Origin of the sequence: Trueperella pecoris, assembly GCF_014926385.1 — a bacterium.
Taxonomy (GTDB): Bacteria; Actinomycetota; Actinomycetes; order Actinomycetales; family Actinomycetaceae; genus Trueperella; species Trueperella pecoris.
The window spans coordinates 2,012,978-2,128,320 of record NZ_CP053291.1 but is presented as its reverse complement, the minus strand read 5'-3'; the positions used below and the strand labels follow the sequence as shown (position 1 = coordinate 2,128,320).

99 protein-coding genes and 1 tRNA gene (2 of these 100 running past the window's edge) are annotated in these 115,343 nt (G+C 62.9%); 58 read left to right on the top strand and 42 right to left on the bottom strand.

Annotated elements, in window-relative coordinates; translation table 11 throughout:
- The 4 genes in view from HLG82_RS09715 to HLG82_RS09700 are tightly spaced (each overlapping or abutting the next) and all read right to left on the bottom strand, a layout consistent with a single transcriptional unit that may run on beyond the window.
- Window positions 1-264, bottom strand: partial view of an FtsW/RodA/SpoVE family cell cycle protein gene (locus tag HLG82_RS09715; RefSeq protein WP_193326630.1) — the beginning only. The gene continues 1,245 nt to the left of window position 1, outside the view; the window shows 264 of its 1,509 coding nt (coding positions 1-264); the start codon lies at window positions 262-264; the stop codon falls past the left edge of the window.
- Complete coding sequence (locus HLG82_RS09710) at window positions 261-1,592, bottom strand: protein phosphatase 2C domain-containing protein (RefSeq protein WP_193326629.1); 1,332 nt, start codon at window positions 1,590-1,592, stop codon at window positions 261-263. The genes HLG82_RS09715 and HLG82_RS09710 overlap by 4 nt, the downstream gene beginning before the upstream one ends.
- Window positions 1,589-2,131: an FHA domain-containing protein FhaB/FipA gene (locus tag HLG82_RS09705; protein ID WP_193326628.1), complete on the bottom strand. Its 543-nt coding sequence runs from the start codon at window positions 2,129-2,131 to the stop codon at window positions 1,589-1,591. The genes HLG82_RS09710 and HLG82_RS09705 overlap by 4 nt, the downstream gene beginning before the upstream one ends.
- Window positions 2,128-2,826 (bottom strand): FHA domain-containing protein, encoded by a 699-nt coding sequence (locus HLG82_RS09700; RefSeq protein ID WP_193326627.1) that lies wholly within the window; start codon window positions 2,824-2,826, stop codon window positions 2,128-2,130. Before HLG82_RS09700 ends, HLG82_RS09705 begins: the two co-directional genes overlap by 4 nt.
- A 247-nt stretch (window positions 2,827-3,073) precedes the next feature.
- Here HLG82_RS09700 and HLG82_RS09695 point away from each other — a divergent pair.
- Window positions 3,074-3,157 (top strand) — tRNA-Leu (locus tag HLG82_RS09695).
- Between the two features lie 190 nt (window positions 3,158-3,347).
- Entirely contained in the window at window positions 3,348-3,626 is a 279-nt protein-coding gene (locus HLG82_RS09690) for a hypothetical protein (RefSeq protein WP_193326626.1), read from the top strand.
- Between the two features lie 129 nt (window positions 3,627-3,755).
- Here the strand turns inward: HLG82_RS09690 and HLG82_RS09685 are convergent, their stop codons facing one another.
- Window positions 3,756-4,664 carry a macro domain-containing protein gene (locus HLG82_RS09685; RefSeq protein ID WP_193326625.1) on the bottom strand — a complete coding sequence of 303 codons (909 nt, stop codon included), beginning with the start codon at window positions 4,662-4,664 and terminating at the stop codon, window positions 3,756-3,758.
- Between the two features lie 226 nt (window positions 4,665-4,890).
- On the opposite strand from HLG82_RS09685, the gene HLG82_RS09680 reads away from it, so the two are divergent.
- Complete coding sequence (locus HLG82_RS09680; RefSeq protein WP_193326624.1) at window positions 4,891-5,358, top strand: ribonuclease H family protein; 468 nt, start codon at window positions 4,891-4,893, stop codon at window positions 5,356-5,358.
- Window positions 5,359-5,462: 104 nt separating this feature from the next.
- On the opposite strand, the gene HLG82_RS09675 is transcribed toward HLG82_RS09680, so the two are convergent.
- A complete protein-coding gene (locus HLG82_RS09675) occupies window positions 5,463-6,161 on the bottom strand; it encodes a DsbA family oxidoreductase (RefSeq protein ID WP_193326623.1) in 699 nt (232 codons plus the stop codon).
- A gap of 416 nt (window positions 6,162-6,577) precedes the next feature.
- On the opposite strand from HLG82_RS09675, the gene HLG82_RS09670 reads away from it, so the two are divergent.
- Window positions 6,578-8,680: a S9 family peptidase gene (locus tag HLG82_RS09670; RefSeq protein ID WP_193326622.1), complete on the top strand. Its 2,103-nt coding sequence runs from the start codon at window positions 6,578-6,580 to the stop codon at window positions 8,678-8,680.
- 198 nt (window positions 8,681-8,878) lie between these two features.
- On the opposite strand, the gene mtnN is transcribed toward HLG82_RS09670, so the two are convergent.
- The 3 genes from mtnN to HLG82_RS09655 all read right to left on the bottom strand — a co-directional run bounded on the left by mtnN (window position 8,879) and on the right by HLG82_RS09655 (window position 11,275).
- Window positions 8,879-10,228, bottom strand: a complete 1,350-nt coding sequence (gene mtnN, locus HLG82_RS09665) for a 5'-methylthioadenosine/S-adenosylhomocysteine nucleosidase (protein WP_193326621.1) — start codon at window positions 10,226-10,228, stop codon at window positions 8,879-8,881.
- Window positions 10,225-10,686, bottom strand: coding sequence for an S-ribosylhomocysteine lyase (locus HLG82_RS09660; RefSeq protein ID WP_193326620.1), 462 nt, complete (start codon window positions 10,684-10,686; stop codon window positions 10,225-10,227). The genes mtnN and HLG82_RS09660 overlap by 4 nt, the downstream gene beginning before the upstream one ends.
- Before the next feature lie 178 nt (window positions 10,687-10,864).
- Window positions 10,865-11,275, bottom strand: coding sequence for a Fur family transcriptional regulator (locus tag HLG82_RS09655; RefSeq protein ID WP_193326619.1), 411 nt, complete (start codon window positions 11,273-11,275; stop codon window positions 10,865-10,867).
- A 535-nt stretch (window positions 11,276-11,810) separates the two neighbouring features.
- Here HLG82_RS09655 and nrdH point away from each other — a divergent pair.
- The 5 genes from nrdH to hemQ all read left to right on the top strand — a co-directional run bounded on the left by nrdH (window position 11,811) and on the right by hemQ (window position 16,919).
- Window positions 11,811-12,062: a glutaredoxin-like protein NrdH gene (gene nrdH, locus HLG82_RS09650; RefSeq protein ID WP_193326618.1), complete on the top strand. Its 252-nt coding sequence runs from the start codon at window positions 11,811-11,813 to the stop codon at window positions 12,060-12,062.
- Window positions 12,063-12,230: 168 nt separating this feature from the next.
- Complete coding sequence (gene nrdI / locus HLG82_RS09645) at window positions 12,231-12,632, top strand: class Ib ribonucleoside-diphosphate reductase assembly flavoprotein NrdI (RefSeq protein ID WP_193326617.1); 402 nt, start codon at window positions 12,231-12,233, stop codon at window positions 12,630-12,632.
- Window positions 12,617-14,764, top strand: coding sequence for a class 1b ribonucleoside-diphosphate reductase subunit alpha (nrdE, locus tag HLG82_RS09640; RefSeq protein ID WP_216858940.1), 2,148 nt, complete (start codon window positions 12,617-12,619; stop codon window positions 14,762-14,764). The genes nrdI and nrdE overlap by 16 nt, the downstream gene beginning before the upstream one ends.
- Before the next feature lie 392 nt (window positions 14,765-15,156).
- Window positions 15,157-16,161 (top strand): ferrochelatase, encoded by a 1,005-nt coding sequence (hemH, locus tag HLG82_RS09635; protein WP_193326616.1) that lies wholly within the window; start codon window positions 15,157-15,159, stop codon window positions 16,159-16,161.
- Between the two features lie 50 nt (window positions 16,162-16,211).
- Window positions 16,212-16,919 carry a hydrogen peroxide-dependent heme synthase gene (gene hemQ / locus HLG82_RS09630; protein WP_193326615.1) on the top strand — a complete coding sequence of 236 codons (708 nt, stop codon included), beginning with the start codon at window positions 16,212-16,214 and terminating at the stop codon, window positions 16,917-16,919.
- A gap of 16 nt (window positions 16,920-16,935) precedes the next feature.
- On the opposite strand, the gene HLG82_RS09625 is transcribed toward hemQ, so the two are convergent.
- Together HLG82_RS09625 and HLG82_RS09620 are read right to left on the bottom strand one after the other, a co-directional pair.
- The gene (locus HLG82_RS09625) at window positions 16,936-17,490 is read right to left on the bottom strand and encodes a methylated-DNA--[protein]-cysteine S-methyltransferase (RefSeq protein WP_193326614.1); all 555 of its coding nucleotides are present in this window, start codon (window positions 17,488-17,490) and stop codon (window positions 16,936-16,938) included.
- Window positions 17,490-18,821, bottom strand: a complete 1,332-nt coding sequence (locus tag HLG82_RS09620; protein WP_193326613.1) for a DUF418 domain-containing protein — start codon at window positions 18,819-18,821, stop codon at window positions 17,490-17,492. Before HLG82_RS09620 ends, HLG82_RS09625 begins: the two co-directional genes overlap by 1 nt.
- A 156-nt stretch (window positions 18,822-18,977) precedes the next feature.
- On the opposite strand from HLG82_RS09620, the gene nrdF reads away from it, so the two are divergent.
- Window positions 18,978-19,943 carry a class 1b ribonucleoside-diphosphate reductase subunit beta gene (nrdF, locus tag HLG82_RS09615; RefSeq protein ID WP_193326612.1) on the top strand — a complete coding sequence of 322 codons (966 nt, stop codon included), beginning with the start codon at window positions 18,978-18,980 and terminating at the stop codon, window positions 19,941-19,943.
- 175 nt (window positions 19,944-20,118) lie between these two features.
- On the opposite strand, the gene HLG82_RS09610 is transcribed toward nrdF, so the two are convergent.
- Window positions 20,119-21,390 carry a dicarboxylate/amino acid:cation symporter gene (locus HLG82_RS09610; RefSeq protein WP_193326611.1) on the bottom strand — a complete coding sequence of 424 codons (1,272 nt, stop codon included), beginning with the start codon at window positions 21,388-21,390 and terminating at the stop codon, window positions 20,119-20,121.
- A 149-nt stretch (window positions 21,391-21,539) separates the two neighbouring features.
- On the opposite strand from HLG82_RS09610, the gene HLG82_RS09605 reads away from it, so the two are divergent.
- The 3 genes from HLG82_RS09605 to HLG82_RS09595 are packed head-to-tail and all read left to right on the top strand — an operon-like array spanning window position 21,540 to window position 22,769.
- A complete protein-coding gene (locus tag HLG82_RS09605; protein WP_193326610.1) occupies window positions 21,540-21,782 on the top strand; it encodes a type II toxin-antitoxin system VapB family antitoxin in 243 nt (80 codons plus the stop codon).
- Window positions 21,779-22,150, top strand: a complete 372-nt coding sequence (locus HLG82_RS09600) for a type II toxin-antitoxin system VapC family toxin (RefSeq protein ID WP_193326609.1) — start codon at window positions 21,779-21,781, stop codon at window positions 22,148-22,150. Before HLG82_RS09605 ends, HLG82_RS09600 begins: the two co-directional genes overlap by 4 nt.
- A 46-nt stretch (window positions 22,151-22,196) precedes the next feature.
- Entirely contained in the window at window positions 22,197-22,769 is a 573-nt protein-coding gene (locus tag HLG82_RS09595) for a low molecular weight protein-tyrosine-phosphatase (protein ID WP_193326608.1), read from the top strand.
- Between the two features lie 26 nt (window positions 22,770-22,795).
- Here the strand turns inward: HLG82_RS09595 and HLG82_RS09590 are convergent, their stop codons facing one another.
- The 5 genes from HLG82_RS09590 to HLG82_RS09570 all read right to left on the bottom strand — a co-directional run bounded on the left by HLG82_RS09590 (window position 22,796) and on the right by HLG82_RS09570 (window position 27,784).
- Window positions 22,796-23,584 (bottom strand): hypothetical protein, encoded by a 789-nt coding sequence (locus tag HLG82_RS09590; RefSeq protein WP_193326607.1) that lies wholly within the window; start codon window positions 23,582-23,584, stop codon window positions 22,796-22,798.
- A 154-nt stretch (window positions 23,585-23,738) separates the two neighbouring features.
- Window positions 23,739-25,067, bottom strand: a complete 1,329-nt coding sequence (locus HLG82_RS09585) for an ABC transporter substrate-binding protein (RefSeq protein WP_193326606.1) — start codon at window positions 25,065-25,067, stop codon at window positions 23,739-23,741.
- 169 nt (window positions 25,068-25,236) lie between these two features.
- Window positions 25,237-26,082, bottom strand: coding sequence for a carbohydrate ABC transporter permease (locus tag HLG82_RS09580; RefSeq protein ID WP_193326605.1), 846 nt, complete (start codon window positions 26,080-26,082; stop codon window positions 25,237-25,239).
- A gap of 2 nt (window positions 26,083-26,084) precedes the next feature.
- The gene (locus tag HLG82_RS09575) at window positions 26,085-27,119 is read right to left on the bottom strand and encodes a carbohydrate ABC transporter permease (protein WP_246462320.1); all 1,035 of its coding nucleotides are present in this window, start codon (window positions 27,117-27,119) and stop codon (window positions 26,085-26,087) included.
- Window positions 27,120-27,319: 200 nt separating this feature from the next.
- Window positions 27,320-27,784, bottom strand: a complete 465-nt coding sequence (locus tag HLG82_RS09570; RefSeq protein WP_193326604.1) for a SprT-like domain-containing protein — start codon at window positions 27,782-27,784, stop codon at window positions 27,320-27,322.
- A 137-nt stretch (window positions 27,785-27,921) separates the two neighbouring features.
- On the opposite strand from HLG82_RS09570, the gene HLG82_RS09565 reads away from it, so the two are divergent.
- On the top strand, window positions 27,922-28,617 hold the full coding sequence (locus HLG82_RS09565) for a hypothetical protein (protein WP_193326603.1): 696 nt from the start codon (window positions 27,922-27,924) through the stop codon (window positions 28,615-28,617).
- A 9-nt stretch (window positions 28,618-28,626) separates the two neighbouring features.
- On the top strand, window positions 28,627-29,403 hold the full coding sequence (locus HLG82_RS09560) for a hypothetical protein (RefSeq protein WP_193326602.1): 777 nt from the start codon (window positions 28,627-28,629) through the stop codon (window positions 29,401-29,403).
- On the opposite strand, the gene hrpA is transcribed toward HLG82_RS09560, so the two are convergent.
- From hrpA to HLG82_RS09540, 4 genes are all read right to left on the bottom strand, one after another.
- Window positions 29,400-33,683, bottom strand: a complete 4,284-nt coding sequence (gene hrpA / locus HLG82_RS09555) for an ATP-dependent RNA helicase HrpA (protein ID WP_193326601.1) — start codon at window positions 33,681-33,683, stop codon at window positions 29,400-29,402. The two genes, HLG82_RS09560 and hrpA, sit on opposite strands and share 4 nt — an antisense overlap.
- A 225-nt stretch (window positions 33,684-33,908) precedes the next feature.
- Window positions 33,909-34,427 (bottom strand): LuxR C-terminal-related transcriptional regulator, encoded by a 519-nt coding sequence (locus HLG82_RS09550; protein WP_193326600.1) that lies wholly within the window; start codon window positions 34,425-34,427, stop codon window positions 33,909-33,911.
- Between the two features lie 209 nt (window positions 34,428-34,636).
- Entirely contained in the window at window positions 34,637-36,034 is a 1,398-nt protein-coding gene (locus HLG82_RS09545; protein ID WP_193326599.1) for an FtsX-like permease family protein, read from the bottom strand.
- A complete protein-coding gene (locus HLG82_RS09540) occupies window positions 36,031-36,753 on the bottom strand; it encodes an ABC transporter ATP-binding protein (protein WP_193326598.1) in 723 nt (240 codons plus the stop codon). Before HLG82_RS09540 ends, HLG82_RS09545 begins: the two co-directional genes overlap by 4 nt.
- Window positions 36,754-36,864: 111 nt before the next feature.
- On the opposite strand from HLG82_RS09540, the gene HLG82_RS09535 reads away from it, so the two are divergent.
- Together HLG82_RS09535 and HLG82_RS09530 are read left to right on the top strand one after the other, a co-directional pair.
- A complete protein-coding gene (locus HLG82_RS09535) occupies window positions 36,865-37,584 on the top strand; it encodes a sensor histidine kinase (protein WP_193326597.1) in 720 nt (239 codons plus the stop codon).
- Complete coding sequence (locus tag HLG82_RS09530; RefSeq protein WP_193326596.1) at window positions 37,581-38,258, top strand: response regulator transcription factor; 678 nt, start codon at window positions 37,581-37,583, stop codon at window positions 38,256-38,258. The genes HLG82_RS09535 and HLG82_RS09530 overlap by 4 nt, the downstream gene beginning before the upstream one ends.
- A gap of 11 nt (window positions 38,259-38,269) precedes the next feature.
- Here HLG82_RS09530 and HLG82_RS09525 read toward each other — a convergent pair whose 3' ends face one another.
- Complete coding sequence (locus tag HLG82_RS09525) at window positions 38,270-39,388, bottom strand: lipid II:glycine glycyltransferase FemX (protein WP_193326595.1); 1,119 nt, start codon at window positions 39,386-39,388, stop codon at window positions 38,270-38,272.
- A gap of 113 nt (window positions 39,389-39,501) precedes the next feature.
- On the opposite strand from HLG82_RS09525, the gene HLG82_RS09520 reads away from it, so the two are divergent.
- From HLG82_RS09520 to nrdG, 3 genes are all read left to right on the top strand, one after another.
- The gene (locus HLG82_RS09520; protein ID WP_193326594.1) at window positions 39,502-40,335 is read left to right on the top strand and encodes a D-hexose-6-phosphate mutarotase; all 834 of its coding nucleotides are present in this window, start codon (window positions 39,502-39,504) and stop codon (window positions 40,333-40,335) included.
- A gap of 150 nt (window positions 40,336-40,485) precedes the next feature.
- A complete protein-coding gene (gene nrdD, locus HLG82_RS09515) occupies window positions 40,486-42,645 on the top strand; it encodes an anaerobic ribonucleoside-triphosphate reductase (protein ID WP_193326593.1) in 2,160 nt (719 codons plus the stop codon).
- An 8-nt stretch (window positions 42,646-42,653) separates the two neighbouring features.
- A complete protein-coding gene (gene nrdG, locus HLG82_RS09510; RefSeq protein ID WP_216858938.1) occupies window positions 42,654-43,277 on the top strand; it encodes an anaerobic ribonucleoside-triphosphate reductase activating protein in 624 nt (207 codons plus the stop codon).
- On the opposite strand, the gene HLG82_RS09505 is transcribed toward nrdG, so the two are convergent.
- Together HLG82_RS09505 and HLG82_RS09500 are read right to left on the bottom strand one after the other, a co-directional pair.
- A complete protein-coding gene (locus HLG82_RS09505; protein ID WP_193326592.1) occupies window positions 43,274-45,106 on the bottom strand; it encodes an acyltransferase family protein in 1,833 nt (610 codons plus the stop codon). The genes nrdG and HLG82_RS09505 overlap by 4 nt on opposite strands.
- 92 nt (window positions 45,107-45,198) lie before the next feature.
- Window positions 45,199-45,996 carry an IclR family transcriptional regulator gene (locus tag HLG82_RS09500; protein ID WP_193326591.1) on the bottom strand — a complete coding sequence of 266 codons (798 nt, stop codon included), beginning with the start codon at window positions 45,994-45,996 and terminating at the stop codon, window positions 45,199-45,201.
- A 189-nt stretch (window positions 45,997-46,185) separates the two neighbouring features.
- On the opposite strand from HLG82_RS09500, the gene HLG82_RS09495 reads away from it, so the two are divergent.
- Genes HLG82_RS09495 through HLG82_RS09480 form a run of 4 tightly spaced genes read left to right on the top strand, consistent with a single transcriptional unit; the run spans window position 46,186 to window position 50,697 of the window.
- Window positions 46,186-47,790: a mannitol dehydrogenase family protein gene (locus HLG82_RS09495; RefSeq protein ID WP_193326590.1), complete on the top strand. Its 1,605-nt coding sequence runs from the start codon at window positions 46,186-46,188 to the stop codon at window positions 47,788-47,790.
- Window positions 47,787-48,953 (top strand): mannonate dehydratase, encoded by a 1,167-nt coding sequence (uxuA, locus tag HLG82_RS09490; protein WP_193326589.1) that lies wholly within the window; start codon window positions 47,787-47,789, stop codon window positions 48,951-48,953. The genes HLG82_RS09495 and uxuA overlap by 4 nt, the downstream gene beginning before the upstream one ends.
- Entirely contained in the window at window positions 48,953-49,597 is a 645-nt protein-coding gene (locus HLG82_RS09485; protein ID WP_193326588.1) for a bifunctional 4-hydroxy-2-oxoglutarate aldolase/2-dehydro-3-deoxy-phosphogluconate aldolase, read from the top strand. Before uxuA ends, HLG82_RS09485 begins: the two co-directional genes overlap by 1 nt.
- Complete coding sequence (locus HLG82_RS09480) at window positions 49,594-50,697, top strand: sugar kinase (protein WP_193326587.1); 1,104 nt, start codon at window positions 49,594-49,596, stop codon at window positions 50,695-50,697. The genes HLG82_RS09485 and HLG82_RS09480 overlap by 4 nt, the downstream gene beginning before the upstream one ends.
- A gap of 207 nt (window positions 50,698-50,904) precedes the next feature.
- Here the strand turns inward: HLG82_RS09480 and HLG82_RS09475 are convergent, their stop codons facing one another.
- Window positions 50,905-51,909: a LacI family DNA-binding transcriptional regulator gene (locus HLG82_RS09475; protein ID WP_193326586.1), complete on the bottom strand. Its 1,005-nt coding sequence runs from the start codon at window positions 51,907-51,909 to the stop codon at window positions 50,905-50,907.
- Window positions 51,910-52,219: 310 nt separating this feature from the next.
- Between HLG82_RS09475 and HLG82_RS09470 the strand changes: the two genes are divergently transcribed.
- From HLG82_RS09470 to HLG82_RS09425, 11 genes are all read left to right on the top strand, one after another.
- A complete protein-coding gene (locus HLG82_RS09470) occupies window positions 52,220-54,358 on the top strand; it encodes a glycoside hydrolase family 36 protein (protein ID WP_216858937.1) in 2,139 nt (712 codons plus the stop codon).
- A gap of 10 nt (window positions 54,359-54,368) precedes the next feature.
- Window positions 54,369-55,508: an ABC transporter substrate-binding protein gene (locus tag HLG82_RS09465; RefSeq protein WP_216858936.1), complete on the top strand. Its 1,140-nt coding sequence runs from the start codon at window positions 54,369-54,371 to the stop codon at window positions 55,506-55,508.
- A gap of 45 nt (window positions 55,509-55,553) precedes the next feature.
- Window positions 55,554-55,700, top strand: coding sequence for a hypothetical protein (locus tag HLG82_RS10420; RefSeq protein ID WP_216858935.1), 147 nt, complete (start codon window positions 55,554-55,556; stop codon window positions 55,698-55,700).
- A gap of 2 nt (window positions 55,701-55,702) precedes the next feature.
- Window positions 55,703-56,608: a carbohydrate ABC transporter permease gene (locus tag HLG82_RS09460; RefSeq protein WP_193326585.1), complete on the top strand. Its 906-nt coding sequence runs from the start codon at window positions 55,703-55,705 to the stop codon at window positions 56,606-56,608.
- Window positions 56,605-57,459, top strand: a complete 855-nt coding sequence (locus HLG82_RS09455) for a carbohydrate ABC transporter permease (protein ID WP_193326584.1) — start codon at window positions 56,605-56,607, stop codon at window positions 57,457-57,459. Before HLG82_RS09460 ends, HLG82_RS09455 begins: the two co-directional genes overlap by 4 nt.
- Window positions 57,460-57,626: 167 nt before the next feature.
- Window positions 57,627-57,764, top strand: a complete 138-nt coding sequence (locus HLG82_RS09450) for a hypothetical protein (RefSeq protein ID WP_193326583.1) — start codon at window positions 57,627-57,629, stop codon at window positions 57,762-57,764.
- On the top strand, window positions 57,742-59,523 hold the full coding sequence (locus HLG82_RS09445) for a glycoside hydrolase family 16 protein (protein WP_193326582.1): 1,782 nt from the start codon (window positions 57,742-57,744) through the stop codon (window positions 59,521-59,523). The genes HLG82_RS09450 and HLG82_RS09445 overlap by 23 nt, the downstream gene beginning before the upstream one ends.
- Window positions 59,524-59,663: 140 nt before the next feature.
- A complete protein-coding gene (gene galK / locus HLG82_RS09440) occupies window positions 59,664-60,809 on the top strand; it encodes a galactokinase (RefSeq protein WP_216858934.1) in 1,146 nt (381 codons plus the stop codon).
- A gap of 153 nt (window positions 60,810-60,962) precedes the next feature.
- Window positions 60,963-62,000: an endonuclease/exonuclease/phosphatase family protein gene (locus tag HLG82_RS09435; protein ID WP_193326580.1), complete on the top strand. Its 1,038-nt coding sequence runs from the start codon at window positions 60,963-60,965 to the stop codon at window positions 61,998-62,000.
- 141 nt (window positions 62,001-62,141) lie between these two features.
- Window positions 62,142-62,444, top strand: a complete 303-nt coding sequence (locus HLG82_RS09430) for a hypothetical protein (RefSeq protein WP_193326579.1) — start codon at window positions 62,142-62,144, stop codon at window positions 62,442-62,444.
- A 185-nt stretch (window positions 62,445-62,629) separates the two neighbouring features.
- Window positions 62,630-63,604: an ADP-ribosylglycohydrolase family protein gene (locus tag HLG82_RS09425; RefSeq protein ID WP_193326578.1), complete on the top strand. Its 975-nt coding sequence runs from the start codon at window positions 62,630-62,632 to the stop codon at window positions 63,602-63,604.
- Between the two features lie 74 nt (window positions 63,605-63,678).
- Here HLG82_RS09425 and HLG82_RS09420 read toward each other — a convergent pair whose 3' ends face one another.
- Together HLG82_RS09420 and HLG82_RS09415 are read right to left on the bottom strand one after the other, a co-directional pair.
- Window positions 63,679-64,779 (bottom strand): App1 family protein phosphatidate phosphatase, encoded by a 1,101-nt coding sequence (locus tag HLG82_RS09420; protein WP_193326577.1) that lies wholly within the window; start codon window positions 64,777-64,779, stop codon window positions 63,679-63,681.
- Between the two features lie 40 nt (window positions 64,780-64,819).
- Window positions 64,820-65,623: a GntR family transcriptional regulator gene (locus HLG82_RS09415; RefSeq protein WP_193326576.1), complete on the bottom strand. Its 804-nt coding sequence runs from the start codon at window positions 65,621-65,623 to the stop codon at window positions 64,820-64,822.
- 255 nt (window positions 65,624-65,878) lie between these two features.
- Between HLG82_RS09415 and HLG82_RS09410 the strand changes: the two genes are divergently transcribed.
- Genes HLG82_RS09410 through HLG82_RS09400 form a run of 3 tightly spaced genes read left to right on the top strand, consistent with a single transcriptional unit; the run spans window position 65,879 to window position 69,412 of the window.
- Window positions 65,879-67,396 (top strand): sugar ABC transporter ATP-binding protein, encoded by a 1,518-nt coding sequence (locus tag HLG82_RS09410; protein WP_193326575.1) that lies wholly within the window; start codon window positions 65,879-65,881, stop codon window positions 67,394-67,396.
- 7 nt (window positions 67,397-67,403) lie between these two features.
- Window positions 67,404-68,450, top strand: coding sequence for an ABC transporter permease (locus tag HLG82_RS09405; RefSeq protein WP_193326574.1), 1,047 nt, complete (start codon window positions 67,404-67,406; stop codon window positions 68,448-68,450).
- The gene (locus HLG82_RS09400; RefSeq protein WP_193326573.1) at window positions 68,447-69,412 is read left to right on the top strand and encodes an ABC transporter substrate-binding protein; all 966 of its coding nucleotides are present in this window, start codon (window positions 68,447-68,449) and stop codon (window positions 69,410-69,412) included. The genes HLG82_RS09405 and HLG82_RS09400 overlap by 4 nt, the downstream gene beginning before the upstream one ends.
- On the opposite strand, the gene HLG82_RS09395 is transcribed toward HLG82_RS09400, so the two are convergent.
- Window positions 69,409-70,401: a carbohydrate kinase family protein gene (locus HLG82_RS09395; RefSeq protein ID WP_193326572.1), complete on the bottom strand. Its 993-nt coding sequence runs from the start codon at window positions 70,399-70,401 to the stop codon at window positions 69,409-69,411. The genes HLG82_RS09400 and HLG82_RS09395 overlap by 4 nt on opposite strands.
- Before the next feature lie 65 nt (window positions 70,402-70,466).
- Between HLG82_RS09395 and HLG82_RS09390 the strand changes: the two genes are divergently transcribed.
- A complete protein-coding gene (locus tag HLG82_RS09390) occupies window positions 70,467-71,828 on the top strand; it encodes a family 4 glycosyl hydrolase (RefSeq protein WP_193326571.1) in 1,362 nt (453 codons plus the stop codon).
- A gap of 155 nt (window positions 71,829-71,983) precedes the next feature.
- On the opposite strand, the gene HLG82_RS09385 is transcribed toward HLG82_RS09390, so the two are convergent.
- From HLG82_RS09385 to HLG82_RS09355, 7 genes are all read right to left on the bottom strand, one after another.
- Window positions 71,984-72,187: a hypothetical protein gene (locus HLG82_RS09385; protein WP_193326570.1), complete on the bottom strand. Its 204-nt coding sequence runs from the start codon at window positions 72,185-72,187 to the stop codon at window positions 71,984-71,986.
- A 571-nt stretch (window positions 72,188-72,758) separates the two neighbouring features.
- Window positions 72,759-74,249 carry a galactose-1-phosphate uridylyltransferase gene (locus HLG82_RS09380; protein ID WP_193326569.1) on the bottom strand — a complete coding sequence of 497 codons (1,491 nt, stop codon included), beginning with the start codon at window positions 74,247-74,249 and terminating at the stop codon, window positions 72,759-72,761.
- Window positions 74,250-74,272: 23 nt separating this feature from the next.
- Window positions 74,273-75,430, bottom strand: coding sequence for a phosphotransferase enzyme family protein (locus HLG82_RS09375; RefSeq protein WP_193326568.1), 1,158 nt, complete (start codon window positions 75,428-75,430; stop codon window positions 74,273-74,275).
- Complete coding sequence (gene gnpA, locus HLG82_RS09370; protein WP_193326567.1) at window positions 75,430-77,589, bottom strand: 1,3-beta-galactosyl-N-acetylhexosamine phosphorylase; 2,160 nt, start codon at window positions 77,587-77,589, stop codon at window positions 75,430-75,432. The genes HLG82_RS09375 and gnpA overlap by 1 nt, the downstream gene beginning before the upstream one ends.
- Window positions 77,590-77,627: 38 nt before the next feature.
- The gene (locus HLG82_RS09365) at window positions 77,628-78,566 is read right to left on the bottom strand and encodes a carbohydrate ABC transporter permease (RefSeq protein WP_193326566.1); all 939 of its coding nucleotides are present in this window, start codon (window positions 78,564-78,566) and stop codon (window positions 77,628-77,630) included.
- Entirely contained in the window at window positions 78,559-79,512 is a 954-nt protein-coding gene (locus HLG82_RS09360; protein ID WP_193327804.1) for a carbohydrate ABC transporter permease, read from the bottom strand. The genes HLG82_RS09365 and HLG82_RS09360 overlap by 8 nt, the downstream gene beginning before the upstream one ends.
- Before the next feature lie 99 nt (window positions 79,513-79,611).
- A complete protein-coding gene (locus HLG82_RS09355; RefSeq protein WP_193326565.1) occupies window positions 79,612-80,937 on the bottom strand; it encodes an ABC transporter substrate-binding protein in 1,326 nt (441 codons plus the stop codon).
- Window positions 80,938-81,183: 246 nt separating this feature from the next.
- Between HLG82_RS09355 and HLG82_RS09350 the strand changes: the two genes are divergently transcribed.
- The gene (locus tag HLG82_RS09350) at window positions 81,184-82,335 is read left to right on the top strand and encodes an ROK family protein (protein ID WP_193326564.1); all 1,152 of its coding nucleotides are present in this window, start codon (window positions 81,184-81,186) and stop codon (window positions 82,333-82,335) included.
- A 38-nt stretch (window positions 82,336-82,373) separates the two neighbouring features.
- Entirely contained in the window at window positions 82,374-83,282 is a 909-nt protein-coding gene (locus HLG82_RS09345) for an ROK family protein (RefSeq protein WP_193326563.1), read from the top strand.
- 417 nt (window positions 83,283-83,699) lie between these two features.
- Here HLG82_RS09345 and HLG82_RS09340 read toward each other — a convergent pair whose 3' ends face one another.
- The 4 genes from HLG82_RS09340 to HLG82_RS09325 are packed head-to-tail and all read right to left on the bottom strand — an operon-like array spanning window position 83,700 to window position 89,494.
- Window positions 83,700-85,718, bottom strand: a complete 2,019-nt coding sequence (locus HLG82_RS09340; RefSeq protein ID WP_193326562.1) for an ABC transporter ATP-binding protein — start codon at window positions 85,716-85,718, stop codon at window positions 83,700-83,702.
- Window positions 85,719-85,720: 2 nt separating this feature from the next.
- Window positions 85,721-86,605, bottom strand: coding sequence for an ABC transporter permease (locus HLG82_RS09335; RefSeq protein WP_193327803.1), 885 nt, complete (start codon window positions 86,603-86,605; stop codon window positions 85,721-85,723).
- Between the two features lie 59 nt (window positions 86,606-86,664).
- The gene (locus tag HLG82_RS09330) at window positions 86,665-87,627 is read right to left on the bottom strand and encodes an ABC transporter permease (protein ID WP_193326561.1); all 963 of its coding nucleotides are present in this window, start codon (window positions 87,625-87,627) and stop codon (window positions 86,665-86,667) included.
- Between the two features lie 52 nt (window positions 87,628-87,679).
- Complete coding sequence (locus tag HLG82_RS09325) at window positions 87,680-89,494, bottom strand: peptide ABC transporter substrate-binding protein (RefSeq protein ID WP_193326560.1); 1,815 nt, start codon at window positions 89,492-89,494, stop codon at window positions 87,680-87,682.
- 192 nt (window positions 89,495-89,686) lie between these two features.
- On the opposite strand from HLG82_RS09325, the gene HLG82_RS09320 reads away from it, so the two are divergent.
- The 6 genes from HLG82_RS09320 (at window position 89,687) to HLG82_RS09295 (ending at window position 97,718) form a co-directional block, all read left to right on the top strand.
- Window positions 89,687-90,847, top strand: a complete 1,161-nt coding sequence (locus HLG82_RS09320) for an ROK family protein (RefSeq protein ID WP_193326559.1) — start codon at window positions 89,687-89,689, stop codon at window positions 90,845-90,847.
- Window positions 90,848-92,173 (top strand): alpha-L-fucosidase, encoded by a 1,326-nt coding sequence (locus HLG82_RS09315; protein WP_193326558.1) that lies wholly within the window; start codon window positions 90,848-90,850, stop codon window positions 92,171-92,173. It abuts the gene before it with no gap.
- Window positions 92,174-92,176: 3 nt separating this feature from the next.
- A complete protein-coding gene (locus HLG82_RS09310; protein WP_193326557.1) occupies window positions 92,177-93,718 on the top strand; it encodes a M81 family metallopeptidase in 1,542 nt (513 codons plus the stop codon).
- Window positions 93,712-94,503, top strand: a complete 792-nt coding sequence (locus HLG82_RS09305; RefSeq protein WP_193326556.1) for a copper homeostasis protein CutC — start codon at window positions 93,712-93,714, stop codon at window positions 94,501-94,503. The genes HLG82_RS09310 and HLG82_RS09305 overlap by 7 nt, the downstream gene beginning before the upstream one ends.
- 493 nt (window positions 94,504-94,996) lie before the next feature.
- Complete coding sequence (locus tag HLG82_RS09300; protein WP_193326555.1) at window positions 94,997-96,379, top strand: coiled-coil domain-containing protein; 1,383 nt, start codon at window positions 94,997-94,999, stop codon at window positions 96,377-96,379.
- A 79-nt stretch (window positions 96,380-96,458) separates the two neighbouring features.
- Window positions 96,459-97,718 (top strand): thioester domain-containing protein, encoded by a 1,260-nt coding sequence (locus tag HLG82_RS09295; RefSeq protein WP_193326554.1) that lies wholly within the window; start codon window positions 96,459-96,461, stop codon window positions 97,716-97,718.
- A 238-nt stretch (window positions 97,719-97,956) separates the two neighbouring features.
- Here HLG82_RS09295 and HLG82_RS09290 read toward each other — a convergent pair whose 3' ends face one another.
- Entirely contained in the window at window positions 97,957-99,435 is a 1,479-nt protein-coding gene (locus HLG82_RS09290) for an NAD-dependent succinate-semialdehyde dehydrogenase (protein ID WP_193326553.1), read from the bottom strand.
- Window positions 99,436-99,751: 316 nt separating this feature from the next.
- Between HLG82_RS09290 and HLG82_RS09285 the strand changes: the two genes are divergently transcribed.
- From HLG82_RS09285 to HLG82_RS09250, 8 genes are all read left to right on the top strand, one after another.
- On the top strand, window positions 99,752-101,254 hold the full coding sequence (locus HLG82_RS09285) for a fumarylacetoacetate hydrolase family protein (RefSeq protein WP_193326552.1): 1,503 nt from the start codon (window positions 99,752-99,754) through the stop codon (window positions 101,252-101,254).
- Window positions 101,255-101,277: 23 nt separating this feature from the next.
- The gene (gene hpaE / locus HLG82_RS09280) at window positions 101,278-102,810 is read left to right on the top strand and encodes a 5-carboxymethyl-2-hydroxymuconate semialdehyde dehydrogenase (protein WP_193326551.1); all 1,533 of its coding nucleotides are present in this window, start codon (window positions 101,278-101,280) and stop codon (window positions 102,808-102,810) included.
- 119 nt (window positions 102,811-102,929) lie between these two features.
- Entirely contained in the window at window positions 102,930-103,997 is a 1,068-nt protein-coding gene (hpaD, locus tag HLG82_RS09275) for a 3,4-dihydroxyphenylacetate 2,3-dioxygenase (protein ID WP_193326550.1), read from the top strand.
- Between the two features lies 1 nt (window position 103,998).
- Window positions 103,999-105,429, top strand: coding sequence for an MFS transporter (locus tag HLG82_RS09270; protein ID WP_193326549.1), 1,431 nt, complete (start codon window positions 103,999-104,001; stop codon window positions 105,427-105,429).
- A gap of 64 nt (window positions 105,430-105,493) precedes the next feature.
- The gene (locus HLG82_RS09265; RefSeq protein ID WP_193326548.1) at window positions 105,494-106,150 is read left to right on the top strand and encodes a GntR family transcriptional regulator; all 657 of its coding nucleotides are present in this window, start codon (window positions 105,494-105,496) and stop codon (window positions 106,148-106,150) included.
- A 57-nt stretch (window positions 106,151-106,207) separates the two neighbouring features.
- Window positions 106,208-108,106, top strand: coding sequence for an FAD-dependent monooxygenase (locus tag HLG82_RS09260; RefSeq protein WP_193326547.1), 1,899 nt, complete (start codon window positions 106,208-106,210; stop codon window positions 108,104-108,106).
- A 70-nt stretch (window positions 108,107-108,176) separates the two neighbouring features.
- Window positions 108,177-108,962 (top strand): 2-oxo-hept-4-ene-1,7-dioate hydratase, encoded by a 786-nt coding sequence (gene hpaH / locus HLG82_RS09255; RefSeq protein WP_193326546.1) that lies wholly within the window; start codon window positions 108,177-108,179, stop codon window positions 108,960-108,962.
- The gene (locus tag HLG82_RS09250) at window positions 108,947-109,957 is read left to right on the top strand and encodes an HpcH/HpaI aldolase family protein (RefSeq protein WP_193326545.1); all 1,011 of its coding nucleotides are present in this window, start codon (window positions 108,947-108,949) and stop codon (window positions 109,955-109,957) included. Before hpaH ends, HLG82_RS09250 begins: the two co-directional genes overlap by 16 nt.
- Before the next feature lie 214 nt (window positions 109,958-110,171).
- On the opposite strand, the gene HLG82_RS09245 is transcribed toward HLG82_RS09250, so the two are convergent.
- The gene (locus HLG82_RS09245) at window positions 110,172-111,257 is read right to left on the bottom strand and encodes a putative endonuclease domain-containing protein (protein WP_193326544.1); all 1,086 of its coding nucleotides are present in this window, start codon (window positions 111,255-111,257) and stop codon (window positions 110,172-110,174) included.
- 307 nt (window positions 111,258-111,564) lie between these two features.
- Window positions 111,565-112,983 (bottom strand): glucuronate isomerase, encoded by a 1,419-nt coding sequence (gene uxaC / locus HLG82_RS09240; RefSeq protein WP_193326543.1) that lies wholly within the window; start codon window positions 112,981-112,983, stop codon window positions 111,565-111,567.
- 502 nt (window positions 112,984-113,485) lie between these two features.
- Here uxaC and HLG82_RS09235 point away from each other — a divergent pair.
- The 3 genes in view from HLG82_RS09235 to HLG82_RS09225 are tightly spaced (each overlapping or abutting the next) and all read left to right on the top strand, a layout consistent with a single transcriptional unit that may run on beyond the window.
- Window positions 113,486-114,529: a TRAP transporter substrate-binding protein gene (locus HLG82_RS09235; protein ID WP_193326542.1), complete on the top strand. Its 1,044-nt coding sequence runs from the start codon at window positions 113,486-113,488 to the stop codon at window positions 114,527-114,529.
- A complete protein-coding gene (locus HLG82_RS09230) occupies window positions 114,529-115,176 on the top strand; it encodes a TRAP transporter small permease (protein ID WP_193326541.1) in 648 nt (215 codons plus the stop codon). The genes HLG82_RS09235 and HLG82_RS09230 overlap by 1 nt, the downstream gene beginning before the upstream one ends.
- Window positions 115,173-115,343, top strand: partial view of a TRAP transporter large permease gene (locus tag HLG82_RS09225; RefSeq protein ID WP_193326540.1) — the 5' end (the start) only. The gene runs 1,143 nt beyond the window's last position; 171 of the gene's 1,314 nt are visible here — the first part of the coding sequence; the start codon lies at window positions 115,173-115,175; the stop codon falls past the right edge of the window. The genes HLG82_RS09230 and HLG82_RS09225 overlap by 4 nt, the downstream gene beginning before the upstream one ends.

Genomic DNA, 115,343 nt, shown 5'->3' with positions numbered 1-115,343 from the left:
GCCGGTCAACAGGACGGCCGCGGGGAAAAAGATCGGGTCCGCCCACGGAGCCTGCCAACGAATCAACACATGGGCAACGAGGATCAGCCCGCCCGAAACCCCGGCGACGAGCCAGAACTTCTCCGGCAAGGCGCCGGCTCTCTCCACGCTCACACCCTGATAGACGAGGATCCACGCCAGCAGACACACCCCGAGGGCGAGTGTCAGAAGGCCGAGTTCGCGCATCCGCCCGGTGCGTGCGCCGCTTTGAGTGACCACACTCATTGGACATCCTTGGCGGTTGTTGGGTCAGTGGGCAGGGGGATGGGAGTGCTGTGAAGCGCCGGCGCGTCGGGTGACGGGCTGGCCGTCGACGTCGTCGGGAAGGCGCTCGGCCCATCCGTCGGTTGGGTGGTGGGCTCGGTTGGTACGACCCGCTTCTGGGCCGACAAGTCGCTGACCACCTTGCGTGCCTCCGCCAAGGAAGCGCGCGTGATAGGTTCACCGATTCGTTCGCGCGCAACCGCGCTCAAATCGGCGACCTCCACGTCCGACGTCTCGTACAGGCTCGACAGCTTCAGCGGCCCCACATCCTGGGGAACGCCCTTAAAGATCGCGATCTTGCCCGCCGATTCGGCAACAAAATACTGGGTTTGGCTCCACGCATAGGAGGCGAAAACGCCGCCTACCACCAGCGCAATCAACGCGCCGATGGCTGCCACCCGCGCCCAAGGGCTCGGGCCGCGTCTTTCCTCAACGTCCTCAGCATCCGGTTCACGACGCCGAAGCGCGGCCATCTTACCCGCCGCCGAATCTGAGCCACGGGTGGGCTTTTGCGCGTCGATCGCGGCCGAGCCGACGATCACGGGGGGAGCTGGGGAAACGGCGTCGTTCGACGCGACGTCCGCCACAACCACGGTGACGTTATCCGGGGCGCCGGCGGCTAAGGCAAGATCGACCAGACGCTGGGCGCACGCATCCAGATCCGAAAAATCCCGCAAGGTCTTGGCGATTCGCTCCTTGGACACGACGCCGAAGAGCCCGTCCGAACACAGCAGCCAGCGGTCGCCCGGGATCGCCTCACGGATCGACTTATCAATCTCAAGAGGCTCCGGCGAATCCCCAATGTTGCGCATAATCACGTTGCGCTTGGGATGATTCTCCGCCTCCTCGGGCGTGAGCTCACCGGTGTCGACGAGGTACTGGACCAGCGTGTGATCGTGCGTGATCTGGGTTAACGAATCGCCGCGCAGCAAGTAGGCCCGCGAATCTCCGACGTGAACCATCCCGAGCTTGTTCGACGCGCGCAAAATCGCAATACACGTTGTGCCCAGGCCGGCGAGAGCCGGGCTGTCTTGTGCGCATTGAATCAGCTCGGCGTGGGCCGCCTCGAGCGTGTCCGTCAAGAGCGGGAGGAGATCCTCGGCCTGGTGGACGTCGTCGATCTGGGCCAGGTGGGCCACAGCGATGGACGAAGCCACGTCGCCACCCGCAGCGCCACCCATGCCGTCCGCGAGAACGAGGAGGTTGGTCGAGGCGTAGCCGGCATCCTGATTCGACTTACGAATCAGGCCGACGTCTGAGGCCGCGGAATAGCGGAAAGAAATGGTCACCGACGCAACTCCAACGTAGTTTTGCCAATGGTCACCGGCGTGCCATAGGTCAGACGGGTGGGCTCGTAAATGCGCTCGCTGCCCACCCATGTGCCATTAGTAGAATTCAGGTCCTCCACGAACCACTCCCCGCCCTGAATGAAGAAGCGCGCATGCCGAGCGGAGGTATAGCCGTCGTCGAGCACGAGGGCCGAATCGGGTGAACGCCCCACCGTGACCGAGCTCGTCCCCAACGGAATCGTGCTGCCCGTCAACGAGCCGCCACTGACCACGAGGTGCGTGCGGGCCGGCGCACTCGACGGCACGGGAAGCGGCGAATTGTGCCGACCCGAGCGGGCCGACACCGCCTGCGCCGACGACACGCGCGGGTCACCCGCGCGCGATGACGAACGCGAGAGGCCCGAGCGGGTCAGGCCCGAGCGGGAAGAAACCCGCGTGCCGAACAGGTCGTTCTTAATCGTGACGAGCACGGCAAAGATAAATACCCACAAAAGGGCGAGGAAGCCCAAGCGCAACAGAGAAACAACAAAAGCGCTCATAGCATCTCCGGGGTAGTCCAAAACATGATGCGCGTGTGGCCGATCGTAATTGTATTGCCATCAAGCAACGTCGCCGCCGTGATCTTGTGGCCCTCCACGTAGCTACCGTTCGTTGTATCAAGATCCGTGGCGATCACGCCGCCCGGGGTGACACGCAACTCCAGGTGGCGACGCGAGACGCCGGCATCGTCAACCGCAATATCCGCCGACGAACCCCGGCCGATCACCGTCACCGCGCCGGTGAGCAAATAACGCTCACCGTCGACCTCAATGATGGGATTCTCGGGTGTCGCATCAGACGTGGTTGCGGGCGCCACCGGGCCACGCTTAGACCGGCCCCGCACCAGCAACTTCCCCCGCGAAAGATCCTCGTTAAATGAGAAAGACACTTTGACAGGGCCAAGGAACGTGTAGCGCTGCTCGCGTGCGTACGTGGTGGCGACGTCGATTAGCTCATCACGCATCGCCTCCTCACCCCATTCCTCGAGCTTGTCAAAATCCGACTGTGCCAGGACGACCTCAAACTCATTCGGCACGACGACGCGCTCGCGGCTCACGGCCGCCGCCCGATCATCCATCGACTTCTTAATGCCCGAGGCCAACTCGACAGGCTTGAGGTCAGAGCGAAACGCGCGCGAAAACACGTTCTCAAATGCGTTCTCAACGCCACGTTCAATCTTGTCGAATGCGCTCATCGTGATCCTTTCGGGGTCAGCTGCCATAAGACATAGCATCTCTACTCTTAGACTACTCGTTTCATATGTGTGAGGTCATCAGGCGACGGGCTGGTTTTGGTCGCCGGCCGTCTGGCCCGCGCGGCTGCCGATAGTCCGCTCCACTCGGCCCACAGGTGGTGGTGATCAAATGCATGAGAAAGCCTCGGCGCCGAGTTGGAACGATCGCCGATATACGTGTAGGCTGTTCTACGCCGCTAATGCACTTGCTCGAGTGGCGGAATAGGCAGACGCGCACGGTTCAGGTCCGTGTGCCCGAAAGGGCGTGGGGGTTCAACTCCCCCCTCGAGCACAGATAAAACGCTGACATACCAACGAAAAGTGGTTGTCAGCGTTTCGTTTTCTCCGGCATCCCGGCTCGGTGTCGACGCCTTCCGATTCCGGATGTGAGGGCATTGGCTTGGCTGACCGGGCGGCGGTCGTAGTCGCTTCTCATTCGTCGAAAACGGCCCCGGCGCTGCTTGCGCACGGGTGATCAGCGGGTGATCGGGCTGAAAGCGAGCTCGGACCGTCGCCGGCCTGCTCCGACCGTCGCCGGGCAGACGGTAACGACCGGCGACCAGGCCCGAATCTTCGCCGACCACTACATCTACGCCCACATAAAGTCCGCCGTGAAGCGCGCCGGCCTCGAAGCTGGCATGACCCTCGAGGCCGTGGGCGAGGTGGCAAAGCTCGCTGGGATCGGCCTCTTCGTCATGGGCCTCGGCCTGACTGCCTACGGTTTCCTCTACAAGGGCCGTAAGACGAAGGCAGAAGCCTAGTCGGCGAAAGCTAGATCGGCGAAACGCGCGAGGCGCAGTCCTCCGATAATCGCGATCCTTTAAGCGTGCGGGTCTCCGGCCCACACGCTTTTGCATCTGACGAGGCCGAACGGCGTCGTGAAAATTTACCTAGTCGTCAATCCAGGTGTTAAGTACATCGGCGTAGGTGAGCGCGTCGGACTCGGAGTGCACAGAGAAGACGACCAAGTCGAGGTGCTGGCTGTTGGCGTCCATCCACGTGTTGACGGCGTCGAGGGCGATTTGTGCAGCCTCGCGGATCGGGAACGCGTTGTAGCCGGTGGCGATTGCGGGGAAAGCGATCGAACGCACGTCCTCCATGTGGCGGGCGAGCTCGAGCGAGCTCCAGTAGCAGTTGTAGAGGACTTCGCGGTCCGAATCCTCGATCTTGCCGTCCTTGACGTTCGGGCCGACAGTATGAATGACGTACTTGGCCGGCAAACGGTAGCCGCGCGTGATCTTGGCGTTGCCGGGATCCTCGGTCGCGGTGCCCTGAAGCTCCATAATTTTGGCGCAGTCGCTACGCATCCACGGGCCGGCTTGGGCGTGGAGCACGGAGTCGAGGCATCCGTGGAGTGGGATTCGGCATCCGGTGAGATCGGGAAGGGCGGTGTTGACGACGGCGTCGATCACCAGCTGACGCATATCTCCGCGGAAGAGTACGGTCTCGGCGGACGCGCCGAAGTCGTTTTCGGGCAGGAGATCGTGCACACGGCGCAGGTTATTGGCCTCGACGCGGCCATGCTCGCCGACCTGGCGGTAGAGAAGCGTGTTGATTGCGCGCGAGGCGACCGGGTTCAACGGCTCAGGCTCGCGCAGGGCGAGTTCGGCCTGAAGCCAACGGAGGAGGCCCTCGTCGGTTGAGAGGTGGGCGATCGAGCCGGTGCCCGTGTAGTGCTTGTTGTTGAGGCCGCCGAGTGCGGTCATCAGCAGATCGTAAGTGCTACGCGTATCGTCCACCGGCGCGGGGAACGGCTCCGAGAGCGAAATGGCGTCCCTATAGTCCTCGAGTTGCAGCATTCTAACCTTCCTCACGTTGCTCAATTCAAGATTACCCGAGTTGCCCATATGCAGGTACCTCGCGCACGACGCCGTCTCGCTTGTCACGTTCGCCCGCGCCGCTGACATGGGTGTGGGTGTAGGTCCGGGTGCCGATGGGCGGCGGACCGTGCGTGGTGCATCGTGCGGGCACGGGTGGCACGGGCGAGAATCGTGGGTGTCGGGGCGCGTCACGTATGCTGATGGAATGACTCAGATTGGACGCCCCAAGGAGGGCTACGACCTTGTAATTGCCACCGATGGCTCCTGCTCAGGCAACCCCGGCCCGGGCGGTTGGGCATGGGTAGAGCAGTACTCGGGGCAGACCGGCGCTGGTGGCGCAGCGAAGACCACCAATAACATCATGGAGCTCACGGCGATGATCTCCGCGCTGGAATTCGCTGGGCCCGAGGCCAACCTTCTGCTTCGTTCTGATTCTTCCTACGTGATTAAGTCGATGACAGAATGGGCGCCGGGGTGGCGGCGTCGTGGGTGGAAGAAGGCAGATGGAAAACCGGTGCTCAACCGGGAACTGATCGAGCGCATGGTCAACCTTTACGAAGCCCGCACCGGCCGGACCGACATCGAATGGGTGCGCGGGCATTCGGGAGACGCGGCCAACGAGCTCGCCGACACCCTCGCCGTGCAACAAACCGCGCTGCACTCGCGCCGGTAATAACGCCCGGGCTCACGCGGGTGGGGCTCACTCGGGTGGGACCGAACTCCATCTCCTCGGGCGCGGCGATGTCGAAAATCCCGGGGGCTCACGTCGGTGAGGCGCTAGTCGAGCGGGACCTCCTGGGCGTGAGCCACCTGCAGCTCGGCCACGGCTCGCTTGATCGTGTCTGAAAAGACCTCAACCGGCTGGGCACCAGAGATTCCAAACTTCCCGCCCACGACGTAGAAGGGAACGCCCTGGATGCCCAGGGCTCGGGCATCGCGGATGTCGGCGCGGACGGCGTCGGCATACTCGCCCGACTCGAGCTCGTCGGAAACCTCGGACGGATCCATGCCCAGCTCCTCGGCAACCTCGACAAGGGTGTCGGTGTCGGCCACGTTGCGAGCCTCGGTGAAATGGGCGACGTAAAGGCGCTCGAGCGCCTTCGCGCCAAGAAGAGCCGACTCCTCCGGCGTCGTGCCACGGGCTTTCGCCGCATACACCAGCTGGTGGGCGAGGAAAGTATTGACCGCGCTCGCCTCGGCCCAATTCATCGTCAGCCCTTCAGCGGCGGCAAGCTCCGCGGTCGTCTGTAACGACTCGTGGACCTTGGCCAACGTGAATCCCTTCGCCTCCGCGAACGACTCGGCGTAGGGGCCGGTCGGAGAGGTCGGCGCGTCGGGGCGCAGCTGATACGAGTGGTATTCAACCGCGACCTTCTGGCCCGATTCCTCAATCCCCTTCTGGAGGCGCTGCTTTCCGATCCAGCACCACGGGCAGGCGATGTCAGCCCACGCGTGAACCACGATGTCATGTTCCATGCCCCCACCCTACATATGTGGAGCGGAAAGGTGCGATGTGAAGCGGGGCCGCCGGCGGCTGTGGGGCTTGTGGGGCCTGGCGGGCCTAGGGGGTTTGACCCGCCAGCCGGGCCAGCAGTGGACCAACACCCCATTTGAGGGGTGTTGGTCTGATATTGGGGATAATTTGCCTAACGCAAGCCGTCAAAACCGCCTGCGATGGGCGGGGCTAGTCCCGACCCCAGCCAAATCCTGTGAGTTTTTGGTCAAAAATGGCAAGTGTGTTCACGAAAAACCAAATACTCACAGGATTTGGCGGCGAGGCGAGGTGGGGTGGGCGGCGAGGTAGCAGGATTTTGCGGCGCCGGTGCCGGGAGGTTCTGCCTGGCAGGTCCGCCCATGCAGGAAGCTGCGGAGGTTCTGCCTACAATTGGTGCATGACGAATTTGAATGCGGGGGCTCCACGCGCGCAGCGAATCCCCTACGAGCGGCACTTCCATGGGCAGACCTTCATCGATTACTACGAATGGATGCGTGAAGACGAGTCGCGCGTGTGTGAACACATCGATGCTGAGAACGCTTGGTTCGATGAAAATACGCGGGATCAGCAGGGGCTGCGCGAACAGATCGTGGCCGAGATTGCCTCGCGGACCAAGGAGACGGATGTTTCGGTTCCGGTGCGCCAGGGTGATTACTGGTACTGGAGTCGCACGTGGGAGGGTCGCCCATATGAGGGCCTGTTCCGCGTTCCGGTCAATGGGCTGAAGCAGACGGAGAAGGCCTCGGGCGAGCGTCCGCAGCCCGGGACTGCCGGCGCTGGCGAGACCTGCGTGTATGACGCCAACCAACTTGGTGCCCACGAAGAGTACTTTGCCACGGGGTCGTCGGAGGTTTCCCCCGACGGCCGCCTTTTCGCGCTCGCGATGGACACGACGGGCGATGAGCACTTCAAACTTCGTATTCATGAGATTGAGTCGGACGTCGTCGTCGACGACGCCGTTGAAGGCATCGGCTACGGACTAGTGTGGTTGGCTGACTCCAGTGGTGTCTTCTACACGCGCGTGGATGATGCCTGGCGTCCCCACGAGGTGTGGTTGCACCGGGTTGGCACGAGTCCCGAGGAAGATGTGCTCATCTGCCAGGAAAATGACGAGATGTATAACCTGTGGATCGAGGCTTCGCGTGAGGGGACGTGGATGGTGGTCAGTGCCGCGTCCACGGACACGACCGAGGTTCGCCTCATCTCGACTGTCACCCTCGAGGAAATCCTCGTGCGCCCGCGCCAACAGGGTGTTTCTTATTGGGTCGAGCCCGCCGGCGACGAGCTTCTGATCTGCCATAACGTCAACGAGATCGGTTTTGAGCTGGCCAGCGCGCCCGTGCGTCCGAGCGAGCCAAAAGAGTGGCTGAGCCTGGTCAAGCCGGCAAAGGGTGAACGTATTTTTGACGTGACGGCCTTCAAGGACTTTGCCGCGTTCGAAATGCGCTCAAACGGCGGCACTCAGATTCGAGTGATGGAACGCGCGGAAAAGGGTTGGGAGGAGTCGTACGTCGTACCGATTCCGGAGACCATGACGGTGGAGTTTGCTGCTAATCCCGAGTGGGAGAGTACTGTGATCGACGTCGTCGCCGAATCGCTCATCCAGCCGCGCACGTGGATGTCGTGGGATGTGGAGAACAAGAAGCTTGAGACGCTCAAGCGCCTCGACGTGCCCGGTTATGATCCTGACTCCTACGTCGAGTACCGCGAATGGGCGACGGCGGCAGACGGGGTGAAGATCCCGATGACGATCGCCCACCGCGCTGACCTCGATCGTAAGGGGACTAACCCCGGATTCATCTATGGATATGGTTCCTACGAGGTTTCCAACGATCCGTATTTCACCGCTATGCGGTTGCCGCTGCTTGATCGCGGCGTCGTCTACGCCGTCGCCCATATTCGCGGCGGCGGCGAGATGGGGCGCGAATGGTACGAAGACGGGCGCCTTCTTAAAAAGAAGAACACGTTCACGGACTTCGTTGCGGCATCCCGTCAGCTTGTTGACAGCGGGTTGGTCGACGGCGGTCGGCTTGCGGCTGAGGGGCGCTCCGCCGGCGGACTGCTGATGGGTGCCGTGACCAACCTTGCCCCCGAGCTTTACCGGGTCATTCTCGCGGGCGTTCCTTTCGTGGACGCGCTCACCACAATCCTGAAGCCCGAACTTCCGTTGACCGTGGGCGAGTGGGAAGAATGGGGCAATCCAATCGAGTCCGCAGAAGTATATGACTACATGGCTCAATACTCTCCGTATGAGAATATTCGGGCCGTGCGGTACCCTGCAATCCTCGCGACCACGTCCTTGAACGATGTGCGTGTGTCCTACCTCGAGCCCACGAAGTGGATTCAGGAACTACGCAACACCGTCGCCGAAGATTCGGGCATGATCCTGCAATACACCGAGAAAGTTGCCGGTCACGCCGGCGGATCCGGCCGATATTCCCGGTGGGAGCGTCGCGCGCGCGAGCTGGCTTTCGTGTTGCGGCAACTGGGAGTCGCTTAGACGGGCCTGAGCGGCATCGCGCTGGCGGGGCGTCATCTCGCTCCCGCTGGTGACGCACTTCCCCACTGATGACGCACCTCGGCATAAACGGCGCACCTTAAACACAGGTTTAAGGTGCGCCGTTGGCGGAGAAGTGCGACGGCGAGGACGGCGACGGCGAGCCGAGCCGACACTCACCGACCGGGCCCGACCGGCGCTTTAAGACTCCCGATCGATGGCAGCAGCGTTGAGCGCTTCCTTCCAGGACCCGAACCGTTGCCGAATAGCGGCGCCCGAGGGCAATTTTCCTGCGTTGCCCGACTCGGTCAGCCAGGCCGTGTAGGCATTGAACGAGGGCTGGCGGCGGTCGTGGTGGGCGTCGATCACATAGGAGCGAATGGCGAACAGGTAGTCGTCGGAAGAGAACTTCAGTCCGCCACGATTGCGGCCCCGGCGTGGTTTGAGACCAATCGAGGTCAGGGCGTCGTTCCAATAACCATTGAATCGCTTGATCACCGTCTGCGAGGTCGGCGGCCACATGAAGCCGCTTTGGTCCTTGCCGTGGCTCTTAACGAACTCGGCCCGCTGAGTGTCGTAGTCCTTCGCGGTCAGGGTGGCGGAAGGCTCGTTTTCCGAGAACTTGTAGCCTGCAGCGATCAGCTTGATTACGCGCTCGCGGACGCCTGGCTCAAGCCTGTCGACGTGTTCGGCGATGTCGGCTGCGAGGCCATCGGGCAGCGTCGCAGCGCTTGGTTCGAGCTTGTGGGCCTTGGCGAGCATGAGGAACAGGGCACACTGCAATGACGCCTTGGAAAAATATTGGGCTGGGCCGTGACCGGAACGCTCGATGTCGAGCGCCGACGTGCGTGAGAGCAGGTCAAGTACCGTTCGGGCAGCCGCGGTGGCAACCCCGTCCAGCTCTTCATTAAAGGTTTGCGCTTGCTTCTTGGCGTCACTGGCGCCAACGACGTCGGAAATTGATCGCACCGACGCGAAGGGGATGTCGAAGGCGTGGGCGATCTGGGCGAGCGCCTGGGATTCCATGTCGGCGGACAGGACGCCTGGGAAGGTTGTGCGCATGTTGGCGACGTTGGCCTCGGTTATGAACGAGTCGGAGGAGACGACGAGCCCGGCGTGCGTGCTGCGGTTCGCCTGGCTGGCAGCCTGTGCGGCTTCGACGAGGTCCGCGGTCGCTTCGAAGTATTCGGGCTGGCCCGGAACCTGACCGGGTGCGTAGCCGAACGCGGTGGCGTCCGCGGCTCCGTGAACGTACTTTGTGCCGACGACGATGTCCCCGATCGCGAGCGAGTCATCGAGACCGCCGGCGGAACCGACGGACACGATAGCGCGCGGTTCGAACTTACCCAGCGCCCATGCGAGCAGGCCCGAGGCGGCTACCATGCCCACGCCCGTCGTGAGAAAGAGGATGGAAGAGCGGCCCTTGCGGGCGAGGAAGGCCGATCCGAACGGGGTGCGCACGTTCGACGTCGTAAAGTCGGGCAGGAGGGAGGTGAACGGGGTCATCTCCTCCGTCATAGCGGCAACGATAATGGCGTTAATTGTGGTCATGCGTACACGACACCCCACTGCGAGCGTGCCTCAAGCATGGTGGAGATGGCGGCCTGGGCGGCGTCGAGAGAATGATTGGAGCCCCAACCGCACTGGACCTCGTTGGCGGCCGGGACGGACGTGGCGGCGAGGATGTCGCGGAAGGCGTGTTCCAGGAGGGCCATCGTGCCTTCGACGTCGGGTTCGGCGTTGCGGATGAGGTAGAAGCCGGTTTGGCAGCCCATCGGGGAAAAGTCGACGATGTCGTCGGTGTGGTTGCGCGCGTATTCGGCCACCGAATGTTCGATGGAGTGGACTGCGGGCATGTCGAGGTGGTCTTCGTTGGGTTGGCAGAAGCGCACGTCGTACTTCGTGAGGACGTCTCCGTGAGGTAGTCGCTTGACGTCCGCGATGCGGATGAATGGCGCTGCCACCAAGGTGTGGTCGAGGTTGAAAGACTCGACGTTCATTTTCTCCATACGGGTTCCTCCCCAGGGCAGCATGGACGATCCTTCGTGTGGCGTTTCGACGACGGCCGAGAAAGTTACGTGCTATGGTGCCCGACAGATTTTTTGACGTGTAGTTATCTTAGCAGTATAGCGAAATAGGGGCTATTAGTCGCCGGGATGGTGGAAAACTGAAAGCTAAGATATGCGCCTATTGGCAGGCAGGGCAGTAGCCCCAGAAGGTCACTTCCGCCTCGTCGATCACGAAACCATGAGTATCTGAAGGCTCGAGGCAGGGTGCCGATCCGACGACGCACGGAATGTCGACGAGCGTGCGGCACTTGCGGCACACGAGGTGGTGATGATTGTCGTGACGCGCGAGTTCATAGAGGGGGACGGATCCGTGTGGCTCGATTTCGCGCAGGAGGCCCTTTTCGGTGAGGACGTGGAGGACGTCGTAGATTGCCTGCGTGGAGACAGAACCGAGGCGCTGGGTGACACCCTGACGGACAGCGTCTGCGGTGGAGTGCGGTCGAGCTTCGAGCTCTTCGAGCACCGACAGCCGCGGGCGCGTGACGCGAAGGCCAGCTTCGCGTAGTTGCTCTTCAAAGGGTGTGTCCATACCGCCTATTTTCCCTGCAAGACTGGAGTAATTCAAGGACGTCCGCCCTAGCTCGTCTGACTGGGCTGTTGCGACACGCCCGGGGACACGCCGATCGGGTGGTGCGGCACGCCGAGGGGTCACGGGGATTTTTGCGTCGCCTGAGCCTGCTTTGCGTCCATTTATCCACCATGGTAGACAAACTTGTCGACAGTTGTGGAAAAGTGGATAAAACTTATCCACAGGGCGGTGGATTTGTGGACAAGAAAATGTGTTGGAGGCGGGATGGAGGATAGATCCACGGCATGGCGAGGGCCGCCCCCGGTGGCAGCGGTGGAAGGTTTCGTGGGTAACGTGGGTGTGATGTTTCGCCAAATGAGACGTCGCCGAAAGTCTCCACAGGAGCTTTTCCGCGAGGTGACGCAGAGGCGGTCTCGACACGCCGCCAACACATCATCTAGTGGTGAACGGAACCGGGAGCCCTAGGTGTAGTGTTGATACTCGTATCCCTGAGGCCGGGTTGCCGGCCGTTTCCAAGCCCGTGAGGAGAAATTCAATGGCTATTACCGTCTACACGAAGCCTTCGTGCGTGCAGTGCACCGCCACCAAGCGAGCACTGAAGAAGCACGGCCTTGAATTTGCGGAAATTGATCTCATCGAGGATGCTGAGGCTCTCGCCACCGTCAAGGCCCTGGGCTACCAGCAGGCGCCCGTCATCTTTGCCGGCGGCGACCACTGGTCGGGCTACCGCCCGGACAAGATCAAGGCCCTCGTCGCTGACGCGGTCAGCGCGGAGGTCTCCGCCTAAGAACGCCCATGACGCCGGTGCCATGCGAGCGGCATCGCTCGGTCGGCACTGGCAGCGGCGGCACCGGCAGCGGCGGCACCGGCAGCGGCGGCACCGGCAGCGGCGGCACCGGCAGCGGCGGCACCGGCGAGCGCGGACGGCGTCGTTCGTGTAGAAGAAGGAGAAGTGATGGTTCACATTGTCTATTTCTCGTCGACTACCAATAACACGCAACGATTTGTGGAAAAGCTGGGATTCTCCAACGAGAGGATCCCGCTGCGTCCCACCGATGATTTCCTGCGGGTCGAGCAAGAATACGTGCTCGTCACCCCAACCTACGGCGGCGGAAATCAAAAGGGCGCCGTCCCCAAACAGGTCATCAAGTTTCTCAACGACGAGCACAACCGCTCACTCATTCGCGGCGTGATATCGGCGGGAAACACCAACTTCGGCACGGCATACTGCCTCGCGGGAGACATTATTTCCGCGAAGACGAAGGTTCCACACATGTACAGGTTCGAACTGCTCGGCACCCCGCGGGATGTGGAAGTGGTTCGAGAAGGATTGGAAGAATTTTGGACACAACTCTGACGGACACTGGCGAGGAGAACCTCGACCCCGCGCTGGACTATCACACGCTCAACGCCCAGCTCAACCTCTACGACGCCGACGGCAAGATTCAGTTCGATGTCGACCGGATGGCTGCCCGCCAGTACTTCCTCCAGCACGTCAACAAGAACACGGTCTACTTCCATGACCTCGAGGAGAAGCTTGCCTACCTGGTGGAGGAGGGTTACTACGAGGCTGCCGTCCTTGAACAGTACGATTTTGCGTTCATCAAGTCCCTCTACAAGGCCTGCTACGCGCACAAGTTCCGCTTCCCGACCTTCCTCGGCGCCTTCAAGTACTACACCTCCTACACGCTGAAGACCTTCGATGGCACCCGCTACCTCGAGCGTTTCGAAGACCGCGTGTGCATGGTTGCCCTCTTCCTTGCCCAGGGCGACGAAGCGATGGCAATGGACCTCATGGAAGAGATCATCACCGGCCGCTTCCAACCGGCAACCCCGACGTTCCTCAACGCGGGCAAGGTCGCGCGCGGCGAACTTGTGTCCTGTTTCCTGCTGCGCGTGGAAGACAACATGGAATCCATCGCGCGCGCCATCAACTCGGCCCTCCAATTGTCCAAGCGTGGAGGCGGCGTGGCCCTGAATCTGACGAACCTGCGCGAACTCGGGGCACCGATTAAGAAGATCCAAAACCAGTCCTCCGGCGTCAACCCCGTCATGAAGCTGCTTGAGGATTCCTTCTCCTACGCCAACCAGCTCGGTGCACGCCAGGGTGCGGGCGCGGTCTACCTCCACGCTCACCACCCGGACATCCTCCGTTTCCTCGACACCAAGCGTGAGAATGCCGATGAGAAGATCCGCATCAAGACGCTCTCGCTCGGCGTCGTCATACCGGACATCACCTTCGAACTGGCGAAGAAGAACGAGGACATGTACCTCTTCTCGCCCTACGACGTCGAACGCGTATACGGCGTGCCTTTCACGGAGATCTCCGTGACGGAGAAATACCGAGAAATGGTGGACGACAAGCGCATCCGCAAGACGAAGATCAATGCCCGCGCCTTCTTCCAGACCCTGGCCGAGATCCAGTTCGAATCCGGATACCCCTACATCCTGTTCGAGGACACGGTCAACCGTGCCAACCCCATCGAAGGGCGCATCACCATGTCCAACTTGTGCTCGGAGATTCTTCAGGTTTCTGAACCCTCCACCTACAACGCGGACCTGTCCTACGACGTCGTTGGCAAGGACATCTCCTGCAACCTCGGTTCGCTCAACATCGCTAAGGCCATGGACTCGCCGGACTTTGCCCGCACAACTCGCACGGCTATTCGGGCGCTCACCTCGGTCTCGGACCAGACCTCGATCGAGTCGGTGCCATCGATTAAGCGCGGTAACGAGCAGTCGCACGCTGTTGGGCTGGGGCAGATGAATCTGCACGGATACCTGGGGCGCGAACGCATTCATTACGGCTCGCCGGAGGCGCTCGACTTCACCAACATCTACTTCTACACGGTGGCATTCCATGCCATTGCGGCGTCGATGGAGTTGGCGCGCGAGCGCGGGCAGACGTTCCACAACTTCGAAAATTCCGATTATGCCAACGGATCCTTCTTCGATAAGTACATCGACAAGGCGTGGGTTCCCGAGTTTGATCGGGTCAAGGAGCTATTCGCCGGCATCCACATTCCTACCCAGGAGGATTGGAAGAAGCTGCGGGACGACGTCGCCACCTACGGCATGTACAACCAGAATCTGCAGGCCATTCCGCCGACGGGCTCGATCTCGTACATCAACAACTCCACGTCTTCGATTCACCCGATCGTATCCAAGATTGAGATCCGAAAAGAAGGTAAGCTCGGCCGCGTCTACTACCCGGCCGCCTACATGGACAACGACAACCTCGAGTACTTCAAGGATGCTTACGAGATTGGGCCGGAGAAGATCATCGACACCTATGCGGCTGCCACCCAGCACGTCGACCAGGGCCTGTCACTGACGCTCTTCTACCCCGACACCGTGACCACCCGCGACGTCAACCGCAACTACATCTATGCGTGGCGCAAGGGGATCAAGACCCTCTATTACATGCGCATCCGCCAGGCTGCCCTTGAGGGAACCGAAGTCGAAGGCTGCGTGTCGTGCATGCTGTAGCGCGGGCCCCGCGCTAACGGCGCACCTCTGCCTTAACGGCGCACCTCTCCATCAGTGGCGCACCTTAGACCCCGGTTTAAGGTGCGCCATGAGCGTTGAAGTGCGTCGCAGGCGGAGAGGTGCGACGTGGAGGAGGTCCAGTTGCCCAGACGCGCCCAGTGCGCCCGCCAACCCAACCACCAGCTAGCCGCGCCCGTCAACCCCAATCGCGCCTCCAACCCAACCTCCCACCCCACATCTTAGAGACACCAATTTTTCGGCCTGTTCCAAACTCCCGGAAAAGTCGCAAGAACCGGCACCTCGACTTGGAAAAATATGCTTGATGTAGGCATACTCGTGTGGTGTCCGGTGTGAGCCGGCGCTTTTCGTTGTCGATCAATTTAGGGACACCTATGACTGATGCCTATATGCTTCTGTCTTATGGAGGCCCCGACAAGCCCGAAGACGTCCTCCCTTTTCTCCGCAACGCGGTAGCCGGCCGGGCGGTACCGGAGGAGCGCCTCGCCCAGGTCGGCGAGCATTATTTTCTTTTCGGCGGGCGCTCACCCATCAACGAGCTCAACGCCCGCCTGGCCGAACGCCTTCGTTCCGAATTGGCGAGCAGGGGCGACACACGCCCGCTCATCGTTGGGAATCGTAACTGGCACCCGTTCGGCGACGCGGCGCTGTCAGCCCTCTACCGGGCCGGTGCCCGCACCGTCCGCGTGCTGACCACGTCCGCCTACGGGTCTTATTCGTCCTGCCGACAGTACAGCGAGGACCTCGAACGCTGGCTCGTCGCGCTCGGCTACGCGGACTTGCGCGTGGAAAAGGTTCGCCCCTACTGGGACACCGAAGGCTTCTTTGCTGCTTACCGCGACGCCGTTCGGGCCGCCCTCGCGCTCGCCCCGGCTGGTGCGCGGCTCGTTTTCGTCACACACTCGATTCCGACTGCGATGAACGACGCCGCCGGGCTGACCTACTCCCTGACCTACGAGGAACAGCACCGCCGGGTGGCGGGAAGAATCGCGGCCGAGCTGGGGCAGGAGTGGGATCTTGCCTTTTGCTCGCGTTCGGGCAGTCCGCACACTCCCTGGCTGGAGCCTGATATCAACGATCATCTTCGCGAGCTGGCCGAGGCTGGCGTGGGGCATGTTGTTGTGGCCCCGATTGGATTCATCTCCGACCACATGGAGGTCATCTACGACCTCGACACCCAGGCGCGCGCCACCGCGGCCGAGCTGGGAATCGGCTTCACCCGCGTGTCAACCATTGATGACTTGCCCGGTTTCGTGAGGCAGTTGGCGGACCTGCTGCAGGCGCCTTCGGCGTCGTGCGACGTAGGGTGTTGCGCAATGCCTGCCCGCCCAACCGTGCCGGGCCGCGTTCCGACCCGGGATTCGCACTGCCAACCGTAGGCAACCTGGCCAGACCGAATACTTTTGCAACGACAACAGAAAGAAGAATCATGACCCATCCGCATGCAACCACCATCCGCCCGATCGCGCAGCGCCTGAACGATGCCCGTCCGTTCGTCATGTGGTCGGTGTTTAAGGCTGACGTGCTCGACGCCGCTGCTATCGACGACGCCGTCGCCGCCGTGGAAGCCGCCATCGCCGAGACGGGAGTGAAAGTGCGTGGCTACTATGACGTCTCGGGATTCCGCGCCGACGCCGACCTCATGGCCTGGTTTATCGCGGACACCGCCGACGCCGCCCAGGCCGCCTACCGCGCCCTGTACCGTTCCGACCTCGCGCTGACACCCGTGTGGTCCGTGCTTTCTCAGCATAAGGCCGCCGAATACAACCCGGACCATTTGCCAGGTATGTTCGAGCATGAGGAGGCGCCAAAGTACGCTGCCGTGTACCCTTTCGTGCGCTCCTACGACTGGTACTTGCTCGAGGATTGGAAGCGTTCGGCCATTATGCGCAACCATGCGGCTGCCGGCGCGCAGTTCGGCGACCTCGTAACCTCCACCCTCGCTTCGTTCTCCATGTCGGATTACGAATGGGTGGTGGCGCTTGAGGGCGATCATCTCACGCGGATCGTCGACCTCATGTATGCCTTCCGCAAGACTGAGGCTCGCCTCTATGTCCGTCAGGACGTCCCATTCTTTACGGGTGCTCGCGTCGAGCTCGGCGAGTGGGCGCGCCGCCAGGTAGGCCTTGGCAAGTAGCTCCGGTTGGGGCCGGTTATGTGGCGGCGGTACCGGGATCGCCGGGTCCGCTACGACCATGGCCGGTCCCACGTTCGTGGTCGAGCAGCCACGCTTTTCGTTCGAGGCCGCCGGAAAACCCGGCGAGCGTTCCGTCTGATGCCAGGACCCGGTGGCAGGGGGCGACGAGCATGACCGGGTTGCGCCCCACCGCGCCGCCGATTGCGCGGGCCGACGTCGTCCGGTTGAGTCTTTTCCCGACGACGGACGCGAGCGCGGCGTACGTCGTCGTGGTCGCGTAGGGAATGTCGCGAAGGGCGGACCATACGGCTTGCTGGAAGGGTGTTCCCTCGGGCGCGACCTCGAAGGTGACGGCGGGATTTTCGCCCGCGAAATACGCGTCGAGCCAGTCGGCCACCGGGCCGGTCGCAGCAACGAAACCGGTCGCGGCAACGAAACCGGTGGCTGGGGTGGCATGAATCTGTGTGATGTCGGCGGGAAAGTTGGCCTGACCCTCCATCCACAGGCCACGCAGCGCCCCGTCGAAGTAGATGGTCAGGGAACCCAGCGGCGAGTCGTAGCCGCTGTACATTAGCTCGCTCGGCCCCCGGTCCCGTCAGCGGGATCGATGGGCGCGGCCGGAGATGTGACGGCCGCAGACGTGACGAGGGGCGCGGCCGGGCGGACGGCGTCGGGCAGAGCGAACCATTGCGAGAAGCGGTACATGACCCATTCGAGAGGGCCGCGCCGGAACGGTAGCAGCGCCCAGACCGTGGAAAAAACAATGACAAGGCCCGCCACCACAAGGAACGGCACAAAAGAATCGGTGAAAAACCACTCCGGCTTAAAGTGAAGACCGAAGGCATGTCCGACGTAGGCCGTCAATGACATGGAACCAACTGCTGCAACCGGGTAAAGCACATGCTTGGCGAGCGGGGAGAGCCACAAACATACGGCGATTACCGCAAGTGCAACCCCGAGGTTACCAAGGACTTCGGTGGTGGTATTCAGATGTGGATCGGCCATAAAGAAATCCGATAACTGCGGCGGGGCAGGGGAAAATTCGTCGAGGATTTCGATCCCTAGCTCATGAGGATAAGCGAAGGTGCGTGTAGCTAAGGCCGCCGTGCCATAGCCGGTGACGGCCAGCGATGCCCCAACCACAAAGAGGCGGGTACGCACGAGGGCGCAGGTCAGATCCATACGACCAATTGCCATGCCTGCCAGCACGTAAGCCATGTAGGCCAAGCCGGGGTAACTGCCCATGGAGAGAGCGTCAATGAGGAAGGCATTCAGGCCACCTGCTCCATACAGCTCGTGACTATTCAAGAAATAGTTGAAGACAATTATGATTTGCGGGCCAACCAGTGCCACGACGCCGGCCGCAATAGCGAGCTTTTTCGCTGACCAATCGACCAAGGGGATAGCGAAAAGAAACCAGGCCGCATAGAAGCCAAGAATGATAGCAATCATGGAAGAAAACACATTGAGGAACGCAGCAAATACGAGCAGGGCCACCGCACGTCCTGCGATGCGTAGTTGTGCGTGTCGCATCTGCTCCCCGGTGTAGTGGACGTTGCGTCCTGTGAGAATGGCAAGCGAAACACCTGCGAGAAGGGCAAAGAGTGCCGACGAACGCCCCGAAGGGATCTCCGACAGGAAGTGGGCGATCGTACCCCAATCGTCCGGGGCTGGGCGCACGTGAGCCCAGATCATGCCCAGAATTGCCAACCCGCGCGCGACGTCGATACCGCGGATACGGCCGGTGTAGCGCCGCGCGGTGCCTCGGGGGCCGCCAGCCGGGCCTGTATTGGTTTCCTGCAGGGCAGTGCCGGGCGCGGAGGAAGGCGCCGGTGCGGTTTCGGCGATGGCTGTTTGGGCGGGCGCGTGGTGCCCGGACGGCGTCGTGAAAGCGGTGCTCATGTGCCAAGCCTAACGCGAGGATCGGTGACCTTTTGGGGGTGAACGAGGCGAATGTGTGGAAAAGAGGTTAGGCTCACGCGGTGGACACCCTCACGGGGTCTCGGGCGGCTTCGTGCGAAGATAGGAACGAAAGTCCCACAGAGACGGAGGAAAGACATGGCGCATGGAACCGGCCCGTTCGAGGCAATTAACTGGAACAAGATCCAAGATGACAAGGACCAGGAAGTCTGGGACCGCCTGACGGGTAACTTCTGGCTTCCGGAAAAGATTCCGCTCTCGAACGACATTCAGTCGTGGAACACGCTCAAGCCGCACGAGCAGGAGATGACCACCCGCGTCTTCACCGGCCTGACGCTGCTGGACACGCTTCAGGGCACGATCGGCGCCGTCTCCCTCATTCCTGATGCGGTGACGCCGCACGAGGAGGCCGTCTACACGAATATTGCCTTCATGGAGTCGGTGCACGCCAAGTCCTACTCCTCGATCTTCTCCACCCTCATCTCCATGAAGGAGATCGACGAGACCTTCCGCTGGTCCGAGGAGAACGTGTACCTGCAGAAGAAGGCCGAGATCATCGAGAAATACTACGACGGGGAAGATCCGGAAAAGCGCAAGGTCGCCTCCGTGATGCTTGAGTCCTTCCTCTTCTACTCGGGTTTCTACGCGCCCATGTACTGGTCGGCCCACGCGAAGCTAACTAACACCGCCGACCTCATCCGCCTCATCATCCGCGACGAGGCGGTTCACGGCTACTACATCGGCTACAAGTTCCAGGTCGCGATGGCTAAGGCGAGCCAGGAGCGCCGGGACGAGATCAAGGAGTGGGCCTACGAACTGCTCGATGAGCTTTACGACAACGAGGTCGAGTACACCGCCTCGCTGTACGACCAGATGGGTCTGACTGAGGACGTGAAGATGTTCCTGCGCTACAACGCCAACAAGGCGCTGATGAACCTCGGCTACGAGGCGCTCTTCCCGGCCTCCGAAACCGCGGTTAACCCGGCCATCCTCGCCGCGCTCTCTCCGGGCGCCGACGAGAACCATGACTTCTTCTCCGGCTCCGGCTCGTCATACGTGATCGGCACCGCGGAGGCGACGACGGACGACGACTGGGACTTCTAGGCCAGGTCTTATCTCGCTCCCATTGAGAAGCAGTTCGGGGGACTCGGCTTGTACGGCTCGAGTCCCCCGAATGCGTGTGAGGTGGCGGGTGCGGCTTACGCAGGGGTGTGGCTAGCGGCGAGGCCAGACCGGTTCTCTGTAGCCGGAACTAGTCGCCGGCGCTACCCGGCCCGACCTAGATGACTGTAGCCGTTCGGTTTCCGCCGACTGACTCCATGTAAGTTTCGGCGTCGAACTCAGCGCGGGCGCGGAAGCCGTCAGCGCCTTCGGAGGGGCTTCCGACGTCGCCGCGGGCAAACTTGTCAACAACGAGCGCGATGGCGCCATCGCCAGTGACGTTGGTTGCCGTACCGAAGGAATCGAGCGCGATGTAGGTGGCGATCATGAGGCCGAGCATGGCGTCGTCGAACCCGAGCATCGAGCCGAGGATGCCGACGGCGGCCATGATGGCTCCGCCGGGCACGCCGGGGGCGGCGATCATGATGACTCCGAGCATGAAGATGAAGCCGATCATTTGCGCCGTCGGGATGGTCAGCCCGTTCATGGCGATGACGGCCATGGCGAAGGCGGTGATCTTCGACATTGACCCGGCAAGGTGGATGGTCGCACACAGTGGCACCACGAAGGAGGCAACTGGCTGGGAGACGCCGGCGGCCACGGTCTGACGCAGGGTGACGGGGATCGTCGCCGCCGACGACGAGGTGCCCAGGGCCGTGAAGTAGGCCGGCAACATGGTGGCCAGTGCCTTGAAGGGGTTCTTCTTCGCCACGGCTCCGGCGATGCCGTATTGGGTTGCCAGGATGATGACTTCGAGAATGAGGACGAAGACGACGACCTTGGCGACGGCCGACAGTACCGCGGCGATCTCACCCGTCTGGGTGAGGTTGAGGAAGATGCCGAAGATATGTAGTGGCAGGAAGGGGACAATGACCTTGGCGATGAGGGCGGTGATGATCTCGCGGAACTCAACGAAGCCCTTGCGGATCACGCCACGCGGCGCGAGGGAGAGGCCGATGCCGATCGTGAAGGCAAGCAGGAGGGCCGTCATGACGCCGAAGACGGGCGGAATCTCCAGCTGGGAGAGGTAGCCCTTGCCGGCCGAGGACTCGGTGGCGATGTCGGGTTTGTCAGCGACCGAGATGAGGAACGGGTAGACCGCCTTCGCCGCGAAGAACGTCAGGAGGCCCGCGAAGAGGGACGATCCGTAGGCGATGGCCGCGGTGATGCCGAGCCACTTGCCGGCTCCGTGGCCGAGGTCGGCGATGGCGGGCACGATCAGACCCACGATGATCAACGGGATGGCGAACCCGAGGAACTGGGAGAAGATCTCGTTGAAGGAGAAGAATATGCGTGAAAGCGATTCGGGGAAGAAGAAACCGAAGGCGATTCCCGCGACGATTGCCACGAGGATCCACGGAAGGATTCCTGCTCTTTTGAGTGCGGACACGTCTGGCTCCTAAAAATAGTTGTGCTGTGCTTGTCCGCATTCTGCCCGTTCCGTCCACAACTTGGGCGAGATGACCGAATAGTGGGCGACGCTATCGGAGGGCGATCTCTCACCCTTCCGGGTTCTACCCTGGGCGGTAGAATGTGGTCATGCCAACCATGAACATCAAAGATGCAGACGTGTACAACGCAGCTCGCCAGCTTGCACAGTTGCGTGGAACGTCGATGACTGGTGCCGTGCGTTCTGCAGTGGAAGAGGCTCTGGATGCCGAGATCAAGCGGCGCGAACGCGGGCGCTTGCGCCTTGCCGAACTCCAAGACCGCATCGCGCAGGCCGCCGAACCCCGCTTAGACGAGTCTGACCTGTATGACGATAGGGGAATGCCCCGATGATTGTGGATACGTCCGCCCTGGTCGCAGTGGCATATAGGGAGCCCGGGTACGAAAGGATCACCGACCTTCTTTTCGCAAGGAACAGGTCAAAGATGTCGGTGGCCAGCGTCCTTGAGCTTCAACTCGTATTGCGATCTTCCGAATTGGCGGACGAACTCATCGAGATTTTCAATGTGGATCCGGTGGGGATTGATGTCGCCCAGCTACGCGTGGCGCGGCACGCGGCGCAGCGATTCGGAAAGGGGACCGGCTCAAAGGCGGGGCTAAACTACGGCGACTGTTTCTCATACGCCCTCGCGATGACTGCCGGAGAGCCTTTGTTGTTTGTGGGCGAGGATTTCACGCACACGGACGTCGTCGTTGCGTGAAATAGTCCACCTATGGGCAGCGGTTGCCTCCCTGTAGGGTGGAGGCATGTATCGAATCCTTGTCGTGTGCACTGGAAATATTTGCCGTTCCCCCATGGGGGAGGTTGTCCTGCGGGACCATCTTGCCCAGGCCGGCATCGACGACGTCGAGGTCCGCTCGGCTGGCGTTTCCACGGAGGAGACGGGCAACCCGATCGACCGCCGTGCCCAGCGGGTGTTGCTTGAGAAGGGCCACTCCCTCCCGCCAGCACACCACGCCCACCGTGCGAGCGACGAGGAGCTTCGCGACGCCGACCTCATCCTCGCGATGACAACCGGCCATGCTCACTCCTTGCGGGCGATGCTGAATCGACTCGGCGAATCGGATGCCAAGCTTCACCTGTGGCGGGAGTTCGACGGCACCACGCAGATCGCCGCCGGCGGCGTCTTCGGCGAAGGTGGGGCGCTGAGCGAGGATCTCGCCGAGCGCTCGCGATCTTTGAACTTTTATCGCTCGTCGGGCGAATATGACGTCCCCGATCCGTGGTACGGGGACGATGAGGGCTTCTACGAGACGTACGACGTCGTTGACCGCGGCGCCCGCGGGATTGTCACCTATGTCGAGGGCCTGCGTTCGTAAGCAGTGAACAGAGGGCCGCGGCGAACCTATGTGCCGGTGGTGGGCGCTGGTTCTCCACCTCGACCAGACGGGGCGATGCCGGAGCGGTGGGCGTCGTCTTCGAAGCGCGGGTTGATGATGTCCTGAGGCTGATCGATCTCGCTGACCTTCGAGCCGCGCACGCGTTGCGTGCCGTTCACCGTGTAGGTGGATTCGGATTGGAGTGCGACGTAGTCGTCGCGAATATAAAGCTTGGAGACGAGGCGGTCGGACTCGTTCGTCACTTCGAGGGAAAGAACCGTCACAGGGGTGGAATCGATCGTTTCCGTTCCGACGACGGAGTATTCCAAATTCGGATCAGTTCCCGCAGCGCGCACATGCGGATTCAACAGCGCCTCGAAGCGCTTGGGCAGGGTGGCCTGGTAGGCGAGTGCGTCGTCGTCCGAATCGGCCTTGGCCTGGATCCACGATCCTTCCCGCTCGACGAACGTGTTTCCACTGACGAGGATGACGCGACCGATCGGATCGCCCGACTGGCTGAACGACTGGATCTCCACGGCCAGCGGATCCATGTTCACGCGTGACCGCGACGAGAGCGTGCCATCGAGCGTATCTTCTTGTACATAGCCGGCAATCTTGCCGAGGGCTTCCGCTTGGCAGAACGCCAATTCACGGGCGTTAATCGTTGCGGGCTTGCCGGCTAGCGGGTCGGAACAGTGATCGGGAACGGAGGCGGACGCCGGGCTCGTCTCGGACGGAATGGCGTCGGCCTGGTTGCTACATGCGCCCAGAGTCAGTGTTAAAGCGCCAAGGCAGGCGAGGGTACGAGCGTTCACCGTTCCCTCCTTCCGATAACCTCCAATACGCCTGTTTCACTTTACAACGCGAAACCTGAAATATGCCTGCAGGCAGGAGGAGTTTTTCTGGGAATTTGCTGGGAAATGGGTGTGGGCGGATCAGCCGATCCGCCCACACCCATTGATCAACGGTTTACTTCATGGCCGAATTGCCGGCGTCCTGCGCTTCCTTCAGGCCCTGCTCCACCGGGACAGAGCCGAGGAACACGTCGAGGAGTCGCGGCATGAAAGCCTCCGTGCCGGCGTTAACATCCGGCCCGAATGGCGACAGGGCCGTCTTGCCGGCCGCCGCGTCGATGAACACCGAGACGTCCACGCCCTTATCCGCCCAGTAATTGACGAAGTAGTCCTGCGCGTCAACGGCGCCCGGGAACGACACGCCCATTTTGCCTAGCGGGGCCTGGCCCTCGGCCGAGCCCAGCCACTTCAGAACCTTCAGTGTCGCCTCACGATTCTTCGTCTGCTCGTTTCCGACGGCGACCACGCCGTGCGACGTCGACACCGCGCCCTCGGGACCCGAAATCAGCGGCGCGATACCCCAGTTGATCTTGGTGTTGTCGGCGATCGTCTTCAGCGAATACGGGCCCGACTGGAAGAGCGCCATCTGGCCACGAATGAACATCTCGCGGGCGAGATCTCCGTTCGTGTTCGTCTCAGCCGCCGGCGGAGCCACGTGATACTTGTTAATCAGATCCGTGATGTAGGTGAAGGCCATGACGCCCTTGTCGGACGCAAAGTCGAACGAGCCGTCCTCCTTCTGGAAGAGACCGCCGGCCTGTGCGAGGAACGGCAGGTAGATCGCCTGCATGTCGGCCTGGGCATTCATGCCGTACGTCTTGATGTTGGCGGCGTCGAAATCGGGCGCGTCGGCGGTCTTCCCGTTGGCGTCCTTGGTCAGCTTCTGCAGCGCGGGAAGGAGCGTGTCATCGGCAGTGCCCCACGTCAGCTTCGTGACATCAACGCCGGCCTCAGTGACCAGATCCTTGTTGTAGAACAGGCCAATCGAATCCCAGATCTGCGGGATACCCCACAGGGAATCGTTACGCGTATAAAGATCGACGACGGACTGCTGCCAGGCGTCATGATCCTTGCCCAGTTCCTTCGTGATGTTCATCAGGTTGCCGTTATCGGCATACAGGGCAAAATTCGAGGAATTGACCCAGAAGATGTCAGCCATCTCGCCCGAGGAAATATCAAGCGGAAGCTGAGTCCAATAGTCGCCCCACGGAACGACCTCAACCTTGACCTTGATGCCAGGATTCTTCTCTTCGAAAGCCTTAAACGACTCCTCGTAGGCTGGCGCGGCCACGTCATCCCACAGCCGGAACGTCACGGTCGCCTGATCGCCAGCGCTCGCAGCCGACGACTCGGACGATTTATTACCAGTGCTCGGTGAGCACGCGCTCAGCGCAAGCCCGAGTGTTCCAAGGGCCGCCACTGCGGTAAGAAATGGGCGTTTCATGAATTCTCCTCAAGTTTCGGGCGCGCAGTCGCGCCGACAACGCCAGCCTACCAGTTGAATTGTTAACAAGTTAGAGTCATGTCCGGACATCCACGTGGCGAACCGGCCGCCCGGGCAACCGGCACAACGAAAACGTTGCTCATGGCGCACAACGCGAAACGGCGTCGTTCTACTTCAACGCCGAAATCCCAATCGAGCGTACAATCTGCTTATTGAACACCACGAAGAGCACCAGCAAGGGCAAAATTGACAGCGTCGTCGCGGCCATCACCAGCGTCCAATTCGCCGCGTACTGCGACTGCAAACCAGCCGTGGCAACCGTCAACACATTCCACTCCCGCCGTGGGGAGACAATCGAGGGCCACAGGAAGCTATTCCACTGGGAGACCACCGTGATCAGCAGCAACGTGACCAGAATCGGGCGATTCATCGGCAGCACAATCGACCACAACTGACGCCAAAAACCCGCGCCGTCCAACTCGGCGGCGTCCAGAATCTCCTGCGGGAGCGCCTTAAAATTCTGCCGCAACAAGAAGATCGCATAGGGAGAGCCCAGCATAAACGGCAACACAATACCCGCAAACGTATTGCGTAGCCCCCACTGGCTCATCATCGTAAACAACGGAATCATCGTCACAATCGCCGGAATCATCATCGTCGACACGTAAGCCCAAAACAGCAACTCGCGCCCCGGAAAATTCAAGCGAGCAAATGCATACGCCGCCAGCACCGAGGCGAAGAACTGTCCGGCCACCATCACCACAACCACCTGAAGCGTCACCGCCAGCGGCACAATGAAATCATGGTCGGTAAAGAGGCGAACATAATTGTCGACCGTCAGCTCGCGCGGCAGAGACAGCGCACCGCCCTGGACGAGATCGCGCTCGGTACGCAACGACGTCGTGATCGAAAAAACCAACGGCAAAACGGTGAGCAAAGCGCCGGCCAACAACAACGCGTAGGTCAACGTGGCGGACACCCACGAATTCTTCTTTCGCAAACGAACAGGAGGCATGATCAGCTCATCTCATACGTCATGCGCTTGGCAAAATAGCGCTGCTGAACCATCGTCACAAGAACGATAAGAATCGTAAGGAAAACAGCCATCGCCGCCGCCTCGCCGATCCGAGGCGAAGCGAAAGCCGCGGTGTAGATGCGGGCCGCGATGACGTCCGTGGTGCCGCCGGGATAGCCAGGGTTGCCGTCCGTGAGGCCGTAGACCAGGTCAAACACCTGGAATGACGAAATGAACGAGGTGACCATGACGAAGAACGTGGTCGGGCGAATGAGCGGCAACGTAATCGACCACAACGTGCGAACCGAGCCCGCCCCGTCGAGCGCGGCCGCCTCATAAATGTCACGCGGGATCGACTGAAGGGCGGCAAGGAAGAACAGCGAAATATAGCCGATGTTCTGCCACACATACACAAAGGCGACCACCGGAAGCGCCGTGCGCTCGTCCGCGAGCCATGCCACTCGGGTGCCAAGCACCTCATTGATCAGGCCCGACGGCGCGAGGAGCCAGCTCCACACGATTCCCAGCGCGAGCGGAGCAGCCACCCACGGGATCACGTACATGATCTGCAGGACGCCCGAGCCCGGAAGCTTGCGATTAAGGCCCACCGCGATCAGTAACCCCAGCGCAATAGCGCCAGGAATAGCGATGAGAGAGAAAATGAGGGTGGCCCGTACGGAATTCCAAAATCCCGGAGAGGAAAACATCGTCTCGTAGTTGGCAAGGCCGACGAAGGTTGGGTCGGAAATAAGATTCCACTTCAGGAACGAGATCACCACCACGACCACAACCGGCACCATGAGGAAGAACCCCACCCCGATGAGGGACGGGATAAGCATGGTGAAGGCGGTCGCCGCCTCGCGCCGCCTGCGGGCCGAGCGCTTCCCGCGGCGAGGCGACTGGCCGGCCGGCGCCACGCGGTGCGCACGGGCTGGTGGGCGCGGTGGCTGCGCGGGTAAGCGAGGTGCTTGCGCGGGTTGGCGCGGCTCGCGGGCTGGCTGCTGTGCCGGGCGCGCGTTCTCAGGCTCTTCAGACACGGGTCACCTCCTATTCTTAGGGCTAGACTACCCGGCGTGCCGGCAAAACTGCTGGCGGCGGGTCAGGTTTGGCTCGGGCCCCGCCAAATGCTGTGAGTTTTTGGCCAAAATCGGCAAGTGTGTTCACGAAAAACCAAATACTCACAGGATTTGGCGGAGGAGGTGCCCGCGGGGCCGCCGGCCACGTCCGCGAGCGCGACCTACCGGAAGACCTCACCCGTGCGCTGGTTCGTCCATGTCATCAGGTAGCGTTCGTCGTAGGTTGGCGAGCAGCGCCGGCAGGTCGAGGCCCGCCGAACAAGCCGATGCCGGTTGAGGCGGTGGCCGTTGGGGCAGACGCCCACCCAGAGGGCGTCCACGTTTGGCCAGCGGGGATTCACGCTCGTGCGGCCGTCTCCTCCGATCCGAACACACGCCTCTCGCCAGATCTCGTCATGCCCGTGGGTAGGGCCAACGATTGCGTGAGCGACCTCGTGCAACACCAGAAGGCGAACCTGCTCGGGAGAATAAAGTTCGATGAGAGGGCGAGAAAGTGAGATCGTCTTCCGGCTGTGATTGGCGTATCCGGCCCGTCGCTTGGCGCGGTCGATAGATAGGTGCCAGGTCGTGAGTCCATGGCCGTCCATGAGCGTGCGGGCGAGGCGCCGCGCGGCAGCGAGATCCATATGACGATCTTATGTGGTGGTGGGCTACGCCGCCCGTTCGCTGCCTGATGGCTCGGCACGTATCTCGTTCGTGATGCGCGATGCCCCGCCCGTTGTGTGTGAGATCGTCGGCGGGCTCGGATTAAGATAGAGGGACTATGACGTCTCGTACTGAACTTGTTGCCCACATCGGCCAAGCCGGCGCGGTCCCGGCGAATCGCCCCATTGACCGCGCCCGCCGCATCGTCACGGCCGCCACGATCGGGAGTTTCTTTGGGACGTTGGCGGCCCTCATCTGGTTCCTGGGGTACATCACGCTTGCCCAGATGCTGCTGGCCATGATCCCTTCCGCCGTGCTGCTGCTCGCCTTCGTGGTGGTGTGGCGTATCCCGACGCCGTCGGCGGGCGATCCCATCCCCGTCGTCGCGCGCACGCTGGCGACCTCCGAGAGCCCTTACCGGAGGTACATCAAGAGCGGGTCGAACAAGGGCCTGTTGGTGCCGGTGGTTGTGCAGCCGGTGGACGGCTCGGAGGCGTTCCGTTCCGTGATTTTGCTCCGGGAAACTGTGCCGGGTCACGAGGTACCCGAGCCTGAGGTGGGGACCTTGTTGGCCCTCCAGCAGGTGGAAAAGGGGATGGGCGAACTGGCGAACATTGGCGAGGTGACTCCCGAGCAGGAGGAGCTGCGCGAGCGACTGGTTCGGCACCCGCGCCAGTTGTCCAACAGGGCGCCGGCATTGCCAATGCGCCGTGGAACGTTGGAGCGGCAGCCGTTGCAGGCGGCGCTCGAGTGGTGGGGGTTCCTCGTGCTGTCGGTGATCTTTGTGTGGCTGTACTGCTGGGTGATTCTTTAGGAGGTCAAGATGGATTGGTTGAACACGCCCAAACCCACGCGTGCCATTCCTGACGAGCTTGCCGACGCTCAGCCGCTGCGTCGTCGCAAAGGAAGCTTATTGCAGATGGTGGTGGCTGTCATTGTTGCGTGTGCCTTGGTAATCGGAGGCGTGCTGGTCACAGTCGCCGCGTTGACAGGACCAGCAGTTCATGCCGATGAGCCGTTAGACCCGGTAACCCCGGCGTCTTCTTTGCCGATGGATATGGCTGCCGGTATGCGCGCCCCGAGTTTGGACGGTACCACTTTCATCATCCCCGTGGAGGAAGAAAACCCCCTGGCCTATTTCGAGCTCGATATCCATAACGCGTACGTGTATGACCAAGAATCGCAAAGTATCCCCACTGAGAAAATTCGCCGAGTGATGGGCGGATTTTCTCCCGCGGGTGAAGGCCGTGTGTCGCCGCATCTTGTGGTTGAGGCGACACTGACAAATAACAGTGACAAGGTGATTGTTCCTGATGTGGGTGCGGGTTATTTGTTGGCGCACTTTCAGAGCTTTCTTCGCACCTCTGATGGGCGTCTTTCGCGCGAGGTGGCCAAGGTGGGCGGAAAGCCGTTGACCTATTTTAGCTACTCCTCACCTAAACCACTCAATTCCTACGAAGCCCACCAGTTCGTGATGGTCTTGCCCTTTGAACGTGGAGTGAAACCGGAGCAACTAGGTATCGCAAGCAAAGGCATGTGGTCGGACCAGGCGGTGTGGCTAGATATGAAGAATCTTCTGAGCGACGGACCGAAGTTTTAGCGAGACGCGAATAGGAGCTTGCGGATGCGTTGCGGGGAGACCTTGCCTGCCGTTCCGAGTTGCTGAGCGAACAAGGACACCCGTAGTTCTTCGACCATCCAGCGCGCCTGTGTGAGCGTGGCGGCGCGTTGCGCGTTGTAGGACTGGGCCGCGAAGGCCTGGCGTTCATCGGCGAGTGCGTCCTCGACGTCGTGGACCTGCCAGGCGGCGGCGTCGTCGGCCGCAGGATTCGTGGCCGCCTTGTCGATGCGCATGGCCGCTGCTTGCAGGTAGCGCACGAGGTGGGTGAGCCGGTCGGCGGGCGTGGCGGAGAGGAAACCGTCGTAGACGAGGCCGGAGATCTGTTCGCGCACGTCAGTGACGGTGTTGATGAGGGCGAGCGAGCTGTTGGCGCGAACCTTGGCGTCGGCGTCGCCGTATGCGCGAAGGACGCGGACGGCCACCTTCACTAGCTGGTAGACCTCGTCCTCGAGCAGGTCGCGGGCGTGGTTGCGCAGGAGGAGGTAGTCGGCGCGGGTGCGCAGGCGCCCAAGCGGCTTGTCGTTCGCCGCGGCCCAGCGGTCGGCGATGTTGCGCGCCGCGGCCAGTTGCAGGTCGGCGACGACGGCCCCCGTGTTCGGGTAGGGCGCCGCCGCCATCGTCAGCGACTCCTCCCCCGTCCAACGCGAGGTGATGCGGGATTCGGGCAGGGCAAGATCGAGGCTGAGTAGTCGGACGACGCCGAGGCGGTGGTCGCGCACTTGTTCGGCCGGCTCGGCGAGGATGCGCAGGCCGACGCCGACTCCGGGCCCGGCGGGCGAACGAACCTCGACGAAGGCCGGGTAGCCGCGCACGGTCATGCCCCGCGGACCCATGGTTTCTACCATCGGTGGGAGCTCCTCGGTGGACTCGGGCCACGTGTGGAGATTGTCCTCGACGCCGGGGAGGGCGGCCGGCTCCTGCTCGGGAGCAGGCCGCTGCTGCGGAGCGCAGCCCACTGGTTGTGGCGAGGCGGGCCGCTCCTGCGCGAGTAGCTGGGCGCGCGCCTCCTCGAGGGCCTGAGCCACCGCGCCCTTGACCACTGACTCGACCGCTGAGCGCGTCTGCGGGGCGAGTTTACGTTGGAGCTCCGTGATCGAGGTGCCCTCGTCCAGGACGGCGCCGCGCTCCGAACGCACCCGGAACGTGATCTCAAGATGGGAGGGGAGGTCGGTTGCCGCCCACTGATCGGCCGTGACCTCCACGCCGCGAAGTGCACGAACGGCGTCGTTGAATGCCTGGCGGAAGCTGGGCGCCCCTGGCTGCCCGTGTGCGACCGATTCCCACTCGGGCAGGCGGGCGAGGATATCGCGCGCGACGTCGGGGGCGGGAACAAGGTTGCGTCGCACAACCTTGGGTAAGGCGCGGATCGTGGCGACGACGAGCTCGGGGAGCATGCCAGGAACGAGCCAGTCGAAGCCCTCGTCGGTAAGCTGGGGCAGGAGCGTGACGGGGACGTCGATGGCGAGGCCGTCGGCGTGCTTGCCGGGCGAGTAATGGTAGGTGATCGGCAAAGTGATGTCGCCCTGAACCCACTCGTCGGGGAAGTCGGTATCGGAGGCAGAGGTCTGACCGAGAAGGAACTCGCGGGTGAAGTTCAACAGCTCGGGATTCTTGTGACGCTCCCGCTTCCACCACGAATCGAAGTGGCGCCCGGAGACGATGTTCGCCGGGATACGTTCGTCGAAGAATGTGAAACGGGCGGCCTCATCGGCCACCAGGCCGACCTGGCGCAGACGCTGCTCGACCTCCTGAGCCTCCTCGATTGTCTTCGCATTGTGTTTGATGAAGGCGTGGTGAGCGCGCCACTGGTTTTCCACCAGGCCGTGGCGAATGAAGAGCTCGCGGGCTAGCTCGCGAGCGGCGGGCGTGCCCACCTTGGATAGGAGAACTTTGCGGTCGGCGATGACGGTCAGCCCGTAGAGCGTGACCTTCTCATGAGCCATGGCGGCTCCCTCGCGGGCGGACCAGAACGGTTCGGAGTGTTGCTTGCGCACCAGGTGGCCGCCCACCTCCTCCACCCATTCGGGCTTAATTTGGGCGGCCGTGCGGGCGAAGAGCCGGGAGGTTTCCACGAGCTCGGCGGCCATCACCCAACTCGGGTTACGCCGGTGTAGGCCCGAGCCTGGCCATATGACGAATCGGGTGCCGCGCGCCCCTAGATAGTCCTTCGTCCGCTCGTCCCATGAGCCGAGGTTGGACAGGAGCCCGACGAGCATGGAGCGGTGGATCTGGTCGGCCGCCGGGGTGTCGGCTGATTGGCTGAGCTCCTTGACGGCCCGCGCCACATCTTGGTTGTGCGAGTTGTCCTTGTCCTCCGCGGCCGCCCGGGCGAGCGCGGCGCGGGTGGGGAGCGTGATGGGAGTGATGTCCATGCCCAGCGGGCGCGCCATCTCGCGAAGTTGTACGACGACGTCTTGCCACTCGCGGAAGCGCAACCAGTTAAGGTATTCGGCCCGGCACGTGCGCCGGAAGGCCGAGCCAGACAGCTCGCGTTGCTGCGTGCGCAGGTAACGCCACAGGTTGAGATAGGCAAGGAAGTCGGAGGTTCGGTCGGTAAAGCGAGCGTGTAGCTGGTCTGCCTGCGCCTTGAACTCGGCGGGGCGCTCGCGGACGTCTTGGACGGACATGGCAGCGACCAGCACGAGGACCTCGCCTGCGCAGCCCTGCTCGGAGGCGGACAGCAGCATACGCCCGAGGCGGGGGTCGATGGGCAGGCGGGAGAGCGTGCGGCCGACGTCGGTGAGTAGGTGGGTGCCAGAGCCGATGGCCGTGCCTTTGGCAGTTGCCGACATGGGGGCGAGGGCGCCGATCTCCTCGAGGAGCTGGATGCCTGCGCGCACGGCCCGCATGTCCGGCGGATCGATGAAGGGAAATTCTTCAACTGAGCCCAGGTTCATGGATGCCATCTGCAAGATGACGGAGGCGAGCGAGGTTCGTTGAATCTCTGGCTCGGTGAACTCGGGGCGGGCAGTGAAGTCTTCTTCGGAGTATAGGCGGATGGCGATACCGTCCTGGACACGGCCCGAACGGCCGGAGCGCTGGTTGGCCGAGGCCTGCGAGATCGGCTCGATGGGGAGGCGCTGCACCTTTGTTTTGTTGGAATAGCGCGAGATTCGGGCCGTTCCCGGGTCAATGACGTACCGGATTCCTGGCACGGTGAGCGAAGTTTCGGCGATGTTCGTGGCGAGGATAATGCGGCGGTGGCGGTGGGACTGAAAGATGCGCCGTTGCTCGGCGCCCGAGAGGCGCGCGAACAGTGTCAGGACCTCAACCGCGCCGGGCACGGAGGATTGGCCACCGGGCTCGATGTACCGGTTTCCGAGTTCTTCGGCGAACGCCTTCGCCGTGTCGCGGATTTCTCCTTCGCCGGAGAGGAAGACGAGGATGTCGCCAGGGCCCTCGGCCATGAGCTCGTGGGCGGCGTCAATGATACCGCTGATCTGGTCGTGCGCCTCCTCGCGGGAGAGCTTTTCCCGAACGTCGGCCCGGTCCAAGTCTGCGGCGGGTGCGGCGTCGTAGAGCGGGCGATAGCGGATCTCGACGGGGTAGGTGCGTCCGGAGACCTCGATGATGGGGGCTTCGTTGCCGGGGAAACCGCCGTACATGTGGCGCCCGAAGTGTTCGGCGAAGCGCTGGGAGTCGATGGTGGCGGAGGTGATGATGACTTTGAGGTCGGGGCGGCGGGGGAGGAGGTTGGCGAGGTAGCCGAGGAGGAAGTCGATGTTGAGGGAGCGCTCGTGAGCTTCGTCGATGATGATCGTGTCGTATTTGCGTAGCTCGGGGTCAGATTGGGTTTCGGCAAGGAGGATGCCGTCGGTCATGAGTTTGACGAGGGTGGTGCGTGAGACCTGCTCGGTGAAGCGAACCTGGTAGCCGATCGCGTCTCCGAGTTGCACGCCGAGTTCTTCGCAGATGCGGTCCGCCACCGAGCGTGCGGCGATACGGCGCGGCTGGGTGTGGCCGATCATGCCGGTGATTCCGCGGCCAAGTTCGAGGCAGATCTTGGGCAACTGGGTGGTCTTTCCGGAGCCGGTTTCGCCGGCGAGGATCACGACCTGGTTGTGCTCGATTGCCGCGGCGATGTCAGCTTTGCGCGCCGATACCGGCAGCTGGGCGGGGTAGGTGATGGTGGGTACGGCGTCGCGGCGGGCCTGGAGTTCGGCGGGGGTGAAGGGTCGCGGGCCGCGCGGGGTGCGCTTGGTGCGCCTGGTGCCGGGCGTGCGTTTGGTGTGTTTGGCCGGGTTTTCGTTCGTCGTCATCGCCTACCATTGTGCCACGCGTGCTAGGTCTTGGGTTGTCAGCGTTCTGTATGCCCGCATGGCCGATGCTTAAGGCTAGTACTTGAGACCGAAATTTACGGCCAATATTAATCGTCAGTACTTAACGACGTTTCCCGCCCCTATAACCAGGGATTTCAGTGCCGACAAGTGTCGGAAGGTGCTGATGATCGGGGAAAATCCCGGACTGGGAAACCCACGACCGGGCTAGAGCCACCCAAGGTCGCGGGCGGCGCGTGCTGCCTCGGCGCGAGTCCGCACGCCCATCTTGCCAATCGCCGCCGACAGGTGGTTGCGCACGGTCCCCTCCGATAGGTAGACCCGTGCGGCGATATCGGCGACCGTGCCGCCGTCGAGGGCCAGCCGCAGGATCTCCCGTTCGCGCTCGGTGAGCGGGTTTGCCCCAGAGAAGAGGGCTTCGGTGGCGAGCGCCGGATCAATAACGCGTTGACCAGCATGAACGGCCCGCACAACGTCCGCCAGCTGCTCTGCGGGGGTCTCTTTGACGACGAACCCGCGTGCACCCGCTTGGAGCGCCCGCTGGAGGTAGCCCGGCCGTCCGAAGGTGGTCAGACCGAGGATCATGTCCAGCGCGGTGGTCTTCCCGGCTCCGTTGGGCCCGAGGAGGGCGACCACCTCGCCGACGCCGATCGTGAGATCAATGCCAGCCACAGCGTTGAGCTGGCCGAATCTTTTCGTGAGCCCGCGGGCTGCTATTGCGTTCATGCCACCAGTCTGCTGCGGTGGGGGCGGGAGCGGAAGTGCCGTTTGCCCGGATCTGGGCATGACAACTGTCATGGTAAACGCGCATTTTATGTCTTGTGGCTAAACGACGTTTCTTGGCCTTGCGATCGGGGAACTTAGGGCTGAGAAACGTCGTTTAGCCATGAGGCTGGGGACAAGCAAGAAAAGGCGACGCTCGAAGATGTAGCTCCCTAGTCGTTCTTGCGCGAGTTCCGTGAGAGAACCATCGACTGGATGGGAACCGTGGCGACGACGGCCGCGACGGTCAACGTGAAGCCCACCCCCACAACCCACATGAGCATCGAGTAATTCTGCGAATTTGGCGTGTTTCCGGCAGCCAGGCCAAGGATGGCGCCGAGGCCGATTGTCACGCCGAGCATGAGAAGGAGAGGCGGGATTACCTGCCACAGACGTGCCTTGAGGAGCACGCCACGCGGGAGGCCCATCTTGGTCAGGGCGAGGGACTCGTCGGCGCGGTCGAAGACGTCGGATGCCTGGTGGATGAGCGTGGAGGTCGCGCCGAGGATCAGGGCGAAGGCGAGTGCGATCGTGACGCCCTTCGTGATGTCGGAGACGAGCACGAGGCGGAGATTGGCAATTGTCGGATCCGGTGAGTTCCCGGAGAGGGCAATCGAAAGCCCAAAGACGACCACTGAGGCCATGAGCGCCATGAGCGAAATGGCAGAGACGTTTCGCCAAGCGGCACGCGGATCGTCAAGCACTCGCCGCGCTCCCAGGAGCTTGGCGGAGCTAGACGTACGAATAGCTGGGCGTGTGGCCATCTGAATGAACAGTGGGCCAGCGATGGATATGGTGAGGAAGAACATCATGAAGAAGAGGCTTGGGATGATGACATTTCCCGCTGTGCTCTGTCCGTTGAGGTTCTTCATGGAGATGATGAGCGCCGGCAATACGACGACGATGCCGATGACGCGCCAATACCTAAGTGCTTGAGGGCTCTCGCGGCGAGCCACGCCCAGTGGTGATATCGCGACCCGGCGCAAGCCGACGAGCGTTGAGCCAAACGTGATCAGGATGATGAGCCCAAGGGCGATAAGGAATCCCCACCAAGGGAGCATCATTTCGCCCACGCGAATGTTGAGTGTGGTGAAGGTGATCTGGGACCAGCCGCCGAGGCTGACCAGGTACAGGGCTAGCCCGATCACGAAGCCGACGAGGGCCTGAATCATCGTCTCGACGAGGGTCATGATGTTGATTTGCCCGGCGGTCAGGCCAATCAGGCGCAGGGAGGCGAGGCGCTTGGCGCGCCCGCCCGCGCCCAGGCGTGCGGCGGAGGAGCCGAGTGAAAGAAGGGGAATGATGAGTAACGCGAGCGCAAGCAAGGCTAGCGACATATATATTCCACCGAGAGCTTGAGTATCAATGCGAGGAATGGAATAGGCCTCGTACAGCATGTCGCTGAGTTTGCTCTTGCGCCCATAGAACATCCACACCCCGCCCATCGTCGTGAGCAGTAGCCACGACGACACGGAAAAGGCGACCACTGCGAGCGTGTCCAGAAGGGCATGCCCGCGCGCGTTACGGATGCGCGACACGGCGAGCTGACTCGCCATCTGAAGCGTGTTCATGAAGCCACCTCCGCGCCCGTTGCCTCCGCGCCCGACACCTGCGCCATCGGCCTGTCGGTGTGGATCAGGCCGTCGCGGATTTCCACGAGGCGGTCGCACCACGAGGCGACCTTGAGGTCATGGGTGACGACGACGAGCGTCGTGCCATTCATCCGGGCCGTCGTCGACAGGAGTTGCATGACCTCGTGGCCGGTGGCCTGGTCGAGGGCGCCGGTCGGTTCGTCAGCGAAAATGATGGCGGGGTTGGCCACCATGGACCGTGCGATCGCCACGCGCTGGGCCTGGCCGCCGGACATTTCGCCCGGACGCTTCTTGGCCTGATCGCCCACCCCGAGGCGGTAAAGCCACTCGTCGGCTTTGCGCAGGGCAATTCCACGGCGGGAGCCCGCGGCAAACAGCGGCAATGCAACGTTTTCGCGCGCAGTCAGTTCAGGGATGAGCTGGCCATCTTGAAAGACGAAACCGAAGCGCTCGCGCCGTAGGCGCGAGCGGGCGGCGTCGTTCAACGAGGTGACGGTGACCTGCCCGAGGTTGACCTGCCCCGAATCGGGGACGAGGATGCCGGACAGGACGTGCAAGAGCGTGGACTTGCCCGAGCCTGAGGGGCCCATGATCGCCACTAGCTCGCCGGCGTCGATGCGAACGTCTACCCCGGCCAGCGCATGGACAGAACCGTAGGTCTTCATTAATTGTGTTGCGTACAGTGTGCTTTCGTTCATGCTTCTATTCAATCGGTTCTCGCCACGGAGCAACATGGTGCCAACTTCCGATTTTAGGGTAGAGCTAGGTCTACCTGTCGGGCCCGCTGGGCGAGCCGATAAGCTGGAGACATGTTGAGGTTCAGGAAGAACATCGCCCGCGAAATCGCCCAGCTGACCGATTCGCGCCGCGAGATCGTCTCGGCGTTCGAAATTGAACGACGCCGTATTGAGCGCAACCTTCACGATGGCGCTCAGCAGCACCTCGTCGCCTCCGGCATGGCGATCGGCGAGGCACAATTCTTGGTGGACATGGCGGCCGCCGAGGGCCTACCCGAGGCGCTCGCGGACCTGCCCGGCGTGCTTTCCCGGGCGCTGGCCATGAACGAGGCGGCGCTCAAGGCGCTTCGCGAGACGGTCAACGAGATCCACCCCAAGGTGCTCTCCGACCTTGGCTTGGAGCGGGCTGTGCGTAGCGCGGCAGAGCGTTGTGCGACCCCGGTGCGAGTTATCGTTCCCCACCCGCTGCCTGACATGCCGGAGGGTGTGATGGCGGCCGCCTACTTCATGGCCTCCGAGGCGCTGACCAACGTGGCCAAGTATGCCCCCGGTTCGCGCGTGACCCTCCTGCTCGCGGCGGATACTGACCTGAAGGTGTCGGTGGTGGATGACGGCCCGGGCGGGGCCGAGATCAAGCCGGGCCGCGGACTTGCGGGCTTGCGCGAGCGGCTCGCTGCATTTGGCGGCAACCTTACGGTCAACTCGCCGGTAGGCGGCCCGACCGCCGTCGTCGGAACAATTCCGCTCCTTTTGCGCAGGGGCGAAACAGCGATCGCAAAGGGGCACGGATGAAGATTTTCCTAGCCGACGACGCCACGCTGGTGCGCGAGGGCCTGGCCGGCATTCTCGAACGCGTGGGCCACGAGGTGGTGGGCCAAACTTCCGACGCGCCTTCCACCATGAGCGCCGTGCGCGAGCTGATGGCCGATGATGCGATTGACGTGCTGGTGACCGACGTGCGCATGCCGCCCACGATGACCGACGACGGGCTGCGCGTGGCCGCTGAGCTGCGCGGCGAATTCCCCGGCCTGTCCGTCATGGTCCTGAGCCAGTACGTGGCGCCCGCCTACGCCTCGGCCCTCTTCAGCTCGACGGCGACCCCGAGCGCCGACCGCGGCGGCCTGGGTTACCTTCTCAAGGAGCGAGTATCGCGCGTGGCCGATTTTGTGCAATCGCTGGCGATCGTCGCGGGCGGCGGCGTCGTCGTTGACCCAGAGGTGGCCGCGGGGCTCGTGCGCGGGAAGGGTAGCGCGCTGGATGCGCTCACGCCGCGCGAGTCGGAGGTGCTCGAGCTGATGGCGCAGGGAAAGTCGAACGCGGAGATCGCCGAGGAGCTTTATCTTTCCGGCGCGTCCGTCTCTAAGCATGTGGCCAATGTTTTTACCAAGCTCGGCCTGCCGCCGGGCGAAGACAATCGCCGCGTGCGTGCCGTGCTGACCTACCTCACCGCCAAGGGCGCTGTCTAGCGGGTGAACGTTCAGCGCGACGCCGCCGGGCGGCGTCCGATGTCCCTGGCCCGGGCCGCCCCGCGCCTGGCGAGGGCCAGGCCGTCCTGGGCGAGGGCCTTGCCGCTCGTGGCCACAGTCTTGCCACGTTTGGCGATCGCCAGCGCGTTGTAGAGCACGGGAATGACGGGCAGGTCCCACGCGCCGTCGACTTCCACGTCCCGCTCAGCGTAGCGGCGCTTATTGATGCCGAGCTCGTAGAGGTCGGGGAAGCGCATGGAATCGACGCCCATGAGGTCGAGGCTGGCCACGCCCTCCTCGCCCATGACCTTGGCACTCCAAAAGTCGAGGTACTGGGAGGCGAGGACTTCGCGCGCGGCGTGGGAGTGTGCGCCGTAGTACTGGCAGGCGTGGCCGTCGTTGACGAGGACCAACACCCAGGCCACGATCGCGCCCGCGTGTTCGACCGCGAACAGGCGCGCATGCTCGGGTCCGAGCGCGTCGAGCATGTTCCAATACACCTCCATCGGGTGGATGGAAAAGCCGTTGCGCTCGGCGGTTTCGCGAAGCACCTCGTAGACGGGGACGAAGTCCGCGCGGGAGATTCCGGTCAGGTCTACCGGTTTCGCCCCGGCTTTCTTCATGCGGTCCATGGCACGACGCACGGCGCGCCGGCCGTCCTTCGGCATCGCGGCGAGGATGTCGGCCTCGTTCCCGCCGCAGGTGTTGATGATGACCGTGTGGTCGTAGGTGATGGTATTGAGTAGGCCGTGAAGGTCGGGGGCGGAGTATTTTGCGTGCAGGCGAATGAAGGCGATTCGATCACGCGTGCGCGCGCCCCGATTATGCTGGCGCACCGCAGCCTTCAGGGCCGCTCGCATGGCGGCCTCGTTGGCGGGGGACTGCGAGCGTAACCATACCGGGCCCTTCTTCGCCCATAGGAAATTCACCCCGCGAATCTCGTGTTCGGCCAGCGAGATCAGCGCGAGCGTCTTTCCATCACGCGAGAAGGCGTAGCGGCCGAAGGTGCTTCGCCCGCAACGTTGCTCAAATGTATCCCAGGCGTCTGATTGTTCGATGGGCAGCACTTTGACGCCTGCTGCAGCGGCCCGCAATTCTTGCGCGGTGATCAACGTGAGCTCAAAGGACACAAAAACTCCTGTCTAACGGTGTGCTATCCCAGCCTAGCGAAGGCGGTCCCCGCGGCTGACCGGGAACCGCCGCGAGGAGTATCCTTGCTGTGAACTCGATCAAAGGATGTCTTATGCCTGCTCTTCGCCCTCTCCACCAGCGCACGTTCACCACGGCTGACGCTTCCGTCGTCGGCGTCATGTTTGATCAGGGGGCGCAGGTCGCCTCGTGGGTTGCGGGCGGACAGGACGCCCTGTGGCTCTCGCGCCAGGCGCGCTTCGAGGCGGGCGTGGGGATTCGTGGGGGCGTCCCGGTGTGTCTGCCGTGGTTTGGTGCGGGCCGCTCGGGCCAGGCGCGGCCCAAGCACGGAATCGCTCGGACGATGTTGTGGACTTTCGTGGGCGAAGAAGAACGTGATGGTTCTGTCACTGTTACATACACGCTGCCTGTTGGCGCTTTTGAAGGGTCCGCCCGTGGACTCTCAGTACGTTACGATGTAACGTTTGGCCCCGAGCTTGAGATGCGTTTGTGTGTGAGGAATGAAAGCGAACAGACGGCGTCATTCGAGGAAGCCCTTCATACCTACCTCGCGGTGGATAATGTGCAGAAGGCGCGCATCGAAGGACTTGATGGTGCGACTTACGTAGACCACGCGGATGGTAAAACGGTGAAGAAGCAGGTGGGCGACATCGTCTTCACCAGATATACCGACAGGGTCTATGGGCGTGGTGGAACGGTGGTGCTGCACGGCGCCGCCGGCGGGCGAAGCTTGGAGATCACCTGCGAGAATTCGGCAAACATCGTGGTGTGGAACCCGTGGGAGGGCGGCACCGCTGACATGGCCGACTTCGGCGACGACGAATGGCGTGACATGCTCTGCATCGAGGGCGCCAACACCCTGGGTGAGGCGATCGAGCTCGCGCCCGGCCAGGCTCATGTGATGGTCTACCGGATCAGAATTCTCTAAGAAGACACTCGGTGCTGACGCTTGTGTGTGGGGCGAAAGTGACTACTATATCTAGTGTTCGCTTTTTTCCAGGGCGCCACATATTGTGTTTTTTGGGTGAACTCCAGAAAGCCGAAAAGGGCGCTAGATAGCTGAAGAGAAGGTATTGCTATGTCGCTCCTTGATGAGATCGCCACCAAGATCACCGTGTTCAAGCGTGACGGCCGAGCAGTGCGATTCGATCCTTCAAAGATCTATCGCGCGATCGAGGCGGCCATGAATGACCGCGGCATCGAGGACCACGCCTTCGTCTCGGCGGCAACGAACGCCGTCATCGACTCCCTGCCCGAGCGCGATCTGGACATCCCGACGATTCAGTCAGCAGTGGAGGACTACCTCATGGCCTCGCGCTACCCGGAGGTCGCCCGCGCCTACATCGAGTACCGCCACGACCGCGACGTCGAGCGTAAGCAGACGATGGACATCCAGCACTCGGTGGGCAAGCTCCTCAAGCGTGACAAGTCGGTGGTCAACGAGAACGCCAACAAGGACGCCACCGTTTTCAACACCCAGCGCGACCTCACGGCCGGCTCGGTCGCCAAGGCCTACGCGCTGGCGCAGATGCTTCCACGCCCGGTGGCCAACGCCCACATCAAGGGCGATATCCACTTCCACGACCTGGACTACAACCCCTTCCAGCCGATGACGAACTGCTGCCTCATCGACATCCCCGGCATGTTGACCCGCGGCTTCCAGATCGGCAACGCCCGTGTGGAGTCCCCCAAGTCGATCAACACGGCCACCGCACAGATTGCCCAGATCATCGCCAACGTGGCATCCTCCCAATACGGAGGCACGTCCGTGGACCGCATCGACGAGGTCCTGGCCCCCTTCGCCCAGCTCAATTACGACAAGCACATGCGCGACGCCGTCGAATGGGTCGCGCCCGAGCGTCGCGATGATTACGCCATGGCGAAGACGAAGAAGGACATCTACGACGCGATGCAGTCCTTGGAGTACGAGATCAACACGCTCTACACCTCCAACGGCCAGACACCCTTCGTGACGCTGGGCTTCGGGCTCGGCGAGGGCGTGTTCGAGCGGGAGATCCAGAAGGCGATCCTCAACGTCCGTATCGGCGGCATCGGGCGAGACAAGCACACGGCGATCTTCCCCAAGCTGGTCATGGGCTTGCGCCGCGGGGTGAACCTGAACCCCGAGGACCCGAACTACGACATCAAGCAGCTTGCCTTGGAGTGTTCGGCCAAGCGCATGTACCCGGACGTGATCTCCTACGACCGTCTCGTCGAGATCGAGGGTGACTACAAGGCGCCGATGGGTTGCCGCTCCTTCCTGCCCAAGTGGGTGGATCCCACCACCGGCGAGGCCGTGAACGCCGGGCGAAACAACCTCGGCGTCGTCACCCTGAACATTCCGCGCATCGCCATCGAGGCCCGTGGAAGCAAGGAGCGCTTCTGGGAGCTGTTTGACGAGCGGATGGAGATCGTCAAGGACGCCCTCCTCTTCCGCATTGAGCGTTGCGAGGACGCCACCCCGGCGAACGCCCCGATCCTCTACCGCTACGGCGCGTTCGGCATGCGCGCGGCGGATACCGACACGGATGTGAAGGGCTTCTTCCGCGGGCACCGGTCGACGGCGTCGATGGGCTATATCGGCCTGTACGAGGCTGCCACCTTGTTCTACGGCCCGAATTGGGAGCACGACGCCGACGCGAAGGAGTTCACCCTCGAGATCCTTCGCGCGATGAACCGCTACGCCGATGCATGGCGGGCCGAGTATCCCTACTGGTTCTCGATCTATTCCACACCGTCGGAGTCGCTCACGGACCGCTTCTGCCGGCTTGACCGGGAGAAGTTCGGGCAGATCGAGAACGTGACCGACAAGGGCTACTACACCAACTCCTTCCACTACGACGTGCGCAAGAAGATCACGCCGTTTGAGAAGATCGACTTCGAGGCGGAGTACGCCGAGTTGACCAAGGGCGGCTTCATCCACTACTGCGAGTACCCCAAGCTGACCCACAACACGAAGGCGCTGGAGGCCGTGTGGGACTACGCCTACGATCGCGTGGCCTACCTCGGTACGAACACCCCGATCGACAAGTGCTACGCGTGCGGCTTCGAGGGCGAGTTCAACCCGACTGCGGAGGGCTTCGCCTGCCCCGATTGTGGCAACGACGATCCCGACACGTGCGACGTCGTCAAGCGCACCTGCGGATACCTCGGCAACCCGGTCAAGCGCCCGATGGTGCACGGGCGTCACATGGAGATCTCCAAGCGCGTCAAGCACATGGACGGTCCGCTGGCCTAGGTGGCGCGGTGGTGAAGGACGAGGACGGTATCACCGTCCCCCGGCCGGGCCAGTGGGACGGGCGCGTGCTGTGCGGGGGCAACTATGCCGATTACAAGCCGTTTAATTTCGTGGACGGCGAGGGCGTGCGATGCTCCCTGTACGTGTCAGGCTGCCCGTTCGCCTGCCCCAATTGCTATAACCGCGCGGCGCAGTCGTTTCGCTACGGTCAGCCCTACACGCGCGAGCTCGAGGAACGCATTTTGGCCGACCTCGCCCAGCCTTATGTGGCCGGGCTTTCGCTCGTGGGCGGGGAGCCGATGCTGGCCACCCCGATTCTTCTGCCCCTGGTGCGGCGCGTGCGTGAGCGCTTCGGCGAGCGCGGTGCGAAGGACGTGTGGGTGTGGTCGGGGTATACCTACGACCAGCTCTTGAACGAGACCCCGGACAAGCTCGAGCTGCTCGACATGTGCGACGTGCTCGTCGACGGCCCCTTTATTCAGCGCCTGTACGATCACGATCTGGCGTTTCGGGGATCACGCAACCAGCGCATCATCGATCTGCGCGCCTCGCGCTGGCTTGCCGATGCGGAGGGAACCGAGCGCCCGACGGGCCGATACGTGTACGCGGCTGAGCCTGTGGTGTGGGGTTAGAAGGAGTCGATCGCGCGCTTGACCTCGGCGGCGTAGAGCTTGCTGCCCTGCGGATTGGGATGGATTCCGTCGTGGGAGAGGAGCTCGGGGTGGGCCTTCGCGATGGGCTCCCAGTCGGCCACCCGCACCCGGTCGGGATACTCGGCCGCGAGTGAGCGGATCGTCGCGTTGGCTTCCGGCACCCACGCGGCGCGCGGGGCGTTCGCCGTCACCCATACGACCTTGCGGTCCGGCCCGAGGTAGTTCATGATGTCGTGGGCCAGCTCGAGGGGGATCACGCCGTTGGTTGCGAGGGAGATGACGACGACGTCGCGTAGCTTTCCCTGCGACTGATAGACGTTGGCGATCGATTCGAAGGCGCGGGCCGAGCGCGAGACCTGGCCGTCCACGACCGCCTGGGGGAGGGTTTCCAGGAGGGCGGGAGCCGCCGCGAGGGTCACGGAATCGCCGATGATCGTCACGCGGTCGCCAGTGATCGGCGTGGGCGTCGGTGTGGGCGTGGTGGTTTCGGCGGGCGTGGTGGTTTCGGCGGGCGTGGTGGGATCTGCCCCCGGTTCGGCCCCGAGCAGCTTACTGCCGGCGGCGACGAGCGCCTGCGCCTCGGTCATGTCTTTCGACGTCACGATCGCGTTGCCGAAGGCCCCGGCAATGAGGAGGGTGCCGGCGGCCAGCCACGCCGTGGCAATGGGTGAGAGGCGGCGGGCGCTGCGAAGCCACCCCAGGACGCCTAGCCGGCGTATCGGGGTCTCGACGTAGGTGTAGGACAGGTCGGCGGTGAGGATGGTCAGGATGATGACGCCGACCGAGGATAGTGGCTCGCCAATGTTCAGGTGATAGGTGGCCAGCACCCACAGGGGCCAGTGCCACAGATAGATGCCGTAGGAGCGCCGGCCTATCCAGACCATGGGTGCCGATTCGAGCGCGTTGGACAGGCGCTCGGAGGCCATTCCCTGCACGTCCGGCAGGATGCCGCGCACAACGACGCCGGCGAGCACGGACGCCAGCAGGAGGCCCCACGGATAGAACCAACCGCCATCGGGAACCATGAAGGTCAATGCTGCGAGGCCCGCCAACGCGACCCAGGCGGCCTTGCCCCACCAGTGGCTGGCGTTGCGCGGCCGGCCGGCCAGGACGCCGGGAAGGGCGAAGGCGATGCCCGCGCCGATCATCAGCCCGAAGATGTGGGTGTCGGTTCCGACGTAGGCGCGCGTGATCTCCTCCGAGGCGAGCCACACGTGAAGCACCACCGAGAGCGTCCCGATGAGGCCGGCGGCCGCCAGCCTCCAGCGTCTGCGCGCGAGAACCAGAGCCATGACCACCATCGGCCACACCAGGTAGAACTGTTGCTCGACGGCCAGCGACCACATATTCGTCAGGAGGAGTGGCTCTTGGGCCTCGAAGTAGCTCGAACCGTTGGCGATCTGGAACCAGTTATAGGTGCCGGTGAGAGCGCCGAAGGTTTGCCAGCGGGCCTGGACGACGGCGTCGTCGGCGATGAGGCGGCCGAGGCCGACGGCGACGACTACCATCGCGGCGACCGCCGGAAGAAGGCGACGATAGCGGCGGCGGAGGAAGGAGGGCAGGTCGATGCGCCCGGTGGCGTCGTGCTCTTTGAGGAGGAGCGCGGTGATGAGGAAGCCGGAAATGACGAAGAAGACATCCACGCCGATGAACCCCGCGCCTCCGACGTCCGGAAGCAGGTGAAAGACCAGCACAAAGAGGGCGCCGAGTGCGCGTAGGCCGTCGAGGCCACGGATGCGAGATGCGCGCGTCGTCTCGGGTGCTTCCGCAGGGGTGTCACTGGTGAGGGCGGAGGGGTCCGAAGTCATGCACAATATGCTAGACCGACTCCAATGAGCAACCCTTTACCTAGAGGGGTGTGGTCACGGAGTGTGGGGGACGCGCGACCTTGGTGCGGGCTCTAGCCGACGGGCGTGATCGGCCGCGTGTGAAGATGAAGACTTTCGGGCAGCTTGTCGAGTTCTTCGCGAATGCCGCGCGCGATGTCGGCGCGGTACTCGGGGCTCATGCGTTCGGCGGGGGCCGAGACCGAGATGGCCAGGTTCTTTCCGTTGGGGCCCAGGAGGGGGACGCCGACGCAGGCGATGCCGGGCTCGTTTTCTTCGATCTCCTCGGTCCACCCGCGTTCGTCGAGGTTGACGAAGTTGGCGATGACGCGCCGGCGAACCTCGCGTTGGTCGGCCTTGGTGCGCAGGTTCATGTCGGGGGTGTCCATGTACCAGGCTAGTTGGGCGTCGCGGTCGGCGAAGGAGCCGATGAGTGCGCGCCCGAGGGAGGTGGTGACGGCGGTTGCGCGCTTGCCCACGGCCGAGACCACGCGGATGGGGCGATCGGGCTCGACCTTGTCGAGGTAGATCACCTCGGTGTCGGCGAGTTGGCCGAGGTGGACGAGCTCGTTGAAGCGTCGGCCGATGGTGGCTAGGTACGGGCGCAGTTGGTCGACCGTCCGACGGGTCGAGGTACGATAGGCCGCGATGGGGGCGATCCCGTCTCCGAGCCGGTAGTAGCCGGTCACGTTGTCTTGCTCAACCCAGTTGTGTTCGCGCAGAGTCGCCAGGGTGTTGTAAACCGTTGCCTTGTTCAGGCCCATGTCCGCGGCGATGGTACCGAGGGGTGTCCCATCGGGGTCACGTGTGGCCAGGTATTCGACGAGCGTTAGTGCTCGGCTCACGCTGGCCAATGGCTTGGGTGTACTCATGGTGGAATCTTAACCCACGCCAAGGCGTGTCATGGAAATAGGCGGTTTTGTGCCCGAAGCAGGCTGTGCGCGTGATGCTCGACACACTATGATTAAGGGGTAAAAAGTCTTACCCTGAAGGGGTACTGTTTTAATATAAGAAACAAGCGTTTAGGATAGATAAACGCCTTCGGTTAAAGGGAGCAATTCATGAAGCTGAATCTCGCTGAATTAGGCAACGGTGCCGAGTTTGAGAAGGCCGGAGTTGAACTGCCTACGTTCGACGTCGCCGCCATGCAAGAAGAAGGCAAGGCCAACCCGCGGTGGATCCACCTTGGCCCCGGTAACATCTTCCGCATCTTCCCGGCCCGCGTGGCCCACGATCTTCTCGCCGATGGCCAGCACTGGCCCGTCACCGCCGTCGTGCCCATGAACCCCGAGGAGCTCGACGCCCAGTTGGGCAAGCACGATCTCATGACGCTCGGGGTCACCCTCAACCCCGACGGTACGCGCGACCTCAAGGTCATCGCCGGCATCAGCGAGGGGCTTGCGTGGCAGCGCCCGGCCGACTTCGCCCGCCTCGCCCAGATCGTCACCAACCCCGACGTCACGCTCATGACGATGACCATCACCGAAAAGGGATACGGCATCCACGACTCCCACGGCGAACTCTCCGAGCAAGTCCAGGCCGACATCGCCGCCAACCCTCGCGACTTCCACGCCAACACCATGGCCAACATCGCCGGGCTCCTCGTGCGCCGCTACGACGCCGGTGGCGCGCCCATCAACGTCATCTCCTTCGACAACTTCTCCCACAACGGTGATAAGCTTCGAGACTCCGTCCTGACCATCATGCGCGGCTGGGCGGCGGCCGGTTCCATCAACGACGCCGTTCTGGCCTGGGTCACCGACGACACCAAGGTCGCCTTCCCCATCACCGTCATCGACAAGATCACCCCGCGCCCGAACGAGTCCGTGGCCGACGCGCTCAAGGTCCTCGGCTTTACCGACATGGGCGTCGAGATGCTCGGGCGCACCCCGGTTGCCGGCTTCGTCAACGCCGAACCCACCGAGTACCTCATCATCGAAGACAAGCTCGTCGGCGAGGTGCCCGACTTTTCCAAGTACGGCGTGAACGTCACCTCCCGCCAGGTGTGCGACGACTTCGAGAACATGAAGGTCACCACCTGCCTCAACCCGCTCCACACGGCACTGGCCACGGTCGGCGTCGTCCTGCGCTTGCCCACCATTGACGCTGAGATGCGCGACCCCGCCCTCAAGGCCCTCGTCGAGCGCCTGGGCTGGAAGGAAGGCCTGCCCGTCGTCGTCGATCCGGGGATCGTCAGCCCCGAGGACTTCCTGCGCGAAGTGCTCGAGGTGCGCTTCCCCAACCGCTTCCTGCCCGACGATCCGGCCCGCATCGCCATGGACACCTCCCAGAAGGTCGGCATTCGCTTTGGCCAAACGATCAAGAAGTACATCGACCAGGGCCGCGACCTGTCCGAGCTGCGGGCCATCGCGCTCGTCATCGCCAACTGGATGCGTTACCTCCTGGCCGTTGACGACGACGGCGCGCCCTTCGAGCCCGCCTCGGACCCGCTCCTGGCCGAGCTCCAAGCCCACCTCGACGGCGTCGTGCTTGGGCAAAGCGTGGATGCACACGCGGCCCTCGAGCCCATCCTGTCCAACCCCGCAATCTTCGGGGTCAACCTCTACGACACGCCGATCGCCGAGCGCGTCGAAGCCCTGTTCACCCAACTCGTGGCCGGCCCCGGCGCCGTCCGCTCCACTCTCGACAAGGAGATGCTTTCATGAAAATGACGTTCCGCTGGTACGGCGAGGGCTTCGACCCGATCCCGCTGCAATACATCAAGCAGATCCCCGGCATGACTGGCACCATGGGAGTCCTCTCCCAGTACGCCGCCGGCGAGGTCTGGACCAAGGAAGAAATCGCCAAGATGGTCGATCAGGTTCACGCCGCCGGCCTCGAGTGCGAAGTCATCGAATCCGTCAACGTTCACGAAGATATCAAGCTCGGACTCGACACCCGTGACGAGCTCATAGCGAACTACTGCCAGACCCTCGAGAACCTGGCCGAGTATGGCATCAAGGTCGTCATCTACAACTTCATGCCGGTCTTCGATTGGCTGCGCACCGAGCTTGCCCACGTCAACGAGGACGGCTCAACCTGCCTGTACTATGACCATGCCGACATCGAGGGCATGACCCCGCAAGACATCGTCAACAAGACCGCTGAAGACTCCGGCGGGCTCACCCTGCCCGGCTGGGAGCCCGAGCGCCTCGCTCGCCTCGACGAGGTCATGGCCCTCTACCAGGACATGACCGTGGACAAGCTTCGCGAGAACTGGAAGTACTTCCTCGACGGCATCATCCCCACCTGCGAAAAGGTCGGCATCCGCATGGCGTGCCACCCGGACGATCCGGCCTGGGACCTCTTCGGCATCCCGCGCGCCTACAAGAACCGCGACGACATCGACGCCATCTGTGGCCTCAACGAATCCGACGCCAACGCGCTGTGCCTGTGCTCCGGTTCCCTCGGCTCCAACCCCGCCAACGACGTGCCCGCCATCTTCCGCGAATTCGGCAAGCGCGGCAAGATCGCCGCGGCCCACGTGCGCAACGTCAAGTACCTGGGCGAGAAGAAGTTCCAGGAGGCCGCCCACTGGGCAGCCGACGGCAACCTCGACATGCACGCCATCATCGAAGCCCTCTACGACTACGCCCCCGACGTTCACGTGCGCCCCGACCACGGCCGCATGATCTGGGGCGAGAACGGCCGCCCGGGCTACCCACTCTACGACCGCGCCCTGGGCGCCCAGTACCTGCTTGGCCTGTGGGACGCCATCGACGCCCAGCGCAAGGCTACTGGCCAGGCTGCTGGTGGCCAGACTGCTAGCGAGACGGGCGTGGACGCTGCTGGCTCGGCCGGCGTCGCCGACATTGTGACGGAGGCGTAATGGTACAGATTCCTGATGCACTGCCGTTCTTGGCGCAAAACCCAATCGTCCCGGTCGTCGTCATCGATGACGCCGCCGACGCCGTCGCCGTCGGCGAGGCCCTCGTGGCCGGCGGCATCCACTGCGCCGAAGTGACCTTCCGAACCGCCGCCGGCGGCGACGCAATCGCCGCCATGACCACCGTCGAGGGCATGACGGTGGGAGCCGGAACCGTGCTGAACCGTGAGCAGGCCGAGCGCGCGGCCGACCTCGGCGCGAAGTTCTTCGTCTCGCCGGGCTTCAGCCTCGGCGTCGCCGACGTCGCCGCCTCACGCGGGATCGCCTACCTTCCCGGAGTCCAGACCGCGACCGAAATCATGATGGCCCTCGAGGTCGGCGCCAAGGCCGTGAAGTTCTTCCCCGGCGGTGAAGCTGGCGGGCTGAAGATGGTCAAGGCCCTCCGCGGGCCCTTCCCGACCACGGCCTTCGTCCCCTCCGGCGGGGTCAACCTTGCAAACATGGAGGAGTGGCTTGCCGACCCGGCCATCGCCGCAGTCTCCGGATCCTGGATGATCAAACGCGACCTGATCAACAATAAAGAATTCGCCACGATCACCGAGCTTTCGCTCGAGGCGACGAACAAAGTCAAGGAGCTACGCGCATGAGTGTTGTGAAGTTGCGTCCGGCGCAAGAGTGCGCCTACGACATCGTCTCCCTCGGCGAGGTCATGCTTCGCCTCGACCCGGGCGAGGGCCGCATCCGCACCACCCGGTCCTTCGCGGCCTCCGAAGGCGGCGGCGAATACAACGTTGCCCGTGGCCTGCGCCGATGCTTCGGCAAGCGCGGCGCCATCGTCACCGCACTCGTGCGCGATGAGGTCGGCCGCTTGCTCGAGGACTGCATCCTCACCGGCGGGCTCGACACCCGCTTCATTAAGTGGGTTGAATCGGACGGCATCGGGCGCAGCGTGCGCAACGGCCTGAATTTCACCGAGCGCGGCTACGGCGTGCGCGGCGCTGTGGGCACCTCCGATCGCGGTAACACCGCCATTTCGCAGATGCAGCCGGACGACGTCGACTGGGATCACCTCTTCGGTGAGCTCGGCGTGCGCTGGCTGCACACCGGCGGCATTTTCGCCGCTCTTTCGCCGTCCGCCGCCGACGTGGCCAAGGCCGCAATGGCGTCTGCCAAGAAGCACGGCACCGTCGTCTCCTATGACCTCAACTACCGGCCCTCGCTGTGGAAGTCCATCGGCGGGCAGGCGAAGGCCCAGGAGGTCAACAAGGAACTCGCCCAGTACGTCGACGTCATGATCGGCAACGAGGAAGACTTCACCGCCTCCCTCGGCTTCGAGATCGAGGGGGCGAACGAGAACCTCGACAACCTGGAGGTCGATTCCTTCCGCAAGATGATTGAGGCCGCCTCGGCCGCCTACCCGAACTTCCAAGCGATTGGCACCACGATGCGCGAGGTTAAGACGGCGACCGTGAATAACTGGTCTGCCGTGGCGTGGAGCCGGGACGGAGGCTTCGTTCAGGCCACCCAGCGCGACGGCCTCGAGATCCTCGACCGCGTGGGCGGCGGCGACTCCTTCGCCTCCGGCCTCATCTACGGAATGATGGAAAAAGACTCGATCCAGGAAGCCGTCGAGTATGGCGCGGCTCATGGCGCGCTCGCGATGACCACCCCGGGCGACACCACGATGGCCTCGCTCGAAGAGGTCGAGCGGCTGGTGGCCGGCGGGGGCGCGCGCGTTCAGCGGTAACTGCGCAGATCCGGCGCTCAAGGTTCAGTGTGCGGAGGCTGGGTCCACAAGGTGGGCCCAGCCTCGGTCTATCGCGCCTCCGGGTAGCCCTTCGGTCGCATCTCCTGCCCCGCGGCGCACCTTAAACCTCGAGATTTGGGGACCGCTCAGATCCAGGGATCCCCGGGCCCGGCATTCACTCGATTCCCGACCCAAAGGGATGGCAGGTCATGCCTTCGGCGAGGAGGTGCTTGCTCGAATCACCAGCTCGGGTGGGATGTGGACGTTCTTGGGCGCTTCGGGAGCTGAGTGAGGGCCGAGCCCGAGCGCGAGCTGCGCGGCAGTGGCGCCAAGCCCTTCGAAGTCGAGGCGCACGGTTGTCAGCGCGGGGACGGTGGCGGCGGCGAGCGGATGGTCGTCCATGCCAATCACGGAGATGTCCTCGGGCACGCGCACGCCCGCGCGAGATAGTCCTGCGATGACGCCGAACGCGAGGTCGTCATTGCCGCACAGCACGGCGGTGACTCCGGCGGCGATGGCGCCTTCGGCGGCCCGCTTGCCAGTTTCCGCCGACCACCCTGTGCCGAACTGGTAAAACTCTGTCAGGTTGTGTTCGGCCAGAACGTTATGCCAGCCTCGCACGCGTGGATCCGGGTGACCGGCCTGCGGCAGCCCGACGTACCCTATGCGCCGGTGTCCCAAGGCCACCAGGTGTTCGGCGGCCATCTCTGCGCCAGCGTAATCATCGATCCAAGCGCGCGGGAATTCCTCGGCCTGCCCCGGGTAGCCGCCCGCCACAGAGAAGGGGATGGAGCGCGGCAAGTCTTCGATGACATGGGTCGACGGGGTGTCGAATTCGAGAACCACCACGCCGTCGACGCGCCCATGCAACGCGGTTTGGACCGCATTATCGCGCCGCTCGGGGGTGCCCGCGATGAATGCCATGGAGACATTGAGGTAGTATTCGCGGGCCACGTCCATGATGCCGCCGAGGGTTTCGCGGTACCCAGTACGCGTGACGTCGCTGGTGAAGACGATCAGGTGAGGCGCAGTTTCGGCGTAGGCGGAGTAACCCATCTCGCGCGCGATACGAGCGATGTCGGCGCTTGCGCGGGGAACGCGTCCGGTGGGGGAGAGCGCGCGGGAGACCGTTGCCAAGGATGCGCCGGATACGCGGGCGATGTCTCGCAGGGTGGGCGGATACCACGGGCGGCGGATGGTGGGCTCTTCCATGGTTCCAGTATCGCAGGTTGGGGTGAACCGCGTGCTGGTAGCCGCCCTGGCAGTCGCCCCGCCGCCCTCGCCGCCGCTCGCCCCAGCCTTCGACTGCCCCGCTACCGGCGGCAGCCGCCAAATCCTGTGAGATTTCGGTCCAAATCGCCAAGTGCGTTCACCAAAATCCAAATACTCACAACATTTGGCGCGCGGCAGGTTGGAAACACGTGTTTCCCGGACTCTTGAAGTGACCCACGCAACGTCTTAGCCTAAAAGGCAAGAAAGTTCGTGGTGCCAACGGCGGCGCCGGCGACGAAGAGGACGCAAAATGGAACTGACTCCGTGGGCTCACATGGATGCCTACCCGGACCGTGCGGTTGGCCTGACGATAGGCGCTGGCTCGGCCCGCTCGGCGAATGTCCTCGTCGAGTGCTTCACGCTTGAGTATGGCCGCGCCTTCGTCGACCACCGCCTCACCCAATCTCACGTCGGCGCGCAGCTGCGCTCCGAGGGTATCGAGGAAGCGAGCGACCTCCCGAACGGCTGGAAGGGCTGGTTTGTGCGCCAGAAGGACGCCGCCACCGGGCTCGAGGCGGACGTGTGCATCACGTCCCCGCGCGGCGTGAAGGCTCTTCGTTTCACGACGACGATCCGCAACACCTCTGCCACCCCCGTGCATCTCACGGCTGTATCCATCGCAACGGCAACGCTGCTGCCTAAGTCTCGGTTTGAGGATCTGCACGTGCGCTTTGCGCGTTCGGGGTGGATGTGTGAGAACCGCTGGGAGCGCCGGGCGCTGAGCTCCCTCCTGGTCGACATTAGCCCGGATCTTCACGGAAATTCGGCTCGTGATGCGTTCCGGCTTGCGTCGGAAAGTGGCTGGTCGTCGGGGCTGTTTGCACCCACCGGGTACGTCGAGGATGACGCCGGGGCTTGTGTCGGCTGGCAGGTTGAGCATAACGGCGGATGGACGGCCGAGCTCTCCCGGCGCCATCGTAGCCTGGGGCTCGCCCTCTACGGCCCGACCGATCTTCAGCATCATTGGTTGCGCACGCTGGCCCCGGGTGAAGAGTTCACGACGCCGTCTGCCACACTCGTCTACTCGGACGCGGGGTGGGACGACGCCGCTGCCCAGATGACCGCCTATCGGCGGGCTTTGCGCGGGGCCGGTGGCGAAACGAAGTTGGTTGCCCCCGTGGTGTTCAACGACTACCTCAATACTTTGCGCGCCGATCCGGACACGGCCAAGCTGGCTGCCTTGATTCCGGCGGCGGCGAAGGCCGGGGCGGAAGTATTCTGCATCGATGCGGGCTGGTTCGCCGATGAACGGGACGTTGACTGGTGGCCGAATGTGGGTGCGTGGACGGCGTCGACCACTCGTTTCGACGGTGGCCTTGAGGTGATCCTGCGTCTAATCCGGGATCATGGCATGGCTCCGGGCCTGTGGATTGAGCCGCTCGCGGTGGGCGTGAATTCGCCGGTGGCTGCCAAGCTGGAGCCGCTATGTATGAAGCGCGCCGGGGTGACGATCGTCGAACAGCAGCGTATGCGCCTGGATATGCGCAAGCCTGAAGCTCGGGCATACCTGACCGGCGTTGTGGATCGGATGGTCGGTTACGGCATTGACTATCTTAAGGTGGACGACAATTATTCGATCGGCTCTGGCCCGGACGAGGACGCGGATAGCCCTGGCGATGGCCTGCTCGAGCACAGCCGTGCCTGGGCGGCCTGGTTGGCTGAGATGGCAGCACGCTTCCCTAATTTGCGGATCGAAAACTGTGCCTCCGGCGCGATGACCACCGATTATGCGTTGCTCGCGAGCGCCCACCTGCAGTCCACTTCGGACTTGGAGGACATGGCGAAGTACCCGTTTATCGCGGCGGGTGCACCGCTGGTGGTGCTCCCGGAGCAGGCGGCCAACTGGGGTGTGCCGCAGCCGGAGATGACGCTGGGTGAGGTTGTCTCCACATTGACGACGTCGTTGGCGGGCAGCCTCTACCTCAGCGGTCACCTGGACAAGCTCACCACCGACCAGGCCGAACTTGTGGCGGCGGCCGTGGAGCTGGCCAAAGCCGAAAGAGACGCGCTCCCGCGGCGCTACCCGATCTGGCCCACTGGTCTTCCTGCCTGGGAAGACGAGTGGATAACTCTTGCTCACCTGCCTGGCGGCGTCACGGAAGCGTCACGAGAGGTCCGGGAAATCCAGAGCGACGTCCGCGAGCTGCCGGACGATGCCGACGGCCTGCTCTTCGTCTGGCACCGGCCCGGAACGAGTGGCGAGCTCACGGTCACGAATCAGCGCTTCGAGGTCGGGAAGCAACTCTTTCCGCCGCAAGGCGCGGACGAACCGTGGGGCGTGGCAACCACAGACTCGGGAACCATGTTCACGGTTCCCGCACACACAATCTCCGCTCGGGTCTACCGGATCCAGCGTAAAAACGAGGGCCCGGCAGCGTCGCTGGGCTAAAGGGAGGAAAATGAAAACCAAACAACTCATCGCTACGGCGGGCGTCTTCGCACTGGCGCTTAGCGCCTGCAGTGACCCCGGCACCGGCAAGAACGCCGACACCAAGAGTGGCGACACCGGTTCCAGCGAGGTCGCCAAGTGGCCTGAGGCAACCGCCAAGCTCGACGGCACGACCCTGAAGATCTGGGCCGCGCAGTCCTCGAACAAGATCCCGGCCGGCGTCGCGAAGGAATTCGAGAAGGCCACCGGCGCCAAGGTCGAGATCGTCACGATCCCCGACGGCTACGAACAAAACGTTTTGACCAAGGTTGCTACGGGTGACAAGCCGGATCTGGCGATGTGGCAGCCGACGGCGTCGATGTTGCTGCCGATCAATGCCAAGGAGAACTTGCTTCCGCTTGACGGCGCTCCGTGGGAGTCGAAGTACGCGGACGGCGTGCTCGACTACGGCGGAACTTTGGACGGCAAGCGCTATGCGGCCTTCGTTTCCGCGCCCTCCACGATGGGCGTGTGGTACAACAAGGAGGTCTTCGACAAGCAGGGCGCGAAAATCCCGAAGAACTTCGACGAGCTTTTGACCCTCGCCCGTGACCTCAAGGCTAAGGGCCAGACCCCGCTCAATGAGATGGGCGGCGAATGGTGGGCCTCGCAGTGGACCGTTCAGGTTCTCGTTGGCGACGCCTCGAAGGATGGCCTGTGGGATAAGGTCAACAAGAACGAGGACGGATTCACCGGTACGGCGCTCCAAGGCGCGATCGACAAGTACGCCTCGATGATCGAAGAGGGCCTCTACAACGAGGACATCAAGACGGGCACGTTTGACCAGCAGGCTCGCGCGCTGCTCGACGGCAAGGCAGCCATGGCCATCGCCACCAATTCGTTGCTGTCCAACATGTCCTCGCTGACCGATGCCAAGACCCTTAACGACAAGATCGGTTTCTTCCCGATCTCCGAGAAGGGCAACCGTGCCACCAATCATCCCGAACAGACCAACGCAGTTGTCGCCTTCAAGACCGGCGACGAAAAGCGCGAGGCTGCCGCACGTCAGTTCTTGACCTTCTGGTTGACCAAGGGCTACCAGAGCTTCATTGATTCCCAGAACACCGTTTCCATCATGAAGGACGGAAAGACTCCGCAGGCCGTTCCGTAGGCCGCTATCGAAGCTAACGAGGCTCTGAAGGGCTCGGTCGGCTCGATGCAGGCACAGGCCATCGCCAACCCGGACCTGGCCAAGAACCTCGGAGACATGATTGCGGGAACCAAGACTCCTGTGCAGGTCGGCGAGGCAACCCAGGCCCAGTTCGTTGAGCTGGCACGGGCCATGGGAGCTAAGGGCTTCTAAACATGGCATCGCTATCCGCCATCGCTACACGGGGGAGGTCCTACCGGGCCTCCCACCCGTGGTGGTTTCTCATACCCGCGTACGTGTTGCTGGCGCTCTTCTTCTTGACGCCGACGATCTACAACTTCGTTTACGCCGCTACCGATTGGTCCAGCTTCAAATCGCACATCAACCCCGTGGGGTTGCGCAACTTTGAGACGTTGCTGGCCAACGGCGCGCTGCTGAACTCGTTGCGGATCACCCTCATCTACGCGGTTGGCGTTGCGATCTGTCAGAACTTCTTCGGCCTGGCGCTCGCGCTACTTTTGGAGCGCGATACGCTGCTCAACCGTGCGATGCGCGTGCTGTTTTTCATCCCCGTGGTGATGAGCGCGCTCGCCGCCGGCTATATCTGGAAGGCCCTGCTCGACACGTCGGGTGGTCTGAACCAGGCACTGTCTTTCTTCGCGGGTCACGACGTCGCCGTTGCCTGGCTCGGGTCGACGTCGGGAACCCTCTACGTGCTCATCCTCATTCACTCGTGGAAGTGGATGGGGCTGTCGATGCTCGTCTACCTCGCTGGTCTGAAGACGGTGGATGGGCAACTGCTTGAGGCCGCCAAGATCGACGGCGCAAGCCCGTGGCAGATTTTCACGAAGATCCGCCTTCCGCTCATCGCCCCCGCGGTGACGTTCAATGTGGCCACGGCGTTGCTAGGGTCCATGAACTCCTTCGACGTCATCGCGGCGACGACGGGCGGCGGCCCAGGCGGCTCCACCGAGGTGTTGAACATGTTCATCTTCCGCACCTTCGGTCAGGGCCTGTACGCGCAGGCGACCACGATGAGCCTTGTGCTCTTCCTCAGCGTGTTGTTCATTGCGTTCCCCTTGATCGCGGGCCTGCGCAGGCGTGAGAGGAGGATGTCATGAGCAAGAATCGTTCGTCGGCACCCGAGCATTCTGTGAAGGTGTGGAGCGTCGTCCAGCCGGTGATCGCCGTCGTGCTCGCCGCGCTGCTCATCGGTGTGCCGATGTGGACGCTGGTGGTCAACGCTGGCAAGAACCAGGCCGAGGCCGCCCAGCTGAGCCTCGGCCTGCCCTCGAGTTGGCAGCTATGGGAGAACTTGTGTGAGGTATGGGTTCAGGCTGACGTCGGCTGGGCCTTCGTGGGTTCCCTCATGCTGCTCCTCCCGTCGGTCTTCCTCGTGCTCGTGCTGGGCTCGATGGCCGCATGGGTCTTGGCACGCAGGGGCGGCAAGATGTCGGCCGCCCTCTACGCGATCGGTATTTCCGGCATTGTTCTCCCACCGGCTGTGGTGACGCTGGTACTGCTCTTGCGTCAGCTTGGGATCGCCGGATTGCCGATCGGCATGATTGCTACTTATGTGGGCATGTACATGTCCACCGTCATCTTCTTTGTGACGGGGTTCGTGCGCACGATCCCGCCTTCGCTCGAGGAGGCGGCCCGTATCGACGGGGCCGGGCCCGTGCAGGTCTTCTTTAAGCTGATCCTGCCGCTGCTCAAGCCGGTGCTGTCGACGGCCACCATCCTCATCAGCCTCTACGTGTGGAATGACGTCTTCTACGCGTTCTTCGTCATCGGCGGGCGAGTGGATACGCTGCCGTTGAACCTCTACACCATTGCAAGCTCGGGAATCGCGCTGAACAACTGGCATCTCATCTTCGCCTACGTGCTGGTGATGAGCATTCCGTTGGTGACGATCTTCGTGATCTTCCAAAAGAAGATCATCTCGGGTATTACATCGGGTGCGGTGAAGTAGGGGAAACCTGGTGTGGGGCGGTTAGGCAAAGGCTTGGCCGCCCCGCCTCATATCTCACACTGGCGGGACATCTCACCACTGGCGGGACCCCGCGGCAGACACCGGAAGGCAAGGGTTCCTTCACGGCAGAACCGAAGGCAAAGGTGCCTTCATTGAACGGAGTGCGTATGAAATTATCCAAAATGACGGCGAGCGTGGCGTTGGCTGCTCTGGTTGTGGGTAGCGGCGGCGTGGTGACGGCGTCGACCGCCGCGGCGGTAGACGGAGGGTGCACCGGCGCCGGTGTATGCGGCGTCGAACCTTGAGGTTAAGGATCCGATCGAGGTTGCCATTCCAGGCGGCAGCCAGAAGGGGTCCACAATCCGCTTCGTCATCAAGAAGGATGCCAAGAGCCCAGTAAAGTACTCGGAGGTTGAGATTCAGGCGAGTGGCGATTCGTTCGACGAAACCGATGCCGCCTACGTCGCCCCCACGTCTGCCTACGACACGCTCGTGTGGGCCGACGAGTTCGATTCTCCGACGATTGATGAGTCCAAGTGGAACATCATTGACGGCATGGCCAACCACGGCGCGATCTACAACCGCAAGGCCGTGGGAATTAAGAAGGGCCTCGAGGGCGATAAGGATAACGGCTACCTCGCTATCACTTCGAAGAACTATGGCACCAAGGAAGCCTTGAAAGACGCGGTGGGTTGGGATCCCTACCCAGGTCAGCCGCTGAATGATAAGCAGACGTGGTCGTCGGGCCGCCTCGAATCCAAGAACAAGTATTCCTTTGAGTATGGGCGCATGGCCGTGCGAGCCAAGGTCAACGATTCGCAGGGTATCTGGCCGGCCATCTGGATGCTGGCCCAAGACGAGACCGGTCACGACGAGATCGACGTGCTCGAGTACCTCGGCCAAGAGCCGTGGACTGCCTACATGACCAATCACTTCGGCGTGTTGAAGCACACCTATTCAAAGCACCATGGCACTGCAGGCATCTACGAGGCGTGGTCGCAAAAGTTCCACGTCTACGAGGTGGAATGGAGCCCGGAGAAGATCACGTGGTTCATTGACGGCAAGCAGTGGTTCTCAACCAGTAAAGATTGCTCGCCTAGTTGCGACTCCCGCCACACGCTGCCGATGTTCCCGATTCTTGAAACGCAGGTTGGCGACGGCTGGGTCGGCGACGTCGACTACACGAAGCGATGGACCAAGCAGGACTCGGATTTCCTCGTAGACTGGGTGCGGGTTTATCAGAAGGCTGACCAAGATCGCGTCCGTTTCGACGATCTTGAGGAGGAGCGTCCCGCGAATGGGATCTATCGTCTCGCGCCCGTCAGCCAGGACAATGTGATTGCGAAGACGACGGGCGACGGGCCGGCCGACAATAAGAATCATTTCTTCTACGGTGGCCAGCCGCGTTATGAGGATTCACGCCTGGTCTCGGCGGATGAGCCCGGCGAGATCATCTACAAGGCTGACGGCATAAAGGAAGTGCGTTTGACAACGTACTACAAGACGGTTCCGGGATACAGGGACGGCAACGACGAGGGAAAGTCGATTCGGTCGCTCCTCACCGGCAAGCTCGATTTCACAGTGATGACATCAGTAGATGGCAAGAAGTGGGATTCGCATGAGCTGACGGTTCGTGACAATTTCGTGGAGCCGTCACCTGCCTATGCTCGCCATACGATGTACGTGCGTGACCTGCCTGCCTCAGCCGCGTACGTGAAGCTCATGTTCCCGAAGGTGGACGGGGTGACATATCGCGCAGGCGGCAAGGACGTCCCGGTGGTTTCGGAAGATGTCCAACTGGCCAAGGTCACGTTCCTTCAAAAGAAGCACGCAGTTGATTGGACTGATCTGACGCCTGCGACGCCGGTCAAGCCCTCGGTTCCGTGGTCGGAGTTGACGCCTGCGACGCCGGTCAAGCCCTCGGTTCCTACCTCGCCAGTCGCATCCGAGTTGGCTAAGCCCAACAAGAGGTTGCCCAATACGGGAGTGGCGATCGGCTCGCTCGTAGCGCTGTCGGCCGGGCTCCTCGGTGCGGGTGTCGTGATGCGGCGTCGAGCCGAATGACGATTGGGTTGCCCCGGCGAGGTGACTTGCCGGGGCAACTTCCGGCAGGTGCGTCAAAAGCCGGGCGCGCGGTGCACACTTGAGGGCAAAATATTGATTATGTGTCCGATGATCGTCACAGAATGCTAAGAAAGGTAGTCATGGAGCTCTTTGAATCATGGACTAATGAAGATGGCGCACGCCGCGCCACCGCTCTCTTCCACAACCGTTTCGGCCACGAACCGGAATCGGTGTGGGCGGCCCCCGGGCGTGTGAACATCATTGGCGAACATACGGACTATAACGAGGGCTTCTGCCTGCCGATCGCGCTTCCGCATCGCACGTTTGTGGCCTACGGGCCACGAGAAGACGGCGTCGTGAATATGGCGTCGGGATCTCGTAGCGAGTGGAGCGGCAAGCGCGAGGACGTGGGCCCGGGCATGGCCAAGTCGTGGGCGAATTATGCGGCGGGACCGGCGTGGTCGCTCGGGGTGGAGCACGGTTTTGAGGCGGCGTTTGAATCGTGCGTGCCAGTGGGGGCGGGGCTGTCCTCCTCAGCGGCGATTGAATGCTCGATCGCGTCCGCGCTCCAACCGCCGACGACGGACGACGACCGCCACGCCATCGTCCGCGCGTGTATCAACGCGGAAAATGAGGTGGCTGGGGCTCCGACCGGTGGCATGGATCAGACGATCTCCATGTTTGGGCAGGACGGCCACGCCCTGTTGATCGACACGCGCGACTGGACTCTCAAGCAGATTCCGCTCGACCTTGCAGCTCACGGGCTTGAAATTCTCGTGATTGACACGAGGGCCTCGCATAGTTTGGGCGACGGGCAATACGCCAAACGTCGCGCCGCTTGCGAGGAGGCGTGCCGCGAGCTGGGAGTATCCTCGATGCGTCCTGTCGCCGAGGAGGACCTCGCCGCGCTCTCCGGCGAGCTACTTCGCCGGGCGCGGCACGTGGTGACGGAGAATCAGCGTGTCTTGGACACGGTGGCGTTGCTCGAGGCTGGACGCCTGGAGGAGATCGGGCCGTTGCTGTCGGCGTCGCACGCCTCGTTGCGTGATGACTACGAGGTGACCGTCGCGGAGTTGGACGTGGCTTGTGAGGCCGCGGAGGCAGCCGGCGCGCTCGGTGCCCGCATGACCGGTGGCGGCTTCGGTGGCTCAGCGATCGCCCTCATCCGCTCCGACCAGCGCGAGGTAGTGATCGACGCTGTCGAGAAGGCCTACACCGAGCACGGCTTCGGCGCGCCGCACTTCCTCGCGGCCACCCCGGCGGTACGGGCGGAGCGGATCGTCTAAAGGAGGCCGGTGCGTGCCGGTTGTGGTTGCTGCGGTGCTACCGGGCGGTGCAGGCAGGGCAGATCGCTCTCGTGTGCCGGGCTACCTGTGGGTTGTTCACCAAAGGTGTCGGTGAGGGTCGCTAGAATCGAGGCTCGACACGATGGGAGCCGTATGAAGTTTGTGTGGGCAATTGTGGCATTGGCGTTTGTTGCTGCCGGGGCTGTGACCTTGCGTCCTGATCTTCTGCCGGGTGCGGAAGACTGGATGTTACACACCCCGATGGCTCACCTGATTTCTGTGCGGCCGTGGATCGCGTTGGGATTCCTCGGCATTGCCCTATTCTTCCTAATATTCTCGGCGATTCGCGCCAAGATGTTTGGCCTGGGCAAGATCGCGCTCGCCACCGGCGTGGCTTACTTGGTCATGGCAATCTTCCAGGGCGGCACGGTCTATATGCGCGGGGTAGCTGCGCCGACCAAGCTCGGGCCCGACCACGGCGTGACCGCGGCGGGAGCGGGAAACGGTGCCGTCACCGTCATGGCGTTCAATACGCTCGGCGGCTCGATTGACGCCGCCGAGGTCGCGCGTGTGGCTGAAGTAAACGGCGTCGATGTGATGGTCCTTCCGGAAACGTCCACCGCCGAGGGTGCAGACATGGTTGAGAAACTCGCCGCCCAGGGGCTGTCCTTCGCCCAGTTCGATACCGGAACGGACCAGTACGCCACGGACTTTGAGTCGACGGTGGTGCTTGTGTCAGAGGCGCTGGGCGAGTATCGCCAGGTTTCGCCGGAGGGTTTCCCGGCGTCGACTGTGGTGGTGACGCCCGCGGACGGGAAGGGGCCGAAGATCATTGGCGTCCATCCGGTTGCTCCAGTGCGTGTGGGCATGGAGCAGTGGGAATCCGATATTTCTGCGATCTATTCCGCATGCCAGGCCGAGGGGCCGTTCATTATCGCAGGCGACTTTAATTCGACGATCGACCACCAGCTCGCGCTGGGTGCCACGTGTGCCGACGGCCGTATTGAGGCTGGCTCGGGTGGATTGGGGACGTGGCCTGCCCATTTACCGGCGCTTCTCGGCGCCCCGATCGACCGCGTGCTTCATGACGGAAACAACTATCGCGGGGTCGAAGCGATCGAAATCGAAAGCGGAACGAGCGACCACCGAGGCGTCATCGTGCGGCTCGCCCCGGCGGGAGATCGGGTCTAGCCTGCTGGCCACCTGCACGCCAACCACCCTCCTCGCCGGCGAGGCGGTGTGTTCGACCCTAATTCAGCGCTACGCAAAGCGACAAGCCGGTGGTCGGGCCACCGATTAGAGTAGTACCCACGACCTATCGAAGGAGTAACCATGGGTTTGTGGAAGACCGTCGCTGTCGGAGCCATCGGCTATGTGCTGGGTGCTCGTGCCGGACGTGCCCGCTACGAGTCGATTAAGAGCAACGCCCAGCGGGTCTGGGATTCGAGCATCGTCCGGGACGGGCGGTCGAAGGTGCGCAACCAGGCGGCCGAAACGTTCCAGCAGGCTCAGGGTCTGGCCTCGGCGAAGCTTCATGAAGCTGCTGACGTCGTGAAGGACAAGGTTCGTGGCGAGGACGAGGCGGACGAAATCCGCGTCGAAGCCGTCCGGGTCGACACTGACAAGACAGAGTAGGCGCTAGCCTTGACGTGCGGCGGCTCAGGTTCCGGCGCGCGGCTCGAGTTCCGATAGTCCCGCCGTCCGCCGCGAATACGCGGCGGACGGCGGGGGTGCGTTTTTGCAGGTGGCAGTTGCCCGTGCCCACTATCGGCGAGGTGTGATCGGCGATACACTTGGGGGTAGCTCTGAGGAGGTGCCCGATGGATAGCTTTGCACTGACCGACTTGATGATTGATCGCGCTCGCGGCGCGCTGTTGGCGGCCGCATGCGGAGACGCCCTGGGTGTGCCGTATGAGTTCGCACACGCCACGCAGGACCCGCAGATGGTTGGCGGCGGCTTGGGCCCGTACCGCCCGGGCGAGTGGAGTGACGACACGCAGATGGCGATCTGCATCGCCTCCGTCGCGGACTCGGGTCTGCGCCTTACGTCTGACAGGGCCCAGGATGAGATCGGGCAAAACTTCATCAACTGGATGCATGATGGGGCGAGCGACATTGGCATTCAGACGCGGGCCGTCCTTTCCGCGGCTGCCAAGCTCTCGGGCGACGTGTCTGACCGGCTCCGTGAGTCTGCCCGCCAGTATGCGATGTCAACCGACCGCGCGGGCGGAAATGGCGCCCTCATGCGCATTGCCCCCGTGGGCATCTCCTTCCTCTGGGATCGAGACGCCACCGCCCGGGCCGCACGCGATATCGCCTCGCTGACACATTTCGACCGGGAGGTCAAGGAATCGTGCATCTTGTGGGCCGAGGCGATGCGGGTAGCGGTTGTTGATGGTGTCTTGGACATGCGCGTCGGCCTCGACCTCCTCTTGGAAGAGTCGCGTGACAAGTGGAATTCCCTGATCGCCGACGCCGAACGTGGCCTCGTCAACCCGCGCACCAACGGATACACGGTCTCTGCCTTGCAGTGTGCCTGGTTCGCGGTCGTGGCCACGCACGAATATTTTGGCGAGGCGGCAATGTACGAGGGGCTGCGCCGCGCGGTCAAGCTGGGCGGCGACACCGACACCGTTGCCACCATCGCCGGCGCGCTCCTGGGCGCCCGCTGGGGCGAGAGTGCCATCCCGGTGGAATGGCGGGAGTCGGTTCACGGCTGGCCTGGAATGACCGGACAAGACCTAGCCGACATGGGCGAGCGAATCGTGCGCAACTCCCACCCGCGCGGCTTCTAGCTCGAGCAACGCGCATTTTTCGCGAGTGGCACGGCTTTTGCATAAGCGACGCGCTATTGCTCGAGCGGAGGCTCTTAGCTGAGACGACGAGCCTTGGCGCGTAGCTCGTGACCATCCGCGCCGCGGATGATAGGCACACCCTCATCCTCAATGTCGCTATCCTTGCGGTGTGCCTCCATCCGATCCCTCGTTCCGTGGGAAAGCACCTGCTCAACAGGATTCAGAGTACGTAGCGCAATACCGCGCACTCGGTGGGGATACTCGCGGGCGAGATCGTCGTAGATGAGGGGGTCGTGCTGGCCGTCGTCGCCGATGAGGTACCACTGAATGTTGGGGAACATAATGAGCAGGTTGCGCAGTTGCGTATTCTTGTGTTCTTGGCCGGACCTGAAAAGGCGGGAGGGAGTTGGCCCCCAGTCGGTGAGCAACATTGGACCGATCGGGAAATCGTTGTGCTGGATGAAGCTCAGCATTGTCGAATACACATTCCACGCACCGGTTGAGAGGTAGAAGACGGGCGCATCCGGCGTCGTCGCCAGAAGATCCTGATAGAAACTTGCCATGCCTGGCACGGGCTGACGCATGTTTGTGTGAAGAACAAAGGAATGATAGGCGGCGAGCATGGCGCGCGGTAGCCAGGTGACGACGATGGTGTCATCAATGTCAGAAATAAGACCCGTCGTTGTGTCGGGGGAGACGATCATGACCGGCGCGGTCGTCGGCTCGCCTGCAATCGGGGTAATTCGAGCCTCGTGCCAGCCGGGCTCCAACCCGTGACCTTCCACGAGTAAGTCCACGTAGCCGGAGCGATTCGTGCGAGTGTAAATCTTTTTGGCACCAAGCTCGATGGTGACGGGAAGAAATCCCACCTGTGTGGTAAAAAACTGGCGCCAACCACGCTGGGCCTTTACCGCATTGTGCTTGGCCAGTTTTGCGATCTCGCGCATCGACTGCTTCGACAGCGAGTGGGCAGAATTGGGAAGGCAAGGTAAGGAAAACGGCTCGTCATCCTTCGGGTCTGCCATGACAGCGCGCGCCAATACCTTTGCTGCGTGGATGGAGCCGTAGCCGGTATAGCCAGTCAGTCGGGGCTCCCAGCCGCGGTTGCGCGTGCGGACGATGTTTCGGCGGTTCCAGCCGTCTTCAAAGTTGCGGGCGAAGTTTGCCAATGCCATGTATCCAGCGTACCCGCACGGCGTCTGCGCGCGCGAGTGGCTAGATTTCGGGCTGAGCAAACACGGTGGACTCGTAGCGGTACAGGTCGCCACGGTAGATGTGGAACCCCCATTCGACGATGTCTCCCCGCGAATTGAAGGCTGTGCGGTCGATGGTGAGGACTGGATCGCGCATGGAGATCGCGAGGAGTTTCGCTTCGCGCTTGTCCGGACGCTCTGCGCCCACTGACTGTGTGGTGGAGGTCAGCTCGACGCCGGCCCTGCGGAGCAACTCGTAGAGCCCGTGCCCGTCAAGCTGGTCGCGTGAGGGGGCGATCTCGGCAGACAGCCAGTTGTAGAGGATCGCTACGGGCACGCCGTCACGCTTGCGCAACCGCTCGAGCTCAATGACGGGAGCATCAACCTCGACGCCGAGCTGCTCGGCGATCGCTTCGGTGGCGCGGCGATGGTTGTACTGCAAGATTTCCGTGGACGACTCGTGCCCCTCGGCCTGCAACTCCTCGTGGAGTGAGGGCAGGCGCATGAGTTGGCGCTTGGGCTGAGGGGCTACGATGGTGCCGACGCCGCGGCGGCGTAGGAGGAAACCGCCTTCTACCAGCGATTGCAATGCTTGCCTGGCTGTGGGGCGGGAAACCTTGAGGCGTTGCGCCATGGATATTTCGTTCTCGATCGGGGTGCCCGGAAGTATGTGACCTTCGAGGATGGCACGCCTGATGGGGGCTGAGATCTGGGCATGTAACGGCAGGTGAGACGCTCGGTCAAGTTCGATGGCGGGCTCGAATTTGACGGCGCCCGTGTCGCGGGAGTTTGCCTGCGTGTTGCGCGAGCTCGTCTCGCTCGACATGGTGGCCTCCTCGTGTGGTGGTGTGGACGCTTGGCACGGGCTCGGCTTCGCACGAGTGGCCTGAGGGCATGCCGGCATGTTCCATTCTACCGTCAGGGTGTGTGTCCCGTTGCCAACTGCATTTGTCATGACATATTGTTGGTAGTGTTCGTTTCCGGGAGTCGATACGAATCTCCAGAAATCGCAATATGTTGCGAAAAGAAAGGTCTTATCTGTTGTCGATTCGCCGCCCGCTAAAGTTGGGAAAAGACAGACATGCTTCTACAAGCCCGATCAATCAGTAAACGCTACCCCGGCGTGCAGGCGCTCGACGGCGTCGATTTTGATCTCGCCGCCGGACAGGTCCACGCTCTCGTGGGCGAAAATGGCGCGGGAAAATCGACGCTCATGAAAGTGCTTGCAGGCATCACGCAGGCCGATGAAGGTCACGTGCTTCTTGATGGTGCGCCTGTATATTTTTCAGGCCCACGCGAGGCGCAACGCCGCGGTATTGCGCTTATCCATCAAGAACTCAATCTCATGGCCGACCTCTCCGTGGCGCAAAACATTTACTTCGGCCGTGAACCGCGCCGCGGCCCTATCATCGACGACGCGGCGATGATCGCCGGGGCCCGTGATATCCTGTCGCGGGTTGGTCTCCACATCGATCCGACCACCCCGCTTGGCAGGCTCTCCGTAGCGGGGCGGCAGATGGTGGAAATTGCCAAAGCGCTTTCGCTCGATGCGCGTATCCTCATTATGGACGAGCCCACCGCCGCGCTCTCAGAACGTGAAGTGGCCACGCTCTTCGGCGTCGTAGGCGAGTTTATCGCCGCCTCCAACGACGCCGTAGCGCCCGGCGCCGGCCGGGCCGTCATATACATCTCCCACCGCCTCGAAGAAATCCAAGAACTGTGCACGCACGTGACCGTACTGCGCGACGGAAAAGTGGTCGCCACCAACCCGGCCACGGAGCTTTCTCGGGAGGCGATGATTAACCTCATGGTGGGGCGTGCCATCGAAACTACTCACCGTCCTGGTCTGCTTGCCGGTGCGGCCACCGCCCCGATTTTCGAGGTCCGCGGCCTGAGCGCGGGCCCGGTGGAGAACCTGTCCTTCGCCGTCCACCCGGGCGAGATCTTCGGGCTTGCCGGCCTCGTCGGTGCAGGCAGGACGGAAGCCGCCCGGGCGATCGTCGGGGCGGACCCGAAGAGCCGTGGCGACGTCGTCGTGAACGGAGAATCGGTGGACACCAGCTCGGTGGAGGCCGCGGTCCGTGCCGGCATCGGCTATCTGTCCGAGGACCGCAAGCAGTACGGGCTACTCCTCGACCAATCCGTGGCGCAGAACGTGGCGCTGCCATCGCTGGCGCGTTGGGCGAAGGGTGGGGTCGTTGACGACTCGGCGGCCGCAGACGCCGCCACCCGCTCAGTCAAAGCCCTCGCCATCGCCACCCCGTCCGTTGAGCAAAAGGTCAAGAACCTCTCGGGCGGAAACCAGCAAAAGGTCGTGATCGCCAAGTGGATCGCCCGCGACTGCGACGTCCTCATCTTCGACGAACCGACCCGCGGGGTCGACGTCGGGGCGAAAGACGACATCTACCACCTCATGGAGGACCTCGCCGCGCAAGGCAAGGCCATCGTCGTGATCTCCTCGGAGATTGCCGAGCTGCAACGGGTAGCTCACCGCATCGGCGTCATGTGCCAGGGACGGCTCACCGGAACCCTGCTCAACGCCGAGGCGAGTCAAGAAAACATCATGGATTTGGCAACGCGTTTCGGCGCGCAGGCTTAGGAGAAGAATGAACGCAATCAACATTGATGAGGCGGCCAGCTCGCAGGCGCGCACTCAAGCACCGCGCCCCAGTAGTCCGATTGGTTGGCTGAGTAGCCTATATGCGAAGCACCCTCCGCAATTCCTCATCGTCGTCTCGGAGCTCGCGCTTCTGCTCATTTTCTCCGTGGTCAGCCCCTACTTCCTTGACCTCGGCAACATCTCCGCGCTGCTGCTGGATGCCTCGGTTTACATCCTGCTCGCCCTCGGCCTGACCTTCGTCATCGCCACCGGCGGCATCGACCTCACCCCCGGCTTCGGCATGGCCTTCACCGGCGTGATCGCCGCTCTCGTGATGACCAACGTCGGAGGACCCATGTGGCTTGCCATCGTCGCCGGCGTCATCGCAGGTATCGTCGCTGGCTTGGCGCTCGGCGTCGCGAACGGCTTCCTCGTCGCCAAACTCAACATGCAGCCGATGGTCGCCACGCTGGCCATGATGCTCGTCGCTTGGGGCGCCGCGCTGTCAATCACCGGGACCTCCTCCATCCCGCTCAACGAATATGGCGCCTTCCTCGAGCTCGGCAACGGCAAGACCCTCGGCCTGACCAACGCCATCTACCTGTGTATCCTCGCGGCTCTCGCCGCGCACTTCCTCCTCAAGCACACACTCATCGGGCGCTACGCCCTTGCCATGGGGTCCAATGAGGAGGCCACTGAGCTCTCCGGCGTCAGCGTCCAGCGGTGGAAGTGGCGGATTTATGCACTTGCAGGCACGTTCACCGGCCTCGCCGGCGTCCTCATGGCCTCCCGCCTCGCCTCCGGTAAGCCGGACGTGGGCCAGTCCTATGAGATGTACGCCATCGCGGCCGCTGTCCTTGGTGGAGCCTCGCTGCGCGGCGGAAAAGCTTCTGTCTTCGGCTCGGTCGTGGGAGCAATCCTCATTGCCACCATCCGCAACGGCGCGGTCCACCTCGGCATCTCTGACCAAAACCAGAAGATTCTGCTCGGGATCATCGTGCTCATCGCCGTGTTCCTCGACGTGCGCCGCCGCCCCGCCAAGGAGATCGCATGAAACGCAAACTCGCAGTTGCGGTTTTCGCCTGCACCCTCGCCCTTGGCCTGACGGGCTGCTCCGGGCTCGGTGAACGCCTCTCAGCATCGGACGGACGCATCGACATCGCCGTCGTCGCCAAAGGATACGCCAGCCCCTTCTGGGCCACCGTCAAGGCCGGCGCCCTGGCTGCCGGGGTAGACCTCGGGGTCGACGTGACGTTCTCCGGGCCGGATACAGAGTCCGACGTCGTCCGCCAAGTCGACCAAATCAACCTGGCACACGTTCAACACCCTGATGCGTTCGTGTTTGCCGCTCTCGACTCCTCAGCGTCGGTCGTCGCGCTGCAACAATTTGTGGACTCGGGCATTCCTGTGGTGGCCTTCGACTCGGGCGTGCCCGGCTCGGACATTCCCGTCACTACGGTCGCCACGGATAATCGCGCCGCCGCCGCTGAGGCCGCCAAGCACATGGCTGAGATCCTCGGCGGGAAGGGCAAGGTCGCCATCCTCGCCCAGTCGTCGACCTCGGTCACCGGCACGGATCGCCGCGACGGCTTCATCGACTGGCTCGCCGAGAACGCGCCCGGCGTCGAGGTAGTCGACGTCCAATACAACGATTCCGACCAGGCCAAGGCCGAACAGCAGGCCTCGGCCATCATCCAGGCCCACCCGGACCTCTCGGGGCTTTTCGCCACCGACGACGACGGCGCGGTTGCGGCCGCCCAAACCGTCCGCCGCGCGGGCGCGAAGGCGACAGTGATCGGGTTCGACTCGGGCGCCGTGCAGATCGGGCTGATTCGCGACGGCGTGATGGCCGGATCCGTGACGCAAAACCCCTACCAGATGGGCTACATCGCGGTGGAGCGGGCCGTGGCCGCCGCGCGTGGGGACGCTATCGAGCCGAAGATTGACTCCGGCTTCTACTGGTACGACGCCACCAACCTCGACGACCCCGATATCCAAAAGGCGGTCTACGACTAGCGCGAGCGCGCAGGCGGGGCCTTCAGCCACTTGGTGATGACGCCCGCCGGGTCGGGCAGGCCGGCAGCGCCCGCACCCTCTTTCGGCCTGGGCTGCGCCCATGTCAGGGAGCGGCCCGCCCAGTCGAGGAGGTCATGAACGCGCGGCGCCGAGGCTGAACCGCCCAGCCGCTGGACCGTCCAGGCGGCGGCGACCTGCCCAAGGATCGCGGCCTCGGCGAGCGGTGCCCCCGCGGCAAGGCCACGGACCACGCCAGCCGTGAACGAATCGCCGGCTCCCGTCGTGTCGATAGCCTCGACGGCGATGGCCGGAAGTTCCACAAGATCGGCCACCGCGCGGCTGGCGACCAACACGCCCCTGGCCCCGCGCGTGACGACGACGTTCGGGACCAGCTCGAGTAGCGCGCGGGCGGCGTCGTGAACGCTTGCGCGCCGGGTGTAGGCCAGCGCCTCGGCGTCGTTGGGAACAAAGATGTCGGCGCTCGCGAGCGGGGCAAGATCCGCGGCATCCCAGCGGCCCGTCGGATCCCAGGCGGCGTCGGCGATAACCGTGCAGCCGGCGTCGCGCCAACGATGCAACAACGCCGGGTCGGGCAGTTCACCGACCGAGGCGAGGAAGAAATCTGGGGCAGGCGCGTCACTGGGAGGTTGCGGGATGTTCGCAGCGCCGTAGCTGGTGAAGGCCCGGTCGCCGTCGAAGACCTGAGAAACGGTCACCGACTGGATGCCCTCACGCCTCGTGCCTTCGAGCGAGATGTTCTCCTCGGCCAAGAGGCCGGCCACAAAACGGCCCGCACGATCGGCCCCCACGCGGGTCACCAGGCTCACCTCGAGCCCTAATCTCGCACACGCCACCGCCTGGTTGGCCACTCCGCCAGCCATGATGTCACCGCCGCCGACCCACTGCTCCTCGCCGGGGCGCGGAGCGTGCTCGAGGCCATACTGGATCACATCAAGGAACAAGGGCCCCACCGCAAGAACACTAACCACGCCTCCAGCCTAGTCGCTCACCGATGCTGCAGGTGTGGCGGCTAGGCTAAAGGCAGGAGGTCAACATGAAATTGACGTTGGTTGGCGGAGGAGGCTTCCGCGTCCCGCACATTGCATCCGTGTTCCAGACTGGTCAGCTTGACGAGCTTTGCCTCTACGACGTCGACCAGGCGCGCCTCGAGGTCATGCGCAATGTGCTCGACCAGCTGGATATGAGCGCAGCTATCGGGGCGGTGACCGTCACGACGTCGTTGGAAGGAGCCGTGAGCGGGGCGGACTATGTTTTCTCCGCGATGCGGGTGTCGGGCGCGTGCGGGCGGGTCATTGACGAGCGCGAGGCCCTCTCCCGAGGCATCCTCGGCCAAGAAACCGTGGGTATCGCCGGCTATGCCTTCGCCTTCCGGCAGATTCCCGAGGCACTCCGGCTGGCCAGGGCTGTTGCCGAGCTCGCCCCGAGCGCGTGGGTGCTGAACTTTACGAATCCGGCCGGCATCATTACCCAAGCTATGCGAACGGTCTACCCGCGGGTCGTGGGAATATGCGATACCCCCATCGGGATGGTGCGGCGAGTCATACACGTGCTCGGCATCGACGAAGGTGAGGCCGAATACGACTATGTGGGCCTCAATCACCTTGGCTGGTTGCGCACGATGGTGGTGGGCGGGACCGATCGCCTGCCCGAGCTGTTGGCCGATGACGCCATGCTGGGAAGAATGGAAGAGACGCAGGTCATCGGGGCGCAGTGGATCCGTGCGCTCGGGCACATGCCCAACGAGTACCTGTATTACTACTACAAGAACCGCGAGATCGTGGAGCGCCTGCGGCACGGCCAGACGCGCGGGGAATTCCTCGTCAAGCAACAGGGTCACTTCTACGAGGCCGCCTCAGCGTTTCCCGACCAGGCGGGCCGGCTATGGCAGGAGGCGGACGCCGAGCGTAACGCCACCTACATGGCCGAGGCACGCCAAGAAGGCGAAGAGCGCCCGGACGAGGGCATAGAAGGCGGCTATCAGCGCGTGGCCCTCGAACTCATCAACGCGCTGAGCAGTGATGGGCAAAGCAGTGGCGCAGAGAGCAGCGGGTTGATGATCTTGGGGGTCGGGAATTCGGATGCCGACGACGTCGCCGACAACGGCCTTCTCATACCGGAGCTGCGGGCGGACGCGATCGTGGAAGTACCGTGCCGCGTGGATGCCCTGGGCATTCATCCGCAGCGGCCCGCCCGTGTGAGTGGCCCGGAACTAGGGCTCATGGCGTCCGTCAAGGCCTGCGAGGAGCTTGTCATCGACGCGGCACTGGCAGGCGATCGGGAAATCGCGTGGAAGGCATTGGCGAGTCACCCGCTAGTCGACTCCATCGACGTGGCGCGCGAGGTGCTCGATGCCTACATGCGGGCGAATCCGGACATTGCGCGGGTGTTCGCCTAGTTCATTTGTGATGAAGACGGAGTGACGCTCTAGCGGAAACTATGGCGTTCGATGCAGAAATATGGACCGATCTTGCTATATACGAAGATCGGTCCATATTTCTACATCGAACAACGCCGGGTGCGTTCGATAATTTGCGGCAGGAGTCCACAGTCTTAGTGATCGCGCACAAGCTCAACATAGTCACCGCCGCCGAACAGATAGTTGTGCTCAATGACCGCGGGCAGGCTGCCTAGGTGGGCACGCATGAGGAGCTGGTGGGCGTCGATGGTTTTTACCGAAAATTCTGGCAGAACCGGGAGCTCGCGTCGGGCTGGAAGATAACGCGCTAGGCCTGCGGGTGACACCCAGGTCGGCATGTTATGTTCAGTGGCGGATCATGAGATACAAACCCGTACTCCGCGCATTTGCCGGTACACATAACGAGACCTCTTAGCTGAAACCATGTCGTTCGACACGGGAGGCCGCAAGCAAATCGCATTTCTGTGATAACAGCTCCACGGTATGTCAGCAGATGTTATGATGATGCCATCAAACGCAACGACGCGTTTGTCATCTGATCTCGATGTTGCATTTAGGGGATTTCCTCTTGGGTGGACTGCGCGGATGCAGGTCAATGTCTCAGGATCTCAGGCCTGGACAACACACAATTAGGTAGAAGGGAGAAAGAAATGACACCAGCGGCGGTATGGTCAATTGTTTCAATCGTCTTGTCCCTAGTGCTAGCAATTGCCTTGATAGCTCTTGGAATTCGGGCATGGAACTACATGGGGCGGAGTAAACACGAGTCAAACTCGACGGCGAAATTTGCTCGTGATGAAGACGGGGTGACGCTCTAGCGGAAACTATGGCGTTCGATGTACAAATATGGACCGATCTTCGCATATAGCAAGATCGGTCCATATTTGTACACCGAACAACGCCGGGCGGTTAAAGTGCCTCGGCTTCGAAGCCGAGGTTGAGGAGGAAGCGAACCGTCTGATCCTTGTCCTTGAATACGGCCGTGTTGTGGAGGATCCGCTCGCAGATACTTCCCAGCTCGTCGCGGATTGCGGCATCGATCGCGGCACGATCCGCGCTGCCAGCTAGGAGCGCCTTTGTCTCCTCGAACAGGAGGCGGAACTGCTCCAGCTCGTTGGGGAGATCCGCGCCGGCCTCGATGGCGTCGGCGATGAGGCCGAGCTCGTGGTCGAGGCGCCCGGGGAGGATGAACAGGCCTTGGGCTTCGATCAGGCCGATGGATTCTTGCTTGACGGCGTGGAATTCCGGATGAGCATGGAAAACGCCGGCCGGGAACTCGTCACTGGTGATGTTCGAACGCAAGATGATCGACATTTCGTATCCACGCTCGGTACGGATCACCGTGGGGGAGGTCGCCGAATGGATCCCCTCGGCGTCGTGGGCGATGATGCCGAGCTCTTCGTTGGTGTAGGACACCCATGCGTTGTGGATCTTGTTGCAGATCGCGATCACGGCGTCGGCGTCGTCGCTGACCACACGTACGGCGGTGTTATGCCAGTCGAGCACTTCAACGTCCGCCTGGGGGAAATGCGGGTCGCGCAGCTGCCTCCAGGAGCCGGCCTTGTGCATGGGCAGCAGTTCACCGCCGGCCTGGTAGTGATCGTGGCCGAGGACGGAGCCGCCGATGCGGGGGAGCGCGGCGTTGCAACCGATAAACAGATCTGGGTACTGGTCAACGAAACTAATGAGTTGCCGGAATGCGTCCTCGTCCACGTGCATCGGCGTGTGGAGGCGGTTGACGGCGATTCCGTGCTCGTAGAGGTAGCCGTAAGGAGAGTACTGCCAGAACCAGTCTTCCTCACCCATCTTGAGCGGGACCGTCCGAAGAGTGAACTTCACTCGGCCCGCGAAGCCTTCGTTCTCATGGCAGATCGAGCACCGCGGGTATCCGCCCGCGACGGCGTTGCCCGCAGCCGCCTTCTTCGGGTCCTTAAACTCGGGCTTGGCCTTGTTAATGGTGATGATAAGACCGCGGGCCTCGAAGCGCGGGTTGCGATCCAAGACAGCGCGGCGAACGTAGTTGGAACGGATCGAATAGTCATACAGCCAGGCCATGGCATGCGAGCCGCCGCGGGCAACCTTTTCCTCGGCGAATCGCGCCTGAAGCTGAGAGGGGATGAGAGTCAGGTAGCCCATCGCCTGATCGCAACGCGATTCGGCCTCGCCTTCCTCGATCAAGCTCGCTGCGATGCAAGCATCGGCGAACTCCTGAAGCAAAGCGTCGGGCCGCGCGTGGTCGGCACCCTGAGCCCCCGTAGGCTCATAGGAATTTAACCCAAACATGCCCAGAATCTGGTTGCGTGCCCAATCCTCATTAGCCGGGTCGAGCTCGAGGTGGGCCTTGGCGTAGTCCACGAGGGCATCAACGGCCTGATAAACGCGGCGATGTTCTTCAATCATGAATAATCCTCTCGTCTGTCTCTTCAGTCTTCGGCGCCCGCGCTAGTAGTCGCGTCGCTCGCCACGCCGGTTGCCTCACCAGTCGCCGCGGCACTTGCCGTCAACGCCCGCTCGACGATCACGTTCATTTCGTCCATCTTTGCCTCGATATCGGCAACAAGTGCCAGCTGGGTACGCGCACGGACGAGGTTATGCTCCGGGTAAGCAGTTGCGAAGTAGACGTCGCCGGCTAGGTAGTCGGCGAGGAATCGCATGCCGCACTCGAGGGTCATCAGCTTAACGGAGAAGGCCAGCAGCTCGGCCTCCTTCGAACTCATCGACGTGCCCATCGTACCCACGAACCCCTGGCAATACGCCTCAAAAAGGTCGAGGTTGATTCCCATGCGCGACGGGTCGGGATCGTCCTCGGCAGTGGAGGCGGCGCCGGTACGCATGGCGTCTCCGAAGTCGTAGAGCAACGAGCCGGGCATGACCGTATCCAAATCGATGATGGCCCGTGCCTGGCGCGTGTCGGCATCGAGCAAAATATTGTTGATCTTCGTGTCGTTGTGGGTCACTCGCTGGGGAATATCCCCACGCTCGAGCAGGTCAGCGACCACGTGGCAGTCGCCTTCGCGGCTCAGAAACTCCTCGATCTCGGCATGTGCCGTGGCTACGCGTCCCACCGAATCGTCGGCAACCGCCTTTGTGAAATCAGCGAAACGCTTGGGCGTGTGGTGGAAGAACGGAATGGTCTCGACCAGCTGCGAGGCATCAAAATCGGCCAAGTCTCTCTGGAACTGGCCAAAAGCGGCCCCCGCCGCGCGCGTGACCCCCGGATCGTCGACCACGCTGTACGTCACCGTGTTGGGGATGAAGGTGTACATGCGGAAGGCGCCCAGTTCGGCGTCGTCGAGCAGGATACGTCCCTCGCGGGTGGGCACGATGGTGAGCGTCTCGCGGCCCTTGGCACTGAGGAACGTGGTGACGAGCTCAATGTTGCGCATGAGGCCATGCGGGTCGCGGAAGATGTCCGTATTCAGGCGCTGAAGAATGAAATCTCCGTCTGCAGTGACAGCACGATAGGTATTGTTGATATGCCCATCGCCCCACGGTTCGATCGTGATCGGTGATCCAGCCTTGAAGCACTCGACTATCGCGGTGAGCTGTTCGTGGCTGAGCTTCGTCGTTGTTGCGCTCATCAGGCTTGATATTCCTTCCATAGGATGCCGGAGCCGGCCAGCTCCATGTCGACCCGTTCACCGCCCGGCAGGCACACGGTGGTCGCCTGCGCCTGGCCCGTATTGTTCACGACGGCGTACACGCCGCTGTCCGGGAAGTACGCCACTTCGCAATCCGGGTTGGTGCTCGACCACGTGGCGTAGCGATCCTCTGCTCCCGCAGCCCAGAACAAGACGCGCTCGAGGAGGCGGGCGTTGGATGCCGAGTAGGGCAGGCCCGAGAGGTAGACGCCGCGCCCGGCGCCGGCCACGTTGGCGGCCAGCTGAACCTGGCCATCCTCGCCGCGCAGCACGCTGACGTCCTGAGAGATCGGGTACGTGTTGACGATCGTTTCGCCGAAGTCGATGGTGGCAAGCTCGTCGGTGATGAAGTGGGACTCGGTCGGCTCTGGCCAATACTTGTCCACATTCAAGGAACGATAAATCTCTTGGTCGACGCCGAGGACATCCGCCAGCTGGAAGAAGCGGCCTTGGTGGTCGGCGGCCGTCGGCTGCCCCACGCCCACGAAGCCCTTTCCGCTCCGCACCCAGGCCCGCACGGCGGCCACGAGCTGCGGGTTTTGCCAGGCGTCCCCACCCGAGTACGAGGTGCCGGCCGGGCCTGCGTTGATGACGACGTCGACGTCGTCGGGGAAACCCCCCTCGAGCACATCGGCGAAGCTGAGGAAGCGCACATTCACACGCATGCCCGAGATCGCCTCGAGGATGCCGTAATAGTTGCGGTTGTACTTGTTGGGTAGCGCGTGGGCCACCGTGAAGCCCTGCCAAGAGCGCTGTTCGCCCCAAGCGTCGAGGAAAGCGACCGTGAGCTGGGGTTGTGCACCCTTACCTCCGGACTTGTCGTAGATGTCGCGGAACTCGTCAGCGATGTGGGCCACGGCGTCGACGAACGTGGGGAACTTGGCCGCCAGCGAGAGGTAGCCTCCGTATCCCATGCGCTGAAGAGGGGAACGTAGGATGGCGCGTCGGGCCTTACGCCAGTTGTCCCACGCTTCGATGGAAGGGTCGGCGCCCTCGTAGAAGCTATCGGGGAAGAAGTAGGGCAAGAATCGACCCTCGTGGTAGTCCACGCCCTTGATGTCGGCGATCATGCGGGTGGTCGTGCCGTCGCCGACCGAGCCGACGATCGCATCCATACCCAGGCTAGGGAATTCCTTCGAGTAGGGCTCGGTGCCGATCCACTGATCGCCGAGGAACATCATGGCTTCCTTGCCCGCGGCGTGCGTGAGGTCAACCATGTGCTTGATCATGTGCTGCACCGAGTGGAAGGTAAACTTCATCCAATCGCGCTGCGCCTTGCCCGGGTTGACGAAGGAGGAGCCGTAGCTTCCGGCGTCGACGAAATCTTCCGCACGCATCTTGTAGCCGTACTCCTTCTCGAAGTCGGCCAGTGCCTGCGCGGACACCGTCACCTGGAAACCGGTCCAGTCCACGATCTTCTCCAGGCGGAGATTATTGAAGATGAGGGTGAACTGGTAGAAGAAGGTGGTGAAACGCACGACGTCGACGTGCGGGTTGTCCTTGAGCCACTGCTCGAGGGTGGCGTACATGAAGTCGCGAACCTCGGGGTGGCGCGGGTCGAAGGCGATCTCGTGTTCCTTGTCGCCCCAGTCATTTGTGATGTGGTTGTACATCTGGACCGGGTCCCAAATCACATAGGCCATGAAAGTCACGGTGTATTCGTGCATGGGGGTGGCGCCGGTGATGTTTACCGTGTCGGTCGCCGGATCGTATTCCCACGACGCCGGATCGAGAACTGTTCCGGATGTGCGGTCGATGACCTCCCAGTATTCTTTCGGGTCGTCGTCGGCGTTAACTTGCAGCTGCTCGTCGAAATAGGTCTGCAGCAGCGAAATGGTGACCTCGGGGCCTTCGGCGAGTACGCGTTCGGACAGGAGATAGACCTGAGGGACATAACGCATGCGGTCGGCCATGAAGTCGTTATGTCCGCGGGTGGGGAAGTATGCCGAGTAGATTCGCTTGCCGAGATCAAGGATGTTGTGGTCGAGTTCCGTGCCATCTGAGTTGCGCACGGCGTCAGCGCCCCATAGCTGTGCAAGTCTCTTGGATTCTTCGAAGAAGTTTTCTTCGGTTGGCATTGTGAAACGGCCGGTTGACATAGGTGCTCCGTTGGGTAGTAAGGGGTGGACGTTGGCGATCAGCCCTTGACCGAGCCGGCCGAGAGACCAGCCTGCCAGTAACGCTGAAGCGCAAGGAAAAGGACGATGAGCGGGATGACGCCGAGCAGAGAGGCCATCATCATGGGACCGTACTGTGGGCTGAAGTAGGAAGCCATGCCGTACAGACCGAGCGTGATTGGCTTGAGCTCCTGGGAGGAAATCATCAGCTGGGGCAGGATGAAATTGTTCCAAGTGGCGACGAAGATGAACAGGAAGATGGTCACCATGGCCGGGGCGAGAATCCGCAAGACCATGGTGAAGAAGATGCGCCCCTCACTTGCGCCGTCGATACGGGCCGCTTCGATCAGTTCCGTGGGCACCGATGCCTGGACATAGACGCGACCGAGGAAGACGCCAAACGGGGAGACAGCGCAGGGGATGATGATCGAGGCCATGGTGTTGTCCATGCCCAGGTTCAAGAACATGACGTAGATCGGCACGGAGAGCAGGGCCACGGGCATGAGCAGGCCGGCCATGATGATGCCCAGCGCCGTGTTCTTGAAGGGGAAGTTGAACTTCGCCAACGCGTATCCAGCCATGACTGAGGTGATCGTGCCGATGAGGGCGGCGGCGGTGGAGTACACGAAGGAGTTACCGATCCAGCGCCAGAGGAAGCCTTGCGTCCAGCCGATGAGCGATTCGTAATTGGCGGTGATGGCTTGAGCGAGTGAGGGGCTCGCAGTCTTGTCACTGTGCTGCGTGAACCACAGCCCGAAGGTGGTAGTGAGCTCGGCGTTGGTCTTTGTGGAGGCAATGACCATCCAGTAAATTGGGAAGACGAAGTAGAGCAGGAAGATCACCATGAAGATGGTGGCGATGACCTTCGAACCGAATGCTGGAGCGAAGGAGCGGGTAGGTACCCCTTCGATGGAGGGCACATATCGGCGCCCGTCGGGAAGCATGGCAGTTTTAGTCATTTCCGTTCACCTTCCTGTCGGCAAGGAAATAGGCCACGGCGAGAATGCCTGCGATGATGGCCATGACAATCGCGATTGCTGATGCTGGCCCGTCGCCGGAGGGCGTTAGCGAACCCTTAGCCGTGTTCAGTGCCATCATCATCGGAGTATAAGACAGGCCCATCCAGGTGTTCTTTGTAGCAAGCACGGTGGGCTCATTATAGAGCTGGATAGTGCCGACAATGGACAGGAGAATTGCTAGAAGGGCCGCACCGCGCAACATAGGAACCTTGATATAGCGCACGACCTGCCACGAAGAAGCCCCGTCGACGCGGGCTGCTTCGTAGAGATCACGCGGTATTGCTTGAAGGGCGGCGAGGAAAATCAACATGTTGTAGCCGGCAAATGTCCAGGTGGTCATGTTGGCCATTGAGGCGAGGATGATGTTCTGAGAGAAGAAATCGATGGGGAATTCGAGGCCGGCAGCGGCGAAGACAGAATGAAGCGGGGAAACAGCCGGGGTGTAAATGTACATCCAGATGATTGCCGCTACGACGCCGGGCACCGCGTAAGGCAGGAAGTAAGCCAAGCGATAAAGGGTGACATGGCGTAGTAGCCAAGAGTTAATCATGAGGGCGAGTACAAGGGCCAAGCCGATCATGATGGGTACTTGGAAGAGGGTGTACAGAATAACCCGACCGATGCCGGTCCAAAAGTTATCGGAATAGATGACGTAGAGGAAGTTGTCCAGTCCCACGAAGACTTGTTCGGACTCGCCTCCACCGAAGGGGCCGCCACCGACCACGCGGGTCTGGAAGAAAGACTTATAAACCGAGACGAGGATCGGGATGATGAAAATGAAGGTGAACAGCGCTGCGAAAGGCGCCATAAAGAGCCAACCGGTTCGAGCCTCGTGGGATTCCCGCCGTGTGCGGCGGCGTTTTTGGCTAACGGTGGACGTGTGCATGAGATCAGCTGCCAAAGTTAAACCTCCTCGTGTCGGATCGTCGCGGCGGGGGCATCACGTAGGACACGTGATGCCCCCGCCAGCTTGAGGTAAATAGGACTACTTGACCTTCAGGCCAGCATTAGTGATGGCTTCCTTGGCCGTTTCCCCTGCCTTAGTTAGCAGATCCGTGACGGTCTTCGAGCCGTTGCCGGTTGCTGCTGAGTTTTCGCCCAAAGCGCCCCAAACAGCGGACCAACCTGGGATGAAGGTAAAGGCCTTCATCGCGTCATTGGCCTTTGCAAATTCAGCGAGGACATCTTGACCACCGTAGAATTCGGCATACTTTGGAGCAGTCGGCTGATCGGAGGCAGCCACAACGAGGCCTTGTGAAGCAAGATCGTTGACCTGGGTGTTGAACCAGGCGTTGAACTCCATTGCTTCCTTCGGGAAAGCACACGTCTTAGAGACGACCACGCCGGAGCCGCCGTCGGGACCAGTAGCCATGCCTGAGCCGAAGTCAGGAAGCTGGGCTACAGCCCACTTGCCAACGTTATCGGAATCGGCCATATCGCCGGCCAGGAGCGGAGCTTCCCAAGCCGCCCCGATAGTTCCAATGATGGTGCCATCATTGAGCTTGGTACCCCAGTCGGTGCCCCAGCGCTCGACAACAGGAGCCGCCTTAGCATCGAGGAGTTGCTGGTAGAAATCAGCGACAGCCTTGGTCCCCTTGCCCTCAACGGAGACGGTCCAGGCTTCGCCGTCAATACCGAACCATTGGTCGCCGGCTGCAGCTGACAGTGCCGGGAAGAGTGAGCCAGCCTCGTCGGTTTGGAAAGTGACGATGTATTTGCCCTTTTCAGCGGCCTTCTTTGCCGTATCTACGAACTCCTGGGCAGTGGTCGGAACCTTGAGGCCGAGAGCTTCGAAAGCGGCCTTGTTGTAGTAGTAAACGAGCGGGCCCGTATCTTGGGGAAGGCCAAAGAACTTTCCGTCCAATGCCATCGACTTGAACGGGCCTTCACCGAACTTGCTGGCATACTGCTTGGCATGCTCGGTCACATCCTGAACAAGGCCTCCGACGTAGAGCTCAGCGAGGTCAGCATAGCCGGCCTGGTAGAGGCAGGCTGCATTGCCAGCAGCGGTGTCAGTCTGGACCTTCTTGATAAGGTCCTGGGCCTTGCCGTCGAACTTTGTGGCTTTGACTTGGATGTTTGGATGTTCGGCATTCCAACGTTCGACGATCTTCGATACCGGCGTCATTCCCTCGCCGTCAGGAAGGCGGTGGAGATATTCAATCGAAACTGCCGAGTTGGCTGTAGTTGACGAAGTAGTGCTTGGAGTTTTTGTGTCCGCTGATTTTGTTCCTGTGGAGCATGCGCTCAGAATCAGGGCGCCGGAGGCGAAGATCGCTCCCAGCTTTGCCACGGATGACATTTTTGTCATGTTCCCTCCCCCTTGAGGATCTGCATCGGGTATTTGGTGTGATGCGAAGTTACCTCCGCGAGGTATCGGCGTATCGTCGTCGACGCGCCTCAACTGTGTTCACAGTAACACGCTTCAGCCATGGAATGAACGATTTGCAACAAATTTGCAACAAACTTTCGACAATTTGCAAAAAGAATCGGTGGGAGTAGGATATGCTGAACATGTCGGATGACGTCGTAAACCGAGGCTCAAGGAGGAGTGAAGGTGGCGAAGAAAAACTCTCCCACGGTCAGCGTTGATCTCCTCAATACTGCCTACGGAATGATTAAATCCGGTGCGGCAACTCGCCGGTCGGACCTCGTGCGCACGATGGGTATTTCAGCTTCAACAGCCTCCAATGTCGCGCGAAGTTTGATCGAACAAAACCTCATTCGGGAGATTGAATCCCAACGCTCTACAGGCGGGCGGCCCGCCAAAATTCTACAGTCAACCCAGCTGGCGGAAGTTGTCGCCGTGGCTGAGGTCGGCTCCCACCACCTGCGTTTCGGCCTTGCCGATTCAATCCATCCACTCCAATCCAGGGAAGAAATCCTCTTCGACACACTTGGCGCCCCGGAGGAGGTAATGGCCATCCTGGTCGAGCAATGGGAAAAGCTCCGGCGCAAGGCATTCCCGGATCACACCATCGGCGCAATCGGCATCTCGGTGGCTAGCCCGGTCGAGGCGATCTCGCGCCGCCTCGTCCTGCCTGCCCGCCTACCGGGCTGGCACAACGCTGACCTCCGCCGCATCCTTTTTGACCTCACCGGCCTGCCCGCCTGGATCGAAAACGACACCCGCGCATGTGCACTGGGTGAGCTTCCCTATTCGGCGGCCGAATCATTCATCTACGTCAAGGCCGGAACAGGAATCGGCGGGGCGCTCGTCATTGACGGCGAACTCTATCAAGGCGCCGGCGGGTTTGCTGGCGACATCAGCCACACGCGCGTCGATCCGGACATGGATGATCTGTGCGCCTGCGGTCGCCTCGGGTGCCTCGAAGCGGTCGCCTCGGGGGCGACCATCCGCAAGCGTGCCCTAGCAGCCGGACTCGACATCGAAGACCGCTCCATCGTGACGGCGTCGTTATCCGACGTCCCGGAAATCAATCCCTTCGTCCGCCAGTCGGGGGAGCTGATCGGCCGCGCGCTCGGCCCGATCGTCAACTTCATCAACCCGGGTGCGATCTATGTGGGAGGCGCACTATCCGGCCTGGGCGTTTTCATGAGCTCCTTGCGGGCCTCGGTGTTCAACGTCGCCAGTTCCACCGCCAGCCAGGACCTCGTCATCGAACCCGCACCCAACGGCGCCAACGCCCCGCTCATGGGCATGGCGCGGGAAGCCTTCAGGCTCGCGGGCACCAGTCATAAGAGCTAGTGGCCACGGGAAGCCAACAAGAGTGGGAGAATAGAGTCATGAGTATGCGAGTGGGCGTAGACGTCGGAGGCACGAAGATTGCCGTCGGCCTTGTCAGCGGTGACGGCACGATCTTGCGCAAGTCGACCATCGCTTCCGCGCCCGGCTCCCCGCAGTCCACCATCGCCGACATCGCCAATGAAATCCGCGCGCTCACCGACGCTCAAGGCCTCAGCGTGAGCGAGGTGGATGGGGTGGGGCTCGGTTTCGCCGGCACGGTCGATTCGGCGCGCGGGCGAGTTCGCACGTCGGCCAACCTCAAGTGGACCGACGTCGACATCTGTGGCCCCCTCTCGCGCATCCTGGGTGTTCCCGTCCGCATTGTCAACGACGCCGATGCCGCCGCCTGGGGCGAATACCGCTTCGGCGCGGCGCGCCGGTACTCGTCCGTCGTCGCGATCACGGTTGGTACGGGAATCGGCGGCGCCGCGATTATCGGGGGCACGCTCCTCGAAGGCCGCCACGGACTCCTCGCCGAGTTCGGGCACATGACGCTTGTTCCGGACGGTCTCCCGTGTGGCTGTGGCCGCGTCGGCTGCTGGGAGCAGTACTGCTCGGGCACGCGCCTGAGTGCGCTCGCTGCCGAGCGACTTCCGGGAACAGATCGCGGGCCCGCAACTGGCCGCGACGCCGGGGCCGCCGCCCTCCTGGGCAACGAGGTGGCCGTGGGGATCTTTGAAGAAATCGGCACGTACCTGGGTGTCGGGTTGGCGAATCTGGCGATGGCCTTCGATCCGGATTTATTCCTGATCGGCGGGGGAGTCTCTGAAGCCGGAGAACTGTTGCTCGGGCCGACTCGCCGGGAGTACGCCCGCCAGATGGGCCTCGGGGGTTTCCCATGTGCTGATGTGGTTCCGGCCCTGCTGGGTAACGACGCCGGACTCATCGGCGCCGCGGATCTCGCGTAAGGCTAGATGCCGGCTTAGGCGTGGGCCGGGTTGGCTCGAGCTGGTTCGGGTTGGCTCGGGCGCGGCGGCTGACGGCAGCTCGGACGAGGTGTCGCTTGCGGAGGCCGGATGAGGCCCGCGGTGGCTGAGTGAGGCGAGGCAACCGGGTTAAGTGTTGCGATAGCCGCCGGATCAGGCGAGTCCGGGCACGTAGGGCAGCGATCGGGCGGGCCAAGGTTCAATGCGTGCCGAAATGTCTGTATTGATGTATGTCTTGACCCATGTCGCCGCTGTTTTCCTGCATTCGCGACGCACATCTCCACCCACGACGCACTTCTCCGCTCGTGGCGCACATGAAATGGGGGTTTAAGGTGCGTCATCGACGGAGAGGTGCGTCGTTAAGGCTGGGCGGTGAGCCGGGCGGTGAGCCGGCCCGGCTCACCGCCCAGCGTCGTCCAGAAGCGGGAAGTGGCAGGCGACGACCTGTTCGCCCCCGTCCGTGGTTCGCATCGTGCGAAGCTGGGGTTCTTCCGCGGCGCAAATGTCCTGGGCGAACGGGCAGCGCGTACGGAAGCGACAGCCGCTGGGCGGATCCATGGCCGAGGGAGTCTCTCCCTCGATCTTCAGCCGTGTGCGCTCCTTGACGAAGGCGTCCTCGATGCGCGGTACCGCGTCCACCAGTCCCTTTGTGTAGGGATGGAGGGGGCGAAGCGCGACGTCGTCGGCCCCGCCGTACTCGACGATCTTGCCCAGGTACATGACGGCGATGCGGTCGGACATGTACTGGACGACGGAGAGGTCGTGGCTGATGAAGACGTAGGCGAGCGAATACTTCTGCTGAAGCGCGCGCATCTCGTTGAGCACCTGGGCCTGAACGGACACGTCAAGTGCGCTCACGGGCTCGTCGCAGACGATGAGGCGCGGATTGAGCGCCAGCGCGCGGGCGAGTCCGATGCGTTGAAGCTGGCCGCCCGAGAACTCATGCGGGTAGCGCGAGAGGGCGTCCTGGGGGAGGCCGATCTGGGCAACGAGCGTGTCGACACGGGCGTCCCTATCCGCGCGCGAGCCAACTTTTTGAATGTGGAGTGGCTCGAGGATGATCTCATCCACGCGCATGCGCGGGTCCATCGCCGCCGCGGAGTCCTGGAACATCATCTGGACCTGGGCGTGGAATTTCCTCCGCTCCTTACCGCGCAGGCCGGAGATGCGCACGCCGCCCACCTCGATATCGCCAGAGCTGACGTCGTCGAGCCCGGCGATGAGGCGGCCGAGCGTGGACTTGCCGCACCCGGATTCTCCGACGAGTCCGAACACTTCACCCTCGTATATCGTGAGCGACACGTCGGAGACGGCCGAGACCGTGCCGATCTTACGACGCACGAGCGAGCCGCCATACGCCGGGAAGTTACGCGACACGTGGCTCACCTCGAGAATGGGCGCGGCTTCGTTGCGCACCCGGTTAGGGGCCAGGTCCTCCAGCTCATTGGCCAGCGGCTCACCCCCGGGGAAGTGGCAGGCGACCTTGTGGGTCGAATCGCCCAGCGTCGGCGTCGTGGTGGTGCAGATGTCCTGGGCGAAGCCGCAACGCGGGGCGAACGGGCAACCCGTGACCTCCTGGGTGATCTCAGGCGGGGAACCCGGGATCGAGTACAGCTCGCTGTCGGATGTGCGGGCGTGCTCGGGGAGGGCCGCCAGCAAGGCGCGGGTGTACTGGTGCTGAGGATTGGTAAACAGGTCGCGCGCGGGAGCCTGCTCCATGACGCGCCCCGAATACATGACGGCCACCGAATCGGCACGGCCGGCCACCACCGCCAGATCGTGGGTGACGAGGATGACGGAGGAACCGAATTCCTCCTTCACGTCGTCGATCAGGTCCAGGATCTGCATCTGGGTGGTGACGTCCAGCGCCGTCGTCGGCTCGTCGGCAATGAGCAGCTTGGGCCGGCAAATGAGTGCCATGGCGATCATGGCGCGCTGGCGCATGCCGCCCGACAGCTGGTGGGGGTAATCTCCCACAATCTTGTCCGGGCGGGGCATGCCCACGCGTCGCATGATGTCGATCGCGGCGGCCTCGGCCTCCTTCTTGGAGGCGCCGCGGTGGACGCGCAGAGGTTCGCCAATTTGGTCGCCGATGGTCATGGTCGGGTTGAGCGAAGTCATCGGGTCTTGGAAGATCATTCCGATCTCGGTGCCACGTAACTTGCGCAGCTCGGCATCTTCCATGCCCACGAGGGCCTTGCCATCCAACGTGATCTGCCCCGAGGAGACGTATCCGTTGGATGGCAGGAGACTCATGAGGGCAAGCGCAGTCATCGTCTTTCCCGAGCCGGATTCGCCGACGATGCCGAGGGTCTGGCCACGCCCGACCGTCAGGTTGACGCCTGATAGCGGCTGGACCTCGTCCTTTCGGCGGGGAATGCGGACCGAGAGGTCCTCGATCGACAAGAGGGTGTCCATGTTTACCTCTTCCTCAAGCGCACTTCGAAGGCGTCGCGCAGGCCGTCGCCGACGAAGTTGAATGCGAGCACGAGAATGATGATTGCGATGCCCGGGGGCGCGATAAGCCACCAGTTGCCCGAGTAAACCTCGGACAGGCCGGAGGAAAGCATCCCGCCCCAGTTGGCTGCGGGCGGCGGAACGCCGAGTCCGAGGAAGGATAGGTAGGCGACGTACAGGACGGCGTCGGCAACCTGGAATGTGGCGTTGACGATCACGGTACCGATCGAATTGCGCACGATGTGTGTGCGCACGGCCCTGCTCGACGTACCGCCCATGCCCTTCATCGCCAAGATGAACTCTCGCGAGCGCAGGGCGATGGAATCGCCGCGAACCATACGGGCGGGGTTCAGCCAGGCGAATGCGGAGATCACCAGGACCAGTAGCGGAACCGTGGGGGTGATGATTGTTGCGATCAGCATGAAGAGGAAGAGCGCGGGAATGGACATGAGGGCGTCGACGATGCGCATCATCGCGGCGTCAACCCAGCCGCCCATGAATCCGGCGGCCGCGCCCCAAATCGTGCCGAATGCGGTGGCCAGGAGGCCGGCACACAGGCCCACGATGAGCGAGGTCTGCCCGCCCAACATGAGGCGGCCGAGCTGATCGTAGCCCACCGAGTCGGTTCCCAGGACGTGGCCGTTCTCGCCGGGCGCCATGTAGGCGTGGGAGAGGTCGGTGTGGACCTGGTCGGTCTGGTAGATGAGCGGCCCGATGAAGGAAAACACGATGAGGGCAATCACGAGGCCGAGGCCGATGACGGCGAGCTTGTTCTCGAAGAACACGGCCACACCCTGTTTACCAATTCCAGTACGACGCCGTGGCCGGGCATTGGTGACGCCGCCGATGGGGCTGACGGCGGTTTCCGTGCGAGGCGTGGCGACGGCGTCGTTGTTGGGTGAATCGGTCACTTGTCACCTCCTGAGGAGAGTCGGACGCGGGGATCGGCCACCGCGTAGAGGACGTCGGCGATAAGTGCGCCGATGACGGTGGCGAAAGAGACGATGAGGGTTGAGGCGAGTAGCACGGGGTAGTCGCGCGTCTGGGTTGCTTGCCAGAACATCAGACCCATGCCCGGGTAGTTGAAGAGCTGCTCGACGACGAGTGCGCCGGAGAAGAGGGCCGGGATATACATGCCCAGCAGGGTGATGACGGGGAAAAGCGAGTTGCGCAGGGCGTGGCGGATGGTGACGCGGGAGGGGGACAGACCCTTGGCTTTCGCGGTGCGAATGTAGTTCTCGTTGAGGTTATCGACCATCGTCGAACGCACGTAGCGCGTGAAGGCAGCGAGGGCAACGATTGCGAGTGTGACGACGGGCAGTACGAGGCCACGCCAATTGGACAGGATTTCGGCGACCGTGAAGCCCTGGGGCGCCTGCGGCGGGAGGATAGGCCACCACTGGGAGAAGACGACGATGAAGATGATGCCGAGGAAGAAGAGAGGGGTGGCGTAGGCCAGGAGGGCCATGGAGGTGATCGCGTAGTCGACCTTGGTGTTGCGGTACACGGCCTGGACGGCGCCGAGCGGGACGGCGACGACGACGGCGAGCGTCGTTGCCAGGAGGCTGAGGACAACCGTCTTGGGTAGGCGCTGGAAGATGATGTCGGCTACCGGTTGATTGAGACGGAAGGAGTAACCCAAGTCCCCGCCGAGGAGGCGTTGGATATAGAGGCCAAACTGGGTGAGGAAGGGCTTGTCGTAGCCCATCTGAGCGTTATATGCGTCAATCTGCGCCTGGGTAGCATCTAGTCCGAGGGCAGAGCGCGCAGCGCCGCCGGGGAGAAGGTGAAGAATGAGGAAGGTCAAGAAGGTCACGATGAGCATGACCGCCAGCGCTTGGCCGAGCCTTTGAAGAATATATCGCCACATAGTTTAAGCCCCTCGTGGGCCGGCTGGCAGGGGGCCAGCCGGCCCACTCGTTTTACTTACGCATCCAATCCTGGGGGTACATGCCGAGCATCGGATCCTGGGGATCGATGCCCGTGATTTCGGACCTGTAAGCGGAGACGCGGTTGACCGGATTTGGCATCCACAGAACCGGCAGGTCCTCAGCGAGGAAGGCGTTGTACTCATCCATGGCCTTCGTGTCCGAGGAGACGAGGGTTGCGTCGATGAGCTTGTCTGCTTCCGGGTTGGTGTAGGCGCCGAGGTTCACCGGCGCGTCGGTGGCGAACAGGCGCTGGCCAGAGGCGTAGGGCGGGTAGTACCAGGAGGCTTCGGAGCCGAAGAAGGACAGCTCCCACTCACAGTTCGGGTCATCCTTCTTGCAGACCTGGGAGACGGCGACCGAGTCGGGGACCTCTTGGATTTCGAGGACGATGCCGACCTTGCCGAACTGGGACTTAAGCTCTGCCATCATGTCGTGGGTGGCGGTGAAGCCGGACTGGGAGATGAGGGTGAAGCGCATTTCTGCGCCGGCCTTCACGCCCTCGCCACACTGGTCGGCGCCGTTTCCGGGCCTCTCGCAGGTGGTCACGCCGTCAGGGGTGACCTTCCAGCCGTGGTCCTCGAGCAGCTTCTTGGCTGCGTCGGGATCGAACTTGTAGGCGCAACCGTCCATGGTGCCGGCGGCACCGGGCTCCTGCGGAACCGGGCCACAGGTGGGGGCTGCCATGCCCTTCCAGATGACCTTGGAGATGGACTCTTGGTCGATCAGCTGCTGCATGGCCTGGCGCACGTACTTCTGGGAGAAGATCGGGCCGGACTCGGGGTGGTTGAAGTTGAAGGGCATGTAGGTGATGGACCAGCCGTACCACGGGGATACCTTGTAGCCCTGGCTTTCGATGTAATCCTTCTGGGCGATGTTGCCCGCGGGGATGTAGCCGTAGTCGATGCCGCCTGCACGCAGGGTGTTGAACTCGGCGTCGTCGGAGGTGAAGGGCTTGTAGAGCACCTCGCTGAAGGTGGCCTTGTCAGCGCCATCGTAGTCCTTGTTGGCCACGAGGCCCACCTCTCCCGACGGCGTGTACGACTTCAGCTTCCAGGGGCCGGAGACGGTCTGCCACAGCGGGTTCTTGGCGTAGTTCGCGGGGTCCTCGGCGGCCGCGCGCAGGTAGGCGTAGATGTCCTTGGCGTTCTGTTCGGTGGCGAAATCCTCGATGATCGCGCCCTCGTCAGATGTCTTGGCCCAGGCGTGTGCCGGCATGGGGCGGATGGTGTTGAGCTGGTTGCCCACGAAGTAGCCACCGGAGAACTTTTCGGTGGTGGTGATGGAGAAGGTCTTCTCGTCTTCGATCTTGAACTCGGTGACGTTGTCCGGGAAGCCGCCCTTGCGGTAGGAGGCCCATTCGCTGGTGTTGTTCTTGATCAGCTGGTACCAGAAGTCCACGTCCTTGGTGGTGATCTTCGTGCCGTCTGACCAGGTGCGGTCCTTGAGCTTGATTTTGTAGGTCAGGCCGTCGTCGCTGATTTCGGGGACCTCGGCGATCGAGCGCTTTTCGTCGATGTTGAAGGGGTGGTCACCTTCGAGGGTGAAGGAGTACATCGAGGGGAACATCATCTCGATGAAGATGCCATTCTCGCCCTGGGTCTTGCCCGGTGCGGAGATGGGGAGGATCCAGGTGGGAGTGTCCATGGCAACCGTGACGGTCGAGCCGTTAGAGCTCGCTGCGCTGGAGCCGGACGGATCGGCCGCGCCCGATGGCGTGGATGAGCCTCCACCGCCGCAGGCGGACAAGAGCAGGGCGGCGCCTGCCACAATGGCGAGGATGCCGCCTCGCCGAGATGCGCGGGTCATTCGCTTACCTCCAAATGTGTGTGTTCTGTGTCCTGTCACACAGAACCTGTGTGTGAATACAAAATATCAGGCCATCGGCCAGCGTGTGATGGTTTTGGCAAAATTCGTGCCAATTAAAGAAATTGATTGCGCGAATTGGATCTTAGTGGTGACATAGAGTACACAGTCCCACACCGGCGAAAAGAGAGACAGTTGGTTAGCGAACAAGGTTTTGCCACCGTGAGCCCCGAGCTGCTCGAGGCTGCCTACCGGCTTATTCGAGCCGGTGCCGCGGAAAACCGCTCCGATCTGAGCGAGCTGCTGGGCGTATCGTCGTCGACGGCGTCCAACATCGCCCGCTCGCTCGTCAGCCAAAAGCGCGTGCGCGAGGTGGAGGCGAGCAGCGCCTCGCGTGGTCGGCGCGCCACCCAGTTGCGCAGTATTGCCCTGCCGGCGCTCGTCGCCGTCGCGGAGATCGGCACGAGACACGTACGTTACGCCCTCTCGGAGAGGGTCGGGCCTGTCAAGAGCGCCGAAGAAGTGCCGATCGACCTCACGCCCGGGCCGCGCCCCACGATCGAGCGCCTCCTCGAGCTATGGAACGAGCTACGCGACCGCGACTTTCCCGACCACGAGATCAAGGCGATCGGCATCGCGGTGCCCGGCCCTGTCGACGCCGGAACGCAACGTATCGTCATGCCCTCGCGCATGCCCGGTTGGCACGACGCCGACCTGCGTAGCATCGTCCGCGAGCTCACGGGCCTGGACGCCGTCGTGGAAAACGACGCGCGGGCAGCCGCCCTCGGTGAGGCAAGCGAGCTGAGGGACCACCACACCCTGATCTACATCAAGGCGGGTTCGGGCATCGGTGGTGCCCTCGTCATCAACGGCGAGGTGCACACGGGCGGGCGGGGCATCGCCGGCGATGTCTCTCATGCGCGCGTGGTTGAGAATTCCCCGTTCGTGTGCGGATGTGGACAGTCAGGATGCTTGGAAACAGTTGCATCGGGGGCGGCTATCCGGCGTGACGCGCGGGCGTTCGGCGTCGAACTCGAATCGATGGCCGAACTGATCGAGGCCGGACTCAACCAGGTCCCGCAGGTCACTCAGCTGATCCGCAACTCGGGAATGCTCGTGGGCAAGGCGCTCGGGCCGCTGATCAACTTCGTCAACCCCACGCAGGTCATAGTCGGCGGTTCCATGTCTGGTCTGAGCGCCTTCATGAACGCTTTACGCGTGTCGCTACTGGGCTCAGCCGTGCCGATGGCCACGGAGGGCCTACGCATCGAACCGGCCCGGTTGGCCGCTAACTCGGCGCTCACAGGCGTGGCCCGCGCGGCGCACCGCCTCATCGTGGATGCTCCGGTGAAATAAATGGACAACATTTTCGAAAACCGCACCGGCCCCGCCCACCTCGCCGCGACCACGGTCTACCCCGAACACGAGGTGCCGGCCTGGTTCGACGACGCCAAACTCGGCTTCTTCATCCACCTCGGCATCTACTCGATCCCCGCATGGGCGTATCGGCGCGAGCCCGGGCAAACCACCCCGCCCGAACTGGCCTACGACTATCACGAATACGCCGAGTGGTATGCCAACACGGTGCGCATCCCGGATTCGCCGTGTGCACGCTGGCACGAGCAGACCTTCGGCGTCGGCGTCTCCTACGAGGACCTCGCCGCGCGCTTTTCGCCCTCGCCCGCAGCCCTAAGCGCCTTGGTCAACAAGCTGGTGGGCGCCGGCGGGCGCTACATCGTCCCCACCACCAAGCATCACGACGGCTTCTGCCTGTGGGACACGGACACGACGCTGTTCTCCGCTGCCGCCCGCGGTGGCGGCGACGTCATCTCCACCATCGCAGACGCCGTCCGTGCCACCGACGCCCGCCTGGGCCTGTACTTTTCGGGCGCGCTCGATTGGCACGTGTCCCACTTTGGCCCCATCCGGAGTGACGAGGACCTGTTTGGCCTGCGCCGCAACGACGAAGCCTTCGCCCGCTACGCCGCCGCCCAGCTCAACGAGCTCATCGACCGCTACCACCCGGACCTGCTGTGGAACGACATCGACTGGCCAGACGAAGGCAAGGGACCCCAAGAGTGGGGGCTCGCCGCCATCCTCGGCCGCTACCTCGAGACCCATCCCCAGGCCACCATCAACGACCGGTGGGGGATCCCCCTCCACGGCTACCTCACCCGCGAATACACGCTGGTGGACGAGCCGCTGCCGGAAAAGTGGGAGTCCACGCGCGGCCTGAACCGCTCCTTCGGATACAACCGTCACGACAATCCCTCCGACCGCATGAGCGGGCCCGAAGTGACGTGGCTGCTGGTCGACGTCGTCTCTCACGGCGGCAACCTCCTGCTCAACGTCGGCCCCCGCGCGGACGGCACACTCGACCCTTACCAAGATCAGGTCGTGGGTGAACTTGGCACGTGGATGGCCGTCTACGGCCAGTATATCTACGGTTCGACGTCGGGCCCGCGGCCATACTCCCTGGTCACCCCGCACGCCACCGCCTACTTCGTGGAGCCGGGCCAGGCTCCTTCGCCCGCCGACCTCGTCGGTGATACCGGCACCGCCGGCAACACCCACCTCAACCTCGACACCGCCTGGTGGCTCGCCCCGGACGGAAGCCGAACCCCCGCCAACCAACCGGCGCCGACGGCGTCGTTCCCCTTTGCCCTCATCGTCGAAAGGTAAACCATGAGCCCACGCATTGCGATTGCAGGAATCCACATCGAATCATCGACATTTTCGCCGCAGCTGGCCGTGGCAGAAGATTTTGTGGTCACGAGGGCTGAGGAGGTTCTAGGGCGTTACTCGTGGATCAACGAGACGTGGTGCCAGGCCGTGACGTGGCTGCCCGTCTTCCATGCCCGCGCCCTACCCGGCGGTGTTCTCGAGCGGGACACCTACGAGGAGTGGAAGGCGGAAATCCTCGCCGGCCTTGCCGCGCTGACTGACGAGTCGCCGTTGGACGGCTTTTTCTTCGACGTCCACGGCGCCATGAGTGTTGTCGGACTCGACGACGCCGAAGGCGACCTCATCACCGCGATCCGCGCTGTCATCGGTGAGGAGGTGCTCGTGTCGCTGTCGACGGACCTGCACGGCAACATGTCGCGGGAGCTCTTCGCCGGGTGTGACCTGCTCACGACGTACCGCGAAGCCCCGCACACCGACGCCCTCGAATCTCGCCGCCGGGCGATGAAGAACCTGGTCATGCGCCTGCTCAGCGGCCAAGGTAAGCCCGCGAAGGCGCTCGTTCACTTGCCCTTTCTCCTCCCCGGCGAACGCACCTCGACCCGCCTTGAGCCCGCGAAGAGCCTCTATGGGCGCCTGCCGTGGCTCGAGGCACAGCCCGGCATCCTCGACGTCGCCTTCTGGATCGGCTTCGCCTGGGCCGATCAGCCTCGATGCAAGGCGGCAGTGGTGGCAACCGGCGACGACGCCGAGCTCGTGACCAAGGTCGCCGCCGACTACGCCCGCGAGATCTGGGCCCGCCACATGGAGTTCGAATTCGTCGCGCCCGTCGATTCCATGGAAGGTTGCCTCGAATGGGTCCGCGACGCCGCCCGCCCGACCTTCATCTCCGACACGGGCGACAACCCCGGAGCCGGCGGCGCCGACGACGTCACCTACGCCCTGGCCCGACTCCTTGCCTTCGAGCCGGTAGCACGAGGGCAGATGAGCGCGATCTACGCCTCGATTCACGACGCCGACACCGTGGCCCGTGCTCTCGCCGCAGGCGTCGGGGGCGAGGTCGACATTGAGCTCGGCGGTAAGATCGACTCGCGTGAGCCCGGGCCGCTCCCGCTGCGCGTGCGAGTCGAGAACCTCGCCGTGGACCCACGCGCCGGCCAACTCGCCGTCTTGCGGCCGCTGGGCACGGCGGGCACGGACGGCGTCGTGGAAGGTGGCGCCAGTGCGGAAGCGGGCGCCAGTGCGGAAGCGGGCGCCAACACAGCAAGCGGAGCGGTGATCATTGTGACCCAGAACCGGATGCAATACGGCACCGAAGAGGCCTTCACCATCGCCGGGGTCGATCCGCGGGCGGCCGATATCGTCGTCGTGAAAATTGGCTACCTCGAACCCGACCTGTACGAGATGGCCGCCGACTGGAAGATGGCCCTCACCCCCGGCGGCGTGGATCAGGACCTCGTGCGGCTCGGCCACCAAACCATCACACGGCCCATGTACCCCTTCGACGAGGACTTCGCCTGGGAGCCGGAGGTTATCACATGCTAGAAATCGCGGTTCAGGATGCGGCCGGCGCACGAGTGGCGCTCGCGGCCGGCGCGGATCGGGTCGAACTGTGTTGCGCGCTGGAGGTTGGCGGGCTCACCCCGTCGATCGCGATGGTCGAGGCGTGCGTGGTTGAGGGGATCCCGGTCTGCGTGCTCGTGCGCCCGCGCGCCGGCGACTTCGTTTACGACGACGCCGAGGCGGCCATCGTCAGCAACGATGTGCGCTGGGCCGTCGGGCGTGGCGCCGCGGCCGTCGTCCTTGGCGCACTGCGAGCGACTGGCTCGGGCGGCGTCGTTGGCGAGCCGGACCATCTCGAGCTTGATGTGCCGATGTTGCGCCACTGGGCCGAGGTGGCCAGGGAACGCAACCCGGAGGTGGACGTGGTGGTTCACCGCTGCGTGGACGTATTGCTTGGTGCGGGGGTGCCCGTGGAGGAGGTTGCCCGGCAGCTCGATGCCATCGGCGGGGTGACGCGAGTGCTCACGTCCGGCGGTGCCGATTGTGCGGGCGATGGCGCCGAGGTGCTGGCTGACCTGGCGGCTGAGCTGGATAGGCTTGGCTCGGGAATCGCCATTCTTGCTGGTGGCGGCGTAAATCCGAAGTCAATCCCGAAGTTGGCAGAGGCGGGTATCAAGGAGTTCCACCTCTCGGCGCGCCGCGAAATCCCCACCGGCGCCACCGGCCCGGGCGGGGGCGCGAGCACGCGCTCGGTCACGGATGCGCAGATCGTGCAGGCAGCGGCCCGGGCGGTCGGTATCGCGAACGGTGGCCCCGGCCGCCCCTGATGGCGTCGCACCTCTCCGCCGGCGTCGCACCTTGCCGCCCGTGACGCACCTTAAACCGGGGTTTGAGGTGCGCCGTGGATGGAGAGGTGCGACGTTAAGCGAGACGTGCGACGCGGGTGAGCGGAACCTCCCCGTACTCGCCACCAACCTCGCGACACCAGAGAAATATCCGACATTTACCCTTACTCGAAAGTTAGGCCTGTCACATTATGGTCGCGGCTTGCCGTAGGTCGCCGCGCTGAGTGCGCGAAGCATTGTTAACATGCGAGCTATTGAAATTTACGTAACCGCAGGAAGCTCGGACGCTTTGTGCGCGGAAATCGTATACGTTCGCGCTCGGCGCGGTATTCGCCCTATTTTCTCACCGTAACGCCGGTTTTATTGCGAATCTTTTGCGGCCAAAAAGGGTGTACTAAGCACTAGTATCCGGTTTGTTACGACAACTTTATTTATCGTGTTCGTGATAATTATCGACAATGGGTAGGTGCCGGAATTGCCTGAGCTCCGCCCAGAACTGGGAGAGACCGTGCTTTATTCGCATGTTAAAAGGCTGGGGGCGACCTCCATTGCGTCGCTACTGGCGTTAGTTCTTGTTTCCACGCCGTTATCGGCCAGTGCGGCCACGCGCTCGCCGTGGCGTCCGGCGCCGACGTCGTCGGCTCAGGTCGAATATGAGCGGGCGGTTCGTGCCTACGACGACGCACGTCAGACGTATGCGGAGGCCGCTTCGAGGCTCTATTGGTCGCGCGTGTCGATCTCGAACGTTGCGGTAGATCGCTACGACAACCTCTTGGCGCGCATCGAACCGCTGCAGGCTTCCGCCGAAACCGCGCTGGCGGATGGCCACAAGCAACTGGAGGCACGCCAGGCGGAGAAGGCTGGCGCGCAAGACGCTCTCGCGGCCGCGAAGAAGGGCGCCGAAGAGGCAACGAATAACCGTGTTGAGGCGGAGAAGATTCAACAGGGCAACCGCGACATTCTGGCGCAGATTGAGGAACAGGTCGCTGACCCGGCGAACAAGGAGGCCGCCGCGAAGAAGTCGCTCAAACTCGCGCGCGAGTCGGTGGTTCTTCAGCTGGAGCTGAGCAACAAGAAGAAGGAGGTTGCGGGCCTGAAGTCGAAGCTGGACGAGGCGCGCAAGGCGCTCGAGCGCCTGCGCAACGGGGAGAGCGATAACGCCCAGCCCGACGAGCCGACGACGCCGACCCCCGGCGCCACGACTCCCGACCCGAGCATCCCGGCACCGCCGCCGCTCCCGAGCGCTCCTGCCACCCCGGACGCCACCCCGACGCTGACGCCGGAGCAGAAGATTGAGGCTCTTCAGGCGGACATTGCCAAGCTCGAGGCTGACATCCCGGTCGCGGACAAGGAGCTCAGCGAGCTCGAAGTCAAGGCCCAGGAGGCCCTCGATCGCATCGATGCGGCGAACATCGTTCTGCGCTCATTCGACGCTCCCGACGCCTACAAGCAGATGATGATCCGCCGCATCGCGGAGAAGGAAGAGCTTCTCAAGCAGTTCCACGACGCCGAAGACAAGGCTCGCGCCGAATTGGCCAGCGCGGAGCGCAAGGTTGCGGACATCGATCAGGACATCGCACGCCTCGAAGCCGCCGCCGCGCAGGCCCAGGCCCGAGTCGATTACTACAAGGGGATCGCACAGCAGATTCAGGAGCGTCGCGACGCCGCTGCGAAGCGCATCGAGCAGAACGCCGCGATCCTCGAGGAATACCGCCAGGCACACCGTGCGCTCGCCGTCGCTCGCGACAACCTCGACGAGGCCAGGCGACGCCTTATCCATAGCCGATTCGTCGGTCGCCCGATGTGGGGATGCGGATGCTCGCACTTCTGGGGCGGCGTCGTGGCGATTGTTCTTTAGCGACGCGAGGAGTGCTGGTTCGGCGTCGTGCACAGGGCCAGCTACTCGAGCCTAGCTTTCAGTGAGAAATGGAGAGAAAGTGAAAAAGAATTTACGCCGAATTTTGGCGATGATCGTGGCGATGCTGGTGCTGGGTGCAGCCCCGGCGCAAGCGGCGCCGACGACCGACGAGGCCGTCACCCCGCACATTGGCCAGATCGCGTTCCCCAACGGGGATGATCTTGGCTATCGCATGCTCTACACCTCCGATGGTGGGACATCGATCATTTCTCAACCAAATCTCTTCGAGGTGAAGAGCGAGCAGATCGACTTTTATCGCGCCTACTGCCTCGAGATTTTCTATAACCCTGCGTTCGTCCGGCCGATTGTGACGGGCTGGGATGGCTACCGTGGCACGAATGCATTTACCGACCCGAAGGTTCAGCGCAAGGTCGCTTGGATTGTGCAAAATTCCTTCCCGACGACGTCGCTCTCGGCCTTGGCCGCCAAGGCCGGCGTCTCTCGGCTGACTCGTGCGGAGGCTATCACCGCGACGCAGTCGGCGATTTGGACGCTGACTGATAACGTGAAGCCGCACTTCGATGCGATGACCTACGGCTACGGTCGTCCGGCTGTGTCGCGTTCGTCGGCGAGCAACGTGAAGAAGCTTTACGCCTACCTACTCGGAGAGAAGAACGTCGGCCTTGGCGAGAAGCAGCTACGCGCTGCTATCGAGATCACGGCCGATGGCGGTGAGCATGTTGCCGGCACGCTCGTGGGCCCGATCCGCATCTCCTCAACCGAGGACAAGGTCTCGATCAAGATTGAAGGCGGGTTTGGGCTCGTCGACAAGAACGGCACGGCCATCGACGAAAACGCCGTCCCGACGGGCATAGATCTCTTCGTCGACGCGCGCAACACCGAGGATAAGGGTTCTGTTTCGTTGACCGGTACGGCCTCCGTCGCAACCCACTTCGGTGCCATCATGACTCCCACCTCTCTTCACGCGGATCACGGTCAGACTCTGATTGTGGTTCGCGAAGATAGCGACCGTGCTGTCGCGCGGGCCGTCATTAGCTGGGGCAAGAAGCCGGTCCCGACTCCGACGCCGACCAAGACGCCGGAGAAGCCCGCGCCGACGCCGACTCCGACCAAGACGCCGGACAAGCCGGTTCCGACTCCGACGCCGACTCCCACGCCTACCAAGACGCCGGAGAAGCCCGCGCCGACGCAGACTGAGACCCCTCAGCCAGCAGAGAAACCTGGCCTTGCGCGCACCGGAGCGGACACGGCAGCGCTCGCATTCGCAGCGGTGTCGCTTCTGGCCGGAGGACTCCTTCTGCGTCGTAAGTGGGCGTAAACGCATCAGTTAAGAATCCAGACAAAAAGGGGCGGCCGAGACAATAATCTCGGCCACCCCTTTGCTGTCGCGTGATTCCTTGTGCCCATGGCGCACTCCACCATCGGCGACGCACCTCTCCGTCCGCGGCGCACCTAAAACCGGGGTTTAAGGTGCGTCATGAGCGGAGAAGTGCGACGGCGGGGCCGCGGAGCTGGCCGAGCCGCCACCCGGCAGTGGGCCGCCACCCGGCAGCTGCCTAGAAGAAGTCCGGCGCCGGGATTCCGACGTAAACCGTCTCTAGGTAGTCCTCGATGCCTTCCTTGCCGCCCTCGCGGCCCATGCCCGACTGCTTTATGCCGCCGAACGGTGCGCCCGCATTGGAAATGGTGGCCGAGTTGACCCCAAGCATGCCGATCTCGAGGCGCTCGGCCAGGCGCATGACGCGGTTCATGTCCTTCGTGTGGAAGTAGCCGCCGAGGCCAACCGAGTCCGAGTTGATGGTCTTGATGAGCTCGCGCTCGTCGTCAAAACGAATCACGGGGGCGACGGGGCCGAAGATCTCTTCGGTGACGATCTCCAGGCTGGGGTCTACGTCCACGAGCACAGTCGGTTCCAGAAAGAAGCCGGTGTTGAACGGCTTGCCGCCACCGGCGGCGATCTTGGCGCCGGCCGCGACCGCGCGCTCGATCATGGCTGAAACGTCTTCGAGTTGTTTCTCGGACACGAGCGGGCCGACGTCGGTGCCGTCCTCCATGCCGTTGCCCACACGCTGCTGGGAAATGCGGGCCGAGAACTTCTCGACGAACTCGTCGTAGACGGCGTCGTGAACGAAGAAGTGATCGGCGGCGTTACAGGCCTCGCCCATGTTGCGCATCTTGGTAGCGAGGGCGCATTCGACGGCGTGGTCGATGTCGGCGTCCTCAAAGACGATAAACGGCGCATTGCCGCCCAGTTCCATGGAGGTGCGCAACACGTTGTCGGCGGCCTCCTTCAACAGGGCCTTGCCCACGGCGGTCGAGCCGGTGAAGGAGAGCTTGCGCAGGCGCGGATCCTGGATGAGCGGGCCGGTGATCGGCCTGGAACGCGAGGAGGGGAGTACCGCGAGCACGCCCTTGGGTAGGCCCGCCTCGTTCATGATCTTGGCGAACATGAGCGCGGTTAGCGGGGTCTCGTTGGAGGGGCGAAGCAGTGCCACGTTGCCCGCCGCGAACGCCGGGCCGGCCTTGCGGGTGGCCATCGCGAGCGGGAAGTTCCACGGGGTGATGAACAGGCACGGGCCCACCGGGCGGCGGACGACGATGGCTTGGAGGTGGCCTTCGGGAACACGGAAGTAGTCGCCTCGGATCCGGGAGGCCTCCTCGGAGAACCAGCGCAGGAACTCGGCGCCGTAGGCCACCTCGCCGTAGGCCTGGTCGAGCGGCTTGCCCATTTCGAGGGTCATGATCATGGCGAGGTCGTCCTTGTATTTGCCGGTGGCAAGGTCGAAGGCGCGGCGGAGAATTTCTCCGCGCTCGCGCGGGGCAGTGACGGCCCATTCGTGTTGCGCCTCGACCGCGAGGTCCATGGCGCGGGCGGCGTCCTCCGGGGTGGCGTCGGCGACGCTGACGAGGACCTCGCCGGTGGCCGGGTTGAGCACATTGAAACGCTCGCCGGATGCTGAATCGGTGAATTCACCGTTGATAAAAATTCCCGTGGGAATTCGGTTGAGAAGGTCTGCGATACGCGAATCGTTCATGGTCTACCTTTCCGCACCGGGTGCACAGCGTTGTGCGTTTGGCGCGTCATTGAGCAGTTATTGTGGGAGCCTTTCTCCATTGTCTGCCATTTCCTCGCTTGTGTCAGTAGGCTGGGAAAAATTCTGGGGCAATTTCAAAAAATCTCTTGACGTCGTGAGTTTGATCGTACATGATCGTATACAACATCGTACACGTAATCATATACGATCACTCGCCAGGTTGCGCAAGGCCCCGTCACAAGGTCCCGCAAAACACCGCCCGTAAGGTCGCCCACGACCTTGTGCAAAACATAAAAGTCCAGCAAAGGAGCAGGATTTGAACATCGTTTCGCAGACTCTGGGACACGAGGTTGGAAAGATCATCGCCGTCCACCTGTCCTACCCCTCGCGCGCTGCCCAGCGCGGGCGGACCCCCGCCGAGGCGTCCTACTTCATGAAGGCCTCGTCCTCCCTGTCCGGCCCGGGCGAGGTCGTTCGCCCTGAGAATACGGAGCTGCTGGTTTTCGAGGCCGAAATCGCGCTCGTCATCGGCAAGGCCGCACGAAACGTCTCCGAAGAGGAGGCATGGAGCCACGTCTCCTTCGTCACCGCGGCTAACGACATGGGTCTGCTGGACTTCCGCGCCGCGGACAAGGGCTCCAACGTCCGTTCCAAGTCTGGCGATGGCATGACGCCGATCGGCCCGCGCCTGATCCCGGCAGCCGACGTCGACCCGGCGGGCCTGCGCGTCCGGGCCACGGTGGACGGCCAGCTCGCCCAGGACGATTCGTCCTCTACCCTCCTGTTCTCCTTCGCCCACTTCATTGCGGACCTCTCCCGCCTCATGACCCTCGAGCCGGGGGACGTCATCCTCACCGGCACCCCCGCCGGCTCTTCGGTGCTTGTGCCGGGCCAGACGGTCACCGTCGAGGTCTTTTCCGAGGCCGACCCCTCCATCACCTCCGGCCAGCTCACGACGACGGTCGTGGCGGGCGCGGCGCTAGCTGACGTTGGCTCCGCCCCGGCTGCCGACGACAAGCAGCGCATCGATGCCTGGGGTTCAACCGAGGCGGCAGGACTGGCCGACAAGGGCGCCGGACTGACCGACAAGGCCGAAGCCGGGCAGACGGCGTCGTTCGAACTGACCGACGAACTGCGCGAACGCATCTCCAAGCTCGCCCTGGCCACCCTCTCCTCGCAGATGCGCCAGCGCGGGTACGCCAACGTCTCCATCGACGGGGTCCACCCGATGGTCGCGGGCCAGAAGCTTGTGGGCCGGGCGCGGACGCTACGCTATGTCGGCCACCGCCCGGACCTGTTCAAGAAGTTCGGCGGCGGCTACAACGCCCAAAAGCGCGCCATTGACTCGGTCAACCCCGGCGAGGTGCTCGTTATGGAGGCGCGAGGGTACGAGTTCGCCGGTACGCTCGGCGACATCCTCGCGCTGCGCGCGAAGGTCCGCGGCGCGGCGGGCATCATCACCGACGGCGCGGTCCGCGACTGGGCCGCCGTGGCCGAGGTGGGCCTGCCGGTGTACGCGCAGGCGGCTCACCCTTCCGTGCTCGGCCGCGTCCACATTCCCTGGGACACCGACCAGACCATCACCTGCGGCGGCGTCGCCGTCCAGCCGGGTGACGTGATCGTGGGCGACGACGACGGCGCGATCGTCATCCCGCCCGAACTGGTGCTCGAGGTCGTCGAGGCCTCCGAGCGGCAGGAATCCGAAGAAGCTTTCATCGCCCAGATGGTTGCCGCCGGCGAATCTGTCGAAGGCCTCTATCCGCTGAACGCCGCCTGGCGTCAGCGTTACAACGAGTGGCTCGCAGCCCACCCCAACTAACCGCCATCGACAGGAAGGTAGACATGTCGAACAAACCCGCGGGACTTCCCGACCACATCCAGCACTACATCAACGGCGAGCTCGTTGATTCGATCTCGGGCGAGACCTTCGACGTTCTCGAGCCGACAACCAACGAGACCTACATCCAGTGCGCCTCCGGCAATCAGGACGACGCCGACGCCGCCGTCGCCGCAGCCAAGGCAGCCTTCGACGAGGGCAGCTGGGCCAACATGCTTCCCCGCCAGCGCGCGCAGATTCTTTACCGCATCGCCGACGAAGTGGCGAAGATGAACGATGAGCTCGCGGCGATCGAGTCCTACGACTCGGGCCTGCCCATCCGCCAGGCCAAGGGTCAGGCGAACCGTGCGGCGGAGAACTTCCGCTTCTTCGCCGACCTCATCGTCGCCCAGGTCGACGGCGCGTTCAACATGCCGGGCCGTCAGATCAACTATGTGCACCGCAAGCCGCACGGAGTCGCCATCCTCATCACCCCGTGGAACACGCCGTTCATGCAGGAGTCGTGGAAGCTGGCTCCGGCGCTGGCCTCGGGCTCGACTGTGGTGCTCAAGCCGGCGGAGTTCACCCCCGTCTCGGCCTCGCTGTGGCCGAGAATCATGGAGCGCGCGGGCGTGCCCAAGGGTGTGTTCAACATCGTCTACGGCTTCGGCCACACGGCCGGCGACGCCCTCGTCAAGCATCCGGACGCCCCGCTCGTGTCCTTCACCGGCTCGCTGGCCACCGGCAAGATGATCTTCGCCAACGCCGCGCCCTACATGAAGCACCTCTCCCTTGAGCTTGGTGGAAAGTCGCCCGCGATCATCTTCGAGGATGCCGACTTCGAGAAGGCCTTGGATTCGACTCTCTTCGGGGTCTTCTCCCTCAACGGGGAGCGTTGCACCGCTTCCTCCCGCCTGCTCGTCCAGCGTTCGATTTACGACAAGTTCGTCGAGGCCTACGCCGAGCGTGCGAAGAAGATCGTCGTCGGCGATCCCTCGGATCCGAAGACGGAGATCGCGGCGCTCGTGCATCCCGAGCACTACAAGAAGGTCGCCTCCTACATCGAGATTGGCAAGGGTGAGGGGCGCCTCGTCGCCGGCGGTGGCCGCCCCGAGCACCTGCCCACGGGCAACTACGTCGAGGCTACGGTCTTCGCTGACGTGCCGGCGTCGGCCCGCATCTTCCAGGAGGAAATCTTCGGTCCCGTCGTGGCCATCACCCCCTTCGATACGGAAGAGGAAGCGATCAAGCTGGCCAACGACGTCGAATACGGACTTGCCGCCTACGTGTGGACGAACGACATCGCCCGCGCCCACAACGTGGCCGGCCAGATTGAATCCGGCATGGTCTGGATCAACTCCCACAACGTGCGCGACCTTCGCACCCCGTTCGGCGGCGTGAAGGGATCCGGCCTCGGCCACGAGGGCGGCTACCGCTCGCTGGACTTCTACACCGTGCAGCAGTCCATCCACGTCACCCTCGGCGACGTTCACACCACGCGTTTCGGTGCCACCGGATACGCGGATAACGATCTTGGCCTCGGCGGTCCGAGCGCCTAGTACCCTTGCGGGCGGGTGTCACGCACCTGGTGCCATCCTGGCCGGCGCCCGTCCGCACCTCCACCCACATAACTCAGCTAACCCTCAATGGAGAGGCATTCAGCCAAAGGAGACTGAACATGTCTGATATCACCAAACTGCCCGAAGCCCCTGCGCCGGACATCCTGCGTTGCGCGTACATGGAAATCGTCGTCACCGACCTCGAAAAGTCGCGCTACTTCTACGTTGACGCGCTCGGCCTCGTGGTGACCAAGGAAGACGAGAACGCCATCTACCTGCGTGCCTCGGAGGAGTTCATCCACCACAACCTCGTCCTGCGCAAGGGCCCCGAGCCGGCCGTGGCCGCCCTGGCCTTCCGCGTTCGTTCCCAGGAGGACGTTGACAAGGCCGAGGCATACTACAAGGAGCTCGGTTGCGAGACCCGCCGCGGCGACTTCACCGACGGGGTTCGCAACGCGGTCCGCGTCATCGATCCGCTCGGCTTCCCCTACGAGTTCTTCTACGAGGTCGATCACGTCGAGCGCCTCGCATGGCGATACGACCTGCACGTGCCGGGCCAGCTGGTCCGCCTCGACCACTTTAACCAGGTCACCCCGGACGTCCCGGCGGCCACGAAGTACATGGAGAACCTTGGCTTCCGCACCACCGAGGACATCAAGGACGACGCCGGCACCACCTACGCCGCCTGGATGCGCCGCAAGCCCACCGTCCATGACACCGCCATGACCGGTGGCGACGGGCCGCGTATGCACCACATCGCCTTCGCGACCCACGAAAAGCACAACATCCTCGCCATCTGTGATCGGCTCGGCGCGCTGCGCATCTCCGACCACATTGAGCGCGGACCGGGCCGCCACGGCGTCTCGAACGCCTTCTACCTCTACCTGCGCGACCCGGATGGGCACCGTGTGGAGATCTACACCCAGGATTACTACACCGGCGATCCGGACAACCCCGTGGTGACCTGGGACGTTCACGACAACCAGCGCCGCGACTGGTGGGGCACCCCGGTCGTTCCGTCGTGGTACACGGATGCTTCCCGCGTCCTCGACCTCGACGGCAACATCCAGCCCCTCGTGGCTCGCACGGACGCGAAGGAAATCGACGTCACGATCGGAGCCGACGGCTTCTCCTACACCCGCAAGGGCGACAACGAGAAGGGCTTCAAGCTCGGGGAGCAGGTGTGATGTGACTACGCACGCCCACGATCGCACCGATCTCGTCCTCTCGACGAAGAAGAAGGAAGATCGCCGCGTCGCCCTCGGAACCCTCGTGGGAACCGCCGTCGAGTGGTATGACTTCTTTATCTACGCCAACGCGGCGGCCATCATCCTCGCCCCCTTGTTCTTTGACCCATTCGTTCACGGAGCAGGGCAGGTCGCGGGCCGGCTCATCTCGTTCGCAACCGTCGGAATCTCGTTCTTCTTCCGCCCGCTCGGCGCGGCGGTAGCCGGACACTTCGGCGACAAGCTCGGCCGAAAGGCCATGCTCGTTATGACGCTCGTCCTCATGGGGGCGGCAACATTCCTCATCGGCCTGTTGCCCACCTACGAGACGATCGGCGTGGCAGCTCCCATCCTCCTCATCTTCCTGCGCGTGCTTCAGGGCTTCGCCGCAGGCGGAGAGTGGGGAGGCGCAGCCCTCATGGCTGTGGAGCACGCCCCGACGAACAAGCGTGGCCTCTTCGGCGGCTTCCCGCAGATCGGCGTCCCGCTCGGCATGCTGCTTGCCACTCTCGTGCTTGCAGTTGTCTCGGCGATGACGACGAACGAGCAGTTCCTGACCTGGGGCTGGCGAGTCCCGTTCCTTTTGTCGATCGTGCTGATCATCATTGGCTTCGTCATCCGCATGGGTGTCTCCGAGTCGCCGGTCATGGAAGAAATTCGCAAGGCCGACAAGAAGGACGAGCAGGTTCGCCTGCCGATGCTCGACATGTTCCGCACCGCATGGAGGCCCCTTATTCAGGGCGCACTCATCTTCGCGGGCAACGGCGTGGCCGGGTACATGATCACGGGCGGCTACATCCTGTCCTACACCACGAACGACCTCGGGCTCGAACGGTCACGAATCCTCAACCTCGTCTCCCTCGCCGCGGTCATATGGATCTTCTCCACGATCTTCTCGGCGTGGATCTCGGACAAGATTGGGCGAAAGAACACCTACATCATCGGTTTCGTCATCCAGCTGGTGTGGATCTGGGTTGTCTTCACCTTCCTCGACACCCAGAACTACACCCTGATTGGCCTAGGCATGGTGGTGCTCGCCATCCCCATCGGCTTCACCTACGGGCCACAGTCGGCCATGTTCGCCGAGATGTTCCCCGCCAAGATCCGATACTCCGGGGCCGGCATGGCCTACGCGTTCGGCTCCATCCTCGGCGGAGCGTTTGCGCCGTTCATCGCCACGGCCCTGCAGGCGAAGTTCGGAACGTCGACGGCGGTCGCCGCCTACATCTTCGCCGTGACCGTTATCGCGTTCATCACGCTGCTGACCCTCAAGGACCGGGCGGGTCGAGACCTCAGCCCGGCAGCAGACGGCGAACTCGATACCGTGCTTTCGAAGCTCGCCCGCGAAGACGGCGTCGTCGAATCCACGTTCGATCGCGGAGCCGGTTACTAACGGCAACGCCATTAGACTGTGGGGTCATAGGCAACTATGGCCCCACAGCAAGAAAGAAGAGACCATGACAGTGCAGATGTCAAAATCCTCAGCCGTGTACGAGGAGCTTCGCGACGGTATCGTCAACGGACGATACTCGCCCGGATACAGGCTCACCCTGTCCACGCTCGCCAGGGAATTTGGCGTGTCCACTGTCCCCGTGCGTGAGGCCATCCGGTGGCTTCAGGCCGAAGGTCTCGTCGAATACACACACAATGTGGGAGCCCAAGTCTCGCAGATCGACATCTCGGGATACGCCGAATCCTTCGCCACCCTCGCCTACCTCGAAGGCGTGGCGACGGGCCTGGCGGCCAAAGAGCTCAGCGCGGACCAGATCGCCCGCGCTCGCGGCATCAACGCAGAAATGCGTTACCTGGTTCAAGCCAACCAATTTGACGCCGCCGCCTACCGCAGGCTCAACGGGAAATTCCACTCGTTGCTGTGTTCCGCATGTCCTAACACGCGCGTGCTCACCCTCCTCACCGCTGAGGCAGAGCGAGTCACGCTCATCCGCCGCTCCTCATTCTCCTTTGACTCGAAGCGCTCCAGCGCCTCGGTGGAGCAGCATTCCCACCTGCTTGACCTGATCGAATCCGGCGCCGACGCCGAGACGATCGAGGCATACGCACGTCAACACAAGCTCGCCTCGCTCGAGCGGTCGCTGCACATCGCGGCGACGTGAGCCTTAGGCGCGACGACGTCGCCCTAACCTCACACAATGAAGTGAAAGGTTATAGAAGTGAAGTTCCATCATCACGGTTACGTTTCTACGAATCCGCGCCACAAAGCCGCGGCCGGATTCGGTCTCGAGCGTTGGCAGGCCCCCGAGCCGCCGCACCCTGAGATGCCCGAGAACATGGACGTTCTCATCGTGGGCACCGGCCCCGCCGGCATGATGACCGCCGCCTCCCTCTCCGTCTACGACGACATCAACACCGTCATTATCGACAAGCGCCCCCACCGCCTCGTGCTCGGCCAAGCCGACGGCATCCAGCCGCGCACCACCGAGACGTTCGAGGCTTTCGGGTTCCGCAAGGAGATCGTGGCCGAGGCCTACCAGATCACCGAGACTGCGTTCTGGAACGACGACCCCGACAACCCCGGCAATATCATCCGCACCGGATGGACCGACGACGACGCCACCGGCATTTCCGAATTCGAGCACATTATCGTCAACCAGGCACGCGTCCTGGACTACTTCGCCGAGTTCATGTACAACCAGCCCGCGAAGATGCGCCCCCACTACGGGTGGGAATTCCTCGACCTGAAGGTAGGGGAAGGCAGCGAAGAATACCCCGTGCGTGTTGAGTTGCGTGGCACGGGCGAATGGAACATGGGTGAGGAAGTGACCGTCAACGCCAAGTATGTGGTCGGCACCGACGGCGCCCAGTCCGGGGTCCGCCGCTGCATCGGCGCCACCCACAAGGGCAAGGTCTCCTACCACGCCTGGGGCGTTGCCGACGTCATCGCCCGCACCGATTTCCCCGACATTCGCACCAAGTGCATCATCCACTCGGCGGCCGGTTCCTCCCTCCACATCCCGCGCGAGGGCGGCTACCTCTTCCGCACCTATGTTGACCTGGGTGAAGTCGCCGAGGACGACAACCATAAGGTACGCCAGACCCCGCTGGATACCATCCTCAAGAAGTGCAACGACATCTTCACCCCCTACACGATCGACGTTCAGGACACCGCGTGGTGGTCCGTCTACGAGGTTGCCCACCGCGTGACCCAGCGCTTCGACGACGTCCTGCCAGAAAACAAGGAGACTCAGACCCCGCGCGTCTTCATCGAAGGCGACGCTTGCCACACCCACTCGGCCAAGGCCGGCCAAGGTATGAACGTTTCCATGCAGGACGGCTTCAACCTCGGCTGGAAGCTTGGGCAGGTCCTGCGCGGATACTCCTCGCCCGAACTGCTCCACACCTACAACGCCGAGCGCCAGCAGATCGCCCAGGACCTCATCGATTTCGACCTCGAGTGGTCAGCCCGCATGGCCAACCCCGTCGGCGAAGGCATCGAGGAGTTCTACCTGAAGACCGCCGAATTCCCCTTCGGCTTCATGACCGAATACCCCGCCGGCCTCCTCGTCTCCGGCGAGGCCAAGCAGGAGCTCGCCACCGGCTATCCGCTCGGCAAGCGCTTCAAGTCTGTTGAAGTCACCCGACGCGCGGACGCCACCTACCCCCACCTCGGGCACCTGCACGCCGCCGATGGCCGCTGGCGCATCTACGTCTTCGCCGACCAAGCCTCACCGAAGGACAAGGAATCGAAGACGGCCAAGTTCGCCGAATGGCTCGAGAAGGACCCGGCCTCGCCCGTCGTCCGCCACACCCGTGAGGGCGACGACGCCGACACCCTGTTCGACGTGAAGGTGATCTATCAGCAGAAACACCGCGAGTTCGACATCACCGATGCCCCGGCGGCCTTCCGGCCGAAGACCGGCCTGTACCAGGTGGAGGACTGGAACCAGGTCTTCTCGGTTCACCCCAAGATCGACATCTTCGACGAGCGTGGAATCTCGCGTGATGGAGCCATCGTCGTCGTCCGACCGGACATGTACGTCGCCCACATCACCTCACTCGAAGACACCCAGTCCCTCGCCGACTTCTTCGACCCGATCTTCGACCTGTCCTGACACGTGCGACGGGGCCTAGTCTGGGGATGGGCCCCGCCGCCCCAACGGCGTCGTTACTGAAAGGAACATCATGCTCGAACAATCAACGCTTGATGCCATCGCCGCCGAACTGGCGGAGGCAGACCGCACGCGGGCGATCATCCCGCGCATCACCGCGCGCTACCCGGAGGCGACCGTCGAGGATTCGTACGCCATCCAAGGCGCGTGGCGTGACCGTGAGCTCGCTGCCGGGCGCCGACTGGTGGGGCGGAAAATTGGGCTCACCTCGAAGGCGATGCAGGCGGCCACCGGCATCACGGAGCCCGACTACGGTGTCATGTTCGACGACACCGTCTACGAAAACGGCTCCGCCATACCCTACGACCGCTTCTTGAACGTGCGCATCGAGGTCGAACTCGCCTTCGTCCTCAAAGCCCCGCTCGAAGGACCCAACTGCACGCTCTTCGACGTTCTGCGGGCCACCGAGTACGTCACTCCCGCCCTCGAAATCCTCAACTCGCACATCGAGCTCGAGGGGCGCACGATCGTCGACACGATCTCTGACAACGCCGCCTACGGTGGCATGGTGCTCGGCGGAAGCCCCATGCGTCCCGACGAGATCGACCTGCGCTGGGTCTCCGCCCTGCTGTACAAGAACGAAACAATCGAGGAGACGGGCGTGGCCGCCGGCGTCCTCAACCACCCCGCCACCGGCGTGGCCTGGCTCGCCAACAAGTTCGCCCAGCACGGCGACCGGCTGGAGGCCGGCGAAATCATCCTCGCAGGTTCCTTCACGCGACCCATGTGGGTCGAGCGCGGGGACAGCGTCATATGCGATTACGGAAGAATGGGGACGATCTCATGTCGTTTCGTGTAGAACTCCCGCCCACCTTCGGGCAGCTGTTGCGCGGGCAAACCGGTGCCGGTGACGTACAGGTGGAGGCCGGTGCCGGTGACGTTCAGGCTGGGTCCGGTGGCGGGCGCCGTCGTGGGCTGGTGGGCATGTGGGTGACCTCCGGATCAACCGTCAATGCCGAAATCTGTGCGGGCGCCGGGCTCGACTGGATCCTCATCGACGGCGAACACGCCCCGCTCGGCCTGTCCGAGATTCAGTCTCAGCTACAGGTGATCGCCGCCTACCCGACGACGCCGGTGGTGCGCGTACCCGTCAACGATCGTGTACACATCAAACAGTTCCTCGACTTGGGCGCGCAGAACCTCCTCGTTCCCATGGTCAACACGCCCGAGGAGGCGCAGGAAGCCGTGCGCGCGTTGCGCTACCCGCCTGAGGGCGTGCGCGGCGTGGGCTCCGCCCTCGCGCGTGGGGGGCGTTGGAATCGGGTGCCTAACTATCTGACGAGGGCGAATGATGAGCTCGTCTCGCTGATCGTGCAGATTGAGACGATCGAGGCCGTGGAGAACGCCGAAGCGATCGCTGCCACCGGTGGCGTGGATGCCATCTTCATCGGCCCCTCCGACCTTGCCGCCTCCATGGGGCTGATCGGCCAGCAGGACCACCCCGAGGTCGTGGCCGCCGTGCATCGCGCCATCGACGCTGTCCGCCGTGCCGGCAAGACGGTGGGCATCAATGCTTTCGACCCTGAACTCGCCCACGGCTACCTCGACGCGGGCATCGACTTCATCCTCGTCGGCGCCGATGTTGCGCTCCTGGCGCGGCAGAGCGAGAAGCTCGCGGCAGACTTCATCGACGCACGCGCCGGCGCTGCTGGTTCCGGGGCTGGGGCCGAGGCTGGTGAATCGCGCGGCGCTACTGGATACGGGGCGGCGAGCGCCGCCGGATCCAACACTGCTGTGGGCCCGCTGTCAGTCGTGCATGCGCGAGCTGATCGAGACGTGCCCGAATCGTATTAAACGGGTGAATGTGGGGTGGCCGAGGTAGGCGCGCCCGTAAATCGCCCTCAGCGGCGCACTTCTCCACTTGCGGCGCACTTCAAACAGGGCTTTGAGGTGCGCCGTTAATGTCGAGGTGCGTCATGGGCGGAGAGGTGCGACGCTGGCGACGGAACGTGGGGCGTGCCGGGGGGAGACGGCGTCGTGAACAGTGGGGCGAAGGCCGACCGGACTCCTACTTGACCAGGCCAAGCAGATGTTGGCCCTCGAGCCAGCGGTGGAAATTTTGAGGACTCACGATATCGGGCCATTCGAGCCGATGCACGTGGTATCCCGCGCGGCGAAGTTGCCGTTCGCGGTGGGTTTCGTCGTTGAGAACTTGCTGAAAAGACCGGCCCTCCCGCTTGGCAATGTCGGTGATTTTTGCTCGACCGTCGAACTCCAAAATCACGGCTGACCGGCGCAAAAGCCCATCTACGCGGTACTGATTGTTTTTGAAGGGGAAGATCACCTGCGGCTCGAAGTCGTCGTTGAGGGTCTCGTGCACGCGTAACCGAGTCATGGATTCGCCCGGCGATTCAGCGCGGCCATCCATGAGGGTGATGACCTTCCGAATTCGGCGGATGTTGGGCACTCGCGGCATACTCTCGGCAATCGCGACGATTTGTTCGCGGGTGGCCAGCTTGTTGTGAAGGACGAAGTCGGCGCAGACGAGCGCGTCCTCCAGGCTAAACCAATGAGCCAGATCCACCACGGTCTGCGCGGGCGAGGAAACGAGCATGCCCGCAAATTCGAAGGTGTCGGGTGGGGTTGACGGGCGAAGCGTGCGAACGCGCGGGGTCTGGGATGCGCAATGCTCGGGCGTGCCAACGCGGAAAAGCCTGTGGGGGTGCTTGTTAAAGAGCGGGAGGCCAAGAAGCGTGGCGGCCGTGGGGCCTGCATAAGCTACTTGACGCTGTGATTGGTGACGTGCGCGCTTGCTTTCGATGAAGGCCACCTGGCGAAGGATCTTTTGCCGCTCAACTTCCCAGGGTTTGAGGTCATTCGGGATGGGCAAGATGGCGAGCCCCTCCTGCAATACTTCCAGGCCGGCGTTTGCGGCGGCCCGTGCGAAGGCTCTTTTGTGGGGAGCGGACGACTCACCAATTCGAAGGACTGATGCGCGGATGAGGGAATATTCGGCTTCGGCGTTCGCCAGGTGCCAGTCGAGGCCGAGGTCTGAGTCGGGCTCGACGGTCTGCATGAGTTTGAGCCCGGGGTGGGACTGCCGAAGGGCAGGGACTATAGCTTCCTGGTGCTTTGCGGTGCGTCGCGGTGACATGGAACCTCCTCGAAGAAGAATCTGAAGACGAATCTAGAGATTTCTTCGTCGGCGTGAAGCCACGAAGGTCCAAATGTGGATACATGCCCGGGAGACGGGAGCTGTGGATAAGAAAATGCCGGGTTGTGAGGGCGGTGGTGCCGGTGGGTTGCTTAATGACTGGTCCGGCTGGGTGTCGGGTGGGTTTGGCCGGAGCGCGCTGTTTATGACGCACCTCGCGGTTAATGGCGCACCTCTCCACTTATGACGCACTTAAAACCGGGGTTTAAGGTGCGTCATAAGTGGAGAGGTGCGACGCGGGCGGACTTTAGATCACGCCATCGAGCTTGAACGCCCTCCTCGGGTTGCCGACCACGAGCTCCTTGATTGCTTCGGCCGCCTCATCCATCTCGAGGCGGTGTTCGGCGACCAGCTTGGCGACGTAGCCGGAATCGACTCGCCGGGAGACGTCGTGGCGGGCCGGGATCGAGCAGTAGGCGCGCGTGTCGTCGATGAAGCCCGAGGTGCGCGTGAAGCCCGCGGTCTCGGTGATGGAGCCGCGGAAACGGGCCATGGCCTCGGGGGCGTCGATGAACCACCACGGCACGCCGATGAAGACGGACTTGTAGAACCCGGCCATGGGCGCCAGCTCGCGAGAGTACACGGTCTCGTCCATGGTGAATGGGATGAGGTGCAGGTTCTCCGAGTCGCCGAAATCGGCCAGGGCGGGTTGGAGGGCGTCGGTGAACTCGGTCTTGAGCGGGATATCGCAGCCGACGTCGGCGCCGTACTTCGTGAACGACGGCGTGTGATGGTTGCGGTAAACGCCCGGGTGGAGCGTCATGACGAGCCCGTCTTCGGAGGCCATGCGCACCTGCTCGTACATCATGGAGCGGCGCAGGGCGTCGGCGTCGTCGGAACTGATCTTCCCGGCGAGGGCGTCCTTGTAGAGGCGTTCGGCGTCGGCGTCGGACAGGCGTGCGGTGCCGGGGTCGCGGTGGGAGTGGTCGGTGGAAATAGCGCCGGCGGCCTTGAAGTGGGCGCGGCGGTTCTCCATCGCGGCGTTGAAGCCGGCCCAGGTGGTGGTGTCGATCCCGGAGGCCTCCGACAGGTTGCCCATCAGTTCGGCCCACCCCTCGCGTCCAGGCTCGAGGTACTTGTCGGGCCGGAAGGTGGGGACGACGACGCCGTCGAACGACTCGTCTTCGCGGATCGCCTTGTGGTGCTCGAGGGTGTCGCACGGGTCGTCCGTGGTGGCGAGGAAAGCGAGGTTGAAGCGCTTGTAGAGCGCGCGCGGGCGGTATTCGGGGCGCTGGAGGCAGTCGGCGATCTGGTCGTAGATCTCGTCGGCGGTCTCGGCCGACGGGCGTACGCGCACGCCGAAGTAGTCGTAGAGCTCGTTTTCCATCCAGTACTTTACGGGCGTGCCGCGGTAGAGCCACCAGTTTGCGCATAGGATGCGGAAGGCGTTGCGGGACTGTTCTTCGGTGAATTCTGTTTGCCCGACGCCGAGCTCGCTCAGCTGCACGCCATGGCTGTGGAGCATGCGGTTGACGTAGTGGTCGGGGGTGATCAGGAGGGAAGTGGGGTCGGTGAAGGGGGTGTCTTCAGCGATCCACTGCGGCGGGACGTGGCCGTGCGGGGAGATGATGGGTTCGTCCTTGACCAGGGAGTAGAGCTTGCGCGCGATGTCGCGCGTGGTGGGATCGGAGGGAAAGAGGCGATCCGGGTGCGGTTCGAGGTTCATGGTTGCCTTCCTGGCCGGCGAGGCCGGCCCCAATTTCTTCGGTCGTGCCGTCGATGGCGCGCCCACACTTCCACTCTAAGGGCGCGACGCCGCATCTGTCACTATTTTGCGTCAGAAAACTGATGTTTGGCTATGTGAAACGTCGGCAGAGGGGTGGGTGTGGCGTGTTGGCGGGACTCTCGTCCCGGCTCGCGCTTTTGTGTTCGCGGGGCTTCTCGGGTCAATTTTGGGCCGCCGCACGGTCGCCGGGCGCCCAAATCGGCGTCGTTCCAAGGTTTTCGCCACGCCGGCCAGCCATTTTAGTTTTTCGGAACAAAATAAATGTTTAACTATGTAAAACGCGAAATGCGGGGTTGCTCTTTCTTAACAGTGGGATTGGCTGTTAATCTCAAGGCATCTTGAGGTGCATAAACGTGCACCTGCGAGCATGACCGCAACGAGCCGACGTCGGCTCACACACAAGCGGAGCCGCCCGCCGGCCCCGCACAGTTAAGGAGATCCAATGAAGAAACGTTGGAGCCTTCTCGCCCTGGCAAGTGCCACGCTCCTCCTCGCCGGCTGCGCCGGATTCGGAGGAATTCAGCTTGACAAGGTGGGCGAGAAAGATTCAGTTTCGTACTTCAAGGTCGCTTTGAACCAGACGGAATCACACCCGTCATACAAGGCGCTTGAAAAATTCGCCGAAGACGTCAAGACGCGCACCGACGGGCGTTACGTGATCGAGGTCTTCCCGAACGCACAGCTCGGCTCGCAGCAGGAAGTCCTGCAATACGTGAAGTCGGGAGCCATCGAGATGGCGATCGTTTCCGGCACCCAGCTGGAGAACATCAACAAGGACTTTCGGGTCCTCAACATGCCCACAACCTTCAGCTCCATCGAGCACCAGATGAAGGTCCTCCAAACCCCGCAGATTGTCGGCGACCTCTTCGCCTCCCTCGAAGACAAAGACAACATCACCGTCATGGGCGGCTACACCCAAGGGTCGCGACACCTGTACACGACGTTCGGCCCGGTCAAGACCCCGGCCGACCTGGCAGGCAAAAAGATCCGCGTCCAAGAGTCCGACATGCATATCAAGATGATCGAACTCATGGGCGGGTCGGCAACCCCGCTCTCCTACGGCGAGGTCTACTCGGCCCTCCAGGCCGGCGTCCTCGACGGCGCGGAAAACAACATCGTCTCGTTCAACACTGCCCGCCACATGGAAGTGGCTCCCTACCTGTCCTACAGCAACCACCTGGTTGGCCTGGACTACATGATCATTCGCCACGACCTCCTCGAGGCGATGCCGGCCGCCGATCGCGACACGTTGTACGCGGCCTGGTATGACTCGATGGACTTCCACACCAAGCTGTGGAAGGACTACACCGAAGAGTCAAAGGCGATCGCGGAAAAGACCGGCGCGACCTTCCATGAAGTGGACGAGGAGGCCTTTGCGAAGGCCCTCGCACCGATCGTCGACATGTTCGTATCCGACGGCTACCAGCGCAAACTCTTCGATGCGATCCGCGCTGTGGACACCAACTCGAACGAAGGAGGCAAGTGATGGAACGCATCCACAAAATCACGACCCACATCCTTGGTGCGTTCTGCATCGCGCTCTTCGTCCTCCTCGTTTTCTCCACCACCTGGCAGGTCTTCGCCCGCCTCGTGCTGCAGTCCCCGGTCACCTGGTCTGAAGAATTAGCGAAGATGCTCTTCGTCTGGCTGTCCTTCCTCGGCCTCGCATTCGTCTACGGCGAGCGCGGCCACATGGCAGTCGAATTCCTCACCCGCCGCTCCGGCGAGCGCGGCGAACGATTCTTCGCCATCTGGACCCACGTGGCAGCCCTGCTCCTCGGCGCGATAGCGCTCGTGTGGGGCGGCTGGAATGCCGCGATGAACGCTTGGTCGCAGAACCTGACCGCGCTTCCGCTCAACATGGGCTCGGTCTACCTGGTGATGCCCATTTCCGGCCTCGCCCTGGTTCTTTACGCGATCTACCACATCGTGGAAATCGCGGCCGGCCGCGAATCTACCTACCCCATCCCCGAGGCCGAAGCGGCGCTCGCGGAGCTCGACAAGATCAAGGCCGAAGCCGAAGCCGAAGGCGCCCTGACAAACGTCATGCCTGATGGGAACGACGCCGTCAACCCGGCCGACGTCCGCGACGTCACCTTCGACGCCGGCGAAAAGAAGGGAGCACGGCTGTGACACCCACCGCTGTAGCAGGCCTCATCCTGCTTGTTGGAATTATTCTCCTCATCGCCACTTCGGTGCCGATCGCCGTGGCCATCGGTCTGCCCACGGTCATCGCCGCGATGGCAGTCATGAACCCGGACGTCGCCGCCATGTCGATCGCCGGCCGCATGTTCACCGGC

Coding starts and splice junctions, on each gene's coding strand:
- HLG82_RS09705 (WP_193326628.1), bottom strand. CDS start 2,131: ATGAGCGCTTTTGTTGTTTCTCTGTTGCGCTTGGGCTTCCTCGCCCTT.
- HLG82_RS09700 (WP_193326627.1), bottom strand. CDS start 2,826: ATGAGCGCATTCGACAAGATTGAACGTGGCGTTGAGAACGCATTTGAG.
- HLG82_RS09685 (WP_193326625.1), bottom strand. CDS start 4,664: ATGCTGCAACTCGAGGACTATAGGGACGCCATTTCGCTCTCGGAGCCG.
- HLG82_RS09680 (WP_193326624.1), top strand. CDS start 4,891: ATGACTCAGATTGGACGCCCCAAGGAGGGCTACGACCTTGTAATTGCC.
- HLG82_RS09675 (WP_193326623.1), bottom strand. CDS start 6,161: ATGGAACATGACATCGTGGTTCACGCGTGGGCTGACATCGCCTGCCCG.
- HLG82_RS09670 (WP_193326622.1), top strand. CDS start 6,578: ATGACGAATTTGAATGCGGGGGCTCCACGCGCGCAGCGAATCCCCTAC.
- mtnN (WP_193326621.1), bottom strand. CDS start 10,228: ATGACCACAATTAACGCCATTATCGTTGCCGCTATGACGGAGGAGATG.
- HLG82_RS09660 (WP_193326620.1), bottom strand. CDS start 10,686: ATGGAGAAAATGAACGTCGAGTCTTTCAACCTCGACCACACCTTGGTG.
- HLG82_RS09655 (WP_193326619.1), bottom strand. CDS start 11,275: ATGGACACACCCTTTGAAGAGCAACTACGCGAAGCTGGCCTTCGCGTC.
- nrdH (WP_193326618.1), top strand. CDS start 11,811: ATGGCTATTACCGTCTACACGAAGCCTTCGTGCGTGCAGTGCACCGCC.
- nrdI (WP_193326617.1), top strand. CDS start 12,231: ATGGTTCACATTGTCTATTTCTCGTCGACTACCAATAACACGCAACGA.
- hemH (WP_193326616.1), top strand. CDS start 15,157: ATGACTGATGCCTATATGCTTCTGTCTTATGGAGGCCCCGACAAGCCC.
- hemQ (WP_193326615.1), top strand. CDS start 16,212: ATGACCCATCCGCATGCAACCACCATCCGCCCGATCGCGCAGCGCCTG.
- HLG82_RS09625 (WP_193326614.1), bottom strand. CDS start 17,490: ATGTACAGCGGCTACGACTCGCCGCTGGGTTCCCTGACCATCTACTTC.
- HLG82_RS09620 (WP_193326613.1), bottom strand. CDS start 18,821: ATGAGCACCGCTTTCACGACGCCGTCCGGGCACCACGCGCCCGCCCAA.
- nrdF (WP_193326612.1), top strand. CDS start 18,978: ATGGCGCATGGAACCGGCCCGTTCGAGGCAATTAACTGGAACAAGATC.
- HLG82_RS09605 (WP_193326610.1), top strand. CDS start 21,540: ATGCCAACCATGAACATCAAAGATGCAGACGTGTACAACGCAGCTCGC.
- HLG82_RS09600 (WP_193326609.1), top strand. CDS start 21,779: ATGATTGTGGATACGTCCGCCCTGGTCGCAGTGGCATATAGGGAGCCC.
- HLG82_RS09595 (WP_193326608.1), top strand. CDS start 22,197: ATGTATCGAATCCTTGTCGTGTGCACTGGAAATATTTGCCGTTCCCCC.
- HLG82_RS09585 (WP_193326606.1), bottom strand. CDS start 25,067: ATGAAACGCCCATTTCTTACCGCAGTGGCGGCCCTTGGAACACTCGGG.
- HLG82_RS09580 (WP_193326605.1), bottom strand. CDS start 26,082: ATGCCTCCTGTTCGTTTGCGAAAGAAGAATTCGTGGGTGTCCGCCACG.
- HLG82_RS09570 (WP_193326604.1), bottom strand. CDS start 27,784: ATGGATCTCGCTGCCGCGCGGCGCCTCGCCCGCACGCTCATGGACGGC.
- HLG82_RS09565 (WP_193326603.1), top strand. CDS start 27,922: ATGACGTCTCGTACTGAACTTGTTGCCCACATCGGCCAAGCCGGCGCG.
- HLG82_RS09560 (WP_193326602.1), top strand. CDS start 28,627: ATGGATTGGTTGAACACGCCCAAACCCACGCGTGCCATTCCTGACGAG.
- hrpA (WP_193326601.1), bottom strand. CDS start 33,683: ATGACGACGAACGAAAACCCGGCCAAACACACCAAACGCACGCCCGGC.
- HLG82_RS09550 (WP_193326600.1), bottom strand. CDS start 34,427: ATGAACGCAATAGCAGCCCGCGGGCTCACGAAAAGATTCGGCCAGCTC.
- HLG82_RS09545 (WP_193326599.1), bottom strand. CDS start 36,034: ATGAACACGCTTCAGATGGCGAGTCAGCTCGCCGTGTCGCGCATCCGT.
- HLG82_RS09540 (WP_193326598.1), bottom strand. CDS start 36,753: ATGAACGAAAGCACACTGTACGCAACACAATTAATGAAGACCTACGGT.
- HLG82_RS09535 (WP_193326597.1), top strand. CDS start 36,865: ATGTTGAGGTTCAGGAAGAACATCGCCCGCGAAATCGCCCAGCTGACC.
- HLG82_RS09530 (WP_193326596.1), top strand. CDS start 37,581: ATGAAGATTTTCCTAGCCGACGACGCCACGCTGGTGCGCGAGGGCCTG.
- HLG82_RS09520 (WP_193326594.1), top strand. CDS start 39,502: ATGCCTGCTCTTCGCCCTCTCCACCAGCGCACGTTCACCACGGCTGAC.
- nrdD (WP_193326593.1), top strand. CDS start 40,486: ATGTCGCTCCTTGATGAGATCGCCACCAAGATCACCGTGTTCAAGCGT.
- HLG82_RS09505 (WP_193326592.1), bottom strand. CDS start 45,106: ATGACTTCGGACCCCTCCGCCCTCACCAGTGACACCCCTGCGGAAGCA.
- HLG82_RS09500 (WP_193326591.1), bottom strand. CDS start 45,996: ATGAGTACACCCAAGCCATTGGCCAGCGTGAGCCGAGCACTAACGCTC.
- HLG82_RS09495 (WP_193326590.1), top strand. CDS start 46,186: ATGAAGCTGAATCTCGCTGAATTAGGCAACGGTGCCGAGTTTGAGAAG.
- uxuA (WP_193326589.1), top strand. CDS start 47,787: ATGAAAATGACGTTCCGCTGGTACGGCGAGGGCTTCGACCCGATCCCG.
- HLG82_RS09485 (WP_193326588.1), top strand. CDS start 48,953: ATGGTACAGATTCCTGATGCACTGCCGTTCTTGGCGCAAAACCCAATC.
- HLG82_RS09480 (WP_193326587.1), top strand. CDS start 49,594: ATGAGTGTTGTGAAGTTGCGTCCGGCGCAAGAGTGCGCCTACGACATC.
- HLG82_RS09475 (WP_193326586.1), bottom strand. CDS start 51,909: ATGGAAGAGCCCACCATCCGCCGCCCGTGGTATCCGCCCACCCTGCGA.
- HLG82_RS09470 (WP_216858937.1), top strand. CDS start 52,220: ATGGAACTGACTCCGTGGGCTCACATGGATGCCTACCCGGACCGTGCG.
- HLG82_RS09465 (WP_216858936.1), top strand. CDS start 54,369: ATGAAAACCAAACAACTCATCGCTACGGCGGGCGTCTTCGCACTGGCG.
- HLG82_RS10420 (WP_216858935.1), top strand. CDS start 55,554: ATGCAGGCACAGGCCATCGCCAACCCGGACCTGGCCAAGAACCTCGGA.
- HLG82_RS09460 (WP_193326585.1), top strand. CDS start 55,703: ATGGCATCGCTATCCGCCATCGCTACACGGGGGAGGTCCTACCGGGCC.
- HLG82_RS09455 (WP_193326584.1), top strand. CDS start 56,605: ATGAGCAAGAATCGTTCGTCGGCACCCGAGCATTCTGTGAAGGTGTGG.
- HLG82_RS09450 (WP_193326583.1), top strand. CDS start 57,627: ATGAAATTATCCAAAATGACGGCGAGCGTGGCGTTGGCTGCTCTGGTT.
- galK (WP_216858934.1), top strand. CDS start 59,664: ATGGAGCTCTTTGAATCATGGACTAATGAAGATGGCGCACGCCGCGCC.
- HLG82_RS09435 (WP_193326580.1), top strand. CDS start 60,963: ATGAAGTTTGTGTGGGCAATTGTGGCATTGGCGTTTGTTGCTGCCGGG.
- HLG82_RS09430 (WP_193326579.1), top strand. CDS start 62,142: ATGGGTTTGTGGAAGACCGTCGCTGTCGGAGCCATCGGCTATGTGCTG.
- HLG82_RS09425 (WP_193326578.1), top strand. CDS start 62,630: ATGGATAGCTTTGCACTGACCGACTTGATGATTGATCGCGCTCGCGGC.
- HLG82_RS09420 (WP_193326577.1), bottom strand. CDS start 64,779: ATGGCATTGGCAAACTTCGCCCGCAACTTTGAAGACGGCTGGAACCGC.
- HLG82_RS09415 (WP_193326576.1), bottom strand. CDS start 65,623: ATGTCGAGCGAGACGAGCTCGCGCAACACGCAGGCAAACTCCCGCGAC.
- HLG82_RS09410 (WP_193326575.1), top strand. CDS start 65,879: ATGCTTCTACAAGCCCGATCAATCAGTAAACGCTACCCCGGCGTGCAG.
- HLG82_RS09405 (WP_193326574.1), top strand. CDS start 67,404: ATGAACGCAATCAACATTGATGAGGCGGCCAGCTCGCAGGCGCGCACT.
- HLG82_RS09400 (WP_193326573.1), top strand. CDS start 68,447: ATGAAACGCAAACTCGCAGTTGCGGTTTTCGCCTGCACCCTCGCCCTT.
- HLG82_RS09390 (WP_193326571.1), top strand. CDS start 70,467: ATGAAATTGACGTTGGTTGGCGGAGGAGGCTTCCGCGTCCCGCACATT.
- HLG82_RS09385 (WP_193326570.1), bottom strand. CDS start 72,187: ATGCCGACCTGGGTGTCACCCGCAGGCCTAGCGCGTTATCTTCCAGCC.
- HLG82_RS09380 (WP_193326569.1), bottom strand. CDS start 74,249: ATGATTGAAGAACATCGCCGCGTTTATCAGGCCGTTGATGCCCTCGTG.
- HLG82_RS09375 (WP_193326568.1), bottom strand. CDS start 75,430: ATGAGCGCAACAACGACGAAGCTCAGCCACGAACAGCTCACCGCGATA.
- gnpA (WP_193326567.1), bottom strand. CDS start 77,589: ATGTCAACCGGCCGTTTCACAATGCCAACCGAAGAAAACTTCTTCGAA.
- HLG82_RS09365 (WP_193326566.1), bottom strand. CDS start 78,566: ATGACTAAAACTGCCATGCTTCCCGACGGGCGCCGATATGTGCCCTCC.
- HLG82_RS09360 (WP_193327804.1), bottom strand. CDS start 79,512: ATGCACACGTCCACCGTTAGCCAAAAACGCCGCCGCACACGGCGGGAA.
- HLG82_RS09355 (WP_193326565.1), bottom strand. CDS start 80,937: ATGACAAAAATGTCATCCGTGGCAAAGCTGGGAGCGATCTTCGCCTCC.
- HLG82_RS09345 (WP_193326563.1), top strand. CDS start 82,374: ATGAGTATGCGAGTGGGCGTAGACGTCGGAGGCACGAAGATTGCCGTC.
- HLG82_RS09340 (WP_193326562.1), bottom strand. CDS start 85,718: ATGGACACCCTCTTGTCGATCGAGGACCTCTCGGTCCGCATTCCCCGC.
- HLG82_RS09330 (WP_193326561.1), bottom strand. CDS start 87,627: ATGTGGCGATATATTCTTCAAAGGCTCGGCCAAGCGCTGGCGGTCATG.
- HLG82_RS09325 (WP_193326560.1), bottom strand. CDS start 89,494: ATGACCCGCGCATCTCGGCGAGGCGGCATCCTCGCCATTGTGGCAGGC.
- HLG82_RS09315 (WP_193326558.1), top strand. CDS start 90,848: ATGGACAACATTTTCGAAAACCGCACCGGCCCCGCCCACCTCGCCGCG.
- HLG82_RS09310 (WP_193326557.1), top strand. CDS start 92,177: ATGAGCCCACGCATTGCGATTGCAGGAATCCACATCGAATCATCGACA.
- HLG82_RS09305 (WP_193326556.1), top strand. CDS start 93,712: ATGCTAGAAATCGCGGTTCAGGATGCGGCCGGCGCACGAGTGGCGCTC.
- HLG82_RS09290 (WP_193326553.1), bottom strand. CDS start 99,435: ATGAACGATTCGCGTATCGCAGACCTTCTCAACCGAATTCCCACGGGA.
- hpaE (WP_193326551.1), top strand. CDS start 101,278: ATGTCGAACAAACCCGCGGGACTTCCCGACCACATCCAGCACTACATC.
- hpaD (WP_193326550.1), top strand. CDS start 102,930: ATGTCTGATATCACCAAACTGCCCGAAGCCCCTGCGCCGGACATCCTG.
- HLG82_RS09265 (WP_193326548.1), top strand. CDS start 105,494: ATGACAGTGCAGATGTCAAAATCCTCAGCCGTGTACGAGGAGCTTCGC.
- hpaH (WP_193326546.1), top strand. CDS start 108,177: ATGCTCGAACAATCAACGCTTGATGCCATCGCCGCCGAACTGGCGGAG.
- HLG82_RS09250 (WP_193326545.1), top strand. CDS start 108,947: ATGTCGTTTCGTGTAGAACTCCCGCCCACCTTCGGGCAGCTGTTGCGC.
- HLG82_RS09245 (WP_193326544.1), bottom strand. CDS start 111,257: ATGTCACCGCGACGCACCGCAAAGCACCAGGAAGCTATAGTCCCTGCC.
- uxaC (WP_193326543.1), bottom strand. CDS start 112,983: ATGAACCTCGAACCGCACCCGGATCGCCTCTTTCCCTCCGATCCCACC.
- HLG82_RS09235 (WP_193326542.1), top strand. CDS start 113,486: ATGAAGAAACGTTGGAGCCTTCTCGCCCTGGCAAGTGCCACGCTCCTC.
- HLG82_RS09230 (WP_193326541.1), top strand. CDS start 114,529: ATGGAACGCATCCACAAAATCACGACCCACATCCTTGGTGCGTTCTGC.